At 36.6% G+C, this 100,771-nt stretch carries 76 protein-coding genes, 6 tRNA genes and 2 pseudogenes; 44 read left to right on the forward strand and 40 right to left on the reverse strand.

Annotated features, from left to right (window positions below; genetic code table 11):
• Positions 1-312: 312 nt before the first annotated feature.
• A tRNA-Glu gene (locus ACFIK0_RS05405) sits at positions 313-387 on the reverse strand.
• A gap of 1,346 nt (positions 388-1,733) precedes the next feature.
• Between ACFIK0_RS05405 and ACFIK0_RS05410 the strand changes: the two genes are divergently transcribed.
• The gene (locus ACFIK0_RS05410; protein ID WP_273791204.1) at positions 1,734-3,050 is read left to right on the forward strand and encodes a homoserine dehydrogenase; all 1,317 of its coding nucleotides are present in this window, start codon (positions 1,734-1,736) and stop codon (positions 3,048-3,050) included.
• Between the two features lie 140 nt (positions 3,051-3,190).
• A complete protein-coding gene (gene glpX, locus ACFIK0_RS05415) occupies positions 3,191-4,177 on the forward strand; it encodes a class II fructose-bisphosphatase (RefSeq protein ID WP_273791203.1) in 987 nt (328 codons plus the stop codon).
• Between the two features lie 106 nt (positions 4,178-4,283).
• On the opposite strand, the gene ACFIK0_RS05420 is transcribed toward glpX, so the two are convergent.
• Complete coding sequence (locus tag ACFIK0_RS05420) at positions 4,284-5,390, reverse strand: branched-chain amino acid aminotransferase (RefSeq protein ID WP_375637461.1); 1,107 nt, start codon at positions 5,388-5,390, stop codon at positions 4,284-4,286.
• Positions 5,391-5,700: 310 nt separating this feature from the next.
• Between ACFIK0_RS05420 and ACFIK0_RS05425 the strand changes: the two genes are divergently transcribed.
• Entirely contained in the window at positions 5,701-5,976 is a 276-nt protein-coding gene (locus ACFIK0_RS05425; RefSeq protein WP_273791201.1) for a hypothetical protein, read from the forward strand.
• Positions 5,977-6,152: 176 nt separating this feature from the next.
• Here ACFIK0_RS05425 and ACFIK0_RS05430 read toward each other — a convergent pair whose 3' ends face one another.
• From ACFIK0_RS05430 to ACFIK0_RS05440, 3 genes are all read right to left on the reverse strand, one after another.
• Positions 6,153-8,669, reverse strand: coding sequence for an SPOR domain-containing protein (locus ACFIK0_RS05430; RefSeq protein WP_375663624.1), 2,517 nt, complete (start codon positions 8,667-8,669; stop codon positions 6,153-6,155).
• A 151-nt stretch (positions 8,670-8,820) separates the two neighbouring features.
• Complete coding sequence (argS, locus tag ACFIK0_RS05435) at positions 8,821-10,578, reverse strand: arginine--tRNA ligase (RefSeq protein ID WP_273791199.1); 1,758 nt, start codon at positions 10,576-10,578, stop codon at positions 8,821-8,823.
• Positions 10,579-10,608: 30 nt separating this feature from the next.
• The gene (locus ACFIK0_RS05440; protein WP_375663625.1) at positions 10,609-11,811 is read right to left on the reverse strand and encodes a deoxyguanosinetriphosphate triphosphohydrolase; all 1,203 of its coding nucleotides are present in this window, start codon (positions 11,809-11,811) and stop codon (positions 10,609-10,611) included.
• 108 nt (positions 11,812-11,919) lie between these two features.
• On the opposite strand from ACFIK0_RS05440, the gene ACFIK0_RS05445 reads away from it, so the two are divergent.
• From ACFIK0_RS05445 to glmS, 5 genes are all read left to right on the forward strand, one after another.
• Positions 11,920-12,243, forward strand: coding sequence for an iron-sulfur cluster assembly accessory protein (locus tag ACFIK0_RS05445; protein WP_273791197.1), 324 nt, complete (start codon positions 11,920-11,922; stop codon positions 12,241-12,243).
• A gap of 39 nt (positions 12,244-12,282) precedes the next feature.
• Positions 12,283-13,272 (forward strand): carboxypeptidase regulatory-like domain-containing protein, encoded by a 990-nt coding sequence (locus tag ACFIK0_RS05450; protein ID WP_375631277.1) that lies wholly within the window; start codon positions 12,283-12,285, stop codon positions 13,270-13,272.
• Positions 13,273-13,315: 43 nt separating this feature from the next.
• Positions 13,316-14,104: a cytochrome c biogenesis CcdA family protein gene (locus tag ACFIK0_RS05455; RefSeq protein ID WP_375660616.1), complete on the forward strand. Its 789-nt coding sequence runs from the start codon at positions 13,316-13,318 to the stop codon at positions 14,102-14,104.
• Positions 14,105-14,118: 14 nt separating this feature from the next.
• A complete protein-coding gene (glmU, locus tag ACFIK0_RS05460; RefSeq protein ID WP_375660032.1) occupies positions 14,119-15,468 on the forward strand; it encodes a bifunctional UDP-N-acetylglucosamine diphosphorylase/glucosamine-1-phosphate N-acetyltransferase GlmU in 1,350 nt (449 codons plus the stop codon).
• A 173-nt stretch (positions 15,469-15,641) separates the two neighbouring features.
• Complete coding sequence (gene glmS, locus ACFIK0_RS05465) at positions 15,642-17,465, forward strand: glutamine--fructose-6-phosphate transaminase (isomerizing) (protein ID WP_375663626.1); 1,824 nt, start codon at positions 15,642-15,644, stop codon at positions 17,463-17,465.
• Between the two features lie 391 nt (positions 17,466-17,856).
• Here glmS and recG read toward each other — a convergent pair whose 3' ends face one another.
• The gene (recG, locus tag ACFIK0_RS05470; protein ID WP_375663627.1) at positions 17,857-19,965 is read right to left on the reverse strand and encodes an ATP-dependent DNA helicase RecG; all 2,109 of its coding nucleotides are present in this window, start codon (positions 19,963-19,965) and stop codon (positions 17,857-17,859) included.
• 377 nt (positions 19,966-20,342) lie between these two features.
• Here recG and dnaE point away from each other — a divergent pair, with 377 nt between their 5' ends.
• Positions 20,343-23,810, forward strand: a complete 3,468-nt coding sequence (dnaE, locus tag ACFIK0_RS05475; RefSeq protein WP_375663640.1) for a DNA polymerase III subunit alpha — start codon at positions 20,343-20,345, stop codon at positions 23,808-23,810.
• 193 nt (positions 23,811-24,003) lie between these two features.
• On the opposite strand, the gene ACFIK0_RS05480 is transcribed toward dnaE, so the two are convergent.
• Both ACFIK0_RS05480 and ACFIK0_RS05485 read right to left on the reverse strand, forming a co-directional pair.
• The gene (locus ACFIK0_RS05480) at positions 24,004-25,251 is read right to left on the reverse strand and encodes an FAD-binding protein (protein WP_375663628.1); all 1,248 of its coding nucleotides are present in this window, start codon (positions 25,249-25,251) and stop codon (positions 24,004-24,006) included.
• 52 nt (positions 25,252-25,303) lie between these two features.
• Positions 25,304-25,552: a zinc-finger domain-containing protein gene (locus ACFIK0_RS05485; RefSeq protein WP_273791191.1), complete on the reverse strand. Its 249-nt coding sequence runs from the start codon at positions 25,550-25,552 to the stop codon at positions 25,304-25,306.
• Between the two features lie 326 nt (positions 25,553-25,878).
• On the opposite strand from ACFIK0_RS05485, the gene ACFIK0_RS05490 reads away from it, so the two are divergent.
• Both ACFIK0_RS05490 and ppx read left to right on the forward strand, forming a co-directional pair.
• Positions 25,879-28,059 (forward strand): RNA degradosome polyphosphate kinase, encoded by a 2,181-nt coding sequence (locus ACFIK0_RS05490; protein WP_375663629.1) that lies wholly within the window; start codon positions 25,879-25,881, stop codon positions 28,057-28,059.
• A 6-nt stretch (positions 28,060-28,065) separates the two neighbouring features.
• A complete protein-coding gene (gene ppx, locus ACFIK0_RS05495; protein WP_273791189.1) occupies positions 28,066-29,583 on the forward strand; it encodes an exopolyphosphatase in 1,518 nt (505 codons plus the stop codon).
• Positions 29,584-29,854: 271 nt separating this feature from the next.
• On the opposite strand, the gene ACFIK0_RS05500 is transcribed toward ppx, so the two are convergent.
• Both ACFIK0_RS05500 and rnd read right to left on the reverse strand, forming a co-directional pair.
• On the reverse strand, positions 29,855-30,040 hold the full coding sequence (locus ACFIK0_RS05500; RefSeq protein WP_273791207.1) for a DNA-binding protein: 186 nt from the start codon (positions 30,038-30,040) through the stop codon (positions 29,855-29,857).
• Positions 30,041-30,679: 639 nt separating this feature from the next.
• Complete coding sequence (gene rnd, locus ACFIK0_RS05505; RefSeq protein ID WP_375663630.1) at positions 30,680-31,834, reverse strand: ribonuclease D; 1,155 nt, start codon at positions 31,832-31,834, stop codon at positions 30,680-30,682.
• A 132-nt stretch (positions 31,835-31,966) separates the two neighbouring features.
• On the opposite strand from rnd, the gene aspS reads away from it, so the two are divergent.
• Entirely contained in the window at positions 31,967-33,760 is a 1,794-nt protein-coding gene (gene aspS, locus ACFIK0_RS05510) for an aspartate--tRNA ligase (protein ID WP_273791187.1), read from the forward strand.
• Between the two features lie 773 nt (positions 33,761-34,533).
• A complete protein-coding gene (gene parC, locus ACFIK0_RS05515; protein WP_375663631.1) occupies positions 34,534-36,783 on the forward strand; it encodes a DNA topoisomerase IV subunit A in 2,250 nt (749 codons plus the stop codon).
• Between the two features lie 477 nt (positions 36,784-37,260).
• On the opposite strand, the gene ACFIK0_RS05520 is transcribed toward parC, so the two are convergent.
• The 10 genes from ACFIK0_RS05520 to rpe form a co-directional block, all read right to left on the reverse strand.
• Complete coding sequence (locus tag ACFIK0_RS05520; RefSeq protein ID WP_375631256.1) at positions 37,261-38,517, reverse strand: multidrug effflux MFS transporter; 1,257 nt, start codon at positions 38,515-38,517, stop codon at positions 37,261-37,263.
• Between the two features lie 71 nt (positions 38,518-38,588).
• A complete protein-coding gene (gene grxD / locus ACFIK0_RS05525; RefSeq protein WP_375606638.1) occupies positions 38,589-38,921 on the reverse strand; it encodes a Grx4 family monothiol glutaredoxin in 333 nt (110 codons plus the stop codon).
• 98 nt (positions 38,922-39,019) lie between these two features.
• Entirely contained in the window at positions 39,020-39,253 is a 234-nt protein-coding gene (locus ACFIK0_RS05530) for a BolA family transcriptional regulator (protein WP_273791183.1), read from the reverse strand.
• Between the two features lie 59 nt (positions 39,254-39,312).
• Positions 39,313-41,523, reverse strand: coding sequence for a phosphoribosylformylglycinamidine synthase subunit PurL (gene purL, locus ACFIK0_RS05535; protein WP_375663632.1), 2,211 nt, complete (start codon positions 41,521-41,523; stop codon positions 39,313-39,315).
• A gap of 293 nt (positions 41,524-41,816) precedes the next feature.
• Positions 41,817-42,488 carry a phosphoribosylformylglycinamidine synthase subunit PurQ gene (purQ, locus tag ACFIK0_RS05540; RefSeq protein WP_375637470.1) on the reverse strand — a complete coding sequence of 224 codons (672 nt, stop codon included), beginning with the start codon at positions 42,486-42,488 and terminating at the stop codon, positions 41,817-41,819.
• An 11-nt stretch (positions 42,489-42,499) separates the two neighbouring features.
• Complete coding sequence (gene purS, locus ACFIK0_RS05545; RefSeq protein ID WP_273791180.1) at positions 42,500-42,739, reverse strand: phosphoribosylformylglycinamidine synthase subunit PurS; 240 nt, start codon at positions 42,737-42,739, stop codon at positions 42,500-42,502.
• An 80-nt stretch (positions 42,740-42,819) separates the two neighbouring features.
• Positions 42,820-43,584, reverse strand: a complete 765-nt coding sequence (gene purC, locus ACFIK0_RS05550) for a phosphoribosylaminoimidazolesuccinocarboxamide synthase (protein ID WP_273791179.1) — start codon at positions 43,582-43,584, stop codon at positions 42,820-42,822.
• 173 nt (positions 43,585-43,757) lie between these two features.
• On the reverse strand, positions 43,758-44,306 hold the full coding sequence (locus tag ACFIK0_RS05555) for an RBBP9/YdeN family alpha/beta hydrolase (protein WP_375611547.1): 549 nt from the start codon (positions 44,304-44,306) through the stop codon (positions 43,758-43,760).
• A 68-nt stretch (positions 44,307-44,374) separates the two neighbouring features.
• Positions 44,375-45,682: an adenylosuccinate lyase gene (gene purB / locus ACFIK0_RS05560; protein WP_375631281.1), complete on the reverse strand. Its 1,308-nt coding sequence runs from the start codon at positions 45,680-45,682 to the stop codon at positions 44,375-44,377.
• Positions 45,682-46,368 carry a ribulose-phosphate 3-epimerase gene (gene rpe, locus ACFIK0_RS05565; RefSeq protein ID WP_273791176.1) on the reverse strand — a complete coding sequence of 229 codons (687 nt, stop codon included), beginning with the start codon at positions 46,366-46,368 and terminating at the stop codon, positions 45,682-45,684. Before rpe ends, purB begins: the two co-directional genes overlap by 1 nt.
• 145 nt (positions 46,369-46,513) lie before the next feature.
• Here rpe and ACFIK0_RS05570 point away from each other — a divergent pair, with 145 nt between their 5' ends.
• Positions 46,514-47,053, forward strand: a complete 540-nt coding sequence (locus ACFIK0_RS05570; RefSeq protein WP_273791175.1) for a flavin reductase — start codon at positions 46,514-46,516, stop codon at positions 47,051-47,053.
• Positions 47,054-47,370: 317 nt separating this feature from the next.
• On the forward strand, positions 47,371-47,787 hold the full coding sequence (dksA, locus tag ACFIK0_RS05575; RefSeq protein ID WP_015856486.1) for an RNA polymerase-binding protein DksA: 417 nt from the start codon (positions 47,371-47,373) through the stop codon (positions 47,785-47,787).
• A gap of 51 nt (positions 47,788-47,838) precedes the next feature.
• Here dksA and ACFIK0_RS05580 read toward each other — a convergent pair whose 3' ends face one another.
• Positions 47,839-48,315, reverse strand: coding sequence for a flagellar biosynthetic protein FliO (locus tag ACFIK0_RS05580; RefSeq protein ID WP_273791174.1), 477 nt, complete (start codon positions 48,313-48,315; stop codon positions 47,839-47,841).
• A 212-nt stretch (positions 48,316-48,527) separates the two neighbouring features.
• Between ACFIK0_RS05580 and ACFIK0_RS05585 the strand changes: the two genes are divergently transcribed.
• Entirely contained in the window at positions 48,528-51,062 is a 2,535-nt protein-coding gene (locus ACFIK0_RS05585) for a response regulator (RefSeq protein ID WP_375637473.1), read from the forward strand.
• A gap of 281 nt (positions 51,063-51,343) precedes the next feature.
• Here the strand turns inward: ACFIK0_RS05585 and purN are convergent, their stop codons facing one another.
• On the reverse strand, positions 51,344-51,955 hold the full coding sequence (gene purN / locus ACFIK0_RS05590) for a phosphoribosylglycinamide formyltransferase (RefSeq protein WP_375613082.1): 612 nt from the start codon (positions 51,953-51,955) through the stop codon (positions 51,344-51,346).
• The gene (gene purM / locus ACFIK0_RS05595; protein ID WP_375643184.1) at positions 51,952-53,061 is read right to left on the reverse strand and encodes a phosphoribosylformylglycinamidine cyclo-ligase; all 1,110 of its coding nucleotides are present in this window, start codon (positions 53,059-53,061) and stop codon (positions 51,952-51,954) included. Before purM ends, purN begins: the two co-directional genes overlap by 4 nt.
• 158 nt (positions 53,062-53,219) lie before the next feature.
• Between purM and ACFIK0_RS05600 the strand changes: the two genes are divergently transcribed.
• The 5 genes from ACFIK0_RS05600 (at position 53,220) to ACFIK0_RS05620 (ending at position 56,415) form a co-directional block, all read left to right on the forward strand.
• A complete protein-coding gene (locus tag ACFIK0_RS05600) occupies positions 53,220-54,431 on the forward strand; it encodes an AI-2E family transporter (RefSeq protein WP_273791170.1) in 1,212 nt (403 codons plus the stop codon).
• Complete coding sequence (gene hdaA / locus ACFIK0_RS05605; protein WP_375657889.1) at positions 54,428-55,117, forward strand: DnaA regulatory inactivator HdaA; 690 nt, start codon at positions 54,428-54,430, stop codon at positions 55,115-55,117. The genes ACFIK0_RS05600 and hdaA overlap by 4 nt, the downstream gene beginning before the upstream one ends.
• 710 nt (positions 55,118-55,827) lie before the next feature.
• Positions 55,828-55,904: transfer RNA gene (locus ACFIK0_RS05610), tRNA-Pro, on the forward strand.
• An 89-nt stretch (positions 55,905-55,993) separates the two neighbouring features.
• Positions 55,994-56,299, forward strand: a complete 306-nt coding sequence (locus ACFIK0_RS05615) for an ETC complex I subunit (protein ID WP_273791168.1) — start codon at positions 55,994-55,996, stop codon at positions 56,297-56,299.
• Between the two features lie 39 nt (positions 56,300-56,338).
• Positions 56,339-56,415: transfer RNA gene (locus tag ACFIK0_RS05620), tRNA-Arg, on the forward strand.
• Between the two features lie 1,839 nt (positions 56,416-58,254).
• On the opposite strand, the gene ACFIK0_RS05625 is transcribed toward ACFIK0_RS05620, so the two are convergent.
• The 3 genes from ACFIK0_RS05625 to ACFIK0_RS05635 form a co-directional block, all read right to left on the reverse strand.
• Positions 58,255-58,329 (reverse strand) — tRNA-Val (locus tag ACFIK0_RS05625).
• Positions 58,330-58,425: 96 nt separating this feature from the next.
• Positions 58,426-58,788, reverse strand: coding sequence for a cell cycle two-component system response regulator CpdR (gene cpdR, locus ACFIK0_RS05630; protein ID WP_005773448.1), 363 nt, complete (start codon positions 58,786-58,788; stop codon positions 58,426-58,428).
• Between the two features lie 842 nt (positions 58,789-59,630).
• A complete protein-coding gene (locus tag ACFIK0_RS05635) occupies positions 59,631-60,548 on the reverse strand; it encodes an alpha/beta hydrolase (protein ID WP_375663111.1) in 918 nt (305 codons plus the stop codon).
• A gap of 258 nt (positions 60,549-60,806) precedes the next feature.
• Here ACFIK0_RS05635 and ACFIK0_RS05640 point away from each other — a divergent pair, with 258 nt between their 5' ends.
• Positions 60,807-61,274 carry an Hsp20 family protein gene (locus tag ACFIK0_RS05640; RefSeq protein WP_273791398.1) on the forward strand — a complete coding sequence of 156 codons (468 nt, stop codon included), beginning with the start codon at positions 60,807-60,809 and terminating at the stop codon, positions 61,272-61,274.
• A 251-nt stretch (positions 61,275-61,525) separates the two neighbouring features.
• On the opposite strand, the gene ACFIK0_RS05645 is transcribed toward ACFIK0_RS05640, so the two are convergent.
• Positions 61,526-61,602, reverse strand: a tRNA-Pro gene (locus ACFIK0_RS05645).
• A gap of 604 nt (positions 61,603-62,206) precedes the next feature.
• On the opposite strand from ACFIK0_RS05645, the gene ACFIK0_RS05650 reads away from it, so the two are divergent.
• Positions 62,207-62,572, forward strand: coding sequence for an iron-sulfur cluster assembly accessory protein (locus ACFIK0_RS05650; RefSeq protein ID WP_273791397.1), 366 nt, complete (start codon positions 62,207-62,209; stop codon positions 62,570-62,572).
• Positions 62,573-62,642: 70 nt separating this feature from the next.
• Here the strand turns inward: ACFIK0_RS05650 and mazG are convergent, their stop codons facing one another.
• The 8 genes from mazG to ACFIK0_RS05690 all read right to left on the reverse strand — a co-directional run bounded on the left by mazG (position 62,643) and on the right by ACFIK0_RS05690 (position 76,465).
• Positions 62,643-63,458, reverse strand: coding sequence for a nucleoside triphosphate pyrophosphohydrolase (gene mazG / locus ACFIK0_RS05655; RefSeq protein ID WP_375637474.1), 816 nt, complete (start codon positions 63,456-63,458; stop codon positions 62,643-62,645).
• Between the two features lie 33 nt (positions 63,459-63,491).
• Positions 63,492-64,421 (reverse strand): lipid A biosynthesis lauroyl acyltransferase, encoded by a 930-nt coding sequence (locus tag ACFIK0_RS05660; protein WP_273791402.1) that lies wholly within the window; start codon positions 64,419-64,421, stop codon positions 63,492-63,494.
• 6 nt (positions 64,422-64,427) lie between these two features.
• Complete coding sequence (locus tag ACFIK0_RS05665; protein ID WP_375637475.1) at positions 64,428-65,456, reverse strand: zinc-binding dehydrogenase; 1,029 nt, start codon at positions 65,454-65,456, stop codon at positions 64,428-64,430.
• Between the two features lie 58 nt (positions 65,457-65,514).
• On the reverse strand, positions 65,515-66,789 hold the full coding sequence (locus tag ACFIK0_RS05670) for a beta-ketoacyl-ACP synthase (RefSeq protein WP_375663633.1): 1,275 nt from the start codon (positions 66,787-66,789) through the stop codon (positions 65,515-65,517).
• A gap of 16 nt (positions 66,790-66,805) precedes the next feature.
• The gene (locus ACFIK0_RS05675; RefSeq protein ID WP_375631264.1) at positions 66,806-67,981 is read right to left on the reverse strand and encodes a beta-ketoacyl-ACP synthase; all 1,176 of its coding nucleotides are present in this window, start codon (positions 67,979-67,981) and stop codon (positions 66,806-66,808) included.
• A 10-nt stretch (positions 67,982-67,991) separates the two neighbouring features.
• A complete protein-coding gene (locus ACFIK0_RS05680) occupies positions 67,992-68,276 on the reverse strand; it encodes an acyl carrier protein (RefSeq protein ID WP_005773457.1) in 285 nt (94 codons plus the stop codon).
• 189 nt (positions 68,277-68,465) lie between these two features.
• Entirely contained in the window at positions 68,466-70,784 is a 2,319-nt protein-coding gene (locus ACFIK0_RS05685; RefSeq protein WP_375637478.1) for an NADP-dependent malic enzyme, read from the reverse strand.
• A 1,121-nt stretch (positions 70,785-71,905) separates the two neighbouring features.
• A complete protein-coding gene (locus ACFIK0_RS05690) occupies positions 71,906-76,465 on the reverse strand; it encodes a hypothetical protein (protein ID WP_375663634.1) in 4,560 nt (1,519 codons plus the stop codon).
• Positions 76,466-77,119: 654 nt separating this feature from the next.
• On the opposite strand from ACFIK0_RS05690, the gene hfq reads away from it, so the two are divergent.
• From hfq to ACFIK0_RS05710, 4 genes are all read left to right on the forward strand, one after another.
• On the forward strand, positions 77,120-77,359 hold the full coding sequence (gene hfq / locus ACFIK0_RS05695; RefSeq protein ID WP_005773461.1) for an RNA chaperone Hfq: 240 nt from the start codon (positions 77,120-77,122) through the stop codon (positions 77,357-77,359).
• 54 nt (positions 77,360-77,413) lie between these two features.
• Positions 77,414-78,757 carry a GTPase HflX gene (gene hflX / locus ACFIK0_RS05700; protein ID WP_375663635.1) on the forward strand — a complete coding sequence of 448 codons (1,344 nt, stop codon included), beginning with the start codon at positions 77,414-77,416 and terminating at the stop codon, positions 78,755-78,757.
• 144 nt (positions 78,758-78,901) lie between these two features.
• Complete coding sequence (locus tag ACFIK0_RS05705; RefSeq protein WP_375663636.1) at positions 78,902-80,728, forward strand: hypothetical protein; 1,827 nt, start codon at positions 78,902-78,904, stop codon at positions 80,726-80,728.
• A 132-nt stretch (positions 80,729-80,860) separates the two neighbouring features.
• The gene (locus ACFIK0_RS05710; protein WP_375663637.1) at positions 80,861-81,952 is read left to right on the forward strand and encodes a COX15/CtaA family protein; all 1,092 of its coding nucleotides are present in this window, start codon (positions 80,861-80,863) and stop codon (positions 81,950-81,952) included.
• Between the two features lie 20 nt (positions 81,953-81,972).
• Here the strand turns inward: ACFIK0_RS05710 and argC are convergent, their stop codons facing one another.
• Positions 81,973-82,905: an N-acetyl-gamma-glutamyl-phosphate reductase gene (argC, locus tag ACFIK0_RS05715; protein ID WP_273791387.1), complete on the reverse strand. Its 933-nt coding sequence runs from the start codon at positions 82,903-82,905 to the stop codon at positions 81,973-81,975.
• Positions 82,906-83,228: 323 nt separating this feature from the next.
• On the opposite strand from argC, the gene glyA reads away from it, so the two are divergent.
• From glyA to nusB, 6 genes are all read left to right on the forward strand, one after another.
• Complete coding sequence (gene glyA, locus ACFIK0_RS05720) at positions 83,229-84,542, forward strand: serine hydroxymethyltransferase (RefSeq protein WP_273791386.1); 1,314 nt, start codon at positions 83,229-83,231, stop codon at positions 84,540-84,542.
• Between the two features lie 11 nt (positions 84,543-84,553).
• Positions 84,554-85,036 carry a transcriptional regulator NrdR gene (gene nrdR / locus ACFIK0_RS05725; protein ID WP_273791385.1) on the forward strand — a complete coding sequence of 161 codons (483 nt, stop codon included), beginning with the start codon at positions 84,554-84,556 and terminating at the stop codon, positions 85,034-85,036.
• A complete protein-coding gene (gene ribD / locus ACFIK0_RS05730) occupies positions 85,029-86,156 on the forward strand; it encodes a bifunctional diaminohydroxyphosphoribosylaminopyrimidine deaminase/5-amino-6-(5-phosphoribosylamino)uracil reductase RibD (protein ID WP_273791384.1) in 1,128 nt (375 codons plus the stop codon). Before nrdR ends, ribD begins: the two co-directional genes overlap by 8 nt.
• Positions 86,138-86,755 (forward strand): riboflavin synthase, encoded by a 618-nt coding sequence (locus ACFIK0_RS05735; RefSeq protein ID WP_375660044.1) that lies wholly within the window; start codon positions 86,138-86,140, stop codon positions 86,753-86,755. Before ribD ends, ACFIK0_RS05735 begins: the two co-directional genes overlap by 19 nt.
• Before the next feature lie 81 nt (positions 86,756-86,836).
• A complete protein-coding gene (locus tag ACFIK0_RS05740) occupies positions 86,837-87,292 on the forward strand; it encodes a 6,7-dimethyl-8-ribityllumazine synthase (RefSeq protein ID WP_273791382.1) in 456 nt (151 codons plus the stop codon).
• 2 nt (positions 87,293-87,294) lie between these two features.
• Positions 87,295-87,765, forward strand: a complete 471-nt coding sequence (nusB, locus tag ACFIK0_RS05745; protein WP_273791381.1) for a transcription antitermination factor NusB — start codon at positions 87,295-87,297, stop codon at positions 87,763-87,765.
• 77 nt (positions 87,766-87,842) lie between these two features.
• On the opposite strand, the gene ACFIK0_RS05750 is transcribed toward nusB, so the two are convergent.
• Positions 87,843-88,322 carry an outer membrane protein assembly factor BamE gene (locus tag ACFIK0_RS05750; RefSeq protein WP_375663641.1) on the reverse strand — a complete coding sequence of 160 codons (480 nt, stop codon included), beginning with the start codon at positions 88,320-88,322 and terminating at the stop codon, positions 87,843-87,845.
• 221 nt (positions 88,323-88,543) lie between these two features.
• Here ACFIK0_RS05750 and ACFIK0_RS05755 point away from each other — a divergent pair, with 221 nt between their 5' ends.
• The 5 genes from ACFIK0_RS05755 to ACFIK0_RS05775 all read left to right on the forward strand — a co-directional run bounded on the left by ACFIK0_RS05755 (position 88,544) and on the right by ACFIK0_RS05775 (position 92,433).
• On the forward strand, positions 88,544-89,101 hold the full coding sequence (locus ACFIK0_RS05755; RefSeq protein ID WP_273791380.1) for a DUF177 domain-containing protein: 558 nt from the start codon (positions 88,544-88,546) through the stop codon (positions 89,099-89,101).
• A gap of 145 nt (positions 89,102-89,246) precedes the next feature.
• Entirely contained in the window at positions 89,247-90,317 is a 1,071-nt protein-coding gene (gene plsX, locus ACFIK0_RS05760) for a phosphate acyltransferase PlsX (protein WP_375663638.1), read from the forward strand.
• A gap of 49 nt (positions 90,318-90,366) precedes the next feature.
• Entirely contained in the window at positions 90,367-91,341 is a 975-nt protein-coding gene (locus ACFIK0_RS05765) for a beta-ketoacyl-ACP synthase III (protein WP_273791378.1), read from the forward strand.
• Between the two features lie 77 nt (positions 91,342-91,418).
• Positions 91,419-91,733, forward strand: coding sequence for an integration host factor subunit alpha (locus tag ACFIK0_RS05770; protein ID WP_273791377.1), 315 nt, complete (start codon positions 91,419-91,421; stop codon positions 91,731-91,733).
• Positions 91,734-91,929: 196 nt separating this feature from the next.
• Complete coding sequence (locus tag ACFIK0_RS05775; RefSeq protein WP_273791376.1) at positions 91,930-92,433, forward strand: MerR family transcriptional regulator; 504 nt, start codon at positions 91,930-91,932, stop codon at positions 92,431-92,433.
• Between the two features lie 1,048 nt (positions 92,434-93,481).
• On the opposite strand, the gene thrS is transcribed toward ACFIK0_RS05775, so the two are convergent.
• The 3 genes from thrS to ACFIK0_RS05790 all read right to left on the reverse strand — a co-directional run bounded on the left by thrS (position 93,482) and on the right by ACFIK0_RS05790 (position 96,349).
• Positions 93,482-95,458, reverse strand: coding sequence for a threonine--tRNA ligase (gene thrS, locus ACFIK0_RS05780; RefSeq protein ID WP_375663639.1), 1,977 nt, complete (start codon positions 95,456-95,458; stop codon positions 93,482-93,484).
• Positions 95,459-95,569: 111 nt separating this feature from the next.
• On the reverse strand, positions 95,570-95,920 hold the full coding sequence (gene yidD / locus ACFIK0_RS05785; protein ID WP_273791374.1) for a membrane protein insertion efficiency factor YidD: 351 nt from the start codon (positions 95,918-95,920) through the stop codon (positions 95,570-95,572).
• Positions 95,921-96,349 (reverse strand): iron-sulfur cluster assembly scaffold protein, encoded by a 429-nt coding sequence (locus tag ACFIK0_RS05790; protein WP_273791373.1) that lies wholly within the window; start codon positions 96,347-96,349, stop codon positions 95,921-95,923.
• Between the two features lie 125 nt (positions 96,350-96,474).
• Here ACFIK0_RS05790 and folE point away from each other — a divergent pair, with 125 nt between their 5' ends.
• From folE to ACFIK0_RS05820, 6 genes and pseudogenes are all read left to right on the forward strand, one after another.
• Entirely contained in the window at positions 96,475-97,086 is a 612-nt protein-coding gene (gene folE, locus ACFIK0_RS05795) for a GTP cyclohydrolase I FolE (protein WP_273791372.1), read from the forward strand.
• A gap of 137 nt (positions 97,087-97,223) precedes the next feature.
• Positions 97,224-97,308 (forward strand) — tRNA-Leu (locus ACFIK0_RS05800).
• 193 nt (positions 97,309-97,501) lie between these two features.
• The gene (locus ACFIK0_RS05805; protein WP_375637488.1) at positions 97,502-98,674 is read left to right on the forward strand and encodes an alpha/beta hydrolase; all 1,173 of its coding nucleotides are present in this window, start codon (positions 97,502-97,504) and stop codon (positions 98,672-98,674) included.
• 137 nt (positions 98,675-98,811) lie between these two features.
• On the forward strand, positions 98,812-99,318 hold the full coding sequence (locus tag ACFIK0_RS05810; RefSeq protein WP_273791370.1) for a hypothetical protein: 507 nt from the start codon (positions 98,812-98,814) through the stop codon (positions 99,316-99,318).
• A gap of 658 nt (positions 99,319-99,976) precedes the next feature.
• Positions 99,977-100,163, forward strand: a pseudogene (locus tag ACFIK0_RS05815) (Arm DNA-binding domain-containing protein); the annotation flags it as partial.
• A pseudogene (locus ACFIK0_RS05820) lies at positions 100,163-100,693 on the forward strand (hypothetical protein); the annotation flags it as partial. The pseudogenes ACFIK0_RS05815 and ACFIK0_RS05820, both read left to right, overlap by 1 nt.
• Positions 100,694-100,771: the final 78 nt, after the last annotated feature.

The raw sequence follows: 100,771 nt of genomic DNA on the forward strand, positions 1-100,771 counted from the left end.
ATGATGTCACGCATCATGAAATTGATAGCCTTCATTGTCTTTATGTTTGTAATAGATTTTTCCCGTTTTGTGGACGCTATAGAGAATAGCTTCTCACATCTTAAAAGATGGTTAACAAAAAGTTAGAACATCTTAGAATTAGAGACCCTTTGGACCTCTGGTTTTGCTAAAAAACCACCCCGAAAAGAACTCTTGATTCGCAATAATTAGAGAGACGTGTTGCAAAATCCTATTCCCTAACTTTTATTTACGTATCCCGTACTTTAAAAAAGATATATAAAATCAATAGACTGTGTACAGTAAAAAGAAACATGGTACGCCCAAGGGGAATCGAACCCCTGTTTCCGCCGTGAAAGGGCGATGTCCTAACCGCTAGACGATGGGCGCAAACCAATGATGAGGCTTATAGAGAGGATCTTTTTACTTCGCAAGCCCTCTGTGTCATTTTTTTTGAAAAAAGTGTGTTTTATTGAATAATTTTTGAGAAACTCTTGTTTGAATCATCTTATTTTCTAAGATTTTTTGTAGAAAAAATGTAAAGTTATCATCATTGATAGAAAGTTTTGATGTGGGTATCATCTCAGCAAATGATATTTGCATTTATTTTCAGTTTGAAAAGTAGGCAAAAATGATCAAAACAGCATTTTAAATGTATTTATTTTTTACATATTTTATCGTTTGTTATCTTTGTTGTCACATGAGAATATTATTTAACTTGCTTGAAAGAGCCTTTATACGGAAGATTTCTCATTTGAGCTTATCATAAAGCAAAAACTATATAATTTATAAAGTAGAAATACAATATTTATTACCAAATAAACAAATAATACCAATCATACAAAAGTTTTTTTATGAATAATCCATAGATTACTTACAATTTAACAAAATATAAATAGATATCTGTATAATAAAAATGAAAATATTAAATCAATTTTTATAGAATATATTAAAAATATTTTTTATATTTACTTTTACATGTCTGTAAGAAATTTAAGATTAAAAACCCTTCATTTGCTCTTTTATATATTGAGAAGGTTCTTGATTTGAAAATGAATTAGCGTGGATAAAGGGTAGATTGAGTTTTTTTTCATTTCAATTCGCTAGTTTTTTAAAGAGGTGGCAATAAGTTGAGATAAAATATTCAAATTTTGAAACTTTATTCTCTATATTTATAATATTTCAGAATTATGGTGTGCGCATATTAAGTTTTGTTTTTTACTTTAATGTAAGGTTCTATTTTGATATATGAGTGCGTTAAGATTTTGCATTAAAGATTTATATTTAAAGCTATGGAATGGTAGGAAGAAATGTGTTATTATGTACTGATCTACTTTATTTTATCCATTCTCTTAATTTATCATATAAAAGAATGTTTTTTGTTCCATACTTGTTGATTTAGAAGAGATGTTTTATTCTTTCTTACTCAGTCTTCAATATTCTTTAACTTGTTATTGATTATTTTTTAGAACTTTTCTTTATGGAAACTTGCATTTATCAGTTTTACAGATTTTCATTCTGAATTAAATATTTTATAAAGATTCTGAAATCTTTGAAGACAATAAATATTATATTTTTAGGAATGTTGATTGAACAAGCGGGGATAATTCTATTGGAAAAAATGAAGTGAATAGAGCGGGGTATTTCTTTTGTTCTTATGGATGTAAATATTCTTTGTGTTGATTGGCACATCATTTAAACGATTTTTCAATGAAGATAGGGATCAGTGGTTAATAATGGCAGAAGCTTTAAAAGTTGGTGTTGCGGGACTTGGTACGGTTGGTACTTCAGTTGTTCGAGCTCTATGTGAAAAAGCGAATAGTTTAGCTTGTCAATGTGGGCGATTCATCAAAGTTGTTGCTGTTAGTGCGCGCGATAAAGGCCGCAATCGTGGACTTGATCTCAGTGATATAAAATGGTTTGATTCACCTGTGGAGTTGGCTGCTTCTGATGAGATTGATGTTTTTGTAGAGTTAATTGGTGGTGAATTGGATGTGGTGTATACCGCTGTTAAGAGAGCGCTTGAGGCGGGACATCATGTTGTAACAGCCAATAAAGCTCTTCTTGCTCGACATGGAGTAGAGCTGGCTATAATTGCAGAAAAAAAAGGTGTTTTTCTTCATTTTGAAGCAGCTGTTGCAGGGGGGATTCCTGTCATCAAAGCGATGAGAGAATCACTTGTTAGTAATCGCATATCGCGAATTTATGGTATTCTCAATGGAACCTGTAATTATATATTAACACGCATGTTTACGGAAGGTCTTTCATTTAAAGATTGTTTAGCAGATGCACAGAGACTTGGGTATGCTGAAGCAGATCCAACTTTTGATATTGAGGGAAATGATACTGCTCATAAATTAGCTTTGTTGACAAGCTTGGCATTTGGAACAGCTATTTCGTTAGATGATGTTTATGTTGAAGGAATTCATAATATTTCGCAAATTGATATTCGAGCAGCTGATGAATTGGGGTATCGGATTAAGCTTTTAGGGGTTGCATTAAAAACGGATTCTGGAATAGAGCAACGCGTTCATCCAACAATGGTACCAGCATCCTCAATGATTGCACAGATAAATGGTGTAACCAATGCTCTTTCTATTCAAAGTGATTTATTAGGTGAATTACTGTTTTCTGGTCCTGGCGCTGGAGGAAAGGCAACAGCATCAGCCGTTATTGGTGATTTGGCTGATATAGCAAAAGCTCGTTCTGGTTTTCAGTATGCACCTGTTTTAAGACGCCCGGCATTAGAACTTGCTCCTCATAAAAAAGCACGTATTTCGCATCATGCAGGTGGTTATTTTATTCGTTTAAATGTTCATGATCGTACTGGTGTTTTTGCCGCGGTCGCAAGGCATATGGCTGATAATCACATCTCATTGGAGTCGATTGTTCAAAGATCTTTTGTAGAAGATCAAATTGAAAAAACAATTATTTTAATTACGCATGAAACAACAGAGGTGAATGTACGACAGGCACTTGCAGAAATTGAAAAAGATGGACATCTTGTTGCAAAATCTCAATTTATTCGTATTGAACCTATGGCAAAGAATTGATAACTTTCTTGATAATAAAAACGCACGCTTGAGTTCTTTTATCTCTTGTGAAAAATTTTCATCTTTGCCAAAAAACTTTATTCTTAGTATTTAATAAGGACTCATATTTTTCTGGTATTCATTCGGTAGGATTTTTTCATATGCCCACAACTCAGAAGATTTTAAATGGACTTGATCGTATTTTGACGCTTGAATTGGTACGTGTTACTGAACGTGCTGCTGTTGCTGCTGCACGCTGGCGCGGACGTGGCGATGAAAAGGCAGCGGATCAGGCTGCTGTAGATGCAATGCGGCAAGAACTTAATCGATTGCCTATTGATGGTACAGTGGTGATTGGTGAAGGTGAGCGGGATGAAGCGCCTATGCTTTATATTGGAGAAAAAGTGGGTCTTCAAAGTGGATTGGCGATCGATATTGCACTTGATCCACTAGAGGGTACAACACTTTGTGCTAAAAATATTGCTAATTCTTTGGCAGTAGTTGCAATTGCTGAAAAGGGTAATCTCCTTTACGCTCCTGATGTTTATATGAACAAAATTGCTATTGGTCCTGGTTATCCAAAGGGAATAGTCGATATAGATGCTTCTCCTACCGATAATATACATGCTCTTGCGAAGGCTAAAGGAGTGGCTGTTAATCAGATTGTTGTTTGTATTATGGATAGACCTCGTCATGAAAAATTGGTTGATGAAGTACGAGCGACAGGGGCGTCGATTCGCTTGATTGGGGATGGAGATGTGGCTGCTGTTATTGATACAACTGATCCAGAAGAAACAGGTATTGATATCTATATGGGGATTGGTGGAGCACCTGAAGGTGTTTTAGCTTCTGCTGCTTTGCGCTGCATTGGAGGACAGATGCAAGGTCGTTTGCTGCTTGATACAGAAGAGAAAATTGCTCGTGCAGCTAAAATGGGGATTAGTGATCCCAATAAGGTTTATACAATGGAAGAAATGGCAAAGGGTGATGTTTTGTTTTCAGCAACAGGGGTGACAGATGGTAATATGCTTTCTGGTGTTAAATTTACACCTCACTACATTCAAACGGAAACTCTCGTAATGCGCGCCCATACGGGTACAGTTCGTAATATTAAAGCACAGCATAGAGATCATTCAAAATTTGATTAATGTTTTCTTTTTTTGTCACTAAAAATAAAAGGAGTTTTTTTAGGAAATACGCTCCCATGAAGCTACTTTCATGGAAGCGTTTATAGATATGGGAATACCCTTAATATTATGAGAGTTGCACAGAATGCACCCAGCCATTTTTATCTTCTATGTTCCCTTTTTGAATGCCAACCAATTGTGTACGAAGCTGCTTTGTGACTTCTCCAACTGTTTCATTTCCAATAATAAATTCTCCTCCTTTATATCTAAAACGACCAATTGATGTGACAACGGCAGCTGTACCACAAGCAAAGGATTCTTTAAGGTGTCCACTCTTTGCATCTTCTTGAAGCGCTGCAAAAGAATAAGGACGCTCTTCTATTTTTAATCCCATTTGTTTTGCCAACTCTAAGAGTGAATGACGTGTTATTCCTGGAAGGATAGTTCCATTAAGTGGGGGGGTTACAAGTGTATTATTGTCCATAATAAAGCAGACATTCATACCACCAAGTTCTTCAATCCATTTATGTTCAATCATATCAAGAAAGAGTACTTGGCTACAATTGTTTTCAGTTGCACTTTTTTGTGCAAGTAAGCTTGCTGCATAGTTTCCACCACATTTGGCAGCCCCTGTTCCTCTTGGACCGGCACGACTATAATCTGTTTCAATCCAGACGCTGACAGATTTTTCTTCTCCTTTGAAATAGGATTCAACTGGAGAGGCTATGATACAAAAAAGATATTCTTGAGAAGGGCGGACTCCCAAAAAGTTTTCATTGCCAAACATAAATGGACGGATATAGAGGCTAGCGTTGGGCTGATCAGAAACCCATTTTTGATCAATCTTTACTAATTGATGAACGGCATCCAGAAAAATATCTTTTGGCAATTCTGGCATAGCTAAACGCCTCGCTGATTCTATAAAGCGTTGTGCATTGGCATCAGGACGGAAGAGCAAGATGCGCCCATCTTTTGCACGATATGCTTTTAAACCCTCAAAAATTTCCTGTCCGTAATGTAAAACGGTACTTGCAGGGTTAATTTCTAAAGCTTTGTATTGAGAGATGATAGCATTGTGCCAGCCTTTGTCTTCAGTCCATTGAATAGTACACATGTGGTCTGTAAAAAATTGACCAAAACCGGGACTTTTTAAAATTTCTTCATATTTTTCTTCTGACAGAGGAGATGGGTGCTTTTCTATTTTAAAGGGAAGCGATGATATGGGAGATTTCATAAAAAACCTTTTGAGTATGTTTCATTTTTATTAATAAAAATAATGAAATATTTTGATTATAACTCTATTATTAACAAAACCTTTGTGTCAATGTTTTATTATAGAATAAAAAGGGGTTTATTATAGAATTCAAAGGCTAGGGTAGGGTAGATATTTTAATTCTATCCTCGCCTCTTTTTCTCAACTTTATGAAGTAAGCTGGAACTTTTGTCTATAATTATCGTTTTCTCATAATAAGTATCTGAATAATTTCATATATGCATATTTTCTAGAAATTTAAAGGTAAGGGAATTGAGAAAAGGAATCCACTATGATTGATAAAAATTATCACACATATGAAGAACGTATGGCCGCAGAAAGAAAAGGTCGTGAACAACGTGTTTCAATCGCTAAGGGTATTTTTGCTATTCTTCTTGCGATGGTTATTATCTGGTTTATTTTTGGTTTTTTAGGATCTTTTTTTGCAAAATCTCCTGAACATAGTTCGCGTTATAATACTCCAGAAACAAGCCAAAGTGTAACAACGCCAAAAAAAGATTTAAATTCACTTCCTCCTGTACCTTATACCTATAAGGGTACGGAGTGATTTTTTCATAAATATAATCTTTTAGATAGGGCGAAAATCGACGTAGATTAAGGAATAAAGTCAGCACAAAGACATAAAAAGATTGGAACGATTTTAATTTCTGAAGTTTTTGATAAGTAATTAAATGGTATGAAAATAAATCATGCAACGGTTTTAACAACCGTTGCATGTTTGGTTTAGCGTGTGATGAAGCAGCTTCCACCAGAACTTTTAATGGATTCACAAAGGATTATGGCTTCATTACGGTCTTGCGCTTGAATCCGAACACGGTAATAAGTACCTTTTCCTGGTATAAAAGCGGATTGAATATTTAAAGAACGGGCGCCGATAAGGAATCCAAATTTAGATTTCATATTTTTTAAAGAATTTCTAGCGAGCTCATGCGTTGGTTGAGATGCAAGTTGTACGTAATAACTTTCTGAATTTTGTGCTGCGACTCTGTTTGGTGATGTGGAGCGAGATGCGGCTGGTGTTTCAACTTGTGTATTTCTTTCTGCATGAGAAGGAATAGGGATAAATTTTTCTTCAATATTTGAGCTAGAATTATTTTCTGCAATTATTTTATCAATATTATTTTTGAGATCATGATCTCTTTCTTGGTCGTTTATATCAGAATCATGCGACGAAACAAGGGACGAATCTTGAAGTTCATTAGAAGCTTGATCAATGCTTTCTTCAGATTGAGCAGCAGTTTTGCTGTTTGTTTGATGCGCGGGGGCTAGTGTAACTGTACCATCTTGATTGACAATAACAGTTTGTACTTCTCGCATTGGAATAGTATGGTTTATGGCTTCTGTGACTGCATCTTCAACATCAGATTCATTTAAAGACGATGAGGAAACGTTTGAAGATTCTTCAGGGTTTAATTCTTTTAAATTTTCAGGTTGTTCAGAGTTATCAATAAGAAATTGTTGTGTATTTTCTTGTTTCTCATTTTGTTCAGTTGTTTGTTTATAGATATCTAAATTATGTGCAACATCATTTTTCGTTTCAGTTGTTTCTGGTTTGAATTTAAAAGGCGTATTATCAGCGTGGATAATGACCGTTTCTTCATTTTTTTGTGATGGCATAAAAAAGTGAGAATAACCTGCAAATCCAATTCCTATTAAAATAAGTATAAAAAAACCTTTAATGAAAGTTTTACCAAAAATAAAACTTTTTAAGGGAGGAGGAGCTGATGGATGCGTGGGAACCTCATCTGAGCTTGTGTATGATGAATTCTCGCTAAAAGAGGGGAAATTATATTCCATATTGGCAGAAGAAGAATAGTCGGAATTTTGTTCTTTAGAGTTTATATAAACACCTTCTTTTGAATTTTGCATAGACTGATGAAAAACTTCACTAAAAACTTCATTCTTCTGTTGTTTTTGAGAAAAATTATCTGTTGGAACATTTCCTACATTGAGTACATCAGCAAATTCTTCTTCTAAACCACCATTAGTTGGCACATCATATTCTGGCGCTTCATACGGGACTTCTGGAACCATAATAGGACCAGTTTTTTCTACGATTTCCTCTGAAAATTTATAAGTATCAACATTGGGAGGGGGAGTATCTCTGTGCGTATAGTTATGGGCAAAAAAGCCCTCCGTTTGTTTTGTATTTAAAGAGGGTGATGAGGAAAGAAACTCATCTAAATTATTTTCATTATATGAAATTTCTCTATTTGGGTTAGAGGCACCTTCGGCATTATTGATGTATTGGGCTCGAGCCTCATCATATATCGGAACTTTTTCGCTATAAGTTTCTTGTTGTGAAGGGGGGGCTTCAAAAAAATGGGGATAATTGGTTGTATGATCTTCTTGTGAAGCCCCCTTTAAATAAGATTGTCTATCAACTGGTGGAGAATCTAAAGGTGAGGAGAAGGTACTTGTTGTTTGATTTCTTGCAGTGTTTTGTCTTTCTGACACAAGATTAGAAGATGAGAAAAACTCATTTTCCTCTGTAGAAGAGGAGGCATCAGGATAATCTTTTTTAATCCAATTTTCTTGATCAGCTGAAATTTTATAGGGATGGTTTATAGGAGTGTCATAGAGGTTTGGATTGTCATCATAAGTTTTTTGTATATTCGTAGTCTCAGGTTGTTGTGAATTTATTTGTGAAAAACGATTGGTTTGTTCAACATCTTCTGGCATCTCTCTCTTATTTTCGTGCCTTTCAGATTTATCAAAAAAGAAATTTTCTGATTCTGATTGTGACATAAGATTACTTTTTTCAAGAAAAGGATCAGCACTGGTTGCTGTTGTTTTCTGTTGATGTGATTGATTCTTTGGGATTGGTAATGGAGAAAGCTCATCTAAAATTTGTTCTTCATCATGACTGCTAGGTGAAGAATATTTCTCTTCAGATAAATTATTTTGTTTTGAATGGTTGAAAGAAGCAGCTTGTGCAATATTTGAGGCTGTTGCGTTGCTGGTTGCATACAAGTCCCATTGTTTTTTTTGATCATCAAACGGTAAGTCATGTGCTAAATTATTTTCAAGTTCCTCTTCTAGAAAGGACAAATCAAAATCATCATCATGGGATGATATTTCGGGGTGAGATGTTGATCGATCTGTTTTTAAAGAAGATTGCTCATTTTGGTTTCCGCTTTGTTTGTGCGGATTAAAAATGCGCGTAAGCCTTTCTAAAGGATCATGGTGTTCATGATCGTGTTTTGTTTCGTGTAGATTTTTGCGATCGTTATCGCTCATAGCTTTTCTCACATGGTGGTTTGCACTTACGTGCAATCAATGGTTGATTTTGATTTGTTATATTAAAATTATAAATTTTCCCCCTCTCATGCAATGATACATGAAAAAGTTTATCAATAGAGTACCTATTGTATGTATTTATAGAACTTTTTCAACGCATTTCTATGGGTGCTTCGACTCCTATGATGGTAAGCCCTGATGATAAAATATTGATAACAGCTTGTATCAATCCTAATCTTGCAAAGGATAACTCTTTATCATCAGGTTGAATAAAGCGTAAATTGAGATTTTCACTCCCTTTATTCCAATGGGTGTGAAAGCTGGAGGCAAGGTCATAAAGATAAAACGCTAATCGATGCGGTTCCTTATGAACTACGGCCTGTTCAATGATACGTGGATATTCAGAAAGTTTGCGTATTAACAATATTTCATGGTCATCTGTTAATCGATGAAGATGGGCAATCAATGTATCATTTGAAAAGCTTTTAATATGAAGCGCTTCTTGTGCTTGACGAAAGACTGAGTGACAACGTGCACTTGCATATTGTACGTAAAAGATGGGGTTATCTTTTGATTGTTCTGTTACTTTTGCAAAATCAAAATCAAGAGGTGCTTCACACTTACGGTATAGCATCATAAAACGCACAGGATCACGCCCAACCTCTTCGACAACATCCCGTAGAGTGACAAAAGATCCTGCTCTTTTTGACATGCGTACAGGATGACCGTTGCGAAAAAGTTTTACCAATTGACACAAGAAGACACTTAATTTAGCCTTATCCCCAGAAATTGCTTTTGCCATTGCCTCCAGCCGCTTTACATAGCCAGCATGGTCTGCGCCTAGAATATAAATCATTTCATCAAAATGACGATTAAATTTATCCCGAAAATAAGCAACATCAGCAGCAAAATAAGTGTAAGAACCGTCAGATTTGACTAAAACACGGTCTTGGTCATCACCGACATTTGTTGAACGGAACAAAGTTTGTTCGCTTGGTTCCCAGTCTTCTGTATTTTGTCCCTTGGGAGGGGGGAGTTTTCCTTTGTAGATATAACCATTTAAAGTGAGGTCGTTGATGGTGTTACGAATGGCGCGTGCATTATCAGCATAAAGCATTCGCTCAGAGAAAAAGATATCATGATAAATATTAAGAGCAGCCAAATCTTCGCGAATCATGGACATCATTGCATGAATTGCACGTTCTTTCACAAGAGATAAGGCTTCATCTTTATCCATCGTGAGGAGTTGGTCACCAAACTCTTGAGCAAGCGATTGACCCAATGGTATCAAGTATTCTCCAGGATAGAGTCCTTCTGGAATTTCATTAATTTTTTGCCCAAGAGCCTCACGATAGCGCAATAGTACAGAATGGGCGAGGACTTCGATTTGTTGACCAGCATCATTGATATAATATTCTTTTGTAATGTTATAGCCCGTAAATTGCAGCAAATTGGAGAGAACATCCCCAACAACCGCTCCGCGGCAGTGTCCTACATGCATTGGTCCTGTCGGATTTGCTGAGACATATTCAACATTGATGCGTTTTCCTTGTCCCATTGGAATACGACCATAAGAAGTGCCTAATTCAAGCATGGATTTTATAGCATCTTGCCAAAATAATTTTGTAAGCTTTATGTTTATAAAACCAGGACCGGCAACATCTATATTTTCGATAGAGGGATCATTTTTAAGAAGTTCTATGATTTTATCTGCAAGTGCACGTGGATTGATTCCAATAGATTTTGCAAGCACCATAGCAGCATTGGTTGATAAATGACCATGGGAGGAATCACGTGGAGGATCAACAGTGATTTTTGATAAATCTAGATCTTCTCCATTTTTTCCTTTTAGATCAGATAATTCAATTGATCTCTTAATTTTTTTTTCGAAGTTTTTAAAGATATTCATATTTAGCTTCCATGATGATGCCAAAAGCCATTAAACGAAATTATCTGTATGGTCAAATAAACGGTGATATTCACGTAGAGCGTAGTGATCTGTCATGCCTGAAAGAAAGTCAGCAATCAAACGTGCTAACTCTTGATTTTTTAAGTGCACTGTTTTGCTCTGCCAACTTTCAGGCATTGTATTTGGATTTTCATAATAACAATTGAATAATTTTTGTACAATGCATTTTGCTGCATTGCGACGACTAAGAACTTGTTCATGATAGTAAAGATTTTTAAATAAAAAGTTTTTTAGTTCTTTTTCATAAACGGTCATTGTTGGTGAAAAGGTGACAATAGTTTGTTTTGCTTGGTGAATATCGTTTATGCTTGTTGGTTTGATGCGTGCTAAATTTTTTTGTGACTGTTTGATAACATCTTCAACCATGGTTGTTATTTGTCTTCGTACAAGTGTGTAACCGCGACGCGTTTGGTCGAGATGGGGATGCTCATCTGTTATATCTTTTAATATTGCTGCTGTTAGTGAAACATGTTCAAATTGATCGAGTGTTAAAAATTGCGAACGTAGACCATCATCAATATCATGCGCATTATATGCGATATCATCTGCAATAGCAGCACATTGCGCTTCTAGTCCTGCAAAACAATCGAGTGCAAGGTCTTGCTTTGCATTGTATTGTAAAATATCGATAGGAACCTCCTTATTCTGCGCGTGGGGACCTAAAAGGGGGCCATTGTGCTTTACAAGTCCTTCGAGGGTTTCCCATGTAAGGTTAAGTCCATCAAAATTTGCATAGCGCTGTTCTAGTTTTGTTACAATGCGTAATGCTTGTGCATTATGATCAAAGCCGCCATAATGTACCATGGCTTCATTAAGAGCATCTTCTCCAGCATGGCCAAAGGGTGTGTGTCCAAAGTCGTGAACAAGGGCAATGGCTTCGGCAAGGTCTTCATCAAGACACAGGGCACGGGCTAATGTTCTTGCAATTTGAGAAACCTCTATGGAATGGGTTAGGCGAGTACGGTAATGATCGCTTTCATCAGCAATAAACACTTGCGTTTTATGTTTAAGACGTCGAAATGCATTAGAATGGATAATACGATCTCTATCTCGTTGAAAAGGTGAGCGTGTGGTGCTCATCGTTTCATGGTATAACCGACCACGGCTTGTTTGTGGATGAGCACTGTACACTGCTCGAGATTGGTAATTGAAGTTGATATTGCCTATATCCATTGCAAGCTGCCCATTATCATCTTAAAATCGAGAGTGGTTTATGACAAATAAACTGATCTTTGAGTGTGGGATACTCTTTCTTGATGGTTTAATGCAAGGATATATAAAATGAATGTGAAAATTTCAGATGTTGCTGCTAAAAAAATTGCACAGATACTTTTGCGTGAACCCGATAAAATAGCATTACGTATTTCTGTTGAAGGTGGTGGGTGTTCTGGTTTTTCTTATAAATATGACTTGGTTTCTGAAATGTGTGAAGATGACCTCGTTCTCAAAAAAGACGGGGCAGTTGTGTTTATTGATTTACTATCACTTCCTTTCATGGAAGGAGCTGAGATTGATTTTGTTGATGATCTTATGGGGCAGTCTTTTCAAATCCACAATCCCAATGCTGTTTCATCATGTGGTTGTGGTGTAAGTTTCTCAATTTAAAATGATGGCTGTGTGATATTGTTTCTTGAAAAAAAGATCATGTTGGTCAACAATGCAAAAATGGGTATTCTTATAAAAATAGTGCACCGATGTATATGGTTGTGCGTGGTGCTTGCTTTATTGACTTGGAGCCACTGTGCTTTTTCTGAAGCAGGAGAAGGGCAAGATCAGCAGCAGGGACAATCAAGGAGTTTTATTGTAAAGACTCAAGAGCAGGAAAACGAAAATTTAGCATCTCAAACACAACTCATTTTGAATGCTCGATTAACAAATAGTCATCCGGATATTGAAAAAGGGCTTGTCTGGCGGGTTTATGCCCCTATTCTAGGGATTGATAATAAATTACCATTAGTGGCAACCTATAAGGGGGGAAGTGCACGTTTTGATCTCGAACCAGGAAGTTATCTTGTTCATGTCTCATTTGGTCATATGAGTGCTGTGCGCCATATTCGTTTAGAAAATGGGCAGAGTCTTGTAAAAAACTTTAATCTTGAGGCTGGTGGTGTCATTTTAAATGCAACACTGCTCAATGGCGTAATGAATGAAAAGGAACTCCGTTTTACCATTTATGAGGATGAAAAAGAAAATGATGATACGGGAGTGATTATATCAAATGTTAAACCCCAATCAGTTGTGCGTTTAAAAGCTGGCCGCTACCATGTTGCTTCCCATTATGGTTCCATTAATGCGACGGCTCGTTCGGATATTCAAGTGGATGCTGGTAAAATAACAGAAGTTACTCTTGAACATCAGGCCGCTCAGATTGTCTTAAAACTGGTACGGCAAGAAGGAGGGGAAGCGCTTGCAGATACAAGTTGGTCTCTTGCCAATGATTCTGGTGATATCGTTTATGAAACAGTTGGTGCGTATGTTTCACTCGTGTTAGCGGAGGGAGAGTATATTGCAATTGCTAAAAATAAAGATAAAATCTATCAGAAAGTTTTTTCAGTCGTTTCTGGTCATGATGAAGATATAAGTGTGGTGGCGAATGAACAAAATATGCAACAAATTGATGAAGATGTGGATTGATTGTTGTTCATGGGGGTAAGCTATGATGAAAGACGGGGTATGAATTTTGATTGAAATTTCAACAGTTGGTGTGTTTTTTGCTGGGGCACTCTCTTTTTTGTCACCATGCGTTTTGCCATTAGTTCCTCCTTATTTGTGCTATATGGCAGGGGTTGGTATTGATGATTTTCGTTCAGAAAAGCCTGATGAGAAAGTCTTTATACGGTGGGCTTTACTGTCTTCTGTTATTGCTTTTGTTCTTGGGTTTACGACTGTTTTTGTTGCTTTAGGTGCCAGTGCTAGCACAATTGGGAAATTCATCGGTTATTATCGTGATTGGTTTGCTCTTGCTGCTGGAATTGTCATTATTATTTTTGGTTTAAATTTTTTGGGGATTTTCAAAATCGCTTTTTTATTTCGTGAAGCGCGTTTTCAGACCAAAAAAACACCTGCTGGTCCTTTAGGCGCGTATATTATCGGTTTAGCTTTTGCTTTTGGTTGGACACCGTGTATTGGCCCTATTTTAGGTCCTATTATAACGCTTGCTGGAACAAAAGAAACTGTGGGAGAGGGAGCTGTTCTCTTAGCGGTTTATGCATTAGGTCTTGCTATTCCTTTTATGTTAGCAGCTTTATTTTCGAGCAGTTTTATGCGATTTTTAGGAGCTTTTCGTATTCATTTAGGAAAAGTTGAAAAAATTATTGGTGTTTTTCTTATTCTTACAGGGATTTTGTTTTTAACAGGTTCTATGCAGGATCTTTCATTTTGGCTTTTAGAACATTATCCTTCGTTGGGTTATATTGAAGATATTCGTTGGCACAATATTATGAATTTTTTTGGATTTTCTCGTTAGTCTTATGTGTTTTTATGGTTAGAAGTTGTCTTTCTATTGTTCTTGCCGCAGGTGAGGGGACGCGCATGAAATCGTCTCTGCCTAAGGTACTTCATAAAATTGCTGGATTGCCTCTTATATGCCATGTTCTAAAACAAATAGAATTGGCAGGCTCTTCACAATTAGCAGTTGTTGTGGGATTTGGTGCTAAGGAGGTTACGCACGTTGTTCAGTCATTTGTAAAAGATGTAATGATTTTTGAACAAAAAGAGCGTTTAGGAACAGCTCATGCTGTTTTGTCTGCTCATTCAGCTTTGCAAAAGGAAGTGGATGATGTTCTCATTGTTTTTGGGGATACTCCTCTCATTCAGCAAGATTCATTGCACCAAATGCGTGCACAGCTTGCTGATGGAGCAGATGTTGTTTTTGCAGGTTTTCATACCAAAAATCCAACAGGTTATGGGCGTCTTCTCGAGAAAAATGGTCAATTAATTGCAATTTTAGAAGAAAAAGACGCTAGCGATGAAGAAAAAAAGATTTCTTTTTGTAACGGTGGAATACTCGCTATGCGTGGAAAACATGCACTTTCTCTTTTAGAGAAAGTTGGTAATAACAATGTGAAAAAAGAATATTACTTAACAGATATTGCTTCTCTTGCAACACGCAAAGGATTAGATGTGCGTGTTGTTGAAGTTCCTTTTGAAGATATTGTAGGAATTAACAATGGTCTTGAGCTTTCTGAGGCTGATTCTTTGTGGCAAAAACGTAAAGCGCGCGATTTAATGTTATCGGGTGTTACACTCTTAAAGCCAGAAACACTCTATTTTTCTTATGATACAGAAATTGAACCAGGAGTGGTGATAGAACCAAATGTTTATTTTGGGTTAAGCGTAAAAGTACAATCTGGTGCGGTTATTCATGCATTTAGTTATCTCGAAGGTGCTGTGGTTGGTAGAGATGCACAGATTGGTCCCTATGCACGTTTGCGTCCTGGAACAGAGTTGGCGAAGTCCGTAAAGATTGGAAATTTTTGTGAAGTCAAACAAGCTAAGGTAGGAGAATCTTCTAAAATCAATCATTTAAGTTATATTGGTGATGCTGAAATTGGTGCATATACCAATATTGGAGCCGGTACAATTACTTGCAATTATGATGGATTTAACAAATATAAAACCGTGATTGGTGATCATGCTTTTGTTGGGTCTAATACGGCACTTGTTTCCCCATTGATAATAGGGGATGGCTCTTATGTTGCTTCAGGAAGTGTTATTACTGAAAATATTCCTATGAACAGTATGGCTTTTGGGCGTGCACGACAGGTTATAAAAGAGGGCTATGCGACAAAATTTCGAGAGCGCTTGTTAGAAAATAAACAGAAAAAATGATTATTTTCAGCTTATTCTTTTGTTTCGTGTTAATCTAATGATGGATGGGAGGTTTATTCTTAAAGATTGCCGTACTCCATGTTTGAATTATTTTTATTATTTATAGTTTTAAATAAAGGCTGTTGGATTGTTTTATAAGATTTAAATCTTAAGATGTGGGTTGGAGCTTTTTAATGTGTGGAATTATTGGAATTCTTGGAAAGAGGTGTGTTTCGTCCTCTTTGGTTGAGGGGTTAAAACGTCTTGAATATAGAGGGTATGATTCATCTGGGGTGGCAACGGTCCATAATGGGCATCTTTATCGTGTACGTGCTGAGGGGAAGCTTGTTCATTTAGAAGAAAAATTAAAAAAAACACCTCTGGAGGGAAATTTAGGGATTGGTCATACCCGTTGGGCTACGCATGGAATTGCTGTTGAACGCAATGCGCATCCCCATGTGACTGAAAAGCTTGCGATTGTTCATAATGGTATTATTGAAAACTTTGTAGAACTGCAAAAGGAACTCATAGAGGATGGTTGTATCTTTGAAACAGAGACGGATACGGAAGTTATTGCACATTTAATAACGCGTGCATTAAAAGATGGTCTTTCTCCGCAAGAAGCCATACGCACCAGTTGGAAAAGGCTGCAGGGGGCTTTTGCTATTGCTCTTATTTTCGAAGGTGAAGATAACCTTATGATTGCGGCTTGTTCTGGTCCACCTCTGGCAATTGGTTATGGAAAAGATGAATTTTTTGTGGGGTCAGATGCGATTGCTTTGGCACCATTCGTTGATTATATTAGCTATATGGAAGATGGGGATTGGGCTGTTCTCACACGGGAGGGTGTTACAATTTATGATGCTAATAACCAACCGGTAAAACGTCCTGTGACGACATTACTTGAAGGGGCTTTATTGATTTCTAAGGGTAATCATCGTCATTTTATGCACAAGGAAATGTTTGAACAACCTGAAGTGATTTCTCATAATTTGGCGCATTATCTTGATCTTGGAAATTATGTCGTTCGACCCCTTGAGAATTTGATTGATTGGAAAAATATTCATCGTCTCCTTTTTGCGAGTTGTGGAACGGCGTATTATTCAACCTTAGTTGCGCGCTATTGGTTTGAGAAATTTGCCGCTTTAAGTGTTGATAATGATGTTGCTTCGGAGTTTCGTTATCGTGAACCTCCTATAACGTCTGATGTGTTATCGCTGTTTGTTTCTCAATCTGGTGAGACAGCTGATACATTGGCTTCTTTGCGTTATTGTCGTGAGCGGGGTGTAAAAACAGCAACAATTGTGAATGTAGAGCAATCAACAATGGCAAGGGAGGCTGATTTTATTCTCCCAACACTTGCCGGACCGGAAATAGGTGTTGCTTCAACAAAAGCTTTTACCTGTCAATTGGCAACGCTTGCTTCACTAGCACTTAGTGCTGCTAAACAACGTGGCTATCTCTCGGCTCAAATGGAAAAGAAACTGGTTCAACAGTTGGCAGAAGTTCCACGTATTTTAAATGAGGTCTTAAAACTAGAGAGAAAAATTGAATGTATTTGTCGTGATTTGGTAAATGCAAAAAGTGTTCTTTATCTAGGACGTGGAACTTCTTATCCGATTGCTTTGGAGGGAGCCCTTAAACTGAAAGAGCTTTCTTATATTCATGCTGAAGGTTATGCGGCAGGTGAATTAAAGCATGGACCAATTGCTCTGGTGGATGAGACAATACCCGTTATTGTTGTTGCACCTTATGATCGGTGGTTTGAAAAAACTTTTTCTAATATGCAAGAAGTGGTAGCGCGTAATGGTCGTATTATTTTAATAACCGATAAAAAGGGAGCAGAAGTAGCTTGTCTTAAGACTTTATCAACGATCACTTTGCCAGATGTTCCAGAATTTATTTCTCCTATTATTTATGCACTCCCTGTTCAGTTAATCGCTTATCATACGGCTGTTTTATTAGGAACAGATGTTGATCAACCCCGTAATTTAGCAAAATCAGTCACGGTTGAATAAAAGTATATTTCTGAATCTTTTGGAGAATAATCAAGTGTAAGAAATTGATTTATAATGAAACTTATTTTTTCATTTTTCTCTGTTGAACGAGAATACTGAAGAAAAGTTTTTTCTTTCTAAATCCTTTACGATAAAACGAAAAATATTTTCTTACCTGTCAAAAAATAGATCAGTTATGTGAATATAATGGTAAAAAAGACGCAATATTGCTTCTACTGTTTCAATGCAAGAATGATTCAGATTGAGAGAGAAGATAGTGCTGTTGATTTGTTATTCGTTCATGAAGCATAAAGATGCTAAGAGACTGCGTAGATCATTTATGGGTAATTCTAAGAGAGAAAACCATATTTGAACAGAGAGGTATTTAAGTTTTTTATTAGAGGGTCTTTTGTTATCCTGCTCGTAAGAGGCGTGCAGCATCGTTGTGTCCGAAAAGATAAAGGAGCAACCGTAAAGCTTGTCCTTGCTCAGAAGAAAGATGAGGATCGCGTTGTAAAAATAAACGAGCATCTTTTCTTGCCATTGACAAAAGATCGCTATGAACTGCAAGGTTTGCTATATGAAATTCAGGGACTCCGGATTGTTTTGTACCTAAAAGTTCTCCTTCGCCTCGTAGGCGCCAATCTTCTTCAGCAATTTCAAAACCATCTTCTGTATTGCGGATAATATTAAGGCGTGTTGCTGCTGTTTTAGTCAGTGGATCTTTATAGAGCAAAATGCAGGAAGATTTTTTATCGCCTCGTCCTACACGTCCACGTAATTGGTGCAATTGTGAAAGGCCAAAATGTTCCGCGTGTTCGATGATAATGATCGAAGCATCTGGAATATCTACTCCCACTTCAATGACGGTGGTTGCAACTAAAATACGTGTATTTCCACATTTAAAAGATGCCATAGCGGCTTCTTTTTCTGCTGTAGACATTTTTCCATGGATCATACCAACGTGTGCTCCAAAGCGCTCATGGAGAAATGCAAAGCGGTTTTCAATTGAAGTGAGATCAAGAGCTGTCGATTCTTCTACTAAAGGACAAATCCAATAGAGCTTTTCTCCTTTTTCTAATGCAATTGCGATTCTCTCTATAAGCTCATGAAGACGTTTCAAAGAAAGCGTTGCTGTTGTAATGGGTTGTCGTCCCATTGGTTTTTCGGTAATTTTAGAGACATCCATATCACCAAAAGCTGTTAAGACGAGTGTGCGCGGAATGGGCGTGGCGGTCATAACCAGCATATCAGCTTTATTGCCTTTTTCTGTAAGAGCGATACGTTGATGGACACCAAAACGGTGTTGTTCATCGATAATGGTTAAAGCGAGATTATTATAAGTAACGCTGTTTTGTATGAGAGCATGGGTTCCGATGACAATAGAAACTTGACCTGACAGAATATCATTCACGATATTTGTCCTCAACTTCCCTTTTTCTCGTCCTGTTAAAAGGGTTGTTTGTAATCCGACCTTTTCGGCAAGAGGAGCGATGGTGGCAAAATGTTGCCTGGCAAGCACTTCGGTTGGTGCCATTAAAGCTGATTGTCCTGAATTTTCAGCAATTTGTGCCATTGCCATCAATGCAACAACAGTTTTTCCTGCGCCTACATCACCTTGAAGTAGTCTTAGCATCGGTTCTGGTGAAGCAAGATCATTTGCGATATCTTCTACTGCTTTTTTTTGTCCGGTTGTGAGTTGAAAGGGGAGGATATTGAGCAATTTTTTAGTATAAATTCCTGTTGATGGTCGAGAAGTGCCAACAAGAGATTTAGTTTTCAAACGCACGAGTCCTAGTGCCAATTGACAAGCAAGCAATTCATCATAGGCAAGACGTTTGCGTGCTGTACTTTCTAAGGATAGATCGTCGGGGTTAATGGGCGCATGGATACGGCGTAAAGCAACAGAAAAAGAAGAAAAATTTTGCTGCTTTTTTACATTTTCATCTATCCATTCTGGGAGGAGAGGAACAAAATCAAGAGCGTTTTGTATGGCGCGTCTTAGTATTTTTACAGTTAGTCCTGCAGTAGAGGGATAGACAGGTTCGATGAGAGGTATCTGATTTGATTGTTCGCTTGGAGCAATATAGTCGGGATGCGCCATTGAAAGCTGTCCATTAAACCATTCAACTTTTCCTGATACAATGACTTTTTTTCCTTCGGGGAGTTGTTTTTTTAGCCAAAGAGGTTGAGCATGAAAAAAAACTAAATTTATTTTTCCTGTGTGATCATGGGCAATAACACGATAGGGAATTCGGTTGTGACCACGGGGTGGTGATTGATGTTGATCGATGATAATTTCGAGCGTAACAGTATCTCCTTCTTTTGCACAAGCAATGCTGGGACGCATTCTGCGGTCTATAACGGAATGGGGCATTAATTGAAGAAGGTCAATAAGGGTTGCTTCGCGTTGTGTAGGATTAACATCTAAGAGTTTGGTCAATAAACCATAGACTTTAGGTGTAATACCAGAAAGAGTTCGAATAGAATTAAAAAGAGGGGTAAGAAGACTTGGAGGCATGAAGCAAATTTAACCTGCCCTTTTTGTTTTTTCTAGACCTTTAGAAGAGCTTTTTGGGGATAACGTCATAAAGAGGAGGTTGTTTTATTTACACATTGAACTTTAGGAAGAAAAATACAATTAAAGGGTCAAAAATTAAAGTGCTTAGATGAGGTATATTGTTTTTCTTTTTATTTTAGGTGTTTATTTGCTGTGAATAGAAGCATTTTCTTGATAGAACTCTCTTATAAATATTAATAAAATTGGGATATTTCTCCTATGTATGATGATGAATTTATAGCTTTAAAGTTATGATAAACAGAAGTTTTTTCTTTTATAAGGGGTGCTGTTTAGCATTTATTTTGTAGTGGGAAATTGTGAGAGTGGTAAAAAATAAAATGCAAGAGAACAAAAATTCTCTTCCTCGCTTTATTCATTTGAGAGTGCATTCAGCTTATTCCTTGCTCGAGGGGGCTTTAAAAATCCCCCAAATTATTCAACAGGCGATTTCAGATCATGCACCAGCGGTTGCTATTACCGATACCAATAATTTATTTGGTGCTTTGGAATTTTCACAGCATTGTCTTTCTCATGGGGTCCAACCTATTATTGGTTGTCAGCTTGCTGTTGACTTTCGTGATGAAAATGATCATTCACGTTTGGCTAAATGGCGTAATTCTTCTGATTTCTGCTCTATTGTTCTTTTGGCTGCTAGCAAAACTGGTTATGCTCATTTGGTTCGTCTTGTTAGCCGTGCTTATCTTGATAAATGTGATACTGATCCTCCTCATATTAAAGCTGATTGGTTGTCAGAACACAGTGAAGGAATAATCGCTTTAACGGGAGGAAAGGGAGGACCTATTAATCTTTCTTTGGCAGAAGAGAAAAAAGAACATGCTGTTGAGCGCTTAATTTATTTGAAAAAATCTTTTGCTGATCGTCTTTATGTGGAGTTACAACGGCATGGCTCTTATGATCAGAGAGTAGAAGCTGATCTTATTGAATTGGCTTATGCGCATGAAATTCCTCTTGTTGCAACAAATGAAGCTTTTTTTCTGAAAAGAGAAGGATATGAAGCCCATGATGCGCTGATGGCTGTTTCAGAAGGACAAATCGTCTCTAATCCAGATCGCAAACGTGTGACGCCAGATCATTATTTGAAGCCACAAGATGAAATGGTTACACTGTTTTCTGATCTTCCAGAAGCTTTGGAAAATAGTGTTGAAATTGCATTGCGTTGTCATATTGCCACGCCTCTTCGAAAACCGATATTGCCTCGTTTTATAGAACAATCTGCTAATTCAGAAACTACTTTAGAAATAGAAGATAGTGAGTTGTTAAATCAGGCTAAAGCTGGTTTGAAGATGCGGCTTGAAACAATAGGGTTGGCTGAAGGGTATACGATTGCAGATTATGAACAGCGGCTTGATTATGAAATTTCAGTTATTACGCGTATGCAATTTTCTGGATATTTTCTTATCGTTTCAGATTTCATAAAATGGGCAAAGGTTCATGATATTCCCGTTGGACCAGGACGGGGTTCTGGTGCTGGTTCGCTTGTTGCTTATGCATTGACGATTACTGATGTTGATCCCTTACGGTTTTCTCTTCTCTTTGAACGTTTTCTCAACCCAGATCGTGTTTCAATGCCAGATTTTGATATCGACTTTTGTCAAGAGCGGCGCGAAGAAGTTATTCAATATGTTCAAAAAAAATATGGACGTGATCAAGTTGCTCAAATTATTACCTTTGGTAAGTTACAGGCGCGTGCAGTTTTGCGTGATGTGGGGCGTGTTTTAGAAGTTCCTTATCGTCAGGTGGATTATCTTACAAAATTAATTCCTGCCACGCCAGGAAGTCAGGTAGAATTGGCTGATGCTATTAAGGATGAACCTAAATTTGAAGAGGAAAAGAAAAAAGATCCCGTTGTTGGCCGCGCATTAGATATAGCACTTCAGTTGGAGGGACTTTATCGTCATGCTTCAACTCATGCTGCTGGGATTGTTATCGGAGATCGTCCACTTTGGGAGCTTGTCCCGATGTATCGTGATCCTCGTTCTGATATGCCTGTTACACAATTTAACATGAAATATGTGGAACAGGCGGGGCTGGTAAAATTTGATTTTCTTGGATTAAAAACGCTTACTGTTTTGAAAATGGCAGTCGATTTTGTTGCCAGAAAGGGGATTAAAATAGATTTATCAAATATTCCTCTGAATGATGAAGCAACCTACGCTATGATGGCACGTGGTGAAACGGTTGGTGTGTTTCAGGTGGAAAGTTCTGGTATGCGCAAGGCGTTGATTGGAATGAAGCCAGACCGTATTGAAGATATTATTGCGCTGGTCGCACTTTATCGTCCAGGTCCAATGGAGAATATTCCAACCTATAATGCACGCAAACATGGGGAAGAGGAAATTGCTTCTATTCATCCTAAAATAGATCATCTGATCAAAGAAACACAAGGTGTGATTGTTTATCAAGAACAGGTGATGCAGATTGCTCAGGTTCTTGCTGGTTATTCGCTTGGAGAAGCTGATTTATTACGTCGTGCTATGGGGAAAAAAATTCATGCTGAAATGCAAAAACAGCGTACGCGTTTTGTCAATGGAGCTGTTGCAGGTGGCGTGGATAAAGATCAAGCTGATATTATCTTTGATCTTTTAGCAAAATTTGCCGATTATGGTTTTAATAAATCACATGCTGCTGCTTATGCAATTGTTTCTTACCAAACGGCTTATATGAAAGCAAACTATCCCGTTGAGTTTTTAGCTGCTTCAATGACATATGATATGACGAATACAGATAAGCTCAATGATTTTCGGCGTGAAGCATTAAGGTTGGGTATTGAAGTTATTGCACCTTCTATACAAACATCTCATCGTGTTTTTGAGGTTGGTGATAACTGTATTTATTATTCTCTTGCTGCCATTAAAGGTGTGGGAGAAACTGTTGTAGATCATATTGTTTCTTGTCGTGGGAATAAGATTTTTAAGGATTTGGAAGATTTTTGTGCGCGTGTTGATCCTCGTATTGTTAATAAGCGTGCGATGGAAAGTTTAGTTTGTGCTGGTGCTTTTGATTGTTTTAACATTGCACGTGAGGTTTTATTAGCCAATCTTGGAACCCTTCATGCGCGTGCACTTCGTATTCTCGATGACAATTCTAGCGGGCAGGTTGATATATTTGGAATGGCAGGCGGATTAAAAGAACCATTGATTTTATCGCAAACAACCCCTTGGTTGCCGGCTGAGAAACTTTATCGAGAATTTCAAGCTATAGGTTTTTACTTTTCTGCGCATCCTTTGGAGGAGTATCAAGCTATTCTGAACAAAAAACGCATTCAGACTTGGGGTAATTTTGCCAATGCCGTTAAAGGGGGAGCAACGGCTGCACGGCTTGCTGGAACTGTTGTGGCAAAAAACGTGCGCAAAACAAAATCTGGTAAAAAAATGGGAATTATTCATTTTTCTGATACAAGTGGACAATATGAAGCAGTTCTCTTTTCTGAGGCACTCTCGGATTATGAAGAGATGCTAGAACCCGGAAAATCTTTTATTATTACGGTGAGCGCAGAAAATCGTTCTGAAGGAGTTAGTTTGCGAATTGAAACAATTCAGTCTTTGGAAAATGAATCATTACAACAGCATAAAATGATGCGTCTCTTTATAAAAACAGTTGATATGCTTCCACAAATTGAACAAAACTTAAATCTTGGGGGGAATGGAGAGGTGGGGCTTATTTTAATTCAAGAGGATGGATTGCGAGAAGTCGAAATTGCGCTTCCTAAGCGATATAAGGTAAATTCACATGTCGCAAATGCTATGAAATTAATTCAGGGTGTTGTTGATGTAGAATTGAGTTAAAGAAAGATTAAAGATGGGAGCTGATTTTGAGTGGTGTTTTTGCTTTTAGGAGAGCTAAAAATGGAGCTTTTAAAATCGGATTGTAGGTTTCGAAAAATATTGCTTTTATTTGAGTAAATTATGATATTTTTTTAGTGTCATAAAATTAAAAAAAATCTCGTTCTTTCGTAATATTTAAAGTGTCGGAAGGATTTTATAAGTTTTTATCATTATTTTTTATAGAATTCATCGCATCATACATGTAAAGCCAATTGAGATCTGACATAATGCTCTCTGGTGTACGAATTTTCATCATGAGATTGCGTGCAATTGCTATGGGACCGGTTGCATGATAGGCTAATCTATTGAAATCTCCGCATTTTTTTACTGCTGCAATACGGGGTGTGCGTGTTGTTTCGTAAAGCGAAAGTGCTTTCGTTAATGAAAAATCTTTCAATGAAAGTGCTTTTGCTAATGTGGCAGCATCTTCGATTGCCATAGCGGCACCCTGTGCTGCAAAAGGTAAGGTAGCATGTGCGCAATCGCCAACAAATACTTGTCTCTCTAAACCGATAAAACGATTTTGTTTCATTTGAAAGAGTGGCCAATAACTCCATTCATCAATATGATCGAAAATTTGTAAGATTTTTGAATTCCAATCTTTAAAAAGAGATTTGAGTTTTTCTTTATTTCCTTTATGGGCCCATCCTTCTTTTGAATTTTCTCCATGCGTAATGGCGACAAAATTAAAAATTTTTTCTGATAATTGAATGGGGTAGACAACAAGATGATTTTTGGGTCCCATCCAAGCCGTAATTGTCTTCATATTTTGCAATGAAGAACGAAAGTTTTGAGGAAGGTTATCAAATGTTGTTGTTGCACGCCAAGCAATAAAGCCACTAAAATTTGCTTTTTCATGAAAAGGAGATTGTTGCCGTAATGTTGACCAAACGCCATCACATCCGATCAGGAGGGGCGTTGAATGAAGCTGTTCTGTTGCCGTATCTGTTTTTATTGTCGTGATTTTAATGTTGGTTGCAGATTGGGTAGAAGATACAATCGTTTCGCCTGCTTTGTATTTGATCAAAGGATTTTCAATCACTGCATTATATAAAATTTTTTGTAAAGCCGCGCGGTGAATCGTCATATAAGGGGCTTTCCAATATTTTTCTGTTAGATTAATAAGATGAGCCCGTAGATGTATTTTTAAAGATAATCCATCTTTTAACTCAAGAAAATATGGGATTGTCGCGACTTCAGTGAGTTTGTTAAGAAGTTTCCAGCGAGCAAGAATAGATGTTGCATTTGGTGTCAGTTGAATACCAGCGCCTATCGTTTCAAGTTGCTTACACTTTTCGATAATGGTGCTTGCAATTCCTTTATGAGCGAGTGCTAAAGCAGTGCTTAAACCAGCAATTCCTCCTCCAACGATGATGGGTGACTGTTCCACAAATGATTTCATATTAAACAAGCAGAATTAAAAGAGGGGTTATTAAGAAAGCCAAAAAACGCAATTATAATAGCTTTTCTGGATTATATAAGCATCCTGTTGGGTTTGTTTGATCGTATGATAGCGAGGGAACATAACGATAAAGGGTTGAGCAGTAAGGGCAAATTTTCTCATCTGCTGTTCCCATGTCGATAAAGATATGAGGATGATCGAATGGTTGTGTAGCGCCTACACACATAAATTCTTTCACACCAATTTCGATTGTTTTATATCCAAGGTCATTTTGGAAATGAGGAATATTGTGATCAGCCATGGCATACAAACTCCAGAATAAATTTTCTCATCAGCTATGATTGGGCTCTTCTATTTTATAGGCGTGAGTTTGTAATAAAGCGTATAATAATGCAAGATGCTTTTTAAGACAAATTTCTCTTCTTTTATGCTATATTAGAATAGTTGTCTTAGCTTTTAGTGCTTTGCGCATAGCAATAATTCCAAGTATTTTTAAATATTAAATGGAAAAATGATGAGGGAAGTTAAGCATTGATATATTATTATGATGATAACATATTATCAAATGTTATGTGAGATATTTCGTCAAGGATTTTAGAAAATATAAAAGAAAATTATTTAGGATATATGGAACAGAGGGTGGTAAATAAAATTTCTATATCGAATATAACAATGAAAAATCCGGTACGGTTTATTAATCGAGAGTTTTCATGGCTACAATTTAATAATCGTGTTTTGATGGAAGCGGCTAATTCGAAACATCCTTTATTAGAACGTCTACAATTTCTTTCTATTTCAGCTGCAAATCTTGATGAGTTTTTTATGGTTCGTGTTGCAGGACTAGCAGCTCAAATTCGTGCTCGCGTTACAGCGTGCAGTGCAGATGGGCACACTCCACAGGAACAACTTGATATTGTATTAGCTGAGATTTTAAAGCTGCAGGCTCACCAACTACGAGAATTGAATGTTTTACGTGATGAATTAAAAAAGAATGATATTGAAATTATTTGTTCTGATGATCTTTCAGAAATTGAAAAATTATGGCTTGAAAAATATTTTCTTGAGACAATTTTTCCTGTTTTAAAACCTTTGCCTGTTGATTCTACTCATCCTTTTCCATTTATTCCTAATTTAGGGCTTTCTATTGCGCTTCAATTGTCTGGAGAAACTGATCAGAACTCACACACAGTGTTGTTGTCTATTTCAATGCTTTTAAGGCGTTTTATTCTTCTTCCTCAAGAAGGCAATCATTTTCGTTTTATTGCATCTGAAGATGTTATTTGCCTTTTTATTAAACATGTATTTCCTAACTATGAGGTTAAAGGAATTGGTACATTTAGAGTAATCCGAGATAGCGATATTGAAGTAGAAGAAGAAGCTGAGGATCTTGTTCACTTTTTTGAAATTGCTCTTAAAAGGCGGCGCCGTGGGCAGGTTATTCGAGTTGAGTTTGACGCAAAAATGCCAGAGAGTTTACGTCAATTTATAGCGAATAGTCTCGCTGTTCCTGATAATTGTATTAATGTTCTTGATGGATTTTTAGCGCTTAATACGGTATCAGAAATTGTTTCTATTCCTCGTGATGATCTCAAATTTATTCCTTATATTTCTCGTGTTCCAGAATGTATTCGTAAACATAAAGGGGATTGTTTTGCGGCTATTCGTGAAAATGATATTGTGATTCATCACCCCTATGAGACATTTGATGTTGTTGTCCAATTTTTACGTCAAGCTGCTTGCGATCCTGATGTTGTGGAAATCAAACAAACACTTTATCGTACATCAAATGATAGTCCAATTGTTGGCGCTTTGATTGAAGCAGCTGAACAGGGAAAGTCTGTGACTGCTTTGGTAGAACTTAAAGCACGTTTTGATGAGGAAGCAAATATTCGTTGGGCCCGAGATCTTGAATGTGCTGGGGTTCAAGTTATTTTTGGTTTTATTGCATTAAAAACGCATGCTAAGATGTCATTGGTTGTGAGACGTGAGGGAAAACGTCTTTGCTCTTATGTTCATCTTGGGACAGGAAATTATCATCCCATTAACGCTAAAACTTATACCGATCTTTCTTTTTTTTCCACAGATGATGATATCGCTCATGATGTTGCGTTATTGTTCAATTATATTGCGCAATATGAGCGTCCAAATGAAACAATGAAGATTGCTTTTTCACCCTTAACATTGCGTGGTCGTATCTTAGAGCATATTGAGGAAGAAATTGTTTACGCACAACAGGGAAGGTTTGCTGCTATTTGGATGAAAGTTAATGCATTGGTAGATCCTGAAATTATTGATGCTTTATATCGTGCTAGTCAAGCAGGGGTGCAAATTGATTTGGTTGTGCGGGGGATATGTTGTTTACGTCCTGGTATTCTAGGAATTTCGGATAATATTCGTGTAAAATCAATTGTCGGGCGTTTTCTTGAACATAGTCGCATTTTTTGTTTTGGGAATGGTCAAGATTTGCCTAATGAAAATGCAATCGTTTACTTAGGCTCTGCTGATATGATGCCTCGTAATCTGGACTATCGTATTGAAATATTGGTTCCAGTTTTTAATAAAATAGTCCGTCAAAAAATTCTTTTACAGATTATGTTAGCTAATATCATTGATAATCAACAAAGCTTTGATATACTTAAGGATGGAACATCAAAACGTATTACACCGCAGATAGGTGAAAGTCTATTTAATGCGCAGGAGTATTTTATGGCCAATACAAGTTTTGCGGGGGAAAATGAGTCTTTTGAGTCTTCTGTTTCGCGCTTGGTTACGTTGCATCGGCAACAAGCCGAGATACATAAAGACTGAAATCCAATGACATATAGAGATGCTCAAGGTCGGTTAAAAGGGTGCAAGCCTGTTGCTGTTATTGACATTGGCTCAAATTCTGTTCGGTTGGTTATTTATGAGGGGCTTGTTCGATCACCAACAGTTTTGTTTAATGAAAAGATTCTTTGTGGTCTCGGTCATGGTGTGGCAAAAACGGGATTTTTAGAAGAAAAATCAATGAAAATGGCGTTGCAAACACTGAAACGGTTTCGTACGCTTTGTCGACAGATTGGGGCAGATGAGGTCTATACTTTAGCAACAGCAGCAGCACGAGATGCACAGAATGGCGTAGCATTTATTCAGCATGCTGAAGATATCTTGCAAAATAAAATATATCTTCTTTCAGGAAGTGAAGAAGCTATGTATTCAGCATATGGAGTTGTGTCTACTTTTTATCAACCAAAAGGTATTTCTGGGGATCTTGGTGGTGGAAGTCTTGAGCTGATTGATATTGATCATTCTGATGTTGGTGAAGGGATAACTCTTCCATTGGGTGGTTTAAGGCTACAGTATATGTCAAATAATGATAGTGCTGTAGCTACAAAAATTGTACATGAGCAATTTTATAAATCGTCTGTTGTTCGTACTCGTAAAGGTATAGCACGTTATTTTTATGCAGTAGGGGGGACATGGCGTAATTTGGCAAAACTCCATATGGCAATGAAACACTATCGGCTCCCTGTTATGCATGGCTATGAAGTTGATGCCGTTGAAATGGAGAACTTTTTACGTCTTGTAGCACGTGGCAATATTGATAATATGAGAGGGATTGCAGCGGTTTCTCAGAATCGTCGAAAACTTTTATCTTATGGGGCAATAGTTCTTATTGAACTCATTCAGTGTATGGAGTTTGAAAAGATAATCTTTTCTGGTGCTGGCGTTCGTGAAGGTTTTCTTTATTCACGTTTGCCGCAGGCGATTCGGCTTTCAGATCCTCTCATTGCAGCATGCACAGAAATGGCTATTTTACGGGCACGTTCACCAAAACAAGCAGAAGAACTCATTGATTTTACGACGAATGCTTTTGAAGTTTTTGGAATTTCAGAAACCGAAAATGAATGCCGTTATCGTCAAGCCGCTTGTCTTCTTGCAGATATTGGTTGGCGTATACATCCAGATTATCGAGGCAATGAAGCAGCAAATCAAATAGCTTTAGGATCTTATCCAGGAATTTCTCATGAAGGGCGCCTTTATGCAGCGCTTGCTGTTTTTTTTCGCAATACGAGTTTATTGGTTGATAAAGAATCTCTTCCCATTTTTCAATTAGCAACTCAAAATATAATTGAAAAAGCACGTATTCTTGGCGAAACTATGCGTATTGCTCATCTTTTTAGTGCTTCTGTTGCAGGAATTTTACCTCATTTATTGTGGCATAAAAAAGCAGATCATATTATCCTGCAGATCCCAAAGAATTACGCTGGGTTATTAGGAGAACGTCCTCTTGGACGATTACAGAAGTTATCAAAAATAATAAAACAACCTCTCGCTTTTGAAATTTTTTGATTTTTTTCTAATTTATTCGTGTTTTATGTCTTATAATAGGGCCATTGACAAGGGATAAACTAGGCAATCTATCATCACGAGCTGGACAATAGGACTTGTTCCATAACGCCCAAGCCAGCCTCCATGCAAGGCATTTGTAATGCCCTGAGCATTCATAAAAGAAAACATAATTTTTTATTCTGTTATTTGCGTCACAGGATAGATTTTTCACTTCATAAGCTTCATGTGAAAATGAAAAGCCTTGTCCATTTTTACGTGAAAAGGTTTTCTTTTATGCTGCGTCGTTATAACGTTTCTGTTTAGCTTGCTCGATTATCTTGATAAGATTCGATTGTAACCAACGCGATAAAAAACAAAACTTTAAAGGTTTTGGAAGAGATCCATTGGTTACATGACGCTGGAATGTTGAAATACTCATATGAAACAGTTTTGCACTTTCACGGTCTGTCAAAAGAATATCATTTCAGTCATTATAAAATCCTTTCACTATAAAAAATAGAAATAAATCATAACTATTTATTAACCATGATTTTTTGAAAGGCGTTTAATCTATAAAAAAAAACAGCGCTTTATCATATAATTTCTTATGTAAAACTTTATGATTCTTATTGAGATGGAATGAGAGAATCTTATGATATTCGGGGGTCTAATTTAATATCAATAACGCCAGATTATCTTTATAAATCAATATATTGCCTTTGTTAGGTGTTTTAGTTGTTATGCTGGCTCGTTTTTGATTGTTAGATTGCAATCTCGGTAGTTTTTTAATACGATATGGTGACGTGAGGCATTATATCTTTGTTTGTTCCGATTGCTAGGCTACTATTTTTGTAATGAATGCGCTTTTATTATCAGAGCTTTTTCTTTTTAAAACTTTTAAATGAGGAGCTGTCTGTTTTTTTAGATTTTCTTAATAAGATTGCTATTTGATTGATCTAATAAAGATTTATCTGTCATTTTTAATAAGAGTTTACTATTTAAGTTTTTAACTTTGTCAGAAGTAGGTTTTATTTATCCTATTTGCGTTGGCCTATAGGGCATACCAATTGATGTAGATTATATGTATCATAATGGATTTTTAAAATAAAAATGTAAATTAAAGCTGTTTTGTGCTTATTTTTCCATCGTTAAAGTAAAATCCTATCTGGCCCTTTAGCAGTTGTTCGGCTTTTTGACCAAATATTTCATAGCGCCAGCCATTCATAGCGGGAATATTTTTCTTTATTCCTCCATTGGCAATTTTTTCTAAATCATTAGATGTTGCAATAATTTTAGGGGCAATGCTGTTTTCATTTGCAACAATTTTTAATAACACTTTGAGTAGATCGATAACAGCGGCCGTCGTATCATTGAGTGGATTATGTTTAGGAATGGGGGGTAAAGCAGAAAGATCCACCTCTAATCCTTCGTGGACAGCTTTGATTAATGATTGAGAAATTGAGAGTTTATCCCAGTTCTTATTAAGACTGCGCAACCGCTTTAATGCAGATTCATCTTTTGGTTGTTGGGTTGCTATTTCTATAAGACATTCATCTTTTATGATATGACGACGTGGCATATTGTATTTTCGTGCTTCACGTTCCCGCCAAGCTGCTATCTTTTGTAATACAGCAAGTTCACGTGGCTTTTTAATTTTTCCTTTCACTTTTTTCCATGCTTCATCTTCTGGCATATCATAGGTTTTAGGATTTAAAAGGATTGTTATTTCATCGTCCATCCAGTGAGCACGTTGATTTTTTTCTAACCTTTTTTTCAATAACAGGTAAACATCTCTTAAGTAAGTTACATCGGCAAGTGCATAGAGCAGTTGTTTTTCAGACAAAGGGCGGTAACTCCAGTCTGTAAAGCGGGAGGATTTATCAAGATGATGCCCCGTGCAGCGTTGTACAATTTGATCATAGGAGATAGAATCACCAAATCCACAAATTGATCCTGCTATTTGCGTATCAAAGAGAGGGGAAGGAATAACACCTCCAAGATGATAAATTGTTTCAATATCTTGGCGCGCAGCATGAAAAACTTTTACAACTTTTTTATCGATCATAAAGTCAAAAAAAGGTTGTAAATCAATATCTGGTGCTATGGGATCAATCAAAACTGTGACATCTGGTGATGCGAGCTGGATTAAACACAGTTGAGGCCAAAAAGTTGTTTCGCGGATAAACTCAGTATCGACTGTTACAAAATCAGAGGTACGTAGAGCGTTAAGTGCAATTTCAAGATCTGTTGTTTGTGTAATAAGATTCATCATTTTATTATAATTCGATAAATTAAATTTGTGCTTTATTGACTTTATTTTTGAGTTTTTATTCTCATATCTTGACAAATGGTTATTAAAAAGCGTTTGTAGCGCATGTGAATATTATAATCAAAGGCAAAAAACATGCACCGTTATCGCAGTCATCATTGTGCGGCTCTTCGTAGATGTGATGTAGGAACACAAGTTCGTCTTTCGGGGTGGGTTCATCGTGTTCGTGATCATGGAGGGATTCTTTTTGTGGATTTACGTGATCATTTTGGAATCACACAAATTGTTGCTGATCCTGCTTCACCAGCTTTTAAAGTTATTGAAAAAGTGCGTTCTGAATGGGTTATTCGTGTGGATGGGGAGGTGTGTGCACGTTCTGATGAGGTTATTAATGCAACGCTTCCAACAGGTGAGATTGAAATTTTTGCACAAGAGGTAGAAATTCTTTCGAAATCTGATGAGCTTCCTTTACCGATTTTTGGTGAGCCTGATTATCCAGAAGATATTCGATTAAAATATCGTTTTCTTGATTTGCGTCGGGAGACTATGCACAAAAATATCATGCGTCGGACTGAAATTATTGCGGCTATGAGACGGGCTATGCAAAATAATGGTTTTACGGAATTTACGACGCCACTTTTGACAGCTTCATCGCCGGAAGGAGCGCGTGATTTTTTGGTTCCAAGTCGTGTTCATCAGGGAAAATTTTATGCGTTACCGCAAGCGCCACAGCAATATAAACAGTTGTTGATGATGTCAGGTTTTGATCGTTATTTTCAGATTGCTCCATGTTTTAGAGATGAAGATCCAAGGGCCGACCGTCTTCCTGGTGAATTTTATCAATTAGATGTTGAAATGAGTTTTGTTGAGCAAGAAGATGTTTTAGCAACTATGGAACCTATTATGCGTTCTATTTTTGAAGAATTTGCAGATGGAAAGACTGTGACACAAAGCTTTCCTCGCATTTCCTATGATGAAGCAATGCAAAAATATGGTTCTGATAAGCCTGATCTCCGGAATCCGATCATTATGGAAGATGTTTCTCAGCATTTTTATAATTCTGGTTTCAAAGTCTTTGCTCAAATTTTAGCGAATGATGAGAATGCTCAAGTGTGGGCTATTCCAGCTAAAACGGGTGGAAGTCGTGCTTTTTGTGATCGTATGAATGTATGGGCACAAGGTGAGGGGCAACCAGGGCTCGGTTATATTTTTTGGCGTGAAGAAGAAGGAAAATTTGAAGGAGCAGGGCCTATCGCCAAAAATATTGGTGAACAGAGGACTGAAGCAATCCGTATACAGCTTGGGCTTGAAAGTGGGGATGCCTGTTTTTTTGTAGCTGGCGATCCAAAAAAGTTTTCATCTTTTGCCGGAGCCGCACGCACAAGGGTAGGAGAAGAATTAGATCTTCTTGATAGAGATAGTTTCTCTTTGGCGTGGATTGTTGATTTTCCATTTTTTGAATGGAATGAAGATGAAAAAAAGATTGATTTTGGACATAATCCTTTTTCTATGCCTCAAGGGGGAGAAAATGCCCTTGCCTGTCAAGATCCTCTTACTATTAAAGCTTTTCAATATGATCTTGTTTGCAATGGTTATGAAATTGCATCAGGTGGAATTCGTAATCACTTACCAGAAATGATGCTTAAAGTTTTTGAACTTGTAGGACTTTCTAAGGAAGTTGTGAAAGATCGTTTCGGTGGTCTTTATCGTGCATTCCATTATGGGGCTCCACCACATGGTGGTATGGCTGCAGGAATTGACCGCATCATTATGCTGTTGCAAGGTGTTAAAAATTTGCGTGAAGTTGCTTTATTTCCTATGAATCAACAGGCGCTTGATCTTTTGATGAGTGCTCCGTCTGATGTTTCTCCTACACAATTACGTGATTTAGGAATCCGCATGGCTCCTACTCACAAAAATAGCTCATAAAGTTGATAATGGATTGTTTTCATCTTTTCTACGTAGAGTGAAGTTTTGATGCCTTTCAAGAGCCATCGGTGTGTGTGGCTGTTTGTGAAATTTAGATAGGTAAAAACGCTATTGTGTTGATTCTTTACGAGGCATTTTTATTCCTTGTTTCTATAGTGGCTCTTCCACTTGTGATAGGTGAGGAAATGATTATGATTGCTTGATCATGAATAAATTAGAAATGAAAGAACTCTATAATATTCGGGAGTCTCATTTTAGTTGAAAAAAATGAATTATCTTTATGTGTTAATATATTATTTATTTTTTATTGAAGTTTTTACAACGTTGTAGCAGAGAATTGTGTCTCTTCGTTTTTATGAAAATAATGTGATTTTCCATTCTATGGACTTACTCTAAAAAGTTTAAATTTCATAAGTTTTGAATATTTTTTAGTTTTTCATAGAAAAACTGAAGGGGATTGTTATACAATTTATCTTTATAATAAAAGATGATGTTTGAAAGGTGCTTTTGTCATTCCAGAAAGGATGAAATAACTCTTTGTAGGCAGTTAAATTATCGTCGGATTTGACAAAGCTTTCAATAAATTACTTAGGACAAGGGGGACGGACATGTATAAATTTTTCAAATTGATATAATTTTCTGTTCATGTTCTAATTGCAGCGTTTGTTTTTATGTAATTGACTTTTAATAAAAAAGTCGACTCATAGAAGATTTCACTAAATAAATCCTATAAGATAATTTCTTATTATTGTGGGAATTGTTGTTTTAATACTATGTCTGATAAAATGAATTTACCTTTTGATAAAGAACATATTGAACCAATAGAATTACGCTCTGCTTTACAGGAACGTTATTTGGCTTATGCACTTTCTACGATTACACACCGTGCATTGCCTGATGTACGTGATGGATTGAAGCCGGTCCACCGGCGGATTGTTCATGCGATGCGTCTTCTCAAACTAAATCCTGGACAGTCTTATGCGAAATGTGCGCGGATTGTTGGTGATGTCATGGGAAAATTTCATCCTCATGGGGATGCGTCTATTTATGATGCCTTGGTGCGCTTGGCTCAAAGTTTTGCTGTTCGTTATCCGTTGGTTGATGGGCAAGGCAATTTTGGTAATATTGATGGTGATAATGCTGCTGCCATGCGTTATACGGAAGCACGTATGACTGAAGTGGCTGCATTGTTACTTGAAGGAATTAATGAGAATGCTATTGATTTTCGTTTAACCTATAATGAGGAAGATGAAGAGCCGGTTGTTTTACCAGGAGCTTTCCCTAATCTTTTAGCAAATGGTTCTTCTGGTATTGCTGTTGGTATGGCAACATCTATTCCACCCCATAATGTTGCTGAGCTTTGTGATGCAGCACTCCATTTGATTGCGCATCCCGATGTAAATGATGAGGCATTAAATCAATTCGTTCTTGGTCCTGATTTTCCGACGGGGGGAATTTTAGTTGAACCTAAAAAAAGTATTGAGGAATCCTATCGTGTTGGGCGTGGATTCTTTCGCTTGCGTTCACGTTGGCATCAGGAACCTGGTAGCCGTGGTTCTTATGTGATTGTTGTGACTGAAATTCCCTATCAGATTCAAAAGTCACGTCTTATTGAAAAAACAGCAGAGTTATTGCTTGCACGCCGATTGCCAATGCTTGAGGATATCCAAGATGAATCAGCAGAAGATATCAGAATCGTGCTGGTTCCTAAAAATCGGTCGGTTGATCCGGAGCTCCTTATGGAGTCTCTTTTTAAATTGACTGACTTTGAAGTAAGATTTCCCCTCAATCTGAATGTTTTGTCTTTGGGAAAAATACCCAATGTTCTTTCTTTACGAGAAAGTTTGCAGCAATGGCTTGAACATCGTCAAGAAGTGCTTATTCGTCGCTCTCATTATCGGCTTGATCAAATTGATAGCCGATTGGAAATTCTTCATGGATATCTTATTGCCTATTTAAATCTCGATGAGGTCATTCAGATTATTCGTGAAGAGGATGAACCGAAAAAGAAGCTGATTAATCGGTTTGAATTAACAGAAAATCAAGCTGAAGCTATTCTTAATATGCGCTTGCGTTCTTTGCGTAAACTTGAGGAATTTGAAATTCGTAAAGAATTTGAAAGTTTGAAAGCTGAAAAAGAAAAACTACAGAATTTGTTAGCTTCTCCTATAAAACAGTGGAAAATAATTTCAGAAGAAATCAAAAAAGTTCGAAACACTTTTGGTCCTGAAACACTCTTGGGGAAAAGACGTACGACGTTTGAAGAGGCACCAAGACATGATCTTGATGATATTCAACAAGCAATGATCGAAAAAGAACCGATTACTATTGTTATTTCTGAAAAGGGGTGGATGCGCGCTTTGAAGGGACATTTGACCGATTATAAAGCGCTTTCTTTTAAAGAAGGAGACAGTTTAAAGTTAGCATTTCCGGCATTTACAACCGACAAGATTGTGCTGATCAGTACGGGTGGAAAGTTTTTTGCTATTAGTGCAAATAGTTTACCTGGAGGGCGGGGACATGGTGAACCTATTCGTCTTTTAGTTGATATGGATGATGAGCACGATGTTCTCACAGCTTTTGTGCATCGCGCCGAGGAAAAATTGCTCTTGGTTTCATCTCACGGTAATGGTTTTATTGTTTCTTCTGCAGAAGTGATCGCCAATACACGAAAAGGAAAGCAAGTGATGAATGTGAAAGCTCCTGATAAGGTAAATCTTTGTGTTCCGGTAAATGGTGATCATGTGGCTGTAGTTGGTGAAAACCGTAAAATGCTTATTTTTTCTATTGAACAAATACCAGAAATGAATCGCGGTAAAGGTGTTCGTTTACAGCGTTATAAAGAAGGTGGTGTTGTTGATGCCAAGACTTTTAATTTATCAGAAGGCTTAAGTTGGCAAGATACAGCTGAACGAATCTTTAACCGTCAGGCGGACGATCTCTTTGAATGGATGGGAACGCGTGCGGGAGTTGGGCGTTTGGTTCCAAAAGGATTTCCAAAATCAGGAAAATTTATTAATTAAATGTATTTTATAAATGGGGAAAATTCCCTATAGTTTTATGATTGTTTAAGATATTAATTTATAAGGATAATTTATTATTTTTTATATTGAAAGAAAGACCTAAAGCGTAAGTTTTTCTCTTATTTCGATCTTGTTCAGGTTAAATCAATCAAAACTGTTTGTTTGCCTATCATGAGATGAGAGACCAGCCCGTCTTCATAAAAACTATTGAAGAAAAGAATAAAAATATTTTTTAATAAACCGTTTCACATACAAGAGTTGTTGCAACAATAGGTATGTTTGTTTTTTTACATTATACCATTTATGGGTGCTGTCGTGAAATGATTTGATATTTCGAGAGCTGTACCTTTAAACAAACAATGTGAATGTTAACACAAGAGTGTTCTATTTGGAGATGTTTTATTTTGTCTGATAGATTTATCTTCTTATTGTTTCTTATTGTTCAAGAGAGATGTTATTAATCTTTCATAGTAATATTTATTCGTTAGGATTACTATGATATTGTCTAAAAAGATGACCACGTTCAGCCCATAAGACGAGAAGTATGGCAGTGAGACTCAGAAAGAAAAATCCTGCTGAGTTTGGGATGGTTGTTTCATCAAATTGTTGGGCAATAAAAAAGCTAAGTCCTGCACCGATAGATGTTTGAAGAAAGCCGGATACAGAAGAAGCTGTTCCAGCTATTTCTCCTACAGGTTCAAGAGCGAGTGTATTGAAATTGGCCATAATACCACCGCAGGTAAACATTAATATACAATATAACGTCATATAAAAAGGAAAAGGGATAACACCACCTGCTAAGATGGACCCAATAAACCAAATGCATGAAGCGGCACAAAAGAGCAAAAGCATAGTATGAGCAATACGCCGCATTCCAAGGCGTCCAACGAGTTGAGAGTTAAAGAATGATGATAGAGCTTGAAATGCAGCACCAACTGCAAAAGCAATAGGGAACCAAAGTCCTAGATTATAGATCCCTTCATATGTTTGTTGTGATGTATTAACGGCGGTAAAGATACAGCCTAAAATAATGGAAGTTGCAAGTGTATAGCAAAGTGTTGTGCGATTGGTTATTACAATCCATAAGTTGTGTTTAACTGAAAAAAAGGAAAGAGAGCGTTGCGTATAAAGAGTTTCAGGCAAGCGCAGTTGAATCCAAATCATCAGTCCTAAACCAATCATTGCCATGAAAATAAAAATATATTGCCAATGTCCGAGCAGTAAAATGAGCTGTCCTGTTGCGGGACCAACCATTGGTGCAACAAGAAAAACCATCATAACAATAGACATAACTTCTGCCATTTTTCGACCACTGTAAAGATCACGTACGACGGAAACTGTAAGAACCCGCATAGCAGCCCCTCCAATACCTTGCAAGATACGTAAAATAAGCAAGAGAGAAAAATCAGTTACAAAGGCACAGCCAATCGCCGTAAATGAATAAAAAGCAAGCCCGAGAAGAATAAGTTTACGTCGTCCATACCTATCGCTTATTGGACCGAAAAATATTTGAGCAATGCCATAGCTAATAAGATAACTCGAAATGATATAATGTTGATCATTTTCATTGAGAACATTTAAGCCGTCTAAAATATTGGGCATAGCTGGCAGCATAATATCAACAGCTATAGCGTTAATAGCCATAAGCGAAGCAATAAGAATAACAAATTCTTTATAGCCAATTTTGTTTCTAATCGCATCTCTATGCGTTTGTTCATCGACTGAATATGACATATGGCATCCTTGAAATAAAAATTTCGTCTGAAAACAGCTCTTTTTAAGAGTCTGAATAAAATGAAAGATACCTATGATTGATTACAGGGAATATTTTTTTCTTTCAAAAGTTCCTGTAACTCATTGTTTTGAAACATCTCTTTAACAATATCACAGCCTCCGATAAATTCACCTTTGATATAAAGCTGTGGAATTGTTGGCCAATTTGAGTAATCTTTAATCCCTTGACGCAATTCGTTAGAAGTTAAGATATTAATCCCTTTATAATTCAATCCTAAATAATCAAGGATTTGAACCACTTGTCCTGAAAACCCGCATTGCGGAGCGTCAGGTGTTCCTTTCATGAATAAAATGACGTCGTTTGTTTTAATTTCGTTGTCAATAAAATCATGAACAGTGGTCATTTTTATCCCTCGATATTTCAGATTTTTATCAGTGTGTAATTTATATCCATACTGCTTTTAATCGTATTAAATGTGTGAATGCAAGAAAAAATTTTAGATTATTTTGGGACATTTGTTTGCAACATTAAGGCGTGAAGGTCATTTCCCATATTGCCTTTAAGGGCATCATAGACCATTTTATGTTGTTGAACACGGGTTTTACCACGAAAACTTTCAGAAATAACTTCTGCAGCATAATGTTCCCCATCTCCAGCAAGATCACGAATTGTTACAGTAGCATCAGGAATGCCTTCACGAATAAGCGTTTCAATTGCATGGGCACTCATTGCCATCATTATTCTCCTATGTTGTTCATTTTTTTATAAAGGCTGTTTAAGAGAAAAAACAATTTTTATTCTTCACCCATAAATTGTGGAAACCAGTTTTCATAGGCTTTTGTGAGTTTGTCTACTGAAAGTGTTAATATCCCATCTATATTAAGGGAAGTACCCTCGACTTGACCTAGCTCTGTTAAAGAAACTGTATTGATTTGTGCACGCTCTTTAAGACTATTAAGAGAGTGAGGTTTGACGGCTAAAAGATAACGTCCTTGGTCTTCTCCAAAAAGTTCTGCATGATGGGGTGATTTATTGCTTAATTTTACTTTGATTCCTTTACCTGCTTTAATCACCATTTCAGCAAGTGCTATCGCTAATCCTCCGTCAGAAAGGTCATGGGCGGCGTGAATAAAACCACGATGTATGACATCTCGAACAAATTGACCATGCTTTTTTTCAAGTTGTAAATCTATAGGGGGGGGGGCGCCTGCATCAATATTTAAAATGTTACGTGCATAGATTGATTGTCCTAAATGGGAGCCGCAATTTCCTACTAAAACAAGAATATCTCCATTTTGCATACCACTTATTGTTACCATTTTAGACCAATCATTAAGAAGACCTACCCCAGCAATTGTGGGGGTTGGAAGAATGGCTTCCCCATTTGTTTCATTGTAAAGAGAAACATTGCCTGAAACGATAGGAAAATCGAGGATTCTACAAGCTTCTCCTATACCTTTAATAGCAAAAACCAGCTGTCCCATAATTTCAGGTTTTTCAGGGTTACCAAAATTGAGATTATCTGTAGCAGCCAGTGGTGTTGCACCTGTCGTACTAATGTTTCGCCAGCATTCTGCGACAGCTTGTTTCCCCCCTTCATAAGGGTCTGCTTCACAATAGCGAGGTGTTACATCAGAAGAAAAAGCAAGAGCACGTTTGCTGTTGTTTCCTACACGGATAACGCCTGCATCACCTCCTGGACAAACAAGGCTATTTCCTTGGATAAGGGTATCATATTGTTCATAAACCCATCGCCGTGAACTTTGATTAGCAGAATTCAATAAGGTCAGAAGCGCATCACCAAGATTTTCAACTTTTTTGACGTCTTCTGCTTTCAAGGGTGTTTTTTTTGCCGGCTCACTCCAAGGACGATCATAAACAGGCGCTTCATCACCAAGCTCTTTGATGGGAAGATTGACAACTTCTTCCCCTTGATGAAATACACGAAAACGTAAATCATCGGTTGTTTTCCCAATGATAGAAAAATGTAGCCCCCACTTATGAAAAATTGCTTCTGCTTGCTTTTCTAGTTCTGGTTTAAGGACCATGAGCATACGCTCTTGACTTTCAGAAAGCATCATTTCATAGGCTGTCATGTTTTCTTCTCGAACAGGAACTGTATCGAGATTAAGCTGTATCCCTAAATTTCCTTTTGCTCCCATTTCAACGGCAGAAGAGGTGAGTCCTGCAGCTCCCATATCTTGAATAGCAACCACGGCTCTAAGTTCCATGAGCTCTAAACATGCTTCAAGGAGACATTTTTCTGTAAAAGGATCACCTACTTGAACAGTTGGGCGTTTTTCACTGATTGAATCATCAAATTCAGCAGAGGCCATTGTTGCTCCACCGACACCATCACGTCCTGTTTTTGCACCAAGATAAACAACAGGGAGTCCAATACCTTGCGCTTTAGAATAAAAAAGGGCGTTTGTCTTTGCAATACCGGCGACAAAAGCGTTAACAAGGATATTGCCATTATAACGCTCATCAAAATTTACTTCTCCACCAACCGTTGGAACGCCAAAAGAATTGCTGTAACCACCTATTCCAGAAACAACACCAGAAACAAGATGGCGTGTTCGTGGATGATCAGGAGCACCAAATCGCAATGCATTCATAGCAGCAACAGGACGGGCTCCCATTGTAAATACATCACGTAAAATACCACCAACACCTGTCGCTGCACCTTGATAAGGTTCAATATAAGAAGGGTGGTTATGGCTTTCCATTTTGAAAACAACACATTGTCCTTCGCCAATATCGACAACACCAGCATTTTCACCAGGTCCTTGGATGACACATTTTCCTTCTGTTGGAAGAGTTTTTAGCCATTTTTTAGATGATTTATAGGAACAATGTTCGTTCCACATTGCAGAAAAAATTCCTAGTTCAGTAAATGTTGGTTCTCTACCAATTAACGTTAGGATACGTTGATATTCATCTTCTTTTAGCCCGTGTTGTGCAATGAGTTCTGGTGTAATAGTGATGTTATTGCAAGGCTTCATGAGTATTTATCCGTCAAATTAATCGAAATTTAGCATTTTTATTTTTTTAACCTAGCAGCTTATATTATAAACAATAATGTTGTTTAATAATAAAAATATTTATAGACAGTAAGCTGAAGATTTTGTCCGTTTATTTGGTGGGATTTAAGACTAAAAATGGTCTTAAATAATTATGTGTTTAGAAAATAATATCCATTGTTGTTTGTGAAGAGCTTTGTTTATAGATTTACGATGCGAGAAATGGTATAAATCCTTGTTTTTTTAAATTATGGAGCGCGAGTATTTTTGCAGCATTATCCATTTACTAACTCTAAAGCACTTTGAAAAAGTAAACGACCGTCAGTACCTCCATGGGCGGGTTCAATAAAGTTTTCAGGATGGGGCATCATACCAAGAATATTACCAGTTTTATTAACAATACCAGCAATATCTTTCATTGAGCCGTTCGGGTTTGTATTTTCTGCATAGCGAAAAACAATTTGTTCATTGTCTTCCATTTGTTTCAATGTTTCACTATCAACAAAATAATTTCCGTCATGATGGGCAACAGGACAACGAATAATTTGTCCTTTAGAATAATATCGAGAAAATTTTGTCTTGGCGTTGACGACTTCAAGTTTGATTTCACGACAAACAAACTTTAAAGAAGCGTTACGCATTAAAGTACCGGGTAATAATCCTGCTTCCAACAAAATTTGAAATCCATTACAGATACCTATAATTGTCGTACCTTCTTGTGCTTTTTCACGAATGGCTTTTAAGACGGGAGTTCGCGCTCCAATCGCACCACATCTTAAGTAGTCGCCATAGGAAAAGCCACCAGGAATAATAATAACATCTACATCTGGAATTGTTGTTTCTGTTTGCCAAATTTTTAGTGGCTCAACTCCCGTTATATGATGTAATGCTGCAACCATATCTCGATCACGATTTAATCCAGGAAGTTGAATGATGGCAGTTTTCATGAGCGTTTCACTTAAAAAAGTTCGATTGTATAATTTTCAATGACAGTATTTGCGAGTAACTCTTCACACATTTGTTCAAGTTTTTTCTTTGCGGTTTCAGAAGGTAGTTCATCAAGAACAATATCAAAAACCTTTCCTTGACGAATGGATTGAATGCCTTCGAAAGCTAAACTTTTTAAAGCACCGACAATTGCTTCTCCTTGTGGATCAAGAACGCTTTCTCTTAAAGTAACTGTAATGCGTGCTTTCATTTTTTGCTTCCTGCTTTTTTAAAGAACCTCTCCTTTGAAAGAGGGGTATTTATATAAGGTGATGTTTTTTTACCTTGTTTTTACTTTACGAGAACGGGACCACTTGGTCGTGTTGGTTCATTTTCATTCATAATACCAAGACGTTTGGCAACTTCTTGATAGGCATTAATAAGCCCACCCATATCACGACGAAAACGGTCTTTATCCATTTTTTCTTGTGTGTGCATATCCCATAGTCGTGCAGAATCAGGAGAGATTTCATCAGCAAGAACAATGCGCATCGTTTCATCTTCCCACAGGCGACCAAATTCCATTTTAAAATCAATTAATTGGATGTTAACACCGGCAAAAAGCCCAGAAAGAAAATCATTAATACGAATTGAAAGTTGCATGATATCTTCTATCTCTTGTGGGACAGCCCACCCAAAAGCTGTGATATGTTCTTCCGTTACCATAGGATCATCGAGAGAATCATTTTTATAGTAGAATTCAATGATGGATTGCGGAAGCGGGGTTCCTTCTTCCAGTCCTAAACGCTTAGCAAGAGAGCCAGCAGCAACATTGCGAACAACAACTTCCAACGGAATGATTTCCACCGCTTTAATAAGCTGTTCGCGCATGTTTATACGTTTGATAAAATGTGTTGGGATGCCCAAACGTCCAAGATGGCTAAAAATATGTTCCGAAATTCGGTTGTTTAAAACCCCCTTTCCGTCGATAATTTCATGTTTTTTTGCATTAAAGGCAGTTGCATCATCTTTAAAAAATTGAATATAAGTCCCTGGTTCAGGTCCTTCATATAAAATTTTAGCCTTGCCTTCATAAATACGGTGGCGACGATTCATCATGATTCTCTATTTATCTTGAGAGGTTTTTAATAACATTGATAAATGATACTATCCTAATTGATAGAATTTCTCAATGATATTGCTATGATACTTTTATAATTTTTATCATTACACGTTTACCCAAAGGTGAAGATACATAAGCGATGAGAAAGAAGATCACCTCTTTTGGATCAAATTTTTGCAAGAAAGTGAGAGAGGACCATAAGCCCTTCAGGCCAAGGTCCGTGTCCGGATTCTGCGTTAATATGGCCAGAATACCCAGCATCAACAAAGAGTGATCCCCAATCATTGGCAATTTTTTCTGCTACTGAAAATTGACAAAACTCATCGTTGCGACTGGCTATGACAATAGAAGGAAAAGGAAGCTTTTGGCGATGATAGGGGCCAAATGTCATTAAATGTTTGGGACGTATTTTTTCATTGGCGACATCTGGAGGTGCAACAAAGAATGCGCCACAAATTTTTTCTGTATTTTGTACAGTTGCATGAATAACACTGGGAACTCCTAATGAATGAGCAATAAGCATAACAGGCCTTTGAGCTTTTGCGATGGCGGTTTTAACTTTGTTAACCCACTCTTCACAAACAGGCTTTGACCAATGGAGTTGTTCAATGCGGCTGGCTGTCGACAATTTTTTTTCCCAGCGTGTTTGCCAATGATCTGGACCAGATCCTTTGTAGCCAGGAACAATAAGAATATCGAGTTGATTTGCTTTCATGAATTGTTTTCTTTGTTACAACAGATTTTTGATCATAGGTGGAATGGATTTTGGTTTTCTATGTCGCTTTATTGTTCTTCAAAAACACGTTTAAAAATCGTATTGATATGTTTGGTGTGGTAAGAAAGATCAAATTTTTCGCGAAGTTCTTCTTCACTTAAAGCTTTAGTAACATCTTTGTCGTTGAGGAGTTCTTCTAAAAAATCTTTTCCTTGTTCCCAAACTTTCATCGCATTTCGTTGTACAATTCGATAAGAATCTTCACGACTAATCCCTGCTTGTGTGAGGGCTAAAAGAACCCGTTGTGAGTGAACAAGACCGCGGAATTTATTGAGATTTTTTTGCATATTTTCTGGATAGACAATGAGATTTTCAATGACAGATGTGAGGCGAGAAAGAGCAAAATCAAGTGTAATAGTCGCATCTGGAGCAATATAACGCTCAACAGATGAATGGGAAATATCACGTTCATGCCAAAGTGCTACATTTTCCATGGCTGGGAGTGCAAATGCACGTACCATACGGGCTAATCCAGTTAAATTTTCTGTTAAAACTGGATTACGTTTATGAGGCATTGCCGATGAACCTTTTTGCCCAGGTGAGAAATGTTCCTCTGCTTCAAGAACTTCTGTTCGTTGTAAATGGCGTATTTCTATCGCTAGCCTTTCAATAGAGGAAGCAATAACACCAAGTGTTGCAAAAAACATAGCATGACGATCTCTTGGTATTACTTGGGTGGAAACTGGTTCAGCACGCATCCTCAAGGCTTTTGCTACATGTTCTTCAACGCGTGGATCGATATTTGCAAAAGTTCCTACGGCTCCTGAAATCGCGCAAGTAGAAATTTCTTCTCGTGCTGCAAGAAGACGTTTGCGACAACGGGAAAATTCAGCGTATGCAAGAGCAAACTTGATTCCAAATGTTGTCGGTTCAGCATGAATGCCATGACTCCGCCCAATGGTGATTGTCTCTTTATGCTCAAAAGCACGTCTTTTTAATGCTTCAAGAAGTTGATCTATATCCTTTAGCAAAATATCACTCGCACGCATCAATTGAATGTTCAGCGTTGTATCGAGAACATCAGATGATGTCATGCCTTGGTGGATAAAACGTGCCTCTGGTCCAATGAATTCAGCTAGGTGGGTTAGAAATGCGATAACATCATGTTTGGTAATTGCTTCAATTTCATCAATGCGATTGACATCAAATTTAGCTGCTGCCCCTTTTTCCCAAATGACTTTGGCGGCTTCTTTCGGAATAATCCCTAAGTGAGCAAGGGCATCACAGGCATGGGCTTCAATTTCAAACCAAATACGATATTTTGTTTCGGGAGACCAAATTGTTACCATTGCAGGGCGGGAATAACGTGCGATCATCATTTTTTTCCTTGTTGCGAGAGGATTGCGGCTTGGCGCAATGCATTAATACGTGTTCTGTAAAGCTCTTTATTTCCATCTTTATAAATTGCAGAGCCTGCGACAAATACATTTGCACCAGCTTTTGCTGCTATCCCAATTGTATCAACGGTGATACCACCATCAACTTCAAGATCAATAGGGCGGTTTGCAATCATGCTTTTAACGCGCTTAATTTTATCTTTTATTTCTGGAATAAAACTTTGTCCACCAAAACCGGGATTGACTGTCATGATGAGAATGAGATCTAATTGATCAAGCAAATATTCAAGTACATGTTCAGGGGTGCTTGGATTGAGTGCGATTCCTGCTTTTTTTCCCATTTTTTTGATTGTTTGTAATGAACGATGAAGATGTGGACTTGCTTCAGCATGAATGGTTATAATATCTGAACCCGCTTTTGCAAAAGCTTCCAAATAAGGGTCTACTGGTGCGATCATCAGGTGGACATCAAATATTGCTTTTGTTAATGGGCGTAGAGCCTTGACTATTTCAGGACCAAAGGTGATGTTAGGAACAAAGTGCCCATCCATAATATCAAGATGAAGCCAATCTGCACCAGCATCAACAACATCTAACATTTCTTGTCCAAGTTTAGAAAAATCAGAAGCCAAGAGAGAAGGCGAAATGAGATGAGAATGGGGCATTAAAATCTCCTTGATTGGCAGTTTTTATCATATCGCTGTGTATACACAAATATCTTTTGTGTTATGACGGAAAAGAAAGAATATGTATTATAGATCTTTTTATGGAAAGATCGCTTGAAATTTTAAAGCTTTATAAGTGAAAGATATGTCGAATCATAAAACATATTTGATGCCTGAACTTCAACATAAACATACTATCGCGGTTTCTTCCCAAGAATATCGAGATGCCATGAGTCTTTTTGCAGGAGCTGTGCATATTGTGACAACAAATGGTATTAAGGGAAGACGCGGGGTGACTGTTTCGGCGTGTTGTTCTTTATCTGATGATCCTCCAACCCTTCTTGTTTGTCTCATGCGCCATAATTTAAAGAATCAGGTGTTTATGGAGAATGGAAATTTTTGTGTTAATAGCTTGGCAGGAAAGCATCGTTCATTAGCGGATGTTTTTTCGAGGCGTTGCAATTCTACACAAAATGAGCGTTTTGATGTTGCTCAATGGGGAGCTTTGCAAACGGGGGCGCCTAGTCTTTCAGACGCTCTAGCATCGTTTGATTGTCGTTTGATTTGTTGGCATGAGCACGCAACCCATTGTGTTTTGATTGGTGAGGTTGTTGCAATTAACTGTAATCAAGAAAAAGATGCTTTGATGTATTTGAAACGTGAATATCACACTTTGCCTTTATAAAGATTTTATTTTTTTGCATTGATGAAATGATTTATTGTTGCTTCATTTAGACTTTAAACAATGAATGAGAGAGTAGGGGAGGGATGGCTCTGATATCTGATATTAGATTTCCTTCTTTTTAAAGTTTTTCAATAAGCGAGAAAAATGATTCTGGATGAGATTTGATCAAGAATCCAATCTACATAAAAAGCGATTAAACCTAAACAGTGCATTTAGACATATTCGTCAATTGTTATGAAAAGACATTTTACTCTTGTGTTGATGGGTATTGCACAATATATAGACCGCACATAGCATATGTGGAGGTTTTTTATTGCATGAGCGAAGAGATTGATGGTCAATATCGCCCTAGTGAAGATGAGCCTTTTATGAATGAGCGGCAAAAGGCGTATTTTCGTGCTAAACTGGTTTCTTGGAAGAATGATATATTAAAAGAAGCTCGTGAGACTTTGGAAAATTTGCAGGAAGAGAATGTTGGTCAACCCGATTTGACTGATCGGGCTTCTTGTGAAACTGATCGTACAATCGAATTACGTGCTCGTGATCGTCAGAGGAAACTTATTTCAAAAATAGATGCTGCTTTAGAGCGCATTGATAATGGGACATACGGTTTTTGTGAAGAAACCGGCGAGCCCATTAGTATAAAGCGTCTTGAGGCTCGGCCGATAGCCGTTTTGTCATTGGAAGCGCAAGAACGTCACGAACGACGTGAAAGAGTTTATCGCGATGATTAAGGTCATTGAAATGATAAAAAACGAAATTCGTGGTGATAAAATTGTGTATTTTTATTTTTGAGGAGTAGGAATGAATAAAGATGGTTCTTGCCGCCCCTCAATTTCGGCGGTGATTGCTGAATCTTTTACCGCTTGATTCGTAAAAGGAGAGGGATTTTTATCCGATATGTTGTTTCTTTCTGTAGGGGCGGAATTTAGATGTGTGTGTGTTTCTCTCTTTTGTATTTTAGATGTACCTGTAATATCGGATTCTACAACCACATCTGTTAATCCGCCAATAAGGAGCAAATGTTCTTTATTATCGCAACGGACTAAAACAAGGCGGCGTGCTCGATCTATAGAAATTACTTCACATAATGCTAATCGTGATAGACTTTTTTTTCTATTAATGCTGAATCTTCTCGTACTTAAACGACGTAAAAACAAGATAATTATGGTAATAGCTGTGATTGTTATTATAAAAAACAAAGAGCTTATCGTTATTTTCGCAGCAGATACACCTATTTGCTCTGATAACCAGATATACATAGATTTTCTCCCATTTTTGTGTGAAAATATCGTTTTTTATCGAGATAAATTTATAAATACACCCTTAAAAGGCTCACTTAAATACAAGAAATAAAATTTTTAACATTAAGTGAGCTTTCTTAGAAAGATAATATCATAGTATATACTTTATAACAATGAATATAAAGGAAGTTTTGTGATATAAGAAACAGCTAAATCTAAGGCAATGAGAGATGGATAAAGGTTTTGATAATAATAAAAGATCAGTGTCTTCTGTTCATCGAAGAGTTGTGATTTTTGGTGTTGTTTTTATATTAGTTTTTCTTTTCATTGTGGGTATTTTAGGTTTTTTTTATCCACAAAGCTATTTGCAAAAGGCGATATCAATATCTTTTTTGATTCTAGCAATTATCGGTGTTGCAACACTCGTTTTGTGTGGAATGGGCATTTTAAGATATCATGTGTGGTCGCATGAAGATTTTGATTTTAGCATCTTTAATAGGAGCGATGATGCAATTGTAATCTCTGATCTTTCTGGTTTTGTTTATTATTCTAATCAAAACTATCAAAAAATTCTGACCTATAAGCCTGAAGTGTCTTGTTATATGGTTATTGCTGATCTTCCAGGAGCAGATGCACTCTCGTATCGCTTAAAGGTTGCTGCCTGTAATAATCTTGCAGCGCAAGAGGAATTGAGAGTAGAACAACCAATTTTTACCGATTCTACACCAAAAAAATCTGTTTGGTATAATATTTCCGTGCAGCCTATCACAAAACAGAAAAAAAAGCTTTTATTTTGGCGTATTACTGATATTTCGCATTTACAACAAACGCGAGAAGTTTTTTTCTCGAACCTTCAAGAGGCTATCAATCACTTGGATCAAGCCCCTATTGGTTTTGTATCCGTTAATAGACAAGGAACTATTCTTTATGCCAATGCGATTTTTGCCGAATGGTTTTCAATTGATTTAGCGAATTTCTCAATTGGTCAATATAATTTTGATTCGTTATTTGATAGCGTTGGCGCTAAGAGCTCATGGAGTGATATCTGTTTGCAAACCAACAGATATCAAAGTTCAGGTTACTCTTTACCTTATAGGTTTTCGTTATGTTTAAATTCACACACGACTTGTGAGAAAATATTCCATTGTCTTATATCTGTTTCTTCTCTCTTAGAAGAGGAGGCCATTTATCGTATTGTGATCATTCCACAACAAATACAAAAAGAAGAGGACGATCAATTAAAATTACCCAGTATATTAGGAGAATATTTTGATGCGAGTCCTTTTGCAATAGCCGTGGTGGATCATGCAGGGCAATTGATTCATATGAATAAAGCTTTTTCATCACTCACGGGATGTATGGACAAAGCTGTCAATTTTTATGATGTTATTTCTCGTCGTGATTGTGTGCAGTTAGAGCGTTCTTTTCAGAGAATTGCGACAAATAAAAATTATTTTGTTTCTCTAGAAACTGTTTTAGAAAAAAATGAAGAATGCCATTTACGACTCCATATTATGTCTGTACCGCCTTATCATGGTGATGCATTGCAAGATTTGCTTATTATCTCTGTCATTGAAACAACCGAACAAAAAACACTTGAAGACAAAATGATGCAAAGTCAGAAGATGCAAGCTGTAGGACAATTGGCTGGCGGCATTGCTCATGATTTTAATAATGTTTTAACAGCAATTTTAATGTCGTGTGATCTTCTTTTAAATACGCATCGTAGTTCTGATCCTGCTCATGCTGATCTGATCAATATTAAAAATAATGCTAATCGAGCAGCTGCTCTTGTACAGCAATTATTAGCTTTTTCTAGAAAGCAAACACTTCGACCTGAAGAAGTTGATTTTACTGAATTTTTATCAGATATCCGCAATCTTATTTTACCACTTTTGGGGAATAATATTCAGTTAAAAATTATCCATGGAAGAGATTTGTGGAGCGTTGAAGTTGATCAAGCATCTTTCCAGCGTGTTATTATGAATTTGGTTATTAATGCGCGTGATGCCATGTTAGATGGAGGTATTGTTACGATTGCGACAAACAATATTACAAAGCAACAAAGTGCTGAATTTAATCATCTTGGTTTAGCAATTGGCGAGTATGTGCAATTGACTATTTCAGATACAGGGGCTGGTATATCCGCTGCTATACAAGAAAAAATGTTTGAGCCATTTTTTACAACAAAAGAAGTTGGAAAAGGAACAGGACTTGGTTTATCAATGGTTTATGGAATTATCAAGCAGAGCGGTGGGTACATTTATTGTGAAAGTAAAGAAGGTGAAGGAGCAACATTTCATATTTTTCTTCCCCGTTATATCCCCAATATAAAAGGAGAAATTTCTCAAAAGATTGAAAAAGATGAAGAGAAAGATAAAAATATAGACTTAACAGGATCTGCGACTGTTTTATTGGTTGAAGATGAAGATGCGGTCAGAATGGGGGGGGTAAGAGCTCTTCAAATGAGAGGATATACGGTTTTAGAGGCAGCAAGTGGGGTGGAAGCACTCTCTATTCTTGAGGAACAAAAAGGAGATGTTGATATTATTGTTTCCGATGTGGTGATGCCAGAAATGGATGGGCCCACTTTATTGAAGGAAGTCCGTAAAAACTATCCTGATATCAAATTTCTTTTCGTTTCTGGATATGCAAAAGATGCCTTTGCTAAAAATCTTCCACAAGATGCTGTTTTTGGTTTTTTATCTAAGCCTTTTACACTCAAACAGTTAGCTGTAACAGTTAAAGAAACACTTTCGTCATAAACAAAAATTTATGCAATAGAAAATTGCGTATTTTAAGATTTTTTAGGCGAAATACGAGAGTATTTTGATAAATAGAGCTTATGATAATGTCATAGAATTGAATAAAGAAGAAAAATTTTAAAAATGAACTAAAATTCAAAAAATTACATATTTTGTGCAAAAATTTATGAAGAGATGGACTCTATTATGTCAATATTTCATAGAGATTTTCAATTGTAGATACTGAGCAAAAACTATGTGTAAAGCATTGAAATATGCTGATTAATAGATTGTTGATACACTCAAAAAGATAAAAGCTGTTGTTGCGTATCGACCATTTTGCTCTTCCCTTCAATAAATGCTTTTAAGGCTTCGGGATAGAGTTTATGCTCTGCTTTAAGAACTCTTTGTGCTAAGCACTCAGCAGTATCATGGGGATAGACTGGAACGGCTGCTTGGGCAAGGATTTTTCCTGCATCCATGTCTTCTGTAACAAGGTGAACAGTGCAACCCGTGATTTTTACACCTGCTTGTAAAGCTTTTTCATGTGTGTTTAAGCCTTTAAATGAAGGCAAAAGAGAAGGATGAATGTTTAAAATTCGTCCTTCATAAAGTTTTACAAAACGTGGTGAGATAAGGCGCATATACCCTGCAAAGCAGAGAAAATCCGGTTTATATTGATTTAAAATTGTAAAAATATTTTCTTCATGCTCTTCTTTTGTTTTGTAAATTTTACGATCAACAATATGAATAGGTAAGTTATGGTTTTGCGCTTTTTCAATACCGTTGGCACGCGGATTATCGCAAATAACCGCAACGATTTCAGCAGGATATGCCGTTTGTTGACTAGCTTGAGCAAGGGCGACCATATTGGATCCATTACCAGAAATGAAAACGACGATTTGTTTTTTCATAAATGCAGTACCCCTTTATAAAGTATTCCTTTATTTTGATCTTGGCATTTTGTTAAAATGCCAAGGGGAGTTACAGTCTCTCCTTTTCTTTCAAGAGCTTGTGTAATTGTTTCAGCTGCATGCTGTGCTACGATAATGATCATGCCAATACCACAATTAAATGTTCTTAACATTTCTGTTTCTTCTATTTTACCTTGTTTGGCAATCCATGAAAATACTGCTGGAACATTGATGCTAGAAAGATTAATTTCAGCGCAGAGAGAGGATGGAAGGACGCGTGGAATATTTTCAGGAAAACCTCCACCCGTAATATGAGCAAGAGCTTTAATCCCTTCATATTTTTGCATGATGGGAAGAAGCGATTTTACATAAATGCGTGTTGGTGTAAGAAGTGCTATACCAAGGCTGCTTTCAGGGGAAAAAGGGGCAGGGTCATTCCATTTGAGATAATTTTGCTGGATGATTCGTCGAACAAGCGAAAAGCCATTGGAATGAATTCCAGAGGCGCTTAGACCTAATATAATATCACCTTCTGTCAAATCTTTTGAAGGGAGTAGCTTGCTACGTTCGCATGCTCCAACAGCAAAACCAGCTAGATCATAATCTCCCTCTGCATACATTCCTGGCATTTCTGCAGTTTCTCCTCCAATAAGAGCAGCACCGGCTTGTTTACATCCTTCTGCAATACCGGAAACAATCGCAGCTCCTTGTTCAGGGTCAAGCTTTCCAGTTGCAAAATAATCCAGAAAAAAGAGAGGTTCAGCCCCTTGTACGAGTAAATCATTGACACACATAGCTACAAGATCAATACCTACAGTGTTATGGTGACCTACTTCAATGGCAATTTTTAATTTTGTTCCCACACCATCATTGGCTGCTACTAGGATAGGATCCGTAAAGCCTGCTGCTTTTAAATCAAAAAGTCCACCAAAACCGCCAATTTCTGCATCTGTTCCGGCTCGTTTTGTTGCGCGTATAAAGGGTTTAATTTTTTCTACCATGGCATTACCCATATCGATGTTTACACCGGCTTTTGCGTAGGTAAGACCAGCTTTGGATTTATCCCCAGCCTTGGATTTATTATTTGTAAGATCTTGATTGCTCATTGGAGCCTTCCTTTAATGGAAAATCAGGTTTTGATATTATGCAATGCCATGATAGAGTTCTCTCTGCAAGAGATATTGATAAGAAAATAAGCAACTTTTCTTGTACCTTATTTTGAAGTTGTTTATAATTTTTTGTGAAGAATTTTTTAGGATATTTTATGAGCAAGATATCAGATAATCACGGACAGTCCTCTTGGCAGCTTATGAGAAAGAAAGTGAGTGAGAATACATCTCGTGATCGTTATAAGACTTATGTGCCAGCGTATACTCAATTACCTTTGCCGAATAATATGAAAAGGCAAATCTTTTTTTGGCTTGGTACGCTGATTTTTTTCATTTTTTTTATGTTTGTTTTTGGATCAATTTTGCTTCCTTTTGTGGCAGGGATTGTGTTGGCTTATTTTCTCAATCCCATTGTTCAATTACTTGAAAAATTTGGTATTCGTCGTGTGTTTGGGACTGTCCTTATCACCCTATTTATTGTTATTACCTTTGTTGCTGCTTTAATTATTTTGATTCCTGTTATTAGTTGGCAAATACAGCAATTTATGAGTGATGGTTTACCTGTTTACATTAATCGTATTCAAACCTTTTTTGTTGAGCATGATTTTGATTGGTTAAGGCGCTATTTTGGAAGTGATCCAAATGAATTACGGAATAATATTAAAGGATTTTTGGGAGAAGGTTCGGATTTTATTACGTCTCTTTTGAATTCACTTTTAAAGTCAGGAAAATCAATCGTTAATATCGTTAGCCTATTTGTTGTGGCACCTGTGGTGGCATTTTATATGTTATTAGATTGGCCACGTATGGTAACAGCAATCGATTCGTTAATACCGCGTGATCATCTTGAAACTGTTCGTAGTATTTTTCATGAAATGGATAGAGCTATTGCAGGCTTTGTTCGTGGACAAGGAACAGTTTGTCTCATATTGGGAGGCTATTATGCTATTGGTTTAACGATTGCAGGACTCAATTTTAGTCTTTTGATTGGTATGTTTATTGGTCTTATTAGCTTTGTTCCTTATATCGGCACAATGAGTGGCTTGGTCCTTTCTGTTGGTATTGCATGGGTCCAGTTTTATCCCAATAATTGGGGGGGAATCATCGTTGTGATGGCACTTTTTTTAATTGGTCAGTTTATTGAAGGTTATATCCTTCAACCCAAGCTTGTAGGTTCATCAGTGGGATTACATCCCGTATGGTTGATGTTTTCACTTTTTGCTTTTTCTTCACTCTTTGGTTTTACTGGTATGCTTGTTGCTATTCCTGCGGCCGCGGCTGTTGGCGTTTTAGTTCGTTTTGCTCTTCATACTTATCTGAGTTCTCAGATGTATTCGCGAAGCGGAAATTCGGAGCCGCTAAAATGAATGGGCGTGAAACGCAATTATCTTTAAATTTTCCCTATGATCCGATTTTTCAATTTGAGGATTTAGTGGTAACGGAAAGCAATCGTATGGCTTTTCAGCTTATTGATCACTGGCCCAATTGGAGCTTACCTATTGCAGTTTTGGTTGGTAAAGAAGGCTCTGGAAAAACGCACTTTTCTAATATATGGCTCCAAAAAGCAGATGCTTTCAGGATTCAGCACAATGAAATTGATCAGGCTATTACTATGGCTTCTTTAGGCAGATCATTTTTAATAGAGGATATTGATACAGGTGAAATCAATGAGACAGAACTTTTTCATTTAATTAACAGTATTAAGCAAGCAAATCTTGATGCACGACAAGCTACTTTATTGATGACGGCACGAACACTTCCTTCCGCTTGGAATTTAATGTTAAATGATCTAAAAAGTCGTCTTAATTCGGTAATGTTCGTTGAAATTAATCAGCCTGATGATGCATTGTTAACAGCTGTTGCATTTAAGCTTTTTTCAGATAGGCAACTTATTGTACATCCAGATACGGTTTATTATCTTGTAAGTCGTTGTGAACGTTCTTTATTTTCATTGAAGCGTGTTATTGATTCTGTTGATCAGTTGGCATTACAAAGAAAAAGAAAAATAACACGTTCTGTTATTGCTGAAGTTTTGAATAGAAGAAATCCGTAAATACTCCTTATCATGGCTTACTTATTCTGTCCTTCTACTATCGTTTCAATACGTGGAAAGACAAGTCATTTAAATTTTCTCCTTTTTGGATATCTATATAAAAGTAAAAAATAATATTTTTTACTTTTATCATGTGTTTATTTTAAATAGCTTTGAGATTTTATTGTATGATGTTGAATTCTTTCCATCTTCGCATTTGAAAATTTTTCTAAAAAGAGCGCTTTATTTTATTTATAATAAAATCTTTGTGCTTTGAAAAAATGTTTGTTGTTTATGGATTTGGATTGTAGAAGATTCTAGAATTTTTAATAAAAGCGTCTTTGGGAAGATAGAAAAAGAGAGGAAAAAGCTTAATACAGCTTAATTTTTTGGCTTATGTGCTCTTTGGGAAAGTTTTTCTATGATATTTAAGTCGTTTTTTTCTAAAATTGTATCTGTGGAATGCGTTTTGATACAGTGAGAGCTTGCTTAAAACAGGACAAGAATTATGAAGTCCTTATAGAGAAATTCATTCTTTTTTAATATAGATTGGATTTTCTACGGAGGTTATTTTCTACTACTTGTTAATAAATCTGTTATTGAATAGGGAAAAAGATTTAAAAATGTGCTTTTTTGTAAAGAAATGCAACAAAATTAAAAAAAAGTGTGTTTTTCTCTTGCACTTCTGTTGTGAAAATTTTAGGAAATGTGCATCAAGTAAATGTAAATGGCGGAGCGTAGCGCAGCCTGGTAGCGCACCTGATTTGGGATCAGGGGGTCGTAGGTTCGAATCCTATCGCTCCGACCATATTTGATTGAGTGTGTGAGAATGACCCAATTGGGTACGTGTGGTGAGAAACTATCATTCAAGCGTTGTGTAATCTGAAGGAAAAAGGCATGATCGCACGTATTTATAGTCCTGCTAAGACAGCTATGCAGTCAGGTAAGGGGAATACAGGTTTTTGGATTCTAGAGTATGAGCCGGTGAAAGCGAAAATGCTTGAACCTCTTATGGGGTACACGGCAACGTCTGATATGAATAATCAGGTGAGAATCCGATTTAATAGGAAGGAAGAAGCGATTGCTTTTGCGCGTAAGAATGCTATCTCTTACCGTGTAGAAAAGAAACATACGTCGATTCGACGTGCTATTTCTTATTCTGATAATTTTCGCAGTGATCGGCAGCATTCTTGGACACATTGAATTAAAGATGCTATTTTGAATTGAGAAAATAATCAGTTGGGTCCCGTAGCTCAGCTGGATAGAGCAACGGCCTTCTAAGCCGTGGGTCACAGGTTCGAATCCTGTCGGGATCACCATGTTTAAATGATATTAATAGGCTATAAAAAGTTAGAGAGTTTTCCTTTTATTCTATTAGCTTATTTTTCTGTAAACTCCCGAACCTTTTTGATGTTTTTTGGTTGATTTTGTTGCTAAACGTTTTCTGTTGACTGTTTTAGTATAAAATGATGCTGTTTTCTCTTTTTTCAGTAAAAATTGCTTTTGATTGCTGAAACTTTAGCATTGCATATTCTTGCCGCGTGTTGCTACTATATCACATGCTTTAGGAAACAGATTGCAAAAACTCTTTTTTACGAGCTTCTTTTCATCTTTCTGAAAATGAATATTTTATTTCTTAGATTAGATTTAAGCATTGCGGCTAATGCTGGTGAAATTGCCAAAAAACATCTATTGTGATTTTTTTTATTTTTTATGAATAATATTATTACGTTTTTCAGCATGATCTTTGGTAAGATCGATTTTGATTAGATACAAGGCATGATGGATTCGATTTAGAACTGTTTATGATGAGAATTTACAGACGGCACAAGAGGTAGGGAATATCTTCTTGTCTTGGAAGCTGTGATTCATAACGAATTACTTCTTTATAGTTTTTTCGTATAAAAAGTTGTTATATGTGCCGTCCAGATAAGATATTGTTTTTTTCAATGAGAGACACTTGCGGACAATTTGATTTAACATGATTGTCACTTTTTCTCAGGTAGGGTTATAGGTTGCATCAATGTTTAGGTTTTCTTAGTCTTATAGGTTTAAGAATGTATACTGTGTATTTATATGAATGAAGATAGATTGTATCTTAGAGTTAAATTTTTAGATTTCATATTTACATTTTCAAATGTTTTTTCTTATTTCTTTATAGTTTGTACATCATGTTAGAAGTATTTTAATATTGGATAACAATCACATTAAAATGTTATACAGATGAGATCTGAAGATCTAAACTCACACGGTTCAAGGTGATCATTATTTCAATAAGAATATAGTGTGAGGAGAATGCCATTTTACAGGCTTTGTTTTAAGAGATATCTCTTAAAGCTCACTTTACGCTGGCGCTCGTGAATGGTACAATGATAAATCCATTGAGCTCCATCATCTTTACACTTATGAAGAAATAAGCTGACGCTATCATATACTTTGCCTATTTGTCAGCCTCCGATGTTGCAATAGATTTTAGCACTTGAGGCATTTATCGGCATTTTTGTGCTTTTTTATACAATTTTTACTTAATACTAATTCCTCTTATGACGTGTAAGAGAGACGGTTTTGTTTGATTCAATATAAATAGGTTTGAAATGAGAAAACATTACGATATTCGGATTTCTCATTGAACATGGCAAACAATAAAACATGATTATAAATCAATGTATTTTTAGAATGAAAAAATTTGCTTTTATCGTGTTTTTTTACTCTTTTTGATATTTTATTATAATTTGTAATTGGTAAACTCAAAATACAGCTCTAAGGTTAAGTGTTTTATATCTATCGAAGTGACTGTGGTTATATCTAACTGTTTGGACAACAAGTGTATACCAATAGACATGAAAGAATTAAGAAAAACAGGGGATAGATCAGGAAATAAACAATATTTTTTAGAACAGAAGCCTATGCTTGTCGAAAGAATTTTAAAATCCAACTTCTAATCTGTTGCAAAATGATGTTGTTATTACGTTTGTGATACTTTTAGATGGCTTCCCCCAAGAGGCGCTATCAGAACGTAAAAAATATTAGAAACACTCCCTAAGGCATGCCCTTTGTAGAGGCATGTTGCAAAATCTTATTTCCGAACCTTTATTTACGCATCCCGCACCTTGGAAGAATACGATAATTCAATAATTTATTTATACTATAAAGTTGAATGGTGGGCGTGACAGGGATTGAACCTGTGACCCCTACGATGTCAACGTAGTGCTCTCCCGCTGAGCTACACGCCCATTCATTGATGTTGCATACACCATATAGAATGCCAAACGTCAATGCCTAATTTCATTTTCTCTTTCAACAGATGCAAATAACTTTAAAAATACTTTTTAAGCAGCGATAAGGATCTTTTCAACTTCATTGACGAGTTCACGTAAGTGAAATGGCTTAGAGAGAACCTTTGCATCAGGAGGGGCATCACTATTTGAATTGAGTGCTACTGCTGCAAAACCTGTAATGAACATTACTCGTAAATCAGGGTCAATCTCAGTAGCACGTCGTGCAAGTTCGATTCCGTCCATCTCTGGCATCACAATATCAGTCAGGAGAAGGGAAAATGGCTCTTCTTGTAAACGTTCATATGCGCTAATACCATTATCGAAATCGGCGACTTCGTAGCCTGCACGTTCTAAGGCTTTTACGAGAAAGCGACGCATATCGTTATCATCTTCTGCGAGCAGGATTCGTTTCATGATTATGTTCCAATGGCTCCATTTGTCAGAGTTTTGCCGCATCAATTATACAATATAGAGTATTTAGAAAAAAGATGGTAAAATGCTCATAATTGAAATGAATGGCAAAATGGTTAATTCTTACATTCTTATTCAGAATACAGCATATTCGTTGTGAGTTGGTTAAATTCGAAATATATGTGATTTTGAAAAAAGAAGGGGGGCTCTAAAACTTCTAAGATGATTCATTGCTATCTTTTCTTTTAAATTTGCTGATTATTATCAGAATTCCATTAAAAAACTTATGAAAACCATTATTGTAGGGACTTCCTATATCGAGAAATTAAAAGAATATTATGTTAATTTATTGTTTTTAAAAAGTTCTCCTAAGAAATAGAAATTTTATAGTTGTTTGTTTTTATAGAGATTTGTAATAAATATTATAAATGCGCTTTATTTCCAGTTTTTTTCCTTAAATAGATGAAAAATATTATTTTTCTAGATATAATATTAAATGAGTATTTTATAACAAATCAAAAATAGTATTTTGATGCTTTATTTATAAATATGTATCATGTTATATTAAGATAGATTTATTATTTTTATTTATATAAATAGTTTTTTATTAAGTTATTTTTTATGATATAAAATAATATTGTTTAATGTAATGATATACTTTGTATATTAGTTTTTTTATTAGAATGCGTGGTGAATATTTAGGTCATGGCTTGTCTGTAGAGGCTAGAAAACGAATCATATGAGTGGTTGGAAAGTAAAATCCATTATATTAAAAAGTGTTTGTAGATCCAATGCTCGTAGAAAATTTCTTTTTTGATAGGGCGGAGCAGAATTAAGGTTTAGTGTTATTTTACAGATACATTATAGGGAATAAATGCATCAAATGCAGCCCAAAATTGCTTTTTATAATCTTCGTTAACCATAATTGTATCCAGTTCAGCGCCTGTAATAGTAATACTTTCTGTCAGACGTGTGTGTTGGCATAATTGCTGCACTTCAATGTTGTTTGCAATATTATTTTGATTGGCAAGAATAAAGAGTGTTGGGATTCGTAAATCTCCATGAAGTACATTTCTCTTCACAGAATCAATCGCATTAAATACTGATGCTATCCATTGGGATGTTGGGGGCTTAATGGAAGAGAGCGGCACTTTATGTATGTGTCCCAATTGTATATTTTTTTGTTTTGTTTTGTTTAATTTTTTACCATCTTTCGCTGGTATAAAGCCAAGACCTATATCAGAAAGAAATTGTGTTAATTTATGTTGAAAACCATTTGTTTTATTGCCGAATGGAGCAAAAAGGGGAGAAACACAGAGCAATCTATTAAACTGATGATTAATGAGATCTAATCCGCTAAGTGCTATCAATCCACCTATGCCGTAGGCAAGCATAGAGTAAGGTGGCGGACAATTAGGATAAACAATATTTTTAAGAAATTTATATAAGTCATTAATATCGTTATTTATATCAAAATAATGATGTCTGTTTTGTTTTCTTATCTTGAGGGATGTTTTTTCTTGATCAAACCAGTCAAATATTGCTGTATGAAAACCGCGTTTAGAAATTTCATTTATTAATAAAAAATATTTTTCTAAAGCATTTGCGTAACTTTTGAGAATAACAATTGTTCCCTTAGATTTTTCCACCTCAGGATATGTTATAGCAAAACGAATTTCATGATCTATTGCTATTTTAAGAGTACCATGATGGACATTAAGAGGAGTGGCCCCCCAGTCTATGGGATAAAGAGGTGTTTCCAATTGAAATCCTTTACAATGTATTTGCTGCTTAGTGCTTTGACATTTATGTAATGAAGAAAAAGGATTTAAAAAGGGGTATATTGCTTTTTAGATAGTTTTTATCAATTTAGGTCCCAAAGAGTTGAAATAAAGAAAAACGATTACTAGATAATATAGTGCGGTTGCCATGATGGGGCCGCAGGTTCACAAGTAAGTTTGCCATGTGGGAACTTTGTGAATTAGTTATAAATTATAGTCGCTCTAGAGGAGGGCAATATTATGCGTCAAGTAGATTTTTCACCATTTTATCGTTCCACAGTAGGTTTTGATCATCTTTTTAACTGGTTTGATTCTAGAACACAACCAGACGAAGTTTCTTCTTATCCCCCTTATAATATCGAGCGTTTAACTGAAGATTCTTATAGAATTTCTATGGCTGTTGCTGGTTTTTCTCAAGATGAAATTGATATTGAAACGCATTGTAACCAGCTGATCGTTAAGGGAGACAGAAAGTCTAAAAATGATGATGAAGAGCGAGAATTCCTTTATCGAGGTATTGCTTCGCGTGCTTTTGAACGGCGTTTTCATTTAGCTGATCATGTTAAGGTTATTGGGGCAGAACTTGGAGATGGACTTCTTCATATTCAGCTTAAAAGGGAAATGCCAGCTGAATTAAAACCTAAAAAGATAACCGTACAGATGTCACCATCCATTACAAAAAATGATAACAGCGACATTATCGTGTAAAGAAAATTTAGAAAATATGAGATCGAATAATTATAAATTTTTCTGAAGAATAAAAAACGCGAGACAAAAGGTCTCGCGTTTCGTATGTGTTTTCCTAAGAAGAAGCGCATTTAAATAAAACAGCTTATCTCGAATTTATGATAAAATATCATTGCACATTATTCTATGTTGAAGAAAAATTTCATGTGTGTGCAATTGAAATGCATAATCATTCACTTTTTAAGTAAGCTTATTTTATAGCATTTTAAAAATGGTCGGAGCGGCGGGATTTGAACCCACGACCCCTTGACCCCCAGTCAAGTGCGCTACCAAGCTGCGCTACGCTCCGAGTTTGTGTAAAACGATTAAATGACTGTTTCTTTAAAGGCAAGAGAAAAAATAAACAGAATAATCTAAAATGCTCTTGCACTTAGAGCTTTTGAAAGTAAAAATTTTGGACATCAATATTTTGTTGTTAATTCAAGATAAATAACGAATTTGTAAAATTCTTTGTGATCATTAAATTTTTAGCACTATAGTTAATAGATGTATGCATTTAATTACTTTTGAGATTGTGAGGGGGTAAGATTGGTGACTTTAGGGGTATGAATTGGAGCAAATGAGTGCGGAAGGTATATTTTTTTTCTTACCTAATCGTTACTTTTCTAAAAAGATAAAGATTTTCAAAAGAAGAGGAGTGAATGTATGGTTTTGAAAAGTTTTCGTTTTTTTAGAGTTTTTATAGATGAGGTATTTTGCATTTTATGTGGACAAAAAATTGTAAGTTCTGGATTATATAATCACAAATCTCATTTTACGGGTATGTATTTTTATCCAAATAAACAAGGTCAGAATGCTTTAATTTATGTTTTGTTTTTTTTCTGAAATATCAGATAAAATATTATAGAGGAAAAACTTTCAAAGTGTCTATTGAACTAAGAAAAGAGTAAACTATGAGCCGTTTTTCGGTAATAAATTTGACGCAAGCAGCAGTGGATCGTGTTAAAGCGATTATGGATGCAAAAGATGCACAGGGTATTCTTGTTGGTATCAAAAAAGGTGGTTGTGCAGGGATGGAGTATACAATTACTCTTGTCAAAGAAAAGGGGATAGATGCGGATGTTGTTGAAGTGAATGGTGCCCGTGTTTTTGTAGCACATGATGCGGTATTATTTTTATTAGGGACGCAGATGGATTATGAAGTGACAACGCTGCGGTCTGGTTTTATCTTTAAAAATCCTAATCAAGTTTCAGCATGCGGGTGTGGAGAATCGGTGGAACTTCGTCCTGCTACGCAGGATCAATATAAAACAAATTGAGCTGAGCTAAATTATAATTTAGTAATTTTAGAGGGGCTTGTTCTTTTAGGTAGAAGAAATCTACTATTTTTTATTGTTCATTTTTAGCTTGCTTCCAAAGTGCTTCCATTTCATTCAAGGATGCGTCAGTGAGTGTTTTAGATTGAGTGGATAGCTTTTCTTCAATATAGGCGAAACGATTTCGAAATTTTATATTCGTTTTTTTTAATGCTTTTTGTGAATCAATCGCTAAGTGGCGCGCGAGGTTAAGGAGTATAAAGTAGAGATCTCCAAACTCTGCTTCTATCTCTGAGTTTTGTTTATTTTTGATGGCTTCTTTGAGCTCTTCGAGTTCTTCTTCTATTTTTTCAAAAACTTTATCACTTTTTTGCCAATCAAAACCTACTTTAGCTGCTGCTTCTTGTAAAGCAAGTGCCTCTTGGTTTGCTGGCTGGATTTGTTTTACTTTTGCGAGTATGCTTGTGGAGGAATTGTTGTTTTTTTCTTCGCACATTCTTTTTTGTTCAACCTGTTCTCTTTTTTTTATATATTCCCACTCCTCTTTTATAAATCCTCGTTTTTTTTGCTCGGCATTTCCAAAAACATGAGGATGGCGTCGAATCATTTTTTCCGTGATTGCATAAACAACATCTTCAAAAGTAAAGCTGCCTTCTTCTTGTGCTATGGTAGCATGATAGACAACTTGTAAAAGAAGATCCCCAAGTTCTTCACAGAGATCCTTTCGATTCTTTCGTTCAATGGCATCGATGACTTCGTAAACTTCTTCGAGCATATAGGGTATGAGGGATTCAAAAGTTTGTTTTTTATGCCAGATACAACCATTATCAGAGTTTCGTAATGCAGTGATAATTGCTGTGAGATCTTTGATATCTTTTGAGGCTAACATTTTGCACTTCCTTTGTAAGCAATAGAGCTTATGTTAGATGTCCCAACGCCTATGTAACCACATCCATTGTCCAGGATATTCACGGACCCAAGATTCAACAATATCATTTAATTTTTGCGTAGAAGCAGCTATATCGATATCATTTTTTTCATCACGTGGAAGTTCTACATGTTCATATAACTCTAAACGATGACGTCCACTAGGCAAACGAATACAACGTGCTGGATAAATATCACAGTCATATTGTCGAGCAAGTTTTATAATTAAGGGGTTTGTTTTAAGAGGTCTGTTAAAAAATGTTCCCATGATACCGCGGCGAAATTTTTGATCAACGAGCATACCAACATTTTCACCTTCTTCTAATTTGGCTGCTAATGCCCATGCTGCTCCGGCCTTGGAGGGAACAAGGTGTCCCATAGAAGTTTGTCGTGCTTTAAGGATTCGTTTGGCAACATAGGGATTATTGGGTGGTCTAAATAATACCGTAACATTAAGATCAAAACTTTGTGCACAAATAGGCAGAAGTTCAAAATTTCCAGTATGTGCGGTGAAAAAAATATGTGGTTTTTTTTCATTTTTTAATCGCTCAAATATTTCAATACCTTTAACCTCAATGAAACCTGGCTCGTCTGCATGAGGATCAAAATCAAAAATTTTATCAAGAAAAATATATTCGGCTAGGAAACGTCCTATATTTTCCCACATTTCTATTGCAATCGCACGGAGTTCTTGCTCTGTTTTTTCTGGATATGCACTCCTAAGGTTTGCAAGTGTGATTTGATGACGATGTACAAGGGGACCAATTTTTTTTGCTAACCAAGCAAAAAAAGAAATTCCCATTTTGGCTGGAAAACATTTTAGAATAAATAAAGAACCAAAGAGCAGATATGCCCATAACAAGTAGGATATTTTTTTAGCTATAATTTTAATACGATATATGAGATTTTTAAGAGAAAGCTTCATCATGATTTAATCGATTTTAAGGATAATTTTACCAAAAACATCACGGCTCTCCATTCGTTTTAAAGCTGTATCAATTTCATCCAGCCCAACAATTGTATCAATGACAGGGTGTACGGCTTTTTGTGCCATTTTTTGCATGGCATTTTTCATATTTTCCATACGGCAGCCAAATGAACCGAATATCTTAAGCTGTTGCTGGAATAATTGCATGAGATTTATTGGTGCTGAAACACCAGAGGTAGAACCGCAAGTCACTAAACGTGCTCCTTTTTTCATACATAACAGAGAACCATTCCATGTATCTACACCAACATGCTCAAAAACAACGTCAACACCTTTTTTTTGGGTTAATTTACGCACTACACCTTCAAAACGATCTTTACGATAATTAATCACATGATCTGCCCCAAGAGAGTGTGCTTTTGCAATTTTTTCATCTGAACCTACAGTTGTGATAACTGTACAGCCCATGTGTTTTGCAAGTTGAATGGCTGCAGAACCAATACCTGAACCACCAGCCTGTATCAGGATTGTTTCTCCTGCTTGTAGTTTTGCGTTATCGAAAAGCATATGTTCTACGGTACCAAAAGTAATTGGAGCAACTGCTGCCTGCAATTCATCACATTGGGGTGGTGATGGAACTAATAAACGTGCTGGCAAATTGACAAGCTCACACGCAAATCCATCAAGGTGAAAACCGTAGACTCCCTTTACCTGACTGCAAAGATTATCCCGTCCTTCATGACAAGCTTGGCATACTCCGCAGGTTTGTGCACCATAAATTGAGACAATCTGTCCAAGTTGGAGATGTTCAACGCCATCTCCTATTTGTATAACCTCACCAGAGGCTTCTGCACCAATGATGAGTGGCATTTTTCTTTTCGCAAAAGCCATGCCACGCCATCCCCATACATCAATATGATTAAGAGCAACGGCTTTTATCCGCACAGTTACTTCACCTATACTAGGTGAAGATGGCGGGGAAATATTGGTGATTTCAAGCCGACGATCATCGAAGAGTTGCAGTGCACGCATTATCATCCCCCTTAAATATATTATTAGGTTAGCGTTATAAAATTTTATTATTAAAGGATTATCCTTTATATGCAGTGATAACAAGACTCATATTTTGACCACCAAATCCAAATGAGTTTGACAAAACCGCATTGACACAGGCCTTACGGCTATGATGAGGAACAACATCTAAAGAGATCGCAGGGTCAGGATTATCATAATTTATTGTCGGTGGAAGTATCCCCGATTGAATGGTTAAAAGCGAAAAAACCGCTTCTATTGCACCAGCAGCAGTTAATGTATGCCCAATCATTGATTTATTAGAAGAAACTGGAATATGCTTTAAAAGATCACCGAATACTGTTGATAATGCAAGATATTCCATTTTCTCATTTTCAGGTGTTGAAGTTCCGTGGGCATTAATATAGTCAATTTCATTGATGGTTATTTTTGCATCGTCTAAAGCTTTGCGAACGGATTCAATTGCTGGTGATGCATCGGGTTTTGAACGTGTACGGTGAAAGTCATCGGCGGTTTCTCCACAGCCAGCTAAAATTCCTAAAACTGTAGCATTACGGTTTAATGCGCTTTGAAGAGATTCAAGAACAAGAGCGCCTGAGCCTTCTGCCATAACAAAACCATCTCGATCACGGCTAAAGGGTTTTGCTGCTTTTTCTGGAGGCTCATTCTGAGTTGAAAGAGCAGATAGTAACGAAAAACGGATGAGAGATTCTGCTGAAACTGATCCATCTGTCGCAATTATGAGAGCTCGATTTGTTTCTCCCCGTCTAATAGACTCAACACCTAATTGAATTGCTGTTGCACCAGATGCACAGGCAGTGGAAAGTGTAACAGGAAGTCCTTTTGTGCCAAATGTTTTTTGAAGTTTTTCTGCAATTGCACCAAATTGTGTGGCTTCAAAAAGCGTCTCATGGAGTTTATCCTTACAGACTTTAAGAAGATGTGCATAAGAAGGCTCATTATTGAATTCTTCCTCTTGATCAAGACTAAAACGTGCTTTCCATTCAAGTTCAACAGGAGGAGCAGCTAGAAAGAGTGGTCCATTAAATTTTTTTTTATCAATAGCAGCTTGTTCTAAAGCTTCTTCAGCAGAAAGATGTGCAAGCTTCTCAGAGAGAGCTGAAGCACCAAGTGTACTTTCTTTAAGAAAATCAATTGTTCCAGCAATATATGTATTTAATCCCTCAACGGGAAAACGTGTTATTTTGTGGATACCACTTACACCACTTGTTAATTTTTGCCAATTTTCATGTTTCCCTTGTCCCAGTGATGTGACAATGCCTGCACCAGTTATTGCTACAAGTGGACGCTCAAAATGATCATGATATTTCACTATAGAAATTTCCCCTTCAAACAGCTGTAAGACGCACAATACCTTCAGCTCTTTTTATACCAATAGTTGTAACAAATATTTCACGTACTTCTTTAGAAAAAGGTTTTTCATGAGGACTTAACGCTGGAAAACAATGTTTTTTTTCAATTGAAAGTGCTGCAAGAGCTAGAGCTAGAGGAAATTGTGCTTCCCTCATATAACCAAATAATGTTGTAATGCCACGATAAGATAGATCAGCATTATCAAGAGCATTTTGTTCTGCTTTTGTTGCTTCGTGAGCTCCTGAGGCTGCTGAAATGGCTAAGGCAGATTTAGCGCCAGCAGTTTTCAACATTGTTGCAATTGACTCTCTAAGTGGAATTTTGGTTCTATCTGTTTGGTCTGTAATAATTTGGTTAATTTCAGCATAAGCACGTGCATTGCGTTTTTTGGCATGTTCTCCACTTTCAATAACTAGGAAGATACCACCAGAACCGGCTATGATACCGCCGCCGGGGTGGATTTCACGATCCCACACTGGGCTCCATCCATTATGGGTTAAAAGACCACCAAGCTCATGCGCCAACAACATATCATAACTTTGTGCATTATAGGAACTTCCTACAAGAGCATGGGTGCTTTGACCTGATTTAATACGAGCTACAGCAATTTGAAGTGCAGAAAGACCACTTCCTTCTTCTCCCATAAATGTACGAGATGATCCAGTGACTTTATGAACAATTGAAATGTTTCCTGCCAAAAGGTTTGAAAGTTGTGCCAAAAATAATGTTGGGCGAAGTTCAGTTGAAAGAGCAACATTTAACATAGAGGCATGATCGGCAACTGCGCGCGCTTTAGAAAGAATCTGTGTATCAACAGTAATATCACGTTCTCCCCCACTTGCAGCTACGATCATATCCATTGTTGAAGTGAGTTGTTCATTATTTTTCATGCCGGCATCATCAAGAGCAAGACCAGCCGCATAGGTACCAAGACGCTGCCATGTTCCCATTTGCCGTTGATCACTTTTTTTAGGAATTTGTAAACTCCAATCAATTTCGGGCAATTTATGAACCGTGTAGGGTGAAAAAGTTGTATAATCTAGGTTTGGTGTACGGATTGGATCATTTAAGAGATTCCAATGTTGATCAGTTCCTTCCCCCAGAGAGCTTATGAGACCTATACCAGTGATGAATACAGATTGATCATGCATGGCGAAAAAACTACTCCGCCTGTTTTAAGGCAACGAGATCATCAATTTTTGCACAAAGGTTTTTAAGAACAAAGTATTCTTCTGTTGCAACGGTACCTTCGTTGACTTCTTGTGTCCATTGTTCTAGAGGGACTTTTATTCCGAAAGCTTTATCAATAGCGAAAACAATATCAAGAAAATCAAGACTGTCGATTCCTAGATCGTCAATTGTATGACTTTCAGGTGTAATTGTATTGCGATCAATTTCACTGATTTCTGCAATGATATCAGCAACTTTATCAAACGTGGAAGGCAATGTACGGATTCCTTATTATAGAGTTAGTAAATTCAAAATACATTTAATATTGTTCTTCTAGCCTTTTTTCTCTTTTAAAAAAAGACTTAATCCAGAATATAGCTGTCTTTATCTATAGAGAAAAGAGGTTTACAGTACATGAAATACTATATCTCAATATTTAAAAAACTTTGAAATTTTATTACGCATTTATTTTACGAGACTATTTTTTCTATTGGCAGCAAGGACAGCAAGGGCTGTTATATTAACAACTCCCCGGGAAGTTACTGAAGGTGTTAAGATATGGGCGGGACGTGCTGCCCCGATTAGAATAGGACCAACATGGAGTGCATTTGTGAGGCTTTTAACAGTGTTGAGCGTGATATTGGCTGAATCAAGTGTTGGAAAGACAAGCAAATTAGCTTCACTTTTAAGACGAGAATTAGGAAAAACACGATCACGAAAAACTTTGGAAAGGGCAGCATCAGCATGCATTTCACCATCTGCTTCTAAATCAGGGTGTAATTTGGCAAGAATTTCTGTTGCACGTCGCATTTTACGCGCACTTTCTGTGTTTTTAGAACCAAAGTTTGAGTGTGATAATAAGGCTGCTTTTGGTGTTATTCCAAATGCTTCAACTTCTTGAGCTGCCAACACAGTCATTTCAGCGATTTCTTCTGCAGAAGGATTTTCATTGACGTAAGTATCTGTAAGGAAAAGAGTACGTTGTTGAGAGATAAGCAAACTCATAGCAGAAAAACGGTGAACATTAGGATCAAGACCGATAATTTGTTCAATCAATTCAAGTTGGCGTTCAAAGCGTCCTTCTAAGCCGCAAATCATTGCATCTGCTTCTTCACGCATAACGGCAAGGGCAGCAATAGCCGTTGTTGATGTTCTCACTACTGTTTTTGCCATTTCAGGCGTAACACCACGCCTTCCTGTATAATGAAAAAACAAATTAACATAATCACGAAAACGTGGATCATCTTCAGGGTTTGTTAATTCAAAATCTATACCGGGACGAATTCTTAAACCAAAGCGTTTTAATCTTGCTTCTACGACATGTGGACGGCCGATAAGGAGGGGCGTTGCTGTTTGTTCTTCAATGACAACTTGTGCTGCACGAAGGACGCGTTCATCTTCACCATTGGCATAGATGACGCGTTTACGTTTTGCTGTTTTTGCTGCAGCAAAAACAGGTTTCATTGTTAAACCAGAAAGAAAGACAAATCGATTGAGGATATCATAGTAGGCCTCCATATCTTCAATGGGACGAATGGCGACACCAGTTGTCATTGCTGCTTTAGCAACAGCGGGGGCAATACGCAGTATTAAACGCGGATCAAAAGGAGAGGGGATCAGATAGTCTGGTCCAAAATTGGGTGGTTCTTTTGAGTATGCACGTGCTACAACATCTGAAGTTTCTTCACGTGCAAGGGCAGCAATCGCATGAACAGCGGCCATTTTCATTTCTTCATTAATTGCACTAGCACCTACGTCTAATGCACCACGGAAGATATAGGGAAAACAAAGGACATTATTAACTTGATTGGGATAATCAGAGCGTCCTGTGCAGATCATTGCATCTGGTCGTATAGAGCGTGCTTCTTCAGGCATAATTTCTGGTACTGGATTAGCCAGCGCTAAAATGAGTGGATTTTGAGCCATTCTTTTAAGATATTCAGGCTTTAAAACACCACCCGCAGATAGGCCTAGAAAAATATCCGCATCATCAATAATATCAGATAAAGTTCGTGCGTCCGTTTTTTGTGCGTAATTGATTTTCCAACGATCCATAAGGGTCTTGCGACCTTCATAAACAACTCCCTCTAAGTCACTAAGCCAAATATTTTCAACTTTCGCCCCAAGACGAACCAAAAGATTAAGGCAAGCGAGGGCAGCAGCACCTGCACCTGAGGTAACTATTTTTGCATTTTCAATTTTTTTTCCTGAAAGATTTAAGGCATTTAATACAGCAGCAGAAACAATAATGGCAGTTCCATGTTGGTCATCATGAAAAACTGGAATTTTCATTTTAGCACGAAGCTTTTCTTCGATGTCAAAACATTCAGGAGCCTTAATGTCTTCAAGATTAATACCACCAAATGTAGGTTCTAAGGTCGATATTGTTTGTACCATTTGTTCTATATCGGATGCATCAATTTCAATATCAAAAACATCAATATTCGCAAATTTTTTAAATAAAACGGCCTTGCCTTCCATAACTGGCTTGGAAGCGAGTGGACCAATGTTTCCTAAACCAAGAACAGCAGTTCCATTGGATATAACAGCGACTAAATTAGCACGGGAGGTATATTGAGCAGCAAGATTGGGATCTTCATGAATCGCAAGACATGGTGCTGCAACGCCTGGAGAATAAGCAAGAGCTAAATCACGTTGATTATCAAGAGGTTTTGTTGCTTGTATTTCCAATTTTCCAGGTTTTGGGTGTTGGTGATAAAAAAGTGCGGCACTGTCAAGTTCAGCTTTTGGTGAACTGAAATCACTATTTCGTTCTCTAGACATTTTTATGATATCCAAGTTAGCGTATGTGTATATGAGATGTTCCATCTACGATAAGGTTTTGTCCACTAATAGATCCTCATTTCTCTGAATATCAAAATGCATGAGTATGAGAAAACTCTTCTGGATCGTAAAACCAGTTTGATGATTCTTTTTGTTTGTGCACAATGAATAATTTCATTGATAGCAGCACGATTAGCTTTTTCTTTCCTTAATAAAACGCGTAAAAATTGATTAGTCTACAAACAAATAAAATATTACTAATGATTACATTACCAAGCCATTATTTTTTTTGCAATGCTTACAAATTAAGGAAAAAAAAGAAGAGTGTTTTCTATTAACTTCATCTTCTTTATTTAAATTTCTATAGGGAGATAGAAGAAATTTTAAATAACAATTTGCAATTTATAAATTGTTTTTGCAGCTATTTAAAAGGAAACTGGAACTTTAAAAATGGAAGTCATTTTGTTTATTATTCAATTGAACTCTTAATAATGCGAGCTGTATATTTTTAATATACTTACAAATCTGTGTTTTAATAAACGAAAAGTATATCCGAAACAGCTGTAATTGCATGTTTTATACCTAAAGTTCATATATTCCGTATAATGCGTTACTTTATAATTTATAATGAATCATCTCGTATGTTGAATAGGAAATTTGAATACAATAAGCTTCTTTTATTTCAAATTCACCTAATATAATAAAAAAACATTTACTTACATAATTCAAACGAGAGTAATATGTGGATAAAAACATTTAAAAAATAAATAGAAGTGTTTCTATAAGCTATTTTAATACAAAAGCATGAATTTTTTTCACAATTAATAAAAATAATTATTACCGATTTTGTACCTTTATGAAACTATGAAAAATAAAGAAGTTAAGAAAAAGATAAGGAAATAGAAAACATGCTTTATCATTCTTAGAATGATATGTTGTTTGATAAGCCATTACGCTTCTTTAGGGTTATTGCTTAGGATATCAAAGAAAACTCGCATGCCAATTATCCCAACCTTTGAAGTACAAAGCTACAGTTGAAAGAAAAGTACTCTATGATAAGCCATTAAAACAACTGGAGAGAGAGAAAGTGGAAAAAATATTTTTTCCACTTTTCTTATTTGTTATTGGATTCGACCACTTGCATGAGCAAGCATAGTGTAAACTTTTCCGGTATCTGATATCAAGTACTTGCGAACTGAGTTGGAAGAGCCAGAACTGCGCGATATATCACGTAAGAGCTTTTCGAAATCTGTAACATATTGATTCACTGAACGTTTAAACCCAAAATCGCTCATATATTTTTTCTTAATCATTTCAAATATTTTTTGTCCATTTAAGGTATAAAGGCGTTCTGTTACGATGTTTTTTTGTCCACGTTGATAATGATCCCATAGCTCAACAATGGCATTGTGATTAATAGCTTGCACTATACCAGAAGCTAATGAATTAAGAGAGCAGTTTGCAGGAGATGGTTTTGTTTGCACTGATGTTAAAACATCATCACTAGGGGGAGCATCATAAAATGTTTCTTCACGTGAAGCTCTTTCTAAGAGATTTGATACCCATTTATTTGGTCTTTTTTTGCTTTGATCTTGTTGCAAGATAGGCTTAGGTGGCACAATCTTTTTAACAGACTCAGTGGAACTGTCACTTTTTTGATTAAATATTGATGATGTAGGAAATGCTGATATTAGCTGTTTTTGTACGCTCTTTTGATCATTTTGTATAACACTGACTAAATCTTGTAACGCTGTAATCTGTTCATTCAAAGCTGTGCGAATTGTTTGCGTTGTTTCTTTTGTTTTTTCTGGAAGTTTTTTTACATTTTCATTGATATCATTATTAATCTTTGAAAGCTCTAAACGAACTTCATCAGCGGAGCGACGTATATCTTCTGCTGCTTCTGAAAAACGCGTTGATGCTTCACTAACAAGCTTATTAAGTGATTGTTGGAATGAATTTGTAGAATTACGCGCATTCTTATCAGAGCGTTCAAGTGCTAAGTTGAAGATTTTTTCATAATGCCCAATCATTTGATTAATTTCATGAGACTTTGAAACAAGAGCATCGCTTAATACAGAAAGCGTATTATGTTTTTCTTCAAGTGTTGCACTAAGTGAATTTTCAGACTGTTCAAGAACATGAATAGTTTGGGAAAGTGTCTTTGCATGTTCACCAAAACTGCTCGTTATATGATTAATTTGTTCAAAGGTACTCTTTGAAAGTCCTTGCAGAATTTCAACATTAGTATTGAGCGCTTGATTTGAGGCTGACAAACGCTCTGCTACTTGGTCCGTGTTGCGGAAAAAATTATTCGTACTCTCATTAAACTGCCCATCAATATTTTGAACAGCCGATAATAAAACATTACTATTTTCGTGAAAATTGTGAATTGATTGATTCAACTGTGTTAAGATGGATGAGACATTATTAACAAGTTCTTCCTTCATAATCGTTATTGTTTGAAGTGTTTCAGAGTTGGCTTTGGTTAAGCTATTCACTAAAGATTCATTATGTGCATAAATTCTTTGTTCAGCATCTTGTGTGGAAAGAGAGAGTTGTTCACCGATATGCTGTGTTAAAGAATCAATTGATTCTGTCGTATTTTGCGCTGCTTGATTTAAGTGATTTGTAAGCTCTGTTATTTTTCCAACATGTTGTGAAATTTGTGTTGTTGTTTGATTTCCAGCATCTTCCAGACGGCTCGTGACATCAGAGAGCTGATATCCTAAATTATTTTTAAGATTTTGCATAGAGTGATGAAGAACATCACAGCGTTCATTAAGGACTTGCTCTATTGCTGTTGTTGATGTGTGAATAGTTTCATTCAATAATGCTTGTGCATTATGACTGGCTGTTGCGAAAGCTTCAACAGTATGCGCTGTTTGTTCAGACAGAACGGACAGAACTTTTTCACTGGTATCATAAACAGTTTTTTTGACATTTGATACAATGCGATTGCCTGATTCTGAGAGAATATTTTCTGCTTGTGCAGTAACATTTGTAACAGATGAAAGAATTTGTTCACTCGTAGAAGAAAGAATATCAGAAGCTTTTATAATCTTATTATGCAGGTTATCTGTAACTGTATTAACAGAGTCTTCTAAGGTTACACGCATATTGTCAACACTACTTTCCAGCGCTTGTTGAATTATCTGACTTTGCTCATTATTAAGAATGAGAGACGTTTTTAACGTGTCAGAACGTTCCTCAATAACAGATGTTTGCATATCAATGGCTTCACAGATTTGGCTGAATTTTTCAGATAATGTTTCCTCTAGCGTTGTTGTTCGTTCAAAAATTTTGTGTGCACGATCTTCTAGATCTGTATCAAATGATTCCATACGTGTTTCAAGGGTTTCAAAGAAAACACCACTCGATTGAGAAAGAGTATTCTTTAAAATTTCGGCATGGTTTTCAAGGTTTCTGATATGATCTTGAACCGTTTCAGTAATGTTTTTATTATTGGCGACAATTGCACTCTCAACTAAATCTATTTGTTGTTTCAATGCAACATCGACACGTATATCACTTTTTGCAATGAGGTTATGGATTGTTTCCATGCGTTGCTCAAGTGTGCGTGCTTGATCGGCAAGAACTTCATTGAGAGAAAAACTATTAATCGCTAAAGAGTCGCGCAGAGCATCGGCACGGATATCAATATTTCTCGCCTGTGCTTCTAAAGCATCTTGGGTTGTATTGCAGCTTTGTACAATGACATCTTGTAGCTTTTCAGTGCATTGAATGATGTTTGTAATATGATTTTCAGCTTGTTTATCAACGACTTGAACATTATCAGCCAAAACTTTTTCAATATGAGAAGTATTTTGGGACAAAACATCAATTTGATTTCTTAATGTATCCGCAATTTTATTTTTCTCGTTATCGAGCATGTCTGCCATAAGAGCTCGTTGATCAGAAAGTTGTACTTTAAAATCTTGTGAACGTTCTTGTATGATATCAACAATGGCATTGTCGACATATTGAATTTCTTCTCTCAGACTTTCTTTACTTTTATCAATTGCAGAAAGAATGGCTTCACGTCCATTTGTAAATGCATGGGTAATGTCTGCTGTTTTTTCTTGGAGGTTCTCATTTATTTTCAAGACATGAGCTTCCAAGAAATTACCAAGTTTTTCAGCATTATCCTCTAAAGCCTGACTGCGTTCTATAAAGGAATCAATGATGGAATCACTATGTTCTTTAAGAGAAAGATCAACAGTTGCTAAACGTTGTTCAAAGGCTCCAATTGCTTGCGAGGTTACGTTATCAAATTTAGAAGAGAGTTTATGTGCTTGGTCGTCGAGCTTTAAGATCTTCTCATCAAAATTCTGTAGAGATTGATTATTACGATCAATAAGAGCTTTATCCAAGGCTTTAAACTTTTCATCGACAGCGTGCAAAGTTTGATCTGTTACTGCTTGTATATGTGTTGCAATTTTAGCAACATGTACTTCCGCTTTTTCAGCTGTTTCATTAAAGGTTTTTTCTATTTGTTTTTCATTATGATCAAATCGTTTTGCAAAACCATCAAAGTTTTTTCCTAATTCATGAAAAAATTCCGTGTTTTTCTGCTGAATTTGTGTTGTTGTTTTGTTAAATTTTTCAACAAGTTGATTTGTTACGCCATCACCGGCATGGGAAAGTTTTTCAACAAGGTCTTCACCTTGTTTTTGTAAAGTTTGAGAAAGGGTTTGTGCAAGCTTTTCAACATTGGTCACAATGTTAGAGGTAACCAAACCAAATTCATCACTCAGTTGTTCTTGGGTTCCTTTAATTGTTGATTGTACGCGATCTGCGTGATTCAAAATGGCTATGCGTTCATTACTCAATTCTTTGATTAATGTGTGAATGCGTGATTCATTCTCAGCATAGGCTTGTTCTAGATTGTGAACTTCACCTTGTATGATTGCTTCAAGTTCAACAGCACGTCCGAGGGTACGTTCAATACCTTCGTTCATTGCCGCTACTTCTTCACGAATGGTTTGCCCTATAGCAATAGCTTGTTTTTCAGATAGATGTTGTGGTTCACTAAGGCGCTGTGCAGCATTGGTCATAAGAAGCGCAATATTATGCAAGTCGTTTGAACGTTTTGTTAATTGAGCAACGCCCCAAGATATAAGGATAGGAATTGCTGTTCCGGCTGCTACAGCAAGTCCTGTTGGGGATGTAACAAAAGTGCTGATATTGGATAAGGAGCTGAGTCCGGTAGGTGCGAGCTTATGCGCAATAAAAGCTCCTCCCGTTGCCCATAAAGCACTAAGCGCTGTTGTATACCAGTAGACTCGAGAGGAAGAACGCTGCTTGAATGGTCCAAAATTTACAGGGGTTGTTATATCATCATTTGCAGGAAGAAGTTTTGTAGGCAATAATGTATTATGAACAGTTCCACCTGAAATATCAGGTGAAGGTTTTGGAGCAAAAAGCTGTTCAACAACGGATTTATCAATAACAGCTTCATCATGAATATTAGAAACAAAAGTTGACGTACCGTTTTCAGCAAAAAATTCTTCTTCTGCCATTGCAATTTTTTGAATCAGATCATCAACATTAACAACATTTTCAGAATTATTGGATGATATCGTTTCAAATCCTGTGTCATCGAAATCAAAGTTCATAGCTTTTGTGAGGGCTTCTTCAACTTCAACTTCAAATGTTTGCAATTTGGTTCTGCGTGCCATACTCGCCTCGTACTCTTACAGCCGGAAAAGGGATACGTCCTCTTCCACATAATTTCTATATACTAGCTGTTAATTATTTAGAAAGGAATATGCTTAGGGAAAAATTTTAAAAACTTATCAAGATAAAGTTAACGCAGTTTCTTATACCCTGTTTAAAAATGTTATAAAATATAGTAAAAACAATTTATTATTTAAATCTAACAAAAACAAAAATACTGTTTACAACTTGTGTTTATAAAAAGCTTTATAAGCCGGCAGTCTTTGAAATAAGGACAATTTAATAGCAGTTATATATACAGTAAGGTGCGAACGCCTCTCTTTAATACCGATAATCGTTAATAAATGTTGTTGTCCGCTTACTTTTATTAATTCTAAACGAAGCAGTTTCATCATCACATATAGTCTGTAATAGCTTAGGACGTATAAAAGTATGCCTTTGAATTGTAAGCTCATAAAAAAGTAAACGTGGAAAAATTTTTAATTTAGTATAGCTTTTCGTAAGCTGTACTTTATTATTGCCTTAAAGAGCCGTTTTTTCTCTAATTTCAGTTGTTTGTTGCTGAATTTTGAAGCTTCTACGTTGACAATTGGATATTTTTCAGTCGATATGCATGCACGAATATTTTATGCAATCTAGATAAAGGTGTAAGAATAATGGCAGAGCGATCACAACACCTACAAGATGTGTTTTTAAATACGGTGCGTAAGCAAAAAATTTCCCTTACAATTTTTCTTGTCAATGGCGTTAAACTCACGGGTATTGTAACTTCATTTGATAATTTTTGTGTTCTTTTACGCCGAGATGGACACGCGCAATTGGTTTATAAGCATGCTATTTCTACGATTATGCCTGGGCAGCCTGTACAGATGTTTGAGGGTGAAAGTCCTGAGTAAACATATCATTTTAAGATAGACCTCTTATCCCATTTTAAAAGTACTTAGATTGCTATGATAAATGAAAATGAGAGATTAGGAGGGGTATTTGCGCAGAACACAGGACAGGTGCGCGCACTTGTTTTGATACCGTTTTTTCAAGAAAATAGAAGTGAAAGCTCTTTGAGAGAGTGTTCTGTATCTTCTCGTGTTAAAGAGTCATTAGGGTTAGCGCGTGCTATAGGGTTAGAAGTTGTTAATTATGAAACGATTAATATTGCAACGCCTCGCTCTGCGACTCTCTTTGGAAAAGGTAAAGTAGATGCGTTAACCTGTTATATAGATGAATATTCTATTGAGCTTGCGATTGTAGATCACTTTTTAACGCCAGTACAGCAGCGTAATTTAGAAAAATTATGGAATTGTAAAGTGATCGATAGAACGGCTTTGATTCTTGAAATTTTTGGGGATCGTGCACGAACAAAAGAAGGAGTTTTGCAAGTAGAGTTAGCGCGTTTGTCCTATCAAAAAGGGAGGCTTGTGCGTAGTTGGACACACTTGGAAAGGCAACGGGGAGGGCGTGGCTTCCTAGGTGGACCTGGTGAGACGCAAATTGAAGCAGACAGGCGTCTTTTACAAGAGAAAATTATTCGTATTCGCCGCGAATTAGAAACGGTTATTAAAACACGTGCACTTCATAGAGCAAAAAGGAAAAAAACATCTTATCCTGTTGTGGCACTGGTAGGATATACGAATACAGGAAAGTCAACTCTCTTTAACCGTTTAAGCGGTGCAGATGTTTTAGCAAAAAATATGTTATTTGCAACGCTTGATCCGACTTTGCGCAAAGTTGTCCTTCCCCATGGAAAAACTATTCTTTTGTCTGATACTGTAGGGTTTATTTCTAATTTGCCAACAAATTTGATTGCAGCTTTTAGAGCAACCCTTGAAGAAGTGGTTGAAGCGGATCTCATTCTTCATGTAAGAGATATGTCAGATCTTGATCATCGAGCACATGCTCAAGATGTTTTAGAAGTGCTTTCAAGTCTCGATATCGATATTGATGATATGGAGCATATCATAGAAGTTTGGAACAAGATTGATATGTTGGATGGGCAAGCATTGAGTGTTTTACAAACAAGCGCAAAAACACGATTAAATCCTGCTCTCATGGTATCAGCACTTAAAGGGGATGGACTTGATCAATTATTAAGAGCCATTGAAGTGCGAATTTTTGGAGAGGTGCAAAGCATTGAATATCTTTTACAGCCTCATGAAATGTCGCTTATCGATTGGTTTTATGAAAACTCTGCGGAAATAGTGCAAGAAGGACATGATGATGGGTCTATTACCATTAGAGCCGTTATTACTTCTGAAGCAAAAAGGCAATTAGAGAATATCAAAAAAAATATGAATTAAGTTCTTTAAAGCTATTGTTGAACATTTATGCTTAAATTTTATGTTTTTCTTATCTCAAAATAATATGACAGCAAATTAAGAGGATAGTTACTACTTTCTCTTAATAAAACAATATGAAGAAGTATTTTGCTGGTTAAAATAAAGATGAGTCTTAAGTGTAATAAAAGACTATTCGTACGTACCGTATGGCGAAGCATTTTGATTGTTTTGCTATTACAAATGCTATGTGTATCTTTGATTTGGTTGTATTATTTTGTCCAGCCCCGTGGTTACCAAGCAACTTTAGTATTTTCATTATCTGATTCTGTAGGAAAACCATTACCAATTAAAAAGCAAGACGATGTTATCGCTTTTTTGTTTTCACAGCCTATGTTCTTCAATGATTCGAATTTTTCTTTAAGTGCTTCTTATAAGAAAAAAAATCATGAAAATATCCATTTATCGCGTCATGGTGATTTTATCGATCTTACTTTTGAAGCCGAGACACTTGAAGCAGCTCAACGTGGGTTGGAAATTTGGTTTTCCGCATTTTCACAAGCAATCATAAAACAGAAACAATTTTTGTTAAATGATAAATTAGAAGACAAACAATATGATAATACTGCAATCGTTAATATCGTGCAGGAATTTCGTAAATCTGTTGATTCTTTTATTCAGCATGGTGTAAAACAAACAGAGCTTCATGATCTTTCGATGCAATTAACGCAAGCAACTTTAAAGCGTATTCATTTAACAAGTTTGAATTCAACAATTAATATGATGCGTGAAAATGGGCAGTCTTTACTGTCTTTATCGTTTATTGCAGGCAATTCAGCAATTGTTTCTCTGGAATCTAAACGTGACCTCTTGGAAACACAAAGAGCACATATGGCTGCGCAATTGGGGTGGACACATCCTCAAATTAAAGCGATGACTGCAGAATTAGAGACAGTTTCTCATCAATTAAAAAATAAAATTTTACAAATCGTTTATCAAGTTCATTCAGATGAGGTTATTGCAACGGAATTAGAAAAACAGCTCAAAAAAAGAATGAACTTTTTTGTAAAAGATCAATCCCAATCTTTGAATGAAATATTTAACGAGTTTGAAAATAAAATAAAAGCAGCAGTCGATGCACAAAATGAAGCGATGAGCAAGTCTGCTCAACGAAGAGAAAAAATTATTGATTCATATCGGAGATTGAGTGATGATCCTCTTCTCTTTAAAAATACAAATATCCACGTGGTTATGCCAACAACGTTAGCACCAATTTCTTTTATGGTTCTTTATGGAAAAAATATTCTTGTGAGTGCATTGGCCAGCTTCCTTACTCTTTTGCTAGGAATATTGTTATTTTATCCGTGCTTTAAAAGCAAAAAAGACCAACTCTCAGAAGAGGATTTGAGATCAAAAGAAAATGCTCTTAAGAAGAATGAGAGTATTTTAGTCTCTCAAGAAATGAAAAATTTTGAAGCTTTTATTACGATAGAGGGATTATCTGATGTTTTGAAATGGCGTGCTTCAACCATTGTTTCAATCATTGGACCAGAGGCAGCACGGACAGCGGCAAAGCTTTCACTTCATCTCACAAAAGAGAATAAAACAATTTTGTTGGTCGATATTTCTGGTCAACAAATAGAGAAAGTCATTGGCCCACATCGCGGACTGAGTGATATTTTAACGGGCAATGCCAAGTTGCATGATGTTATTTACCGTGATTATGATACGGGGGTTGATATTCTTCCTCAGGGGTTAACAAGTGCTATTTCTGCACAAGATTTTTCAAATGATATTTCTCATATATTACAAGAATTTAAAAAAGAATATGATTTTATCATCCTAGAGATGGCAAGTGAACCAAAATATGGATTTGAGCAATTTGCAGAGCTAACAGACTATTATATTTGTAATACTGTTCTTAATGAACAAGAATGGATGATGCGGATGGTAGACAGCTTTCCAAAGACTGTTTATCGCATTGTTGCATCATAAGCTTCGTAAAAAAAGAAATATGTATCGCATGTTATAGTGGTATGCTTGTTTTTTGCTAAAGTTGTAGTACATACTAAAATAGACAAAGAGTTAATGTTTAAATTTTAAAATGCATTTTAGTTGGAGAGAAGCGTGGGGCAATCAGAGATGGCAGTAAAGAGATTAAACAATAGCATTTTAACATCTGTGCAAAAGAAAAATAGAAAACAAATACAGGTGTGGCTTTACTCTATTTTATTGCTTTGTTTGGCAATTGTCTTAGTGGGTGGCGCTACTCGTTTGACGGGATCAGGATTATCTATAACGGAATGGAAGCCAATACATGGCGTTATTCCACCGATTGGTGCGGATCAATGGCAAGAGGAATTTTTAAAATATCAACAGATAGCACAGTATAAGCTGCTTAATCCTGATATGACTTTAAGTGCTTTTAAGGTCATTTTTTGGTGGGAATGGGCGCATCGTTTTCTTGGGCGTCTTGTTGGTCTTGTTGCTTTATTGGGGCTCATTTGGTTTTGGGCGACTAAGCGTGTTGAAAAAAATATCTTACTTCCGCTTATTGTCGTGCCTATTCTTATCGCCTTTCAAGGCTTTATTGGTTGGTGGATGGTTGCTTCAGGGATTGGGCAAAGTAATTTAACAAGTGTGAGCCAATATCGTTTGGCATTTCATCTTATAACGGCATGTTTTGTTATTGTTTTTGTTACTTATTTATCTCGAGGACTTGCAGAATACTCAGAAAAGCCAGCAAATCAAAAGGTGCAATATTTTGCGGCTTGGCTTGTTATTCTCGTCTTGATAGAAATTTATTTCGGAGCTTTGGTTGCAGGGCTTCATGCTGGAAAAGTCTATAATACATGGCCGCTTATGGATGGGCAGATTATTCCTGATGGATTGTTGCAGCATCGTCCTGTTTGGCTCAATTTATTCGAAAATTCCTTAATGGTTCAATTTATTCATCGGTTTTTTTCTTATTTTTTATTTATTGTCTCAGTTGTTCATGCTTTCTATGTACAAAAAAATGTTCCACATTCAACCCATTCTCGTCGTGCATTTCTTATCTGTGTTATGATTATTATCCAAGCACTCTTGGGTATCTTAACACTGTTACATGAGGTTCCGATAAGTTTAGGGCTCATTCATCAAAGTATGGCACTAGCAGTGTTATGTTTTGCGGTTGCGCACTGGCGAGCAACAAAAGGGGCATATCGCGTTGTTGAATAAAAGTTTGTGTTTAAGGAGGTTTAGTCGCTTGAAAGCATTAAATCGAGGTTTTGTATAGCCGCAGCTGATGCGCCTTTTCCTAAATTATCGAATATGGCGCTGAGATTAAAAATACCTTCACGATCATTTCCAAATACGAACAGTTTCATATCATCTTTATTGGCTAAACACTCTGGATTAAGTCTTTGAAGTGAAGCAGTTTCTTCTTGTGATGCAACTAAAATGGTATTTTGTCCATCGTAATGGTTTGCGAGAATTTCGCGCAAATCAGAACAGTTTGCTGATTTTGTGAATAAATGGCGATGCAGAGGAAGATTCACAATCATTCCCTGAGAAAAACGACCCACACTTGGTATAAAAAGTGGGGTTTGATTGATTTGTCCATAGATTTTGATTTCTGGCACATGTTTGTGTTCAAGATTAAGACCATAGATAAAATAATTGTCCTGAATATTTTGTTGAGATTGATTTTCCATTTGTAAAATCAACTGTTTCCCACCACCGGTATAGCCGGAGATTGCATTAATCGAGATGGGATAATAGGCGTCTAGTAGTCCTGCTTCACGGAGGGGGCGAATCAAACTAATGGCCCCGGTAGGGTAGCATCCGGGATTGGTTACATAATGTGCAGCTTGGATGCGCTTTCTTTGTCCTGCTGTCATTTCAGGAAAACCGTAAACCCAGTCTGGTGCAACACGGTGGGCTGTCGAGCTATCAATAATCCTAATGTTTTTATTTTTTTTAAGCCAATGAACTGTTTCGCGTGCAGCATCATCTGGAAGACACAAAATAGCAATATCGGCTTGATTAAGATAGTCTTGTCGCAGATGAACATTATGGCGATCTTTATGAGCAAGAGAGAGTAGTTTTAAATCTGTACGCCTTTCTAAGCGTTTTTGTATTTGTAGTCCGGTTGTGCCATGTTCACCATCAATAAAAACTTTGGTTAGCATTCTTATTTGCCTTCGTATTAACTTTGCCTATTATATTCAGCTTTTCACATTATAAATTATTTCTAATCATTAAATTATTGAATTTCTTTAGATTATAGATATTTTTTGTAAAAGGTGTAAACAAATTAAGAGTGTAAAAAAAGAAATGTAATCTCATTTTTTACCATTCTTGAGAGGGAAGTTTTTCGCTGTTTTTATAACAAAGAATAAGATAAATATTTGCTTCATTATTTTTGAGTGTAAGTGGTTTAAAATGTTTGGTTTGCATGGTTTGCTGTGTTATCGTTTCTTGACTTTATTTTTTTATGTTAGGAATGTGTTTTATGACTCAGCAAGAAAATGACGCACAAAAGCGCTTTTTTAATGATAGTTTACAAACTGTTGATGGTGCAATTTTTGATGCAATTAGAGGGGAGTTTGAGCGTCAACAACATGAAATTGAACTGATTGCTTCAGAGAACATTGTTTCAAGAGCGGTTCTTGAAGCGCAGGGGTCTGTTTTAACTAATAAGTATGCAGAAGGTTATCCAAGAAACCGCTACTATGGTGGATGTCAATTTGTTGATGTCGTTGAAGATTTAGCCATTGAAAGGGCAAAACAGCTTTTCGGTGCTGCTTTTGCAAATGTACAGCCTAATTCTGGTAGCCAAATGAATCAAGCTGTCTTTTTAGCTTTACTGAAGCCTAATGACACATTTATGGGATTAGATTTAAATGCTGGTGGTCACCTTACGCATGGTTCATCTGTTAATATGTCAGGAAAATGGTTTGATGTTGTTTCCTATGGTGTACGTAGAGAAGATCAGATTATTGATATGGATGAAGTTGAGCAGCTGGCAAAAGAGCGTAAGCCCAAACTTATTATAGCGGGTGGTTCATCTTATCCACGGCTATGGGACTGGAAGCGATTCCGTGAAATTGCAGATGAGATTGGTGCTCATCTACTCGTTGATATGTCTCATATTGCTGGTCTTGTTGCTGGTGGCGTGCATCCTTCACCTGTTCCACATGCGCATATTGTAACAACAACAACACATAAGTCGCTTCGAGGTCCTCGTGGTGGTTTAATATTGACAAATGATGAGGCTTTATCCAAAAAAATTAATTCTGCAATTTTTCCTGGTCTTCAGGGTGGTCCTTTAATGCATGTGATTGCCGCAAAGGCTGTTGCGTTTGAGGAGGCTTTGCGTCCCTCTTTCAAGAGTTACAGTGCCAATGTTGTCGCTAATGCGAAAACTTTAGCAAAAACATTACAGAGTAATGGTTTTAATATTGTTTCTGGTGGTACAGATAATCATTTGTTGTTGGTTGATTTACGTTCCAAAAATCTAACAGGTAAACGTGCTGAATTGGCTTTGGGACGCGCTCATATTACCTGCAATAAAAATGGTATTCCTTTTGATTCTGAAACGCCATCTATAACATCGGGAATTCGTTTGGGATCACCTGCTACCACAACGCGTGGTTTTTTAGAAAAAGAGTTTATTCAAGTTGGTCATCTGATTTCAGAAGTTCTTGATGGTCTTCGGAGCGCAAAAAGTGATGAAGATAATCATGCCGTTGAAATGGCTGTTGAGAAAAAGGTAAAAGATATAACGAATCAATTTCCTCTTTACTCTTATCTTAGCACTTGTTAAGGATACAAAGGATGCGCTGTCCTTACTGCCAATATGAGGATACACAGGTTAAAGATTCACGTCCAGCAGAAGAGGGCGCAGTGATTCGTCGCCGTCGTGTGTGTTCCGTTTGTGGTGGTCGTTTTACAACTTTTGAACGTGTTCAGTTGCGCGAGCTCTTGGTTGCTAAAAAAAGTGGACGATGTGAACCCTTCGATCGTGATAAGTTAATGCGATCAGTTGATGTGGCTGTACGTAAACGCAATATCGATCCTGATCATATTGAAAGAGCAATTTCTGGCATTGTACGTCAGCTGGAAAGTTTGGGAGAACCAGAGATTTCTTCAGAAAAAATTGGACGTCTTGTGATGGAAGCATTGAAAAGAATTGATGATATTGCTTACATTCGTTTTGCTTCTGTGTATCGAGATTTTCGTAATGCAAGCGATTTTCACGATGTTATAGATGAATTGTCAAAGGGTATCGCGGATACAGAATCTCGTTTTGATGAATAAAAAAGTGCAAGATGAACGGTTTATGGCTGCAGCTATTCGTTTAGCAGAACGTCATGTCGGTCTTACAGGTGGGAATCCTTCTGTTGGTACGTTAATTGTGCAAAACGATAATGGTGCGGGAGCTTTTATTGTTGGCTATGGCGTAACAGCTATTCATGGGAGTCCTCATGCGGAAGTGCAAGCTTTACACATGGCAGGTTCTTTGGCTCAAGGAGCGACTGCTTACGTTACTTTAGAACCTTGTGCGCATTATGGAAAAACTTCGCCATGTGTGAATGCACTTATTGATTCAGGTGTTTCTCGAGTTGTTGTTGCGCTGACTGATTGTGACAAGCGTGTTGATGGTCATGGTATTGCTCTTTTACGAGCGGCGGGTATTGAAGTGGTTGAGGGCATTTTAGCTGAAGAGGCTTTTGAATCCTTATGGACGCATTGGTGCATAAGGAAGATACAACGCTGTGCGGTTACTTTTAAAATGGCAATTTCTGCCGATAATGGTGTTGGAAAAAGAGAGAAGGGCAGCGTAAAAATTAGTGGAACACTTTCTCATGCCCATACGCATATTCTACGTGCTCAAAATAATGCTATCCTCGTTGGTATTGGTACTATATTAGCAGATGATCCACAACTCAATTGCCGCTTGCCAGGGATGGAGATGCGCTCACCAATTCGTATTATTTTGGATGCAGATTTATCTATCCCCCTTGATGCAAAAGTTGTCCAAACAGCCATAAAAATTCCTACATGGGTTATTTGTGATGTGGATCTTTCAAAGAAAAGCAAAAAAAATGCATTGGAGCAATATGGTGTGTCTGTTTATTCGGTCGAGATGAACAATGGTTGTGTAGAACCCTTTGCTCTTTTACAGATGCTTTATAAACATGGGATTAATAGTGTTTTATTGGAAGGGGGCGTCAAGACAGGGGAAAAATTTTTGAATGCTGGTTGTGTTGATCATTTGATATGTTTTCATACCCCCATTGTTTTAGGCAAAAATCGTATTGAAGCCCCTCATTTTGGAAATTATCTCTCGCAGTTTCATGAGATTGAGACAAGAATGTTTGGAAATGACCGTTTTTATAAATGGAGACGTAAGACATTATGTTCACAGGAATTATAACGGATATTGGTTGTGTTGAAGATGTTCAACCTTTAAAGCAGGGGATGCGTTTAAAGATTTCTACCGGCTATGCTATAGAAAGCTTAGCAATTGGCGCGTCAATTGCTTGTTCAGGAATTTGTCTGACAATTGTAGAACGAGGATTAAAACAAGAAGATTCCAATTGGTTTGTTGTCGAGGCGTGGGAAGAAACATTACGTTTAACGAATCTTGCACAATGGATAAAAGGAACTTTTGTTAATTTGGAACGTTCGCTTCGATTGGGTGATGAAATGGGAGGACATTTGGTTTCTGGTCATATTGATGGTTTGGCTGAAATCATTGATCAAAAAAATGAAGGGGATGCAATTCGTTTTTATTTAAAAGTTTCAAGACAATTTATGCCTTTCATTGTTAATAAGGGATCTATTGCTCTTAATGGGACATCTTTAACTGTTAATGGTGTTGAGGACTGTGTTTTTGATGTTCTTATTATTCGCCATACACTCGAAATGACAACGTGGGGACAAGCTAAAATTGGAGATCGGGTCAATTTGGAAATTGATCAACTTGCTCGTTATGCTGCAAAAACTTTAGCTTTAAAAAGAGAAGATGAATAAGCCAAAACTTTCTTGATCGTTTTCCGAATTTTATGCTTTATAACCCTGATTTTTTTGATTCGTTTTTTGTGGAATTCCATTATGATGAAAGAGATACGTAAAAAGCCTCACGTATTGATTGTTGAAGCACGTTTTTATGAGGGGATTTCTGATGCGCTTTTGAGAGGTGCAGTGAATACTTTGCAAAAAGCTGAAGCAAGTTATGATGTTGTAACGGTTCCTGGAGCATTAGAAATACCAAGTGCAATAGCTTTTGCTGAAAAAAATAAGATATCGTATGATGGTTATGTTGCTCTTGGTTGTGTTATTCGGGGTGAAACATATCACTTTGAAATTGTTGCTAATGATTCTTGTCGTGCATTGATGGATTTAACTGTTCATCAGCACTTGGCTATTGGAAATGGTATTTTGACTGTTGAAAATGAAGAACAAGCATGGGTGCGTGCAAAACTAGATGATAAAAATAAAGGTGGTTTTGCGGCTGAAGCTGCTTTATGTATGATCGCTCTAAAAAAGAGATTTGGAGATAATCGTTAAATATGGCTGATATAAAAAGCAGACATTTTCCGCGTTCAGCCAATAAACGTGGAGCAGCAAGACTCGCTGCAGTTCAAGCACTCTATCAAATGGATATCGTGGGTTCGGGGGTGTTGGAAACGGCAGCTGAGTATGAGGCTTATCGCTTGGGAAAAGATATTGATGGAGAGCAGTATCTTGAAGCTGATTTTCAATGGTTTTTGGCGATTATAACGGGTGTTGTAAAAGATCAAAAGCAGCTTGATCCTCTGCTTCATCAACAGCTTTCAGCAGAGTGGTCTCTTTCACGTCTTGATTCTATATTGCGAGCAATTTTACGAGCAGGTTTATGGGAGTTGATCAACCGTAAAGATGTCCCCGTTGCGGTTGTCATGAATGAATATGTTGACATAGCAAAGGCGTTTTTTGAAGGTGATGAACCAAAACTTGTTAATGCAGTTCTCGACAGTATGGCAAAAAAAGTTCGCCTCTAAGAGCTACAAATTCCCCTATTATTAGGTCTGATAGTATCAGACCTAATAATATTGAAACGGTATGTAGACTATATGATTTAGTTATGGCGTGGCAAATTCGCAGGGCCTTTTATAATTTGAATTAAGAAAGGATGTTCTTTCGTTACAGTTGGCGTTGTTTGTGTAATAAAATCAAACACTTGACCATCGTGTAATCCGTAATTTGCAACTTTTGCAACCTGATTATTTTTATTGAAGTAAATGGCTAAAACTTTGCGATCAATAATCTTTGTTTTCATAAACTGCATCCCACGATAACGTGTCTGTGAGATGTAATAAAAAACTTCATTATCATATTTTGTTTTTAATGAAGGGGTCCCTAAAGTTAAAAGAACTTGCTCTTGACTTGAGCCAATAGAGATAGAACTTAAAGCATTTTTATCAAGAACATAGCCTTCTCTATAAATTTGGCTCGAACCTGAAGAATCAAGAAGACTACACCCAGCAAGCATTCCTATGCTTGCTATTGATAGACCAATTAATAATTTACGTTTGATTAAGGCTATTATGTGAGGCATTTGAAACAATGATATCTCCTTTTTATACTGAGATGTAGGACAAGAAGGCAACCTCAAGTTTTTTCTAATTTTAACTTAATCTACCGTAGCTTACACTGAGTTTCCCTGTTATAAAGCAAATTATGCCATATAGAATTTCTTTAGAAAAGAAAAAAATGCATAAATACTTGAGATAAATAAAAACACAGTGCTTTATGCGTTTTTATGTTTGGGAGTTGTCAATGAATGTTCAAAATGTTCCTCAAATGACATTTGCTTTGGCTTATCCAATATCCGTACGTTCTCTACCTGCTAAAGGTATAAGGGTTCATCTTTGTGCAAATAAAAAAGAATGTACACATTTAGCCCAGAACCATAATTTAATTGAAGTAAAATCTTGTGAGGGAAAATTCCATATTTTCCCGTGGAAAAAACGCGGAGTGCGTATAAAAGGTCTATTGCAAGCGCGTATACTGCAGTTATGTGTTGTTACATTAGAACCATTAGAAAATATCCTTTGTGAAAATATTGAGGTTGTTTTTGTTCCTGAAGATTCAAATTTGATGAAGCCTAAAATATCAGAGGATACAGGAGAATTGTTTTTAGATGTGGAGGGGCTTGATACTCCTGAAGTGTTTTATGATGATAAAATTGATATTGGTGCAATCATGGAAGAGTTTTTTGAGTTGTCTATTAATCATTATCCACGTAAAGAGGGGATACAGATGAATATGGTTGAAAATTTAGAAGAAGCAGAGCAAAAATTCTCTCCATTTTCTGTTTTGAAAAATTGGAAGTGATTGTAAAAACATACAAAAAATATCTATTTGTATGCTAAACGGCATTTCTGCGGAGCGATATTTTCGCAAGATGTGCTGTGTGAGTGTTCAGGAGCCAAAAATCATAATATGTATTTAAAAATGAAAAGATGTGGGATATGCAAGCGTGATTAGAATTTCTGTGGATGTCATGGGCGGTGATTACGGTCCAGAAGCAGCTATTGCAGGAGCAGCAATTGTACAAAAATATTTATCAAATATTTATTTTCTGTTTTATGGAGTAGAGGAGGCTGTTCGTCCGGTTTTAAAAAAATATCCCTGTTTGGATTCTGTATCGTGCTTTTGCCCTACAGAAAGTTATACACGCATGGATGAAAAGCCAAGCCAAGCACTTCGTAATGGACGTGGTAAATCATCAATGTGGTACGCCATTGAAGCGGTAAAAAATGGTGAAGCTGATGCTTGCATTTCTGCTGGTAATACGGGTGCACTTATGGCCATGTCGTATTTTTGTTTGAAAATGCTTGCAGAGGCTGAGCGTCCTGGTATTGCGGGTATCTGGCCAACACTGCGCAGTGAGAGTATCGTTTTAGATATTGGAGCAACAATAGGTGCCTCGGCTAGTCAGTTGGTTGATTTGGCGGTTATGGGAGCGGGTATGTTTCGCGCTTTATATCACACTGAAAGACCAAGTGTTGGGCTTTTAAATGTGGGGGTGGAAGAGGTTAAAGGACTTTATGAAATAAAAAAAGCAGGAATGATATTGCGTGAAGTGCAATTAGAAGGATTGGAATATAAAGGATTTGTTGAGGGCAATGACATTGGAAAAGGAACGGTCGATGTTGTTGTGACAGAGGGGTTTTCTGGTAATATTGCTTTAAAAACCGCAGAAGGAACTGCGCGACAGATAGGGGAGATTTTAAACTCTGCACTGCGCAGTTCTTTTTTAACATCTCTTGGTTATTTTTTATCGCGAGGTGCTTTTCGTATACTGAAACATAAAATGGATCCCGATAGGGTGAATGGAGGAGTGCTTTTAGGTTTGAATGGTGTTGTTATAAAAAGTCATGGCAGTGCCAATGCTAATGGTTTTGCTTCTGCTATCCGCGTTGGTTATGAAATGGTTAATAATGGACTTTTAAAAAAAATAACGGCTGATTTACGGCGGTTTCATGAGAATAAAGAAACACTTCTTGACCAAGAAGATGAAGCGGTGATGAATGGAGAGTCCTTATGATAAGCTCTTATAATAGAAATGAAAAATTTGAAGAAAAGGTAAGAGCTGAATGATTCGCTCAATTATACGTGGTGTAGGAAGTGCTTTGCCAAAAAGAAGTTTATCAAATGATGAGATTGCAAAGTTTGTTGAAACGTCAGATTCATGGATTGTTCAGCGTACAGGAATACGCCAACGTTATATTGCCAGTGAAAATGAAACAACTGTTTCTTTAGGAGTTGAGGCTGCGCAAGCCGCCCTTATAAATGCTGGTCTTACAATAAAAGACATTGATTGTATTATTTTAGCAACGTCCACCCCGAATCGTACTTTTCCTGCTTCTGCTGTTGAAATTCAGCATGCTTTGGGAATGAGCCATGGATTTGCTTTTGATATTCAAGCTGTTTGTTCTGGTTTTATTTTTGCTTTAACAACAGGAGATTCTTATTTACGATGTGGAGCGGCTAAAAGAATTTTAGTTATTGGATCCGATACATTTTCTCGAATTTTAGATTGGGAAGATCGTACGACATGTGTTTTGTTTGGTGATGGTGCGGGTGCCGCTATTTTGGAAGCTCAAGAAATTGAGGGGACTATTGCTTTTGAGCGTGGTATATTGTCTGCAAAACTGCGCTCTAATGGTGCTTATATAGATAAGCTATATGTTGATGGTGGACCTTCAACAACACAAACGACAGGCTATTTGCGTATGGAAGGACGAGAAGTTTTTAAATATGCTGTTGGTATGATAACGGATGTGGTTGATGATTGTTTTGCAGCTGCAGGTATGGATTCTTCACAACTAGATTGGTTTGTACCTCATCAGGCTAATAAGCGCATTATTGAAGCATCTGCTAAAAAGTTGGGAATTTCACTGGATAAAGTTGTGATTACCGTTGATCAACATGGTAATACGTCTGCCGCATCAGTTCCGTTGGCTTTAACAACAGCTGTTTGCGATGGAAAAATAAAAGAAGGAGATCTTATCATGTTAGAAGCCATGGGAGGCGGATTTACATGGGGAGCAATTCTTATTCGTTGGTAAATTATGGCTACTTGACCATATTTCAAGAAAACGTATAAGTCATTTTGTAATTTTAAATATTTTAATAGGTGGTTATAATGACAAGTAAGACAGTAACGCGTGCAGATTTAGCGAGCGTAGTTTGTAAAAGAGTGGGCTTGTCACATACTGAATCAGCAGCTTTAGTCGAATTGGTTTTGGATGAGATTTGCAACTCACTTGTAAGAGGTGAAGCGGTTAAATTATCTTCTTTTGCAACTTTTCAGGTTCGCAGTAAAAATGAACGTGTTGGACGCAATCCAAAAACAGGTGTTGAAGCACCTATTCCGCCGCGACGTGTTGTGACGTTTAAGGCTGCCAATGTCCTTAAACAGAGAATTTTAGATTCGCATCGTGCAAAACAGAAAAAATGATATCTCATAAATAAATGCCATGGTATGTTTGGTATTTGTTAAAAAAATGTATAAAATAAGGGTCTTTGTTTTTTAGAAAAAGACTGTTGAGTAAGTTGTCAATGATGGTCTTATTTTTGACTAATCTTGTTGAGAAATTGAGACAGAATGAGTCATTGTGAAGTAATTTATTTTGTTTTAAATAAGGTGTTGCAAAATGGATAAAAGCTCTGATGCTTTTCGCACAATTAGCGAAGTAGCGGAGTTATTGGAGCTTCCGCAGCATGTCTTAAGATTCTGGGAAACACGTTTTAGGCAGATTAAACCAATGAAACGTGGGGGAGGAAGGCGCTATTATCGCCCTGTCGATGTTGATTTGCTCAATGGTATTAAGCAGTTACTATATGATCAGGGTTATACGATAAAAGGTGTGCAACGCCTTTTGAAAGAAAATGGTGTTGCTTTTGTGACTGCATTTGGTAATGGTGATCTTGATGCTATGAATGTGGTCATAGAAAAGAAACATGCAGGACAAACTTCTGAAAATGCTAGTAATAAGCCTAAGAAATCTTCTTTTGGGCTTTTGAGTTTCATGAGGAATGAAGGAGAAACATCTGTCGGTTCTGTGAATCTTTACAAAGATAAAACTGATAAAGCATTGTTACAAGAGATTCTGTTTGAACTCATTGAATGTAAGCGTGTTCTTGATAGAGCACGATAATAATAATATTTTTTTATTTTATATGTGTTTCGTAGATATTTAGACGTTTTATGGATATGCTCAGAGTTTAATACGTTCAACGAGTGGTCATGTATCGTATATGTATATTTAACGAGTTTTTTATAAGAGTTTTTAATTTGGTAAAATATGAAGAGGAGAAAGAATAAACGCTGAGTTTTGCCATTTTTCTTTGATTTAGCTTTATAAAAATTAAGGCAATATCTCATCAGTGTAGATTGCGGGATGTATAATGCCATTGGCTTACCAATTCATGTGCTTGTTTTAAAGAGATGTTTCTTAAGGCTTCTTAATCTTATTTTACTATAATGCCTTGTGAATGATTAATGGTAAACTCGTTGAGTACTGCTATTTTTACATTTATAAAGAAGCAAGTCAGCATCATCATTATAGTTATAGCCGGTCCTCAATGATTGCAACAATCCTTAGCACTTTAGGCGGTTCATTGTGGGCATTTTAAAAGTTCTTTCTCAATAATTTTTATCCACACACTCATTCTGCTTGTTTCGTGCAAGCAAATGATTTTGATAGATTCAACATAAACATATTAAAACGAGAGAAGCCTATGATATTCGAAACCTTATTTAATATGAATAACGATATATTATCATTATAAATCAATATCTTGTCTTTTTATAAGAGCTTATCTTACGAATAAGACATATCATTGTTCAGCTAATTTTACATATTTTTATTAATAAATATAATCTTGTTTTCAGCCTTCTTGCTTGATGTTGCTATAATTATCGTAATGATCTATCCATGATAGTAGCAGCATCTTTTCATTATAAAAGTAAAAGATTAATGTTATTATTAATATTCAATTGTCTATGTTTTTTGCATTTAAACAGCTCATAGCTTACATTCAACTTTTTCACCAAACCACCTTGTAGAGAGAGAACGTAATTCTTTCTGGTGATAGGTCGTTGTGCATGAAACAAAAACACACTACAATATCAAATCATTTCATTTTGTACAAAAATTGAAGATTTATAGTAAAAAAATTAACGTATTACCATCTTCTGTGATATTATGCATTTATTACACGTTGCAAATCTGGAGGTGTTGCCTCATTTGAGAGTTGTTTAATTGCATCTTCTACAGATAAAAGGGTTTGATTTGTACTTCCTAAGCGGCGCATATTTACGCTGTTTGTTTCGGCTTCACGTTTGCCACATACCAAAATTACGGGGACTTTTTGTAAAGAATGTTCTCGTATTTTATAGTTAATTTTTTCATTGCGGAGATCTATTGTTGCGGAAAGCCCAATAGCTTTAAGTTTTGCTGTTATTTTTTTGGCATATTCATTTGCTTCGGATGTAATTGTTGCAACAACAATTTGTTCAGGAGAAAGCCAAAGTGGCATATGTCCAGCAAAATTTTCGATTAATATACCAAGAAAACGCTCCATTGATCCAAAAATAGCACGGTGGATCATAACAGGTTGACGTTTTTCTGAATCTTTATCAATATAGAATGCACCAAAACGTTCAGGGAGATTAAAGTCTATTTGTGTTGTTCCACATTGCCATTCACGACCGATAGCATCCTTTAATGTATATTCAAATTTTGGACCATAAAATGCTCCTTCACCCGGAAGGATGCTTGTTTTGATTTGTCCTGCAAATTTTGTTTCAATCGTTTTAAGGACAGTTTCCATGATACTTTCTGCATGATCCCATAATGCATCAGATCCAACTCGTTTTTCTGGACGTGTTGAAAGCTTAAGACTAATTTCTTTAAAACCAAAATCAGCATAAGTTGATAAAATAAGATCATTAATACTGAGACATTCATCGGCTAATTGTTCATCAGTACAAAAAATATGCGCATCATCTTGTGTAAAACCACGCACACGCATAAGACCATGTAAAGAGCCTGAAGGCTCATAACGATGAACAAGTCCAAATTCAGCAAGTCTAATAGGCAAATCACGATAAGATTTTAAACCATGTTTAAAAATTTGAACATGACCAGGGCAATTCATTGGTTTAAGGGCATAAACATTCCCATGATCTGAATCTTCTGCTGCTGGAATTACTTTGAACATATTCTCCTTATACCAGCCCCAATGACCAGATATTTCCCAGAGTGACCTATCGAGAACTTGTGGTGCATTAACTTCAGCATATTGATGATCATCAAGGCGTCTACGCATATAGCTGATTAAATTTTGGAACATTTTCCAACCTTTTTTGTGCCAAAAAATCATTCCTGGCCCTTCTTCTTGAAAGTGAAATAAGTCCATCTCACGTCCCAAGCGGCGATGATCACGTTTTTCAGCTTCTTCTAGCATATGGAGGTAGGCTTTTAAGTCATTTTCATTTGCAAATGCTGTTCCATAAATTCTCGTGAGCATTGGATTATTGGCATCACCACGCCAATAAGCTCCTGCAACTTTCATTAATTTGAAAGCATTCCCAATTTGCCCTGTAGATTGCATGTGCGGTCCGCGACAAAGATCAAACCACTCCCCTTGATAATAAACTTTTAAATCTTGATTTTCAGGAATGCTATCAATAAGTTCAACTTTATAAAATTCCTTTTTCTCAGAAAAAATTTTTCTCGCTTTTTCACGAGACCAAATTTCTTTTCTAAAAGGTTTATTGCGTTGGATAATTTCACGCATTTTCTTTTCAATAACAGTGAGATCATCTAATGTAAAAGGTTGTTGGCGTGCAAAATCATAATAGAATCCATTCTCAATAACAGGACCTATTGTTACTTGCGTTTCAGGAAAGAGTTCTTGTACTGCTTCAGCAAGGACATGGGCGCAATCATGCCTTATGAGCTCAAGAGCGCGTGAATCTTCTCGGGTAATAATCTCTACTTGACCAGATTGTCCCAATGGATCCGATAAGTCTCGCGTGATACCATTAAGACTATAGGCGACTGCTTTTTTTGCAAGTGATTTAGAAATAGATTCTGCTAATTCCAAGCCTGTCATTTCGGCGGGGTAATTACGTTTTGAACCATCGGGAAAAAAAAGAGAAATAGAGCAAGACATAAAAACACCCTTTTAATCCAATTCCGCTAACGATTGCGGATGGTTTCATGAAAATTGAGTAAAAAGCTTATAGACTGATTTTTTATCAATACATATGAAAAAAGAAAAGGATTATTTGTTGTGTTTGTCAGAAATTTTCCAGTAACGCCAAGGTTTATAAAAACAGCAAGAATTTCCAAGCGAAATAGGTACTGGATCAAAGCCATCTGTTCCAAAGGGCCCACAACGCATGATACGAAAGAGTCCCATCCATGCACCAGCCCAAAGCCCATGGCGTGCAATCGCTTCATATATATATTCTGAACAAGTCGGGGCATGGCGACACTGATTGCCTATAAGGCTCGAAAGTGTTATTTGATAGAAACGTATTAAGAAAATTCCCAATAATCGTCCGGGTGTTTTTTGCCAAGTGCCTGTGTAATTTCGAGTCAACTTTTTTTGTTGAGATTGTGATTTGAACATTTATTTTTCTTCAATTTGTTGAATGCAATCTATCGTTGCATCAAAGGGTAGTAGTGTTGCTGTATGGCGCACTTTATAGTCTTTAATGGGCTGTAAGCAAGAAAAATCCTCAAATGGAGCTTGAGGAGAAGGACCATTTTGCGTTAGCATTTTGTAGATAACTTCACGCAATATTTTAAGATCTTGTGTTGTTTGTCCGATGATATGAGATGCTAAAAGTGAAGCCGAAGCTTGCCCTAGCACACATGCATGTATTTCGTGAGCAAAATCCGTAATAATACCATTTTCCACTTTTAAATCTACAGTGATTGTCGAGCCACAAAGATGTGCATGTTTTCTTGATGTTGCATCAGGATTATTAAGACGCCCAATTTTGCCTATATGTGCAGCATATTTAAGTATTTTATCATTATAGATATTATCAATCATGCACTATTGCCTGAAATTTTGAGAGTCGTGATTGTTTAAACTTTTAATTCGCTTATATAGAGATTATACAAAATGAAATAGGTATGGAGCAAATGCTTTGTATAGAGTAAGCTTGGAGTTTTTGAATGCGTAATGTTGTTAAAGAAGACGCAAATTTATCTGAAGAAAAGCGTCCGAGTATTGAAGAGGTGGAAGAAGCGATTCGTACATTACTCTTATGGATAGGGGAAAATCCAAATAGAGAAGGGCTTTTAGATACTCCAAAACGTATAGCCAAGGCATATCGCGAGCTTTTTAATGGTTATAGTCAATCTGTTAAAGAAACCTTAGGTACAGTTTTTGAAGAGGTTTCAGGATATAATGAATCCGTAATCGTAAAGAATATACCTTTTTATTCACACTGTGAGCATCATATGATCCCAATTATTGGGAAAGCACATATAGCATATCTTCCTAATGAGAAAATTGTTGGTCTTTCAAAAATTGTACGTGTTGTAGATATTTTTTCTCGTCGTTTACAAACTCAAGAAGCTATGACAGCGCAAGTGGCTCACGCGTTAAAAACGTATCTGAAGCCTCATGGTTTAGCAGTATTGATTGAGGCTGAGCACATGTGTATGGCTATGAGAGGAATCCAAAAACAGGGCTCTACAACAATTACAAAAAACTTTCATGGTTATTATGAAAAAGATCAAGCGGCACAAACACATTTTATGATGATGGTTCAAAGGTCATAGTAGAGCCCATATTTCTCGTAATCTCTATTAAGTTATAAGTCGTCTGAATAAAATAAATTATGAGAAAAAGAAAATTGGCTTGTACCTTTCTTTATGATTTGTTAAAGGCTAAAAACCAAGGTTTTTTCTTTCCACGTGCGGTCGTGGCGGAATTGGTAGACGCGCAGCGTTGAGGTCGCTGTGGGGCAACCCGTGGAAGTTCGAGTCTTCTCGACCGCACCAGTTAGCAGTGAGTCTCTCTATAATGAGATGAAGTTATGTTAGAGAGAGGGGATTTATACGTATTATAGAAAAATCTTTTTTGTATGTTATTTGTTGGTGTGTTTCTAAGAATGTTTCGTTTTTTATTACTTTATCTATGCATTTGAAATGTTATATTTTTATAAGGTGGGGTGAAATTGCAGTGAGAAGTATAATGATTCTGAGATATTTAACACTTCTTATTTGTGTTTCTTTATTGCCAGCATGTAGTGATTCACGTGCTGTACTTTGGCATGGGGTGCATGCAACACCTTCTATGACTGCCGTAGAAAGGGAAGTTGGAGGGAAACCAGTTTCTCCAAAAGCCATCGTTCCAGTGTATGTTGCAACAAGTCGTATGATGCAAAATAATTACGCTCAACCTTATGGTGCAGAGCGATCAAATAAAGTTCATTATAATCGCGTTGACGTAGGAATTCCTCAGCAACATGTAAAGGGAGTTGTTGAAATAAATGCGTATAAACCTACACATGATAAGTATTTTGCAGCAGTAGCATTGCAAAAATACGATAATAAAGAACAGTTTAAACAGCAATTAAATGCTGCTTTAGCAAAAAAGCCAAAAGGAAAAAGAGAAATTTTTCTTTTTATCCATGGGTATAATAATAATTTTGCAGATGGTACATTTCGTACAGCACAGTTTACACACGATTATTCTTTAAATGTTGTCGCTGTGCATTATTCTTGGCCTTCTGCCGGATCTGTTCCTCTTTATATTTATGATCGTGATAGTGCTAATTTTGCCCGTGACGGATTGATAGAGCTTTTAACGCTTATTAGTGAAACCAATGCTGATCAAATTTCGGTTATTGCACATTCTATGGGCAATTTTGTTATAATGGAAGCATTTAGAACATTAGCTTTACAGGGAAAATATAGGCCTATTCGTCGTATTACAAGTTTATTAATGGCTGCACCCGATATTGATGTTGATGTATTTGAGCGCCAACTTAATGATATAAAAAAACTCCCGCAGCCAACAGCTATTTTAGTATCCAGAACGGATAAAGCTCTCGCGGTTTCAGGACGTCTTACGGGTGGACATCATCGTGTGGGCGATGGCTCAGATATTGAAATGTTGCGTAAAAATGGAATAGCTGTTCTTGATTTCTCTCATGTGGATGGGGGAGCACACAATGTCTTTGCATCTTCACCAACGTTGATGGCTCTTTCTCGAGAAGGTTCTTTGGCTTCCACAATTATGCAAGGTACAGAATTGTCACCTAGTCAAGCCCTTCTTGCTGATGGTAGTAGTGTGTTGGAGAAAACAACACATCTTATCCTTTATACACCTGTACGTTTTCTCTCTCCACGGATTCCACGTTGATAGTGAAAAGAGAGAAGGAGCTCCATCAAATAATGTATTGGAGGTAATGTTTTTTAGCACTTTCTTTAGAATGGTTTTGTAAAATGAAAAATAAATAGCGGGATGAATGTAAAAAACAGTCATTAGGTGAGTTTGTGATGATCACACGGAAACGCTATGTTAATACGCCTACAGTTGTTGATTATTTATCTCATTCCGCAATTAAGTTGTTAGACATTCATGCTATGCTTGTGAAGGTGAGAAAAGGTGATATGGGGGAAAAACCAAATTTATTGCGTCAAATTGATTCTACAAAAAAACAGTTAGATGAGATAAGCCATGCTCTTATTTTAGAATATCGTAAACGCCAAGAAAATGAGCGTTTTTTAAAACAAATTCTGCTATCCATTTCTGATCAACTTTTTGCACTTAATAATGGTTTTAAGGAAACAGGGCGTCTTTTTTTTCAAGAAGTTAGAATACTTCAATCTCAGATGCAATGTTTATATGAGGGAAAGGAGAGGCTGCATTTGTTGAATAGCCAAGAATCTTTTTGTTCTCCGTCAAAGATTGATGAGGTCATTAAACAGTTACAAAAAGCACGAGAAAAGCTTATTCTTGAAAGCCCACATCTCTTTGAAAAAAGCACAAAAGCTAAACAATAAAAGTTCTTTAGTTGAGCAGATAGATAATTTGAATTTTACAGCAAACAACGCTGTTAGATAGAAGGCTATAACCTTTTTAAAGAAAAGAATTTGCTTTAAAAAATGAAACACATGTATTTTATAATCACACTCTTTATCGCATTAAAGCTTTAGAAGACTTTGGTTATATCTTTGCTAAAGTTAAGGCTGATGAATCAGGTGGCTTTATTGAAGAAAATGTTTGTGAAAAGAATTTACAAAAAACTTTCTGATTCTTTTAATAATAGCTCGCCGGATAATTTTGCCAATGTTATGAAGTTGTTAGTATATTCATTAGAAACTTAAACTTTAATATTTTCCTTGGTATAAATTAGCTGAATTTAAAGCATTAAAAAAGAAGTTTGATAAAAATAACATGTTTTGTAAATTCACGTTCATCTCTACCTTCTCTTGGATTTAAAAACACTCGGAAAATGAATAAGCTACACGTAATTAAAAAATATATGGTACCCCCAGAGGGTGGAGCGGGCTTTTGCAACAAGATTCAAGTTATGTAAATATGTGCAAGAGCTATTGATGCAGATAATTTTTTATGTTCCAATAAAAAATTAAGTATTAAAGAAAAAATCTCAAATCAGAAATTAAAGGTGATCTAAGAGGTGGACGAGAGGGGCGTTAAGTGAGGGCTATTCATTGGTTATCAGCATCATTCGTCAAGTCATCTTCACAGGGTAAATTATTGAGATGGGGCAGGGCTATGGTTGAATGTTCGAAAAGACAATACACGCTCTTGGTTTTTTCGCTATACGCACCACAATAAGCGCCGTGAAATGGGACTTGGTCCTGTTACGAAACTCTATTTAAAAAATTAGATGCCATACCAGCCGATCAAGAAGCGGCTGCTTTAATACGCTTACAGATTGAAAATTGTTGTGCGCCTGACATTGCAGTGTTGCGTTTTGCTTGTGTGGATGATTTAAAAAATCAATCGGATTATCAACGAAGTCAAGCTGCTTTTAATTGGTGTGAGGGGCGCTTAAAACCTCTTCATATTGGGCTTGACCGACGGCGCCAACATGTTTTTGGTGTTGATCTTGCCAGATCGGGCGATGCGACGTCGATTGTGGTGATGGAAGTGGGACAAGATTTGGTGCGCCGTGTTCGGTTTATGGTGGAATTGCGCAATACGCCGTTTGACCAACAAAGAGAAATTTTATTTTATGTGGTGAATAGTTTGCCGCGTTTGTTGGGGGGCGCTTTGGATGCACGGGGCAATGGGGCTTATTTAGCCGAAAAGATGGCGCAGCATTATGGGGGGCTTGTGAAGGAAGTACAATTGTCGCAAAGTTGGTATGGCAAAGAAATGCCGGCTTATTTAGAAGCTTTTGGGGATGGGCTAAACAAAGCTTTTCCAACTTTTGGCAATGGTTGAAGAGTTTTTTTACACAGGAAAAGCTCTCGGATGCTGCCAAGG

It is taken from the genome of Bartonella sp. CL63NXGY (assembly GCF_042194905.1).
Lineage (GTDB): Bacteria > Pseudomonadota > Alphaproteobacteria > Rhizobiales > Rhizobiaceae > Bartonella.

Coding starts and splice junctions, on each gene's coding strand:
- parC (WP_375663631.1), top strand. CDS start 34,534: ATGTCTGATAAAATGAATTTACCTTTTGATAAAGAACATATTGAACCA.
- ACFIK0_RS05425 (WP_273791201.1), top strand. CDS start 5,701: ATGATTGATAAAAATTATCACACATATGAAGAACGTATGGCCGCAGAA.
- dnaE (WP_375663640.1), top strand. CDS start 20,343: ATGCAAGAGAACAAAAATTCTCTTCCTCGCTTTATTCATTTGAGAGTG.
- ACFIK0_RS05410 (WP_273791204.1), top strand. CDS start 1,734: ATGGCAGAAGCTTTAAAAGTTGGTGTTGCGGGACTTGGTACGGTTGGT.
- ACFIK0_RS05555 (WP_375611547.1), bottom strand. CDS start 44,306: ATGAAAGCAAATCAACTCGATATTCTTATTGTTCCTGGCTACAAAGGA.
- ACFIK0_RS05600 (WP_273791170.1), top strand. CDS start 53,220: ATGAGCAAGATATCAGATAATCACGGACAGTCCTCTTGGCAGCTTATG.
- rpe (WP_273791176.1), bottom strand. CDS start 46,368: ATGCCCCATTCTCATCTCATTTCGCCTTCTCTCTTGGCTTCTGATTTT.
- purM (WP_375643184.1), bottom strand. CDS start 53,061: ATGAGCAATCAAGATCTTACAAATAATAAATCCAAGGCTGGGGATAAA.
- ACFIK0_RS05690 (WP_375663634.1), bottom strand. CDS start 76,465: ATGGCACGCAGAACCAAATTGCAAACATTTGAAGTTGAAGTTGAAGAA.
- ACFIK0_RS05660 (WP_273791402.1), bottom strand. CDS start 64,421: ATGAAGCTTTCTCTTAAAAATCTCATATATCGTATTAAAATTATAGCT.
- purS (WP_273791180.1), bottom strand. CDS start 42,739: ATGAAAGCACGCATTACAGTTACTTTAAGAGAAAGCGTTCTTGATCCA.
- ACFIK0_RS05570 (WP_273791175.1), top strand. CDS start 46,514: ATGTCGAATCATAAAACATATTTGATGCCTGAACTTCAACATAAACAT.
- grxD (WP_375606638.1), bottom strand. CDS start 38,921: ATGACCACTGTTCATGATTTTATTGACAACGAAATTAAAACAAACGAC.
- purL (WP_375663632.1), bottom strand. CDS start 41,523: ATGAAGCCTTGCAATAACATCACTATTACACCAGAACTCATTGCACAA.
- glmS (WP_375663626.1), top strand. CDS start 15,642: ATGTGTGGAATTATTGGAATTCTTGGAAAGAGGTGTGTTTCGTCCTCT.
- ACFIK0_RS05665 (WP_375637475.1), bottom strand. CDS start 65,456: ATGCGTGCACTGCAACTCTTCGATGATCGTCGGCTTGAAATCACCAAT.
- ppx (WP_273791189.1), top strand. CDS start 28,066: ATGACATATAGAGATGCTCAAGGTCGGTTAAAAGGGTGCAAGCCTGTT.
- ACFIK0_RS05530 (WP_273791183.1), bottom strand. CDS start 39,253: ATGGCAATGAGTGCCCATGCAATTGAAACGCTTATTCGTGAAGGCATT.
- ACFIK0_RS05735 (WP_375660044.1), top strand. CDS start 86,138: ATGTTCACAGGAATTATAACGGATATTGGTTGTGTTGAAGATGTTCAA.
- ACFIK0_RS05810 (WP_273791370.1), top strand. CDS start 98,812: ATGATCACACGGAAACGCTATGTTAATACGCCTACAGTTGTTGATTAT.
- recG (WP_375663627.1), bottom strand. CDS start 19,965: ATGCCTCCAAGTCTTCTTACCCCTCTTTTTAATTCTATTCGAACTCTT.
- ACFIK0_RS05420 (WP_375637461.1), bottom strand. CDS start 5,390: ATGAAATCTCCCATATCATCGCTTCCCTTTAAAATAGAAAAGCACCCA.
- ACFIK0_RS05755 (WP_273791380.1), top strand. CDS start 88,544: ATGAATGTTCAAAATGTTCCTCAAATGACATTTGCTTTGGCTTATCCA.
- glpX (WP_273791203.1), top strand. CDS start 3,191: ATGCCCACAACTCAGAAGATTTTAAATGGACTTGATCGTATTTTGACG.
- ACFIK0_RS05765 (WP_273791378.1), top strand. CDS start 90,367: ATGATTCGCTCAATTATACGTGGTGTAGGAAGTGCTTTGCCAAAAAGA.
- ribD (WP_273791384.1), top strand. CDS start 85,029: ATGAATAAAAAAGTGCAAGATGAACGGTTTATGGCTGCAGCTATTCGT.
- ACFIK0_RS05585 (WP_375637473.1), top strand. CDS start 48,528: ATGGATAAAGGTTTTGATAATAATAAAAGATCAGTGTCTTCTGTTCAT.
- nusB (WP_273791381.1), top strand. CDS start 87,295: ATGGCTGATATAAAAAGCAGACATTTTCCGCGTTCAGCCAATAAACGT.
- glyA (WP_273791386.1), top strand. CDS start 83,229: ATGACTCAGCAAGAAAATGACGCACAAAAGCGCTTTTTTAATGATAGT.
- yidD (WP_273791374.1), bottom strand. CDS start 95,920: ATGTTCAAATCACAATCTCAACAAAAAAAGTTGACTCGAAATTACACA.
- hdaA (WP_375657889.1), top strand. CDS start 54,428: ATGAATGGGCGTGAAACGCAATTATCTTTAAATTTTCCCTATGATCCG.
- ACFIK0_RS05430 (WP_375663624.1), bottom strand. CDS start 8,669: ATGAGCGATAACGATCGCAAAAATCTACACGAAACAAAACACGATCAT.
- hfq (WP_005773461.1), top strand. CDS start 77,120: ATGGCAGAGCGATCACAACACCTACAAGATGTGTTTTTAAATACGGTG.
- ACFIK0_RS05775 (WP_273791376.1), top strand. CDS start 91,930: ATGGATAAAAGCTCTGATGCTTTTCGCACAATTAGCGAAGTAGCGGAG.
- argS (WP_273791199.1), bottom strand. CDS start 10,578: ATGAATATCTTTAAAAACTTCGAAAAAAAAATTAAGAGATCAATTGAA.
- ACFIK0_RS05450 (WP_375631277.1), top strand. CDS start 12,283: ATGTTGGTCAACAATGCAAAAATGGGTATTCTTATAAAAATAGTGCAC.
- ACFIK0_RS05685 (WP_375637478.1), bottom strand. CDS start 70,784: ATGTCTAGAGAACGAAATAGTGATTTCAGTTCACCAAAAGCTGAACTT.
- ACFIK0_RS05650 (WP_273791397.1), top strand. CDS start 62,207: ATGAGCCGTTTTTCGGTAATAAATTTGACGCAAGCAGCAGTGGATCGT.
- ACFIK0_RS05805 (WP_375637488.1), top strand. CDS start 97,502: ATGATTCTGAGATATTTAACACTTCTTATTTGTGTTTCTTTATTGCCA.
- ACFIK0_RS05485 (WP_273791191.1), bottom strand. CDS start 25,552: ATGGCTGATCACAATATTCCTCATTTCCAAAATGACCTTGGATATAAA.
- cpdR (WP_005773448.1), bottom strand. CDS start 58,788: ATGAAACGAATCCTGCTCGCAGAAGATGATAACGATATGCGTCGCTTT.
- nrdR (WP_273791385.1), top strand. CDS start 84,554: ATGCGCTGTCCTTACTGCCAATATGAGGATACACAGGTTAAAGATTCA.
- purN (WP_375613082.1), bottom strand. CDS start 51,955: ATGAAAAAACAAATCGTCGTTTTCATTTCTGGTAATGGATCCAATATG.
- glmU (WP_375660032.1), top strand. CDS start 14,119: ATGGTTAGAAGTTGTCTTTCTATTGTTCTTGCCGCAGGTGAGGGGACG.
- ACFIK0_RS05615 (WP_273791168.1), top strand. CDS start 55,994: ATGATCGCACGTATTTATAGTCCTGCTAAGACAGCTATGCAGTCAGGT.
- ACFIK0_RS05770 (WP_273791377.1), top strand. CDS start 91,419: ATGACAAGTAAGACAGTAACGCGTGCAGATTTAGCGAGCGTAGTTTGT.
- purC (WP_273791179.1), bottom strand. CDS start 43,584: ATGAATCGTCGCCACCGTATTTATGAAGGCAAGGCTAAAATTTTATAT.
- ACFIK0_RS05790 (WP_273791373.1), bottom strand. CDS start 96,349: ATGATTGATAATATCTATAATGATAAAATACTTAAATATGCTGCACAT.
- ACFIK0_RS05480 (WP_375663628.1), bottom strand. CDS start 25,251: ATGAAATCATTTGTGGAACAGTCACCCATCATCGTTGGAGGAGGAATT.
- ACFIK0_RS05520 (WP_375631256.1), bottom strand. CDS start 38,517: ATGTCATATTCAGTCGATGAACAAACGCATAGAGATGCGATTAGAAAC.
- ACFIK0_RS05440 (WP_375663625.1), bottom strand. CDS start 11,811: ATGGATATAGGCAATATCAACTTCAATTACCAATCTCGAGCAGTGTAC.
- ACFIK0_RS05490 (WP_375663629.1), top strand. CDS start 25,879: ATGGAACAGAGGGTGGTAAATAAAATTTCTATATCGAATATAACAATG.
- folE (WP_273791372.1), top strand. CDS start 96,475: ATGCGTAATGTTGTTAAAGAAGACGCAAATTTATCTGAAGAAAAGCGT.
- purQ (WP_375637470.1), bottom strand. CDS start 42,488: ATGAAAACTGCCATCATTCAACTTCCTGGATTAAATCGTGATCGAGAT.
- thrS (WP_375663639.1), bottom strand. CDS start 95,458: ATGTCTTGCTCTATTTCTCTTTTTTTTCCCGATGGTTCAAAACGTAAT.
- rnd (WP_375663630.1), bottom strand. CDS start 31,834: ATGATGAATCTTATTACACAAACAACAGATCTTGAAATTGCACTTAAC.
- purB (WP_375631281.1), bottom strand. CDS start 45,682: ATGATCGCACGTTATTCCCGCCCTGCAATGGTAACAATTTGGTCTCCC.
- hflX (WP_375663635.1), top strand. CDS start 77,414: ATGATAAATGAAAATGAGAGATTAGGAGGGGTATTTGCGCAGAACACA.
- ACFIK0_RS05740 (WP_273791382.1), top strand. CDS start 86,837: ATGATGAAAGAGATACGTAAAAAGCCTCACGTATTGATTGTTGAAGCA.
- aspS (WP_273791187.1), top strand. CDS start 31,967: ATGCACCGTTATCGCAGTCATCATTGTGCGGCTCTTCGTAGATGTGAT.
- ACFIK0_RS05580 (WP_273791174.1), bottom strand. CDS start 48,315: ATGTATATCTGGTTATCAGAGCAAATAGGTGTATCTGCTGCGAAAATA.
- ACFIK0_RS05675 (WP_375631264.1), bottom strand. CDS start 67,981: ATGCATGATCAATCTGTATTCATCACTGGTATAGGTCTCATAAGCTCT.
- dksA (WP_015856486.1), top strand. CDS start 47,371: ATGAGCGAAGAGATTGATGGTCAATATCGCCCTAGTGAAGATGAGCCT.
- ACFIK0_RS05445 (WP_273791197.1), top strand. CDS start 11,920: ATGAATGTGAAAATTTCAGATGTTGCTGCTAAAAAAATTGCACAGATA.
- ACFIK0_RS05705 (WP_375663636.1), top strand. CDS start 78,902: ATGAGTCTTAAGTGTAATAAAAGACTATTCGTACGTACCGTATGGCGA.
- ACFIK0_RS05750 (WP_375663641.1), bottom strand. CDS start 88,322: ATGCCTCACATAATAGCCTTAATCAAACGTAAATTATTAATTGGTCTA.
- mazG (WP_375637474.1), bottom strand. CDS start 63,458: ATGTTAGCCTCAAAAGATATCAAAGATCTCACAGCAATTATCACTGCA.
- argC (WP_273791387.1), bottom strand. CDS start 82,905: ATGCTAACCAAAGTTTTTATTGATGGTGAACATGGCACAACCGGACTA.
- ACFIK0_RS05640 (WP_273791398.1), top strand. CDS start 60,807: ATGCGTCAAGTAGATTTTTCACCATTTTATCGTTCCACAGTAGGTTTT.